The sequence below is a fragment of the Bacillus sp. OK048 genome, from assembly GCF_900103525.1.
Lineage (GTDB): Bacteria > Bacillota > Bacilli > Bacillales > Cytobacillaceae > Neobacillus.
Window position 1 is genome coordinate 1 of the sequence record NZ_FNHN01000008.1, and the last position, 115343, is coordinate 115343.

Sequence of the window (115343 nt, forward strand, 5' to 3'; positions counted from 1 at the left end):
AATGGCAAGAAGGTCACACCCGTTCCCATACCGAACACGGAAGTTAAGCTTCTTTGCGCCGATGGTAGTTGGAACTTTGTTCCTGTGAGAGTAGGACGTTGCCAGGCTGCACTTTTATTACTATTCCGCAGTAGCTCAGTGGTAGAGCTATCGGCTGTTAACCGATCGGTCGTAGGTTCGAGTCCTACCTGCGGAGCCATTCTTTTATGGAGAGCTGTCCGAGTGGCCGAAGGAGCACGATTGGAAATCGTGTAGGCGGGTAACCCTGTCTCAAGGGTTCAAATCCCTTGCTCTCCGCCATAAAAACATGATCTATTTTTTACGGCCCCTTGGTCAAGTGGTTAAGACACCTCCCTTTCACGGAGGTAACACGGGTTCGAATCCCGTAGGGGTCACCATTAACTTTCTATAAATATGGAGGATTAGCTCAGCTGGGAGAGCATCTGCCTTACAAGCAGAGGGTCGGCGGTTCGATCCCGTCATCCTCCACCATAAATATTATTGTCGCGAGTTGTATCAATCAAACAGCTGCTAGATTAAGCTTACAGAGATTGATACAGTCCATACAAACTATGGGCAGGAATTAAATTTAATCATTTTTATTGTCGCGGGGTGGAGCAGTCCGGTAGCTCGTCGGGCTCATAACCCGAAGGTCGCAGGTTCAAATCCTGTCCCCGCAATTTGGTCTGGTAGTTCAGTTGGTTAGAATGCCTGCCTGTCACGCAGGAGGTCGCGGGTTCGAGTCCCGTCCAGACCGCCATTTTTTAAAAAAGTGGCTAAGTAAGTTTCAAAATGTGGCTCAGTAGCTCAGTCGGTAGAGCAAAGGACTGAAAATCCTTGTGTCGGCGGTTCGATTCCGTCCTGAGCCACCTTTTTATCATGCCGGGGTAGCTCAATTGGTAGAGCAACTGACTTGTAATCAGTAGGTTGGGGGTTCAAGTCCTCTCGCCGGCACCATTCGGTTAGAATTTAATATTATGTGGAGGGGTAGCGAAGTGGCTAAACGCGGCGGACTGTAAATCCGCTCCCTCCGGGTTCGGCGGTTCGAATCCGTCCCCCTCCACCAAGTTATTTTTTCGTAGTAAAAATAACCATAGTTTTTTCGCGATAGCGAAAATAACTTTTCTTTAAAGGGGTATAGTTTAAAGGTAGAACGAAGGTCTCCAAAACCTTTGGTGTGGGTTCAATTCCTACTACCCCTGCCAATTAACTTATTTATGGCGATTGTGGCGAAGTGGTTAACGCACCTGATTGTGGTTCAGGCATTCGTGGGTTCGATTCCCATCAGTCGCCCCATGAATTCAATTCAAAAATATCAATATATCATTGGGCTATAGCCAAGCGGTAAGGCATCGCACTTTGACTGCGACATGCGTTGGTTCAAATCCAGCTAGCCCAGCCAATTTGCGGAAGTAGTTCAGTGGTAGAACACCACCTTGCCAAGGTGGGGGTCGCGGGTTCGAATCCCGTCTTCCGCTCCATAATATGGCGGCATAGCCAAGTGGTAAGGCAGAGGTCTGCAAAACCTTTACCACCGGTTCGAATCCGGTTGCCGCCTTCAAACTTTTGAATTCATTTATTGCTTTGATTACGCCGGGGTGGCGGAACTGGCAGACGCACAGGACTTAAAATCCTGCGGTAGGTGACTACCGTACCGGTTCGATTCCGGTCCTCGGCATTAGAACAATTACAAAATTTTATTATGCCGGTGTGGCGGAATTGGCAGACGCGCACGACTCAAAATCGTGTTCCGCAAGGAGTGTCGGTTCGACCCCGACCACCGGTATCATTAGATCAAATTAAGTTCGTTTTAGAAACGAAAAAACACTCACAAATGTTGTTAATTCAACATTTGTGAGTGTTTTTTTTTTGCCGGAAAATAGCTGGAAAAGGTAGGATTTTGCACAAAGGTATTTAACTAAAGGCTCTGTAATTATTCATTGTTGATTTTCGTGTAGGTATGAGAATTTATAGGCGGAGAATTTCCGGCTAATGTATATAGAGGAAGTTAAAGAAGCAGATATAAGCGGAGATATTCCGATTAACTGCTTTAAATTAGGCAAAATCCAAGGATTTGGATCATATAAACGGAAAAACTTCCTTTGTTTTTAAGAAAATATGGATGTTTTTCAATTTAAGCGGAATCTTTCCGTTTATTTTTTAAACGCAGTGAAATCAACATTTAGTTATAACAGACCAAACTAGAGTGCCTGTGCACCATCCAAAAATATGGAAAGTGCTACTTGTCGACAATTTATTAAGACTTTTCGTTGTTACAGACAAATATAGTTCTATTGTTGTCGAATCATATTCTGGAAAAAGAATGATATTACTAATAAATGGGAATCTTAAAGTGGTTCAATCAAGGCTTAGTTAAGGGAGTTCCCCTTGACATCTTTTTCAAAAAAACTTATAGTTATCTTCGGTAATAGTTATCCAAGGTAACTATAATGTGTGGGAGGAGGAGAAAGAACTGGAAGGTTTTTTTCAGCGTTATTTAAGTCTGTATAGACCACTTATAACCAGATTGAATGAACTCATGAGCACTTATGAGCTTTCTTATTCTTTATGGCAAGTTATTTTTTATATAAAAACCAATGGACCTTCGACACTTGTAGAGATTGCAATTCAATATAATGTAGAAAAACCAACCATTACAAGGAGGGTTCATCGTTTGGAGGATCTACAAATGGTGAAGCAAATTCCTGGTATGGATAGGCGAGAAAAAGTCATTCAGTTAACAGAATTAGGAGAAGAGATTTACCAAGCATGTAGAAAAAAAATAACGGAATTAGAAAATAGTGTGATGGAAGGGATCGCTAATGAAGAGCAATTGATTACGTTTCAAACTCTTCCTAAAATACAGGTAAATATTATGAAAGGCGAGGGAAGCAAAAGTGAGTAAACCTAACTTATGGACAAAGGATTTTATCATTGTATCCACTGTCAATTTTTTGTTAACGTTAGTCTTTTATTTGTTAATCGTGATTATTGGTGTTTTTGCGGTAGATGAATATCATGCTTCTACAAGCCAGGCCGGACTTGTTACCGGAATTTTTATTGTGGGTACATTAATTGGGCGCCTGTTTATTGGCCGCAGTATCGATTCAATTGGTCGTAAAAGAACGCTGTTCATTGGATTAATTCTTTATATAATAACAACATCTTTATATTTTATCCATTTGGGAATCACTTTTCTGCTTATTACCCGGCTATTGCATGGAATTACGCTGGGTATCGCAAGTACAGCAACAGGTACGATTGTGGCTCAGATTATCCCGAAAAGACGAAAAGGGGAAGGTATCGGTTATTACAGTATGAGTTCGACATTGGCCACAGCAATCGGACCGTTCATTGGACTATATATGAGCCAACATACTAGCACTCAATTAATTTTTAGTCTCTGCCTGGCTTTAGGAATCTTCAGTTTGATTACAGCATTCTTTGTGTATGTGCCGGCAGTGGAAGGATCAACAAAGACAACTGAATTAAAAGGAGTCAAACTCTCTCATTTTATTGAGCCAAAGGCAGTTCCGATTGCATTGATAACGTTAATTATCGGTTTCTGTTACTCCAGTGTTCTTTCTTTTATTAATTTCTATGCAATTGAAATTGACCTGGTTAGTGCCGCTAGTTTCTTCTTTCTTGTGTATTCAATAGCAGTATTGATTTCACGTCCATTCACAGGTCGTTTAATGGACGTGAAGGGGGCAAACTATGTGATGTATCCGGCCTTTGTTCTCTTTGCTGCTGGAATGCTTCTTTTAGGTTCAGCCCACAGCAGCGTCACTTTGTTATTAGCGGGTATACTTATTGGACTCGGATTTGGGAATATGCAGTCATGCACTCAGGCAATCGCTGTGAAGCTGACTCCACCTCATCGTATGGGGCTGGCAACGTCGACTTTCTTTATATTTCTTGACGCAGGGCTTGGATTCGGTCCTTATTTGCTTGGATTCTTGCTCCCATTTTCGAGCTATAGTACGCTATATGTAAGCCTAGGAGTTGTAGTATTGCTGTCTTCTGGTCTTTACTTTTTACTGCACGGAAAGAAAGAGAGAGCGAGTATCAATGCTTAAGCTCAATCATAAACAATATGAAGGGACATCTCATGTAAAGAGATATCCCTTCAATATTTGATGGAAAATAATGGGTTTCCATGGATCTATTGTTAAAAGATGAGTTTTATTAGCTATTTGAAGGAATCACCACTGATATCCGGGCTATGAAGGACAAACCTCGGTTGTGCAACGGGAACAATGTCCTTCATCCGGGTTATGAAGGACAAACCTCGGTTATGCAACGGGAACAATGTCCTTCATCCGGGTTATGAAGGACAAACCTCGGTTGTGCAACGGGAACAATGTCCTTCATCCAGGCTATGAAGGACAAACCTAGGTTGTACAACGGGAACAATGTCCTTCATCCAGGTTATGAAGGACAAACCTCGGTTGTGCGACGGGGGAAATGTCCTTCATCCAGGTAATAAAGGACAAAAGCCGGTTGGGAAACAGGAAGAATGTCTTTCATCCAAGCTATGAAGGACAAATCTTAAGGTGATTTGACCCGCTATTTACAGTTTTGCACCTCTAACGTAATCCCGTTAACAAACCAGTTATCTTGATTTTTCTAATCCTTTATAAAGGAGCTTTATGAAAAAAAGCGAAAGAATGGAACCCACTAGTAAAAGTGCCATATCCTTCTGGGCGTCCCATATGTCTCCTTGCATGCCTAAAAAATCTTTAGTGGCTTTTCCTTCTTTCCCAATTTTTGTACTTAACCACTCTATGATTTCATAGAGTGCCCCTATTGCAAGTGTTATACATAGAGCAATGAAATTTGTAGTTTTACTTTTTAATAAAACGGTTTTCCTTAATAATATCTCAATAATCACTATGACCATTAGCCCCTTAAGAAAATGACCGAACCGATCATAGTGGTTTCTTTGTAAATCAAAATAATCTTTGATCCATGTAAAGAGAGGAACTTTGGAGTAAGAATAATGCCCTCCTATAAACGTCAAAATGACAAGAAGAGTAATAATGACATAGGAAACAGTGGTAAGCCGAAACTGATTGTATCTTGATATCAAGAATATTAAAACTAATACTGAAGGTAAAACCTCCACCAACAAGACCCTATAACCTTCCACAGGTTTAATTAGGGACCAAATAAGAACAAGCAAAACAACAAATAACAAGAAATAACGGATCGAACTTCCTTTTTTACGTGACACTCAAATCACTCCATCGTAAAAACAAGATGAATTTAGTATTTGCAAAAATTTTAAAAATATAGATAGAGGTATAAAGTGCCAGGTTCCAAAAAAGGACAAAAGGTGATAATAAAAAAAAGAGTGTCGACTGAGTCAACACTCTGAGATACTGCCCATTGAAAAAAAAGCAACTTATCTCTCGGATAAGTTGCTTTTTTAAGAACCGATTTTGAGACGTTTTTCAGAGAACACAGTCGATTCTTTTTATTTCTTACATTTTATCCTTTAAGCAATTGCTCTTCTTTTCTCTATATCATTCTGCTTTTTAAATATGCCAAATGGTTTACCTACTGGTAAAACAACTTGCCCAAAATGTGTGTTTAAAACAGCTGCAGCAGAACCATAAAATGATAGTAAGGCAATAAGCAATTCAGAGATTGCTGCAAGCATATGAGAAAATTCATACATAATATCAAATGAACTTAGGGACAATCCGATAAATAAGAAATCAATTAGCACGAAAATAAAAAACAGTACTTTATGGGTCTCCATTGCACCGACCGTCATAAATAAGCTAAAGATTAAGTAACCGACGAATGCGACACCTAGCTGTTTAGAATCCGCATTGGCAAGGACCGATTCACCTAAAGCACCTATTTGAATCAACCATGTTGTTCCGACACCGAACCAAAATAATCCAAATGCTCCAAATGCCGTTGTTCCAAATACATTATTATGTTTAGAATCTAGGAAACTTGCTATTAATTGTGCAATCCCACCTAAAAAGAAAGCCCATGGCAGGATTAAAGCAGTGCCTTCTGTCAGTCCTAATTTTTGTGATGATGCTACAAGTGTAACCATTGCTAAACCAAACAGCCCAAGTGCAGATGGATCAGCTGTCATGATTTTTACTGAAGTATGATTTTGTTTATTCATATGATGCCTAATTCCTCCTTAATCATTTGCCTTCCTAAAGATACAGAAAATCTTCTGTTTTGTCTATAATAAGACCTATTATTCTCGATTAGAAGTTTATAGTAATAAAAAAAGTGCCAGGCACCATCCATAAAATTGGAAGGTGCCTGGCACTTTTTTGTTGTACCAATGTGACTTTTCACGTCATGAATATGACTTTTTATAGCCAAAACGGATGACCTTTATCACTATTTATTGTTATTGGCGAGATATAAACTAAATCTTGCATGGAAAACTTTTATAGGTCGGAGGTCTTAGAGGAAATTACGGCAGTTGCCCGAGGCTGAAGGGTGAATGGAAAAACTATAATAAAAAAGGTAAATAAATCCAATTAATTTATTTCAAAGGGGAAGTGGAGTTATGCAATCTTGGATTAAGTTTTCGTTAAAGAATGCGGGGGTTATTTTTATCGCCATGCTCATGGTGATTGCAGGGGGGATTTATTCAGTCAAAACGATGAAGATGGAATCGATGCCGAATGTTGACATTCCATTTATCGTCGTTCAGGTTCCATACATCGGCGCCACTCCGGAACAAGGCTTGGAGGATATAGGAAAGCCAATGGAGGAAACGTTGTCGGGTATCAAAAAGCTGGATAACTTATATATCGAAGCCCACAGCAATGTGGTTGTGGGAATTCTAGAGTTTGAGATGAGCAAGGACATGGATGAAGCGGAGAAGGATGTCACGACTGCCGTCGCCACCATCAACCTCCCTGAAGGTACAGAAAAGCCAGAAATCATCAAGGACGGTCCATCAGCGATGCCGGTCTTTACCTTTGCGCTTTCGTCCGAAACTGCCAATCAATCCGATCTGACACAATTTATCAATGAGCGAATCAAGCCGGCATTAACTGGAATTGATGGAGCTGGAAGGATCGACATTTCTGGTGAAACCGAAAAGGAATTGGCTATTAAGCTTGATCCGGAAAAAATGAAGCAGCGTGGAGTTACCTACGAGAACGTCAAGCAAACGCTGCAAGCCCACAACTTTTCCTTCCCAGCAGGGCAGGTAAATGTTGAAGATAAGACCTTCAATGTGCAGGCCAATTTCAAGCTGGATTCTGTTGAGGATGTAAAGGCGGTTCAACTTTTAGCACAAGGACCTGTAGGGGTTCATAACTTGACCCTGGCCGATGTGGCCGACGTTTCCTATACAAACAAGAAGGAAATGGTGGTCACACGTCTGAACGAAAAGCCTGCCGTCCTCGTGGAAATGAAAGCACAGCCAGGCTCCAATACTGTTGAAGTTGTCTCGCAGGCAAAGAAAAAAATTGATGCACTGGATTTGCCAACTGAATATACATTAACAAAATTGTATGATACGTCAAAAGAAGTAAAGACCTCAGTCGATGGGATGTTACGCGAAGTCTTGCTTGGGACGCTGTTTGCCGTGATTGTCACGTTCTTGTTCCTGCGGAATATCAGAGCAACTATTGTCGCCGTACTTTCCATCCCATTATCGATCTTGGCATCGATGATTACTTTAAAATATTTTGGCTACAGCTTGAACATGATGACACTGGCAGGAATCGCTGTTGCCGTCGGGCGCGTGATCGATGACTCGATTGTGGTTATTGAAAATGTCTACCGCCGTACCTTAACAAGTCCGCAACGCAATGAAAAATTGGTGCTGACGGCCGCTAAAGAAGTGGGTGGAGCGATTACATCATCGACCTTGACGACGATTGCCGTGTTCGGACCGCTTTCTTTTGTACCAGGCATCATCGGCCGTTTCTTTGCCCCGTTTGGGATTACCGTCATCGTGGCACTCGCGTTCTCGCTGATTGTTTCGTTAACAGTCGTGCCGCTATTGGCAAAATTATTTTTACTAAAGATTAAACATAAAGAAGAAAAGGAATCCATTTTAGAAAAGGCCTATCAGCGGACGCTGGCTTGGGTTTTGAATAAGCGCACAGTGACAATCGTTATGGCTGTGGTCCTGTTTGCCGGCTCGCTTGTCCTGGTGCCGCTAATTCCGAAGAACTTCCTGCCGCAGGAAAAGGCCGTTTCCTACCGATTAACTGGTGATTTGCCGGCTGGAACATCATTGGAAAAAGCAAATCGTACCGCTGTTAAGATAGAAGAAATTTTACAACAAGAAAAGCAGGTCAAACATACACAAACCATTGTGAACGGTGAGTATATTCGGTTCGCCATTGATTTAAAGGATGACACCACAAAAGCACAAACAACTGATTTTGAAAAACGGGTTCGCACCGAAGTAGAAAAACTCAACAATCAAATGCGGGTCGCCCTTAGTCCTGTCGGTATTGTTGGAACAAGTGGTTTAGCGTTGATGGTCGAAGGCGGGAATGCCAAGGATTTAGAGACGGCCGGAAAAATGATTACCAAAAAACTTCAAAATATTGAGGGGCTGGAGAATGTCGAATCCAATCTGTCTGGCGTAAAAGAACAGCTGCAGCTGGAAATCAATGATGAGAAGGCTGCCGAAAAAGGATTAAACCCAATCATGGTCGCGGGTTATGTGAGACAGCTAATTGCCGGCGATACCGTCGCTAACATGCAGGTGGATGGGAAAACTACAAACATTCATTTATCATTGGCGGGGGATGCACTGGACTCCATTGATGCCATTATGAGCCAAAGCATGACGGGTCCAATGGGACAGCAGGTCGCGCTCTCCGACGTGGCGACACTTGAAAAGGCACCAAGCCCATCCGCTTTGTATCGTTTAAATCAACAGGAATATGTACAAATTAGCGGACGCATCACCACCGATAATACTTCCGGTGTGCAGTCAGAGGTAGATAAACGCATGGCAGAGTTGGATTTGCCAGAGGGGATCACCTATCATTCAGAAGGCCAGGCGCAGGCGATGAATGAAGGTTTTACAAATATGTTGATTGCCATGGCGGTAGCCGTTGTACTTGTGTTTATCGTGATGCTGGTCGCGTTTGGGAATATGTTAATGCCGGTTGCCATCCTAACTTCGTTACCATTCTTATTTTCCGGCGGATTGCTCGGATTGTATTTGACGGATCAGGCATTAGGAATGCCGGCATTAGTAGGGTTCTTGATGTTAATTGGAATCGTGGTCACGAATGCGATTGTGTTGATGGATCGGGTGAAGCAAAATGAGAAGAAGGGCATGGAGCTTAGAGCCGCCTTGCTTGACGCTGGGAAAACACGGCTTCGTCCCATTCTCATGACGGCCCTCGCCACCATCGGCGCATTGCTGCCACTGGCGTTGTCAAACGAAGGAGGACTCATCTCCCAATCGCTCGCCATTGTCGTCATATCGGGCTTGCTGACATCCACACTTTTAACATTGGTGATTGTCCCGACTACCTACCATATTATGAAATCCGTAAAATGTAAACTTTTCAAACAGAAGGTAGACATTGGAACAGAACTACACTCTGGAACGGTTCTCGCGTTTCAAAACGAACGGTAACACCAGGTAGCAAGGGTGGCGAACCTCCTTCGGAATGGGGGGTTCGCTTTTTGTATACTTTAGGATCAGTCTTATTTGGACTGATCCTTTGCGTTCTTGATAAATAGTTTAGGAGATTAATAGCCTTTATAAAATTTCGTCTAGAGTCATACCCTTCGACAAAATCTACTAAATTTCGGGCGTGCCAGGCACTTGGATGTCAGTTGACAGGCACGCATTCGAGATGTGATTTGAAACACAATTTTGTCATTTTGTTAACATTAGCTTCAAAAAACTTTAAACAAAAAAATATATATAAAAACACTGTTTGTAAAAACAACTTGACTTACACTGACAGAAAATTTAAAATATTTATAAGTAAACGTTTACATAATTTTCTGTTTTATTTTACATTACTTAATATTATTGGACGGGATTTAAAAAAGAAAAATATTCAATTATGCCATCCCTTTCAAAAAAGGATTTTTAGTCAATTAGTATGACTTTTAGGTAAACGTTTACTTACTAATAAGGAGGTGTTAAATGGGATATTTCAGTAAATTCTTCTTGGAAAATAAAAAATAGTCATTGTAAGGGAAGCACATATAAAAACGGAGGTGCACGTTCATGTATAAGGGATATAAAGCCCGAAAAGTACTAATTCTTTCTTTAGTATTTCTTTTGATTTTTACATCGTTTCAATTTACATTGGGTGTAAACATACAGGCTGCTGGTGCTAATGGTACATTTGATGCAGAAACAGGTACGTTGACGATAAATAGTGAATTTGTCGCTGGAAAGTTAAGGGACCAAATTGATGCAGTACTACCAGATGGAAAGAATTATGCAGATATCAAGGCTTTAATAGTGACAGCAGGGGTAATTGGCGTTGGAAAAGCAGCGGATGGTAATGACGTAACAGGAATAATTGACCGGTTAACGAATCTTGAAGATATTCAATTAATAGGAAGTACTACAACACAAAAGACCTCTAATCGTAATTCACAGGAAATTACACCTGCAAACTTATTTAGTTCTGCAAATTCCAAATTGAAATCGGTTACACTTAAAAATGTTACAACAATTGGAGAAAATACATTCAAGGATGTAGCAACTTTAACAACTTTAGTCATACCGAGTGTGATAAAAGTCGAAAATATAAACGCTTTTGAGGATATTTCGAATCTTGAATCTATTACATTAGGTGAAACACCACCACAAGCTGGGCCTAGCTTGTTCCCAACTAATGTAACATACTATGTACCGGCTACTAAAGTTGAAGCCTATAAGAGTGACGTTTTATGGGGGAGTGTGGGGGATAGAATCCAGGCTGTGGCTGTTTCATCAGAAGAAGATGAGGTTAATCCTCCTAAAACAGATGTCGAAGAGAGCGTGCCTGAAGCAGATGGAGATGGGGTAGCTGTCATCACATTTGATAAAACAGATAGGCTTGTTGATATATTGCGGGAAGCTGGTTATGATAGCACAATTCCGGAACAAGCTGCAAAGTTAAAGAAGATTGTAATAAAAGCAGGAAAAGCAAAGAAAACACTTGCAACTGCAGATTTTAACCATCAAGGTAAACTTCTTAGTAACTATATTAATCTTACATCTTTCACGATAGAAAAGCCGGAGGATCCTCTCCTCTTAACATGGACTGGGAATAAAATACCTAATAATGCCTTTAAAGGGTTAGAAAAACTAAGGGAAGTAAAAATAGGAATTGCTACCTCTAGCATTGGTTCTTCTGCGTTTGAAGGATGTATTTCACTTGAAACCGCCGAGTTTCTTGATACACGTATGATTAGCCCGAAGTCTTTCAAGGGGAATACAAACCTAACATCTATTACTTTTAATAAAACATATTTACCAGTAAAGTTTGAAGAGTTTCCTGGTGAGCCGACTGAATGGTTTAAAGATGTTAATACTAGTAAACTAACTATTTTCGTTCCTACGGTTGCGGTAGAAATCTTTAAAGGAGACGAGGATTGGAGTACTATTTGTAGCGGTTGCAAAATCATGACTAACGGTGATGATGCTGCGAAGGGAGCAGATGAAGGGCCTCCAGCCACTCTGGAAATTGAAATTGCTAATTTTACTACAAAAAAACTAGAAGATGCAATAAACAATTCTCCTAATTTTAGCGGTAACTTTAACGATATCCGAGTACTGACTATTAAAGCAGGCATTTTATCTTCTGCTGATAGTAGCTTTATAGCTACCAAGCTTAAAAAGCTTGAAGAGCTTTATATCATTAATGAGGCTAACTTCGAAAATGATGTCATTCCTAAAAATGCCTTTGAGGGCAACCGACACTTAAAAAAAATTAAAGTGGAGAATGTAAAGGAAATCGGCGTAATGGCTTTCAATTTATTTGAAAGCTTAGAAGAAGTTGACTTTCCAGATGTCAAAATAATCAGATCACAAGCGTTTGCACAAGTAAAGGGTTCTAGTGATAGCAAGCTTAAAATTGCGAGATTTCCAAAAGTAGAGGTTATAGAACAGAGAGCTTTCTATTACTGTGTTAATTTAGAACATTTGTACCTAGGATCACAACCACCGACACTTTCGGTTCCTGAAGGTAAACAAGGCTTATGGTTTAACTTTGTAACCCGGATGACAATTCACGTACCTGACAGATCTGCATTCGATGAATATGTCAAAGTTGAAAATAGCGAAATGATTGATTGGAGTGCATTTGACTTCATCGCGGAAAATGGCGATGTGTTACCAGCAGTAGAGCGAGCAGATGCATACAATGATGCAAACTATAACCATCTTCGTAAGGATCATACTTTGCCTTATTTTAACGGTGATTATAAAACAAGTCTGAATTTGTATACATTTAATATGAACTTAAACTCATGGGTTCAGGGACGTACTTCACCAGAACCAATGGATACTTTTGAGGCAATCAAGTGGGCACATGAAAATGGGTTTGATGCAGTAGATATTACAGCTTATTATATTCCTGGCTATAGTAATACAGCCATGCCAACAGAAGAACAACAGAAGGAAATTCTTGCGTTTGCTAAGCGTATTAAAGAATATAGCAATGACTTAGGCATTGCCATAAGTGGTACTGGAATTCAAAATAACTTTGCAGACCCGAATCAAAAAAGACGTGAGCTAGATATTGAGAGAACAAAGTTTTATATTCAAGTTGCAGCTGAAATGGGGGCACCTGTTATCCGGGTATTTGCCGGACCACCTCCTGCTGATATTTTACGTTCAGGCTGGGAAGCTATAACGAAAGATCGAATGACGCCTGCCATTCAAGAAATAGCAGACTTTGCGCAAGAGAATTATCCGAGTGTTGAAATTGGTGTTCAAAATCATGGCGATATGCTAGCAACGGCTAACCAGGTGCTTCAGCTACTAGAATGGGTTGATCGAGGTAACGTTGGTATTGTAAACGATACAGGGTATTACCGAGATTTTATGAGCCTTGACGCGCGAGGCTATGATTGGTATACGGATATTGCCTTAATTCTTCCGTATTCAAACAACTTTCAAGTAAAGAAAAAACCAGGAGGGGCAGAAACAACAGAGTTAATGGATTTAGAGAGAATTTTTAGGGATATGAGAAGCAGCTCTTATGGGCGTAATGGTGAATATGTCCCTGTTGAATTATTATGGAATCCTGGAGATGATGGTTATCCAGGGGATCTAGCTGAACCGCCTTATGAAGAAACGTTAGCATTTCTTACTAAGATGAAAGCAGCAATGGAAAGAACTAAACGAACTGATATTTATTCAGATTTAAGTGGGATTCATTTATCAACTGGTGGTTTAAATGAAGATTTTCATTCAGGAAAAACGAGCTATACACAAACTGTTGAAAATAATGTTACAAATGTAACTGTTACAGCGAAAAAGGCAGAATCACAGGCAGTAGTAAGAGTTAATGGCGAAAGTGTAGAAAGCGGAAAACCTAGTGGAGCAATTGCTCTTAACGTTGGAATCAATACGATATCAATCGTTGTTACAGGGGCGGATGCTTTGGAAAAAACATATACAATTGAAATTACTCGAGAAGCACTTGCTAAAACGCCTTCTATTGACGTAACTCCTTTGGAGACACTCATTACTGAGGCAAAAGCAATTACAAATGATAATTTAGTCTATACAGATGGTTCCTTCGCCAAGTTACAAGCTGCGATCGAAGTAGCTGTATCGGCATTAACTAGCATAAATACAGAACAGGAATTAACAGAGGCATTAAAAACCTTGAAAGTCGCGCTTGATGGATTAGAAAAGCTTGCGCCTGGATTGGGTGAAAATGGCGGTGGAAAAAGTCCTGGTAACAACGAAAATCAGAATCAAGACGGTAAAGGAACTGGTAATGATGTAAAGCAAAATCAAGGTAAAAACAGCAATGATCAAATCGGTAAAAATGGTGCAAAGCTTCCGAATACAGCAACATCTATGTATTCAATGTTATTGATAGGTATGGCGTTGCTTCTTGCTGGTGCTGGATCAATGTTTGTTGTAAAAAGAAGAAGAATTAAAGGCTAAATAAAATTAAAAATCAGGGTTATCCACGAGGAGCAAAATAAAGACTCGGAGGATAACCCACTTTTTATAAATTAATCAAGGAGTGAAAGCATGTATATTCGATTACGTAAAGGACTTAGCCTTATAATAGTTATTCTCTTAATAGTGACATCATTGGAATTCACTTTAAGTACAAAGATTGATGCAGCTGAAGAAGATATAACAATTTCACTAAAGGTGGACCATCCGAATATTGTAAATGTTGATGAAGTTTCGCATTCTATCATTGTAATTAAAAATACAAATCTTGAAAAGCTAAATCAGCAAATTTCCAATGGTATTGATAGCGTCTTAAGGGTATTAGACATAAATGGTACTCCTAAAAAAGAAACAGACGAGCTTTTAACGGGTGACAAGTTTGTGCTCATAAAGGGGAGTTTAAAGAAAGAGTATACTATTCAAGTAAATTATTTTACGTTGAAGAACTTAGCGTTGAATCCTGATGAACGAAACATCAAAATAAGCTCAATAAGAGGAGATACTAAGCCTTTAAACGCTTTTAACGGTGAATCAACCGGCAACGCTGGCAGTGGATACCAAGTGGACCAGTCTCAAAGCAAGCAAACTAGTATTAATGCTGGTAAAGATACATTTTGGCTTGCCGTTGACTTAGGCGAAATTCAAACCATTGATCAGTTTAGCGTTGCATGGGGGACAACAGTTAGTAATTTGACAACGAGACTAAAAGATTCGAAATACCGTGTTGAATACACAAATGATCCTGAAAAATGGGCTGCCCTCTCAAACGCCACCGTTTCGGGAGCAGATGGTATTTTAAACTACAGTAAACCGGCTGGTTGGGACCTTGCATATGAGCAAGATGTGAGAGAATTACCGAATGCAAATGGTAACAAGGTATTTATGAGCAATCTTGAGACACCAATTTCAGCTCGATACGTGATGTTAACAGGAGAGCTTGCAAGCAGTTGGATTGAAATTTATAACTTCTTTGTGTTTCAAAAAGAGTCTGGTGAGGGAGAACCAAATCAACCTGTCTACCCAACAGAAGAGTTAGCCAAAATTGTTCCTAATTATGAAGGAATGAGTTTAACGGTAGGGAGACCAGCCATTGTAAGAAAAGATACTGCGGTTCCTAAAATTCATATAACTGCTAAAGAAGATATAAACGTATCAGGAGAATTAAAGGACCCAAATGGGCATACGATTTATACAATTGCAAAACAAACCGTTGAAAGTAGTTCGACAATTGTTGTAGCGCCTGATGTAGGAGCATCTGTCCTTGGAACATATGTTTTTGAATGGGAAATTGAAGGAAGAAAAAAGATTTATGATAAAGTCTATTTCACTGCTGTAGACGAAGACACTTCTAAATACAACTATACCAATCCCTACCCAGCATTATATTTACATGAAGATAGATTGGTCTATGTTCCTGATTATCTCGGCAACACTGTTATGGATTATTCCAATGTAGGTTATCAAGGTGGTGGAATCGAAATTCCGAATGTTCCTGTAAAAGTTATCCTTGAGCCTTCCGAAGACTATACATCGGACGATACCGAGCGTATTCAAAACGCAGTCAATATGATAGGACGTAATGTGCCAGATTCCAATGGTTTTAGAGGTGCATTATTATTAAAAGCGGGTACTTTCAGGGTGAGTAGTTCAATTAGAATTTCTGAAAGTGGAATTGTAATAAAGGGAGAAGGAGATGACCACGAAAATATAGATGATCATCAGATACCATTAAGTCCAACTAATTGGAAGAATTATAAACAATCCGAGGAAGCTAAACCAAACGTTACGAAGGTTGTTGCAACTTGGGTTGCTAGTTCCTATGATAAAAACACAGCTATCTTCAATTTTTCTGGTTCAGCAGAATCAAAAAGCGGTAACCCTATCGATATTGTTGATCAATACGTTCCAGCTGGAGGAAATACAATAAAACTTGCATCAGTGTCTGGTCTTAGCGTCGGGGACACGGTCAATATTCGTAGAGCTATTAATGCAGCCTGGGCTCAAGACCTTAAAATGGATGTTATTACTGATGCGCCAGGGGTACCCTCAGCTAATCAGTGGGCAGAAAATGGAGTTGTCGATAGTGCATATGTTAATAAAGGTGAAGAGCGTACAATCAAGTCTATCAATCATGATATCAATGAGATCATTCTTCTAGAGCCTTTGGCAGATGCACTTGATATGAGATATGGTGTTTCGACAGTGACAAAATATGAACCGACAGGCAGAATTAACAATGTAGGTATTGAGAACATCCAGGTGTTCTCGAGGTTTAATGAATCAACTACAGCAATTAATACTGCATTTGGTGTAGATTATAAATCATTTGATGATGAACTTCATGCACAACTTGCGATTCGTTTTGGCAATGCACAAAATGCGTGGGCAAGGAGGATAACCACCTATCACATCGATGTTGCTGTGTCCATTTCAACTGGTGTTAGCAAGCTTACTATTCAGGATGTGAACTGTCTCGAACCTGTAGGCGGTACGGGAGGAGAGCGACGGTATAGTTTTTCAAATGCTGGAGGGACATTAGTGTTAAGTCAACGGAACTATACCAGATATACTCGCCACGGGTTTATTGTAATGGGTAATATTATTGGTCCTAATGTATTCTACAATAATAAAGCGGAGTACGAATTTGACGCAAATGAGCCCCATTTGAGATGGTCTACTGGTGGGCTATATGATAATTTTGACGGTCGAGTTTATGTACAGAATAGATGGAACAATGGAACGGCTCATGGTTGGTCAGGTGCAAATTATACACTTTATAATAATACTGGTCCTTTTATCATCAGTCAGAATCCGCTTGCAGCTAATTATCTATTCGGGCAAAAAGGTGAAAGACTTCCTTTCGTAATGGATGCAGTGGACCCAGGAAATGTTCCTAATTTCCATCCTTATGAGTATAGCAATGGCAGTAAAATGACACCAGAAAGTTTGTACATTCAACAGCTAAAGGATAGGTTGGGACTAGAGGCAGTAAATAATATTAAAAAAAGTGATATTCCTGCTTATATTGATGAATCCAGTGATTTTACAACAAAGTTTGCATCACTGGAAGGAATTTTAGTTGAAGGTGTACCATTAGAGAATTTCAACAAGCATGTTCTTTCGTACACTGTACCTGTCGCTTTAGACTATACAGTCCTTCCTGAAATTACGTATACCGCAGATGTTAATTCAAATGTTGTTGTTTCAAAAGATGGAAATAAAGCAGTTAAATTTACTGTAAGTATGCCAGGAAAGCTGGATACTGTTTACATCGTTAATTATGGGATTATTGACAAGAATGTTCCAATTGCCTCAAGTGGAGGGCAAACATCAATCTTTCATTTAATTGACGGCGATTATAAGACTTCATGGTCCTCATCAGGTACGCCATGGGTTCAGTTTTACCTTGGTGATAAGCCTGCTTCAATTAATAGTGTATCACTTGGTTATTCTAGGGACACACAAATTAGACGGTCGTATTATTTTGATTTTGAAATATCAAACGATGGCTATAAATGGACAAAAGTTATGGATGATAGCTGGAGAAGAGATAATTTAGGTAATGGGCATATAATGGGTATGGAAGTTTTACCAGGTGCAGGTGGAGATTCTATAACTGATTATGAGACATTTATATTCCCTGAAGGAATATCAGCTCGACTAATGCGTGTATCGATGTTTGGTGCAAGATCTGGAACAGGAACAGGCACATCCAACGTTAATAAGTATTGGGCAATTGATGTTGATGCTATCGTTAATGAAGAGCACCTCAAAGTATCAGGAGTTGAAATATCAGATAAGGAGTTGAGTCTCAAAAAAGGTGAAACTAAACAACTTACGGCATCAGTGTTACCTGCGAATGCTGATAATAAAGCTGTTACGTGGAGCTCCTCCAATGCTGGAGTTGCTACTGTCGATGATACTGGTCTTGTTACAGCAATTGAAGAGGGGAACGCAACAATCACAATAAAAACTGTTGAAGGTGGATTTTTAGACACCAGTATTGTGACAGTCAATGAAAATGCTCTCCCATCTATTGATTTAAGTCAATTAAAGAACCTCATTGCTGAGGCAAAAGCAATTTCTAATGATGATTCAGTGTATACTGAAAATACTTTTGCTGCATTACAAGCCGCAATTATGAAAGCTGAATCAGTATTAGAAAGGATTAAAACAGATTTAGAATTAACCGAAGCACTGGAAACATTGAAAGCAGCGTTAGAGGGATTAGTTAAGGCTGCACCTGGCCAGAGTAAAGACATTCCTGAACAAAATGGAGATACGAATCAAGATGATGACAAGAACCCTAGTCAAGGCGGGGATCATAACCAGGCTGTTGACAAGAACCATGTCCAGGACGACAAGAAGAATCAAGGTGGTGAAGCCCAAAGTCAAGTTCACAATGACCCAAAAAGCAACAAAGGTGCAAAGCTTCCTAATACAGCATCATCTATGTATACACTGGTAGTTACCGGTATTGCATTGCTTCTAACTGCATTTACTATACTGCTATTTGTTTGGAAAAGAAGATTAAGAGTTTAAAGGGCATTGGGCCTAATCAACAAGTATTTTATTGTTTAGTGACTAATGAAAACTCAAATTAACGAAATAAAATATATTTTCTGAAAAGCTCTTGACATGAAATAAGGCTACTATTAAAATATGAATAGGTAAACGTTTACACACTAAAAGTAAACGCTTACCTTTTTTAAAAAAGCTCAAGTAAACGTTTACTTGATTGGAGGTGTTTTATCCTGAAGAAGCAGGCTAATAAGAAATATACAACACTCCGAGACGTTGCCATGTTGGCAGATACATCTATAGCAACCGTATCTTATATTCTCAATGACTCCAAAGGGCGCTACGTCAGTGCAGAATTAAGAGATAGAGTTCTTCAGGCAGCCAAGGAGTTGAATTATGTAAAAAGTGCCGTTGCAAGTAGTTTAAAGGGCAAGGATCGAGGCATTCTTTCGGTGTTGGTTCCTCAGTTTGATAATCCATTTTTCACAAGGATTATCGTTGCTATTGAAGAAGCAGCGCATCGCCATGGCTATTTTATATCAATTAGTACCACAGTGGATGATATGGAGAGAGAAAGAGAAATTATCAAAAAAATGATTGAACAGCGCGTAGACGGCATAATAATCAGTCCTACCATTCAGGGAACTGAAAATACGGACCATCTTCGGAACTTGGGTATTCCTTACGTTATTCTTGATAGACCATTGATTGGTCTTAATCAATATGATTTCGTTGGGCCAGACAATTTGAGCAGTGGCTATTTGGCAACAAATCACTTAATTGAAAATGGACATGCTCAGATTGGATTTATTGGATGGGATACTTCTATTAACGTCCAAGACAGGAAAGATGGATATAAAAAAGCGATGGAAGAAACAGGATTACCTGTTAAACAGCAATGGATTCAACTTGGTTCCCTTGAAAGAGATACGGGTTATCGTTTAATGCAGAATTGTTTCGAATCAGGTATCACTGGTGTGGTATTTGGTCACCACATCCTTGCAGAAGGTGCAATTCTATTTTTAAGAGAAAGAAACGTAAGTATTCCAGAACAGATGTCAGTTGTACTAATCGGTACACCTAGCTGGGCACAGTTAAGTGTTCCAAAATTTACTTGTATTAATCAACGTGAGCAACAAATTGGTGAGATGGCTGCAGAGGTTTTATTGCGTAACATATCGGGAGAATCTGAAAGCCAGACTTGGCATCAAGAAAAAGTTTTGTGTGAATTATTGCCTGGCGATTCGGTAAAAAAACTAAATGATCAGGGGGAAAATTAATGAATAAGAAAAACGGACTTTTATGGGGAATTGTTATCGCAGTAGTAGTGGTTCTGGCATTAGCATGGCCGAAAATTTCTACTACTTTTCAAGCGAAGGAATCAAATTGGCCAGAGAAAGATATTACCATGGTAGTTCCTTTTAATCCAGGTGGTGGAACCGATTTGACAACGAGAGCATTGGCGGATGAAATGGCGAAGGACCTTGGGGTAAATATCTCCGTCGTGAATACTCCAGGTGCTAGCGGTTCAGTAGGTACGCTCAATGTTCAGAATGCAAACCATGATGGATATACAATGTTAGGGAATGGGTTTATGGCATTTGTAAGTTACCCTGTAATGGGATACACAGAACAAACACATCGTGATTGGAACATTTGGATTGCAACCTTTTCTCCAAACGTAATTGCAGTAAATGAGAATTCTAAATACAAAGATATTAATGGACTTATGAAGAATCTAAAAGATAATCCTGGGTCAGTTTCATTTGGTACAGCAGGCATTGGAACAGGAGGACATATTGCTAGTGAAGTATTAAAGTCAAGCCTTGGATTTGACTACAAACATGTACCATATCAAGGTGGAAATCCAGCGATCTTAGCAGCGCTTTCCGGTGAAGTAGACCTCGTTCCACAATTATCAATGGAAATGGTAGATATGCTTAGAGGTAACAAATTGAATGGACTTGCAGCCCTTACGGATAAGCCATTTAAAATTGAAGGGGCAGACCCAATCCCATCTATTCTTGACGTTAATCCTGAACTGAAGTCGATTGTTCCTTTAGGGGAGTCATTTGGGATTGCAGTGCCTAAGGATACACCAAAAGACGTGGTTGATAAGATTGATAAAGCGTTCAAAAAGGCAATAGATAGTGAATCTATGAAGAAGTTTGCAAATGAAAAGGGCGTAGAAGTTCTTGGTTACAGTGGGAATGAGGCGCAAAAATATGTAGACAAGCTTGCATCGACAGTTAACTGGGCTTTATACGATGGTGGAGTTGCCAAAATTTCGCCGGAGAAGTTTGACATTTCAAAGCCAGAAAAAGGTGAATAACAAATGGAAACACAGATAAAACATCTCGATTTCATTTCTTCAATATGTTTGTTTCTGATTTCAAGTTATATTATCGGAGAAAGTTTAAGAATTCATGGTGAAGTGGGGGGCCCGATGTATGCATCACCAGGGCTACTCACATTATTTCTTGGATCTATGTTGCTGTTATGCTCTGTACTATTATTTATTAAGAGTTTAAAAAAAGTAGGATTTTCAGCAAATGTTCGTGGGGTTAGACGGTGGTTAGGCGAATTTATTAAGTCAAAAGAAACCAAGAGAATGCTGTTAGGGATTTTAATACTTGGATTTTTCGTCTTTTTCCTACTTCCTAGATTTCCATTTTTACTTTCTTCGTTCATATTTCTGTTTATTTTGATGAAAGTGATGGATGCTGGCTCCATTCTTAAAATAACAATCATTTCAATTTGTGTAAGCGGGTCAATCTTTACACTTTTTCAAATAATATTTAAAGTACCATTACCTTAAGGAAAGAGTTGAGTAACATGGCTTTACAATATATTTCTGACACATTTTATCAACTTGTTACGCCTGTTAACCTTCTGACACTAGTGCTCGCCGTGTTTTTCGGTCTCATAGTGGGGGTGCTGCCAGGATTAACGTCTACAATGGCAATAGCCCTTTTGACTGGATTAACATACGGGATTTCATCAGAGACAGCGATTCTTTCATTAATTGGTGTTTATGTGGGAGCAATATCTGGCGGAGTGCAAACTGCAATTCTATTAAACATACCTGGAACACCAGCTTCAGCAGCAACAGCAGTTGATGGATATAAGATTGGACAAAGGGGAGAGGCGGGATTAGGCATATTCTTAGGAAATGCCTCTGCCTTCCTTGGTACCTTGTTTGGGGCAGTTTGTGTCCTGTTGCTTACTCCGCTTCTTTCGATGCTATCGTTAAAATTCGGTTCTTGGGAGTTCTTTTTACTCGCGGTGTTTGGCGTTATGATTTGTGGTAGTTTGACATCGGGAGGAGATCCTTTAAAAGGGTGGATTTCCGGAATAATTGGGCTGTTTGTAGCGCAAATAGGATTAGACTCATTAAATTCCTATCCTCGTTTTACTTTTGACAGTATGGCCTTAATCGGTGGTATTCCATTAATTCCAATTATGATTGGTTTGTTTGGATTCCCGGAAATTGTAAGCTCGTTCAAAAAACAAGAAATGAAAGTTGTTAAGGAAGTCATTGAGCTTAGAGTGAAAAAAGGACTCTCTATTCTAAAAGGAAAACTACCTACAGTATTTAGATCTGGCTTCCTTGGGGTCTTTGTAGGAATTTTCCCAGGAGTCGGTGAAGATGTTGCAGGTTGGCTATCGTATTGGGCAGCAAAAATGCGAAGCAAAAAGAAAGAAGAGTTTGGTAAGGGTTCTTATGAAGGAGTCATTGCTGCAGAGACTGGAATTAATGCTACAATAGGCGGAAACCTTATTCCGGTTCTAACCTTAGCTGTTCCTGGGAGTACATCTTCTGCTGTTTTACTAGCGGCATTGTGGTTACACGGATATAGACCTGGACCTTTAATGATGAGTGAATCACCAGGGTTTATCTATACAATGAGCATGTATTTGGTAGCCAGCGCGTTTGTTATGCTACTTTTGGGACTATTTATTTCTAGATATACGGTAAAAGTTCTCCGTTTTGATAAAAAGATTTTAATGCCGATTGTCTTCGTATTTTGTGCAGTTGGTTCATTCGTTATTGATAATTCAATTACGAGTGTTTATATGATGTTTATTTTCGGAATACTCGGAGTAATCTTAACGACAATGAATTATCCAGCGGCACCATTTTTACTTGGGGTTGTTCTTGGTCCAATGGCTGATTCCAATTTAAGACGTGCATTAGTATTATCGGATGGTAGTCTTGCTCCAATTTTTACTAGACCTGTGTGTATTGTATTTGTAATAATGATTATCCTTATGATTTTAGCACAGTTTAAAGTCTTTGATAAGTTAAAGCCAATCATTACAAAGAAAAAAGACATCTCGGGGTGATAGTTTATGAAAATAGTAAATGTCGGTATCGTAGGTAGCGGTTTTATCGCAGCGATCCACATCGATAGTTATAAAAAAGTTTTCGGACTTGATGTATGTCTAAAAGCAGTGGCATCAACAAATAAAAAGGTAAAATCTTTTGCCGAAAAATACAGCATAGAAAAAGTTTATCCGCGGTTCGAACAGTTACTGGAAGATCCAGAAATTGATGTTATCGATATTTGTACGCCAGCTCACCTGCACGAGGAAATGATAATTCGTGCGGTGGAGGCGGGAAAGCATGTTATATGTGAAAAACCGATGACAGGCTTTTATGGAACAGGCGATGTCAATATTGGATCAAGTGTTTCAAAAGAAGTAATGTATCATGATGTTATTAAGCGTATGGATAAATTAAAAGAAGTGGTCGAGCAAAGCGGCAAGTTATTCATGTATGCTGAGAATTGGGTGTATGCCCCCTCGATTACGAAATTTGCCGAGATTATCAAAGCAAGAAGAAGCAAGATTCTTTTACTGAAAGGTGAAGAGAGTCACAGTGGATCCCATGCTGCTCATGCAGCCCTTTGGGAATTTACCGGTGGAGGTGCATTAATCCGTCAGGGATGCCACCCGTTATCAGCCATACTATATTTGAAGCAGGTTGAAGCCAAAGCACGGAATGAAGAAATCTATATTGAGAGCATTGTTGCCGAAGTTGGTAATATCACAAATCATTTAAATGAACAAGATCGCGGAGTTCTTGCAGCTCGACCAGTAGATGTTGAAGACTGGGCAAATGTTAGTATAACTTTTTCAGATGGTACAAAGGCAGCAGTGATGGCTGGAGATATGATTGTTGGTGGTATAAGAAACATAGTTGAAGTATTTACCCCTGAAAGTGCTCATATTTGTAATATGACGCCAAACAACTCCGCTTTATCATTCTTTGCTAATGAAACAAATTTAGAAGATATATATATTAGCGAAAAAGTAGAAACGAAACAAGGCTGGCAGTTTGTAAGCCCCATGGAAGAGCAAGTAAGAGGTTATGTGGACGAATTCCAGGATTTTATGGAGTCTGTTGCTTACGAAAGAAAACCAAAATCTGATTTTGCTCTTGCCTATAATACTACGAAAGCAATTTATGCAGCTTATTGGTCAGCAGCCGAAGGTAAAAGGATTTACTTATAGAGTCATAATATACTATGAAATTGGATTTCGTGATGTTATAGAGGAGAATATTAAAATGCAAAAAAACGATGGAATGAATTATGCTCCAAAGGGGAAACCACGACCGGTTGTTGGCAGGGGTGAGTTTGTTTTTGCCGCTATGGCACTCGATCATGGACATATTTATGGCCAGTGTAATGGCTTAATAGAAGCGGGAGCAACTTTAAAATGGGTTTATGATTCAGACCCTGAAAAAGTTAAGCAATTTCTTCAAGTTTATCCAGGTGTAAAAATAGCAAGCTCCGAACAAGAAATTTTACAGGATCCGGATGTTCATCTTGTGGCAGCTGCGGCTATTCCTTCAGAGAGGGGGCCATTAGGAGTTAAAGTAATGAAGCATGGGAAAGATTACTTTACTGATAAAACTCCTTTTACTTCTATTGAACAATTGGAACAAGCAAAGTCGACAGTACGCAATACTGGACAAAAATACATGGTTTATTATAGCGAGCGGTTACACGTTGAAAGTTCTGTTTTTGCAGGACAGCTTATTCAAGATGGGGCAATTGGCCGAGTCGTTCAAGTGCTTGGATTAGGACCGCATCGATTAAATGCGCATTTACGCCCAGAATGGTTTTTCCAAATGGAGAAGTATGGAGGTATCTTATGCGATCTTGGTAGCCATCAAATTGAGCAATTTCTATTTTTTGCTGGATGTAAGGATGCTAGAGTCCTTCATAGCAAGGTGGCAAACTATAACAGTAAGGAATATCCTGAGTTTCAAGATTTCGGAGATGCTACCTTAGTCGGGGACAACGGAGTAACTAATTATTTCCGCTGTGATTGGTTAACACCTGGAGGATTAGGAGCTTGGGGTGATGGGAGATTAACAATTTTGGGAACAAAGGGTTATATTGAACTTAGAAAGTATATTGATATTGCCCGCAACCCTGATGGTGATCACCTATATTTGGTGAATGATGAAGGAGAACAGCACTTAGAGCTCACTGGGAAGGTTGGCTATCCATTTTTTGGAGATTTAATTTTGGATTGTTTAAATAGGACAGAACGAGCAATGACGCAAGGACATGCATTTAAAGCTGCTGAACTTTGTTTGATAGCACAAAAAGAAGCTTTAATTGTAGAATGATAGAAATCAAAAAAGTGCCAGGCACCTTCCAAAATAGTGGAAGGTGCCAGCACTTTTTTGATTTTAAATTATGGCAGGTACGGGAAGGTCAATTGGATTGCTACCTTTGCATTTGTAGTATAAATGTTCACTGAAATCCCTATAATATATTACAGCTTCCTTTTAGCATATTGTGATGGGGTTACAGAGGTCAACTTTTTAAATACTTTACTAAAGTAGTTTAAATCATTAAATCCCACCATAAATGCAATATCCGTCATTGAAATATTCCCTCTTTGCAAATATAATTTAGCTTCTCCGACCCGCTTCTGATTAATATATTCCGTGATATTCATCCCTGTATCTTCTTTAAATTTTCTTGATAGATGTGAAGGGTTGACGTGTATTTGTTTCGCAATTGTATGAAGTGTTATTGGATATCCTAGATTTAATAGAATATAATCCACGGCCTTTTTTACAATCGGGCTATAATGACCTGTAGAAAAAGTTCTCACCAAATCACAATATTCAATTGCCATTGAGAACATCAGCTTTTTCAAACTTGGAAGAGTATTCGTTCTTTCAATTAAAATCGCAAACCTTTCTGAAATGTTATGAAGGTAAACAGGATGGACGCCACTTCTTTCTGCCGCAACTCGATACAACGTATTGCAAACAAATCCCATGTTTTTGGAGGACCGAATTGGATTTCCAGGTACTCGATCGGAAAAGCCTACGAATACATCGATTAGAGAATCTATTAAGTGATTGACCTCATCTCGATCCCCTTTTGTTATGGCATCCATCAGTTTATTTTGGTGCTGGTATCGATCTTCAATAATATCTTTATCTTCCTCAATCGTTATTTTTAGTTGATCATAGTTAATCACTGGTTTTATGATACTAGAGGAAAAGGCTTGAGCATTTATATATTGATGACCACATAAATTCACAAGCATTTCCCCGATAGAATTAGATTCAATCTCACTTAAAACAGGCAAGGACTGATAGAATTGTTCCAATTGTTTGCGTTCACCAATCGGGAGACTATTTTTTATCATAATTTCTTTGATAAGGTCTATAACTAAAATACTTGAAATAAAGGGGCCAATTATGAGACTCCCATTAAAGGATTGATCTCTCCATATTCCCACAGCCATATACTCAAGGCCATATGGATTGATATGGTGATAATAATGATTGGATTGGTGATTAATCAGAATTTCATTTATATGGTTATACTCATTATCAGGATGATCTACTACTACTGGGATGGAATGGTTGATCGATTCAAAGAGTGTATTTCCATCACTATCAATTAATGTCACATCCATTTTGGTAATCGAATGGATCATTTGACATATTTTTATATAATTGTTAACAGCAACTTTCTCCTCCAAATAAATTCCCCTTTCTATTTCTATATCTTAATTTATTTGAAAAAATAATAAAAAGCAATATATTTACTAATCCAGCAAAAATTTTACCATTATTAAATAAATAGATTGATTATAATATATATAAAGCCCTTACATTATTGAATATCAGATTATCTAAATGGAAACCATATCCATTGGAAATGAAAGCTTATAAAACGAAACAAATTGAATGGAGGAGAAAGTATATGTTATATCCAATAGCTACAGAAAGCCGTGTTGTCTTGGATTTAAGTGGAGTTTGGAAATTTATGATTGATAGAGAAGTAGAACCGATTGAGGTGTCACAACCGCTGCCAACCAATGAAGTGATGGCAGTTCCTGCTTCCTTTAATGACCAGACGGTGTCAAAAGAAATCCGCGAGCATAACGGTTATATTTGGTACGAAAGAGAATTTACGGTTGCGAAGGCATTGCGTAATGAAAGATTAGTTTTACGTTTTGGATCCGCTACTCATGAAGCATGGGTGTACGTAAACGGCAAGGAAATCACTCATCATAAAGGTGGATTTATGCCGTTTGAAGTGGAAATCAATGACTTTTTAGTAGAGGGTGCCAATCGTTTAACGGTTCGTTTGAGCAATCTGTTAGATTATACAACGCTGCCAGTTGGTAACTATAGTGAAAAGAAAGATGAGAATGGCCGCATCATTCGTAAAGTGGATGAAAACTTTGACTTCTTTAACTATGCAGGCTTGCACCGTCCAGTTAAAATTTATTCTACTCCACGCGACTACATCGAGGATATTACCATCGTACCGAATGTCGATTTAGATGCTAAAAAGGCAGATGTACAAATTTCTGTGAAAACAGCAGGAAATTTTGATGAAGTCCGGGTAACGATTTTAGATGAAAAAGGCAAGCAAGTGGCTCAATCTTCAGGAACAGATCTGAATGTGGCGATTGAAAATGTTCAGTTATGGCAGCCATTAAATGCTTATCTTTATAAAGCAAAAGTGGAAGGCATTAAAGGCGGGGAAACCGTTGATGTTTATGAAGAGTCATTCGGTGTCCGCAAGGTTGAAGTAAAGAGCGGTAAGTTCTTAATCAACGGCGAACCATTCTATTTCAAAGGTTTTGGTAAACATGAGGATACGTATGTGAACGGCCGTGGCTTGAATGAAGCTTATAATGTACTTGATATTAATTTGATGAAGGAAATGGGTGCAAATTCATTCCGTACGTCCCACTATCCATATTCAGAAGAAATGATGCGTTTATGTGACCGTGAAGGAATTGTCGTCATTGACGAAACACCAGCAGTTGGATTAATGTTATCCTTCACTTTTGACGTATCAATTTTAGAAAAAGGCGAGTTTGAAGATGATACTTGGAAAGATATAAAGACACACGAGGCTCACCAACAGGTCATTCGTGAATTAATCGACCGTGATAAGAACCATGCTTGTGTAGTAATGTGGTCAATTGCCAACGAGGCGGCAACTTATTCACAAGGCTCTCATGAGTATTTTGAGCCGTTATTTAATCTGGCTCGCGAATTGGATCCACAAAAACGTCCATGTACGTATGTTGGTATCATGATGGCTACTCCAAAGGCTGACAAATGTACAGACTTGGCGGATGTCATTGCCTTAAATCGTTACTTTGGCTGGTATGTCCAAAATGGTGATTTAAAAACGGCGGAAGAAAAGACGCGTCAAGAACTACTAGAATGGCAGGAAAAATATCCAGATAAACCAATTATGTATACAGAATATGGTGCTGATACTGTAGCAGGTTTCCATAGTGCCTATGGTGAGCCATTCTCAGAAGAATATCAAGAAGATTACTACCGCATGAATAGTAAAGTATTTGATGAAATTCCTAACTTTGTCGGCGAGCAATTATGGAACTTTGCTGATTTCCAAACAAAGTTTGGTATCATGCGTGTTCAAGGGAATAAAAAAGGTATCTTTACAAGATCAAGAGAACCAAAAATGGTTGTACGCTATTTAAGCGACCGCTGGAAAAACATTCCGGAATTTGGGTATAAGAAATAATTAATAACTAAGGCAATAATCCTTAAAAAGGTGCAGATATATGAACCCGTATATCTGCACCTTACTTTTTTCGACAAAAAACGCAAAATTCTATTGACGATAGAGAAAAAACTATGTATTATAATAAAAGTGTTTAAGGTCCGTATTTTTTGTAAATAATTACTTTTGTGCGGGTGTAGTTTAGTGGTAAAACCTCAGCCTTCCAAGCTGATGATGTGAGTTCGATTCTCATCACCCGCTCCATACATATTACCAAACGCAGTGTATCGTTACATGAAAACGATACATTGCGTTTTTTCTATAATCGGATTAATCCATTGGAAGCAGGCCAAGCAAAACGATGAAAAAACGTTTCTTACACTTGTAAGGAACGTTCTTTATTTTTAGCTATTTCGATCTTCTTCCTTATCTTTTATTTCTCTAGTAGACTCTTTTTTGTTTTTTGATTCATTTAGGCCATTAATTGTGCTAGAGATTATATTTCTCGATATCAATGCTGCTCCAGTTACAAGTATACCTTGAACAACAGATTGTATTTCTAGTCCATAATATAGCAAACAAGCAATAACCGCAAAAAGCATTTGTATCCAAGCATGAGTCCATAAAGGAATGAAAGGGGTTTGTCTAAGATTCCAGCTAATAATATAAAGGACTGGGACTAAAATAATTGCATCAGGTCTTATATAACTATTAAGATTAAGATCCATTTTGATCACCTTTAGCTTATCCATGTTTTTTAAAATAATATATTCTAGATAAAATAAATTGGTACATCTCTTTAATAAAATTTTATAACTATCAAGTTGGATATTTTTCGACAAAAATCGTTAAAAAACTTGACGAGAATATTAGAAAAACGCAGTGTATGGTTACATGAGAACGATACACTGCGTTTAGTCTTTAATTAGGCTACTTTTAAAGTCGGGGCTAATCGCTTTCTATTATGTAGAAGTCTGAGGCACCGCCATGTATTTGTGTGAACATCTTCATCAATGACTCTGTCAGTCTTTCTGCACTATTCACCGCTGTTGTCGGATGTAAATAGATAATCTGCAGGGCATTTTTTGTTGCTTCGGTTACCGGTGCTCGATTGGAATCAACAAACGGACTGCCGAATGGTCCAAGCTGGTCCGATGAGACAATCAGGTTTTCTAATGAATTCATCCGGCCATTTAGACCTAAATATTCTTCGCCTGTCTTCGCTACCTCGATTGTGATAGTTCCCTCTAATTTATCGGTATCATAAATACCGATCGGCACTTGGTATTGAAGGGAGAAAAAGTTATTGATATCAATGGCACTTTGGACAGTAGTAAGATAATTCTGTTTCTGGACTCTGCGGTATAAAGCCTCTACAGAATGGCGATAACGGTTAGGGTCCTTACCAAAGGTTTTAAAAATACTGCGCCACTCTTGAATTCCTGGAAGCTCAGTTAGATTTTTATCTTCTAAGTCAAAGTAAATCGATTCTTGAAACAGCTGTAGTCTTCCTTTTACCATTTGAGGGGAATCGCCTACCGTAATATTTTTATACTCAATGACTCCCAGCTTAAAATGAGGAATCTTGCTAATTATTTCTGATGAAAGCTGAATTTCCAATGATTCCACCTCCAAAATGTAATAAAAATAGTTTATCATAATGTGATGTATAACGAAAAATTAACGGTTTACTATAGAATTTTAGAGGAAGGGAGGTTTTTCGAATGAATATTGATCAATTGAAGGAGGAAGTCATTGCTTATAGTAAAACGATTGGCATTGATAAAATTGGTTTTACCACGGCAGATCCTTTCACAGAGTTAAAAAACAGACTAATTCGCCAGCAGGAGCTTGGGTTTCAATCGGGTTTTGAGGAACCGGATATTGAAAAGCGTGTTACTCCATCCTTACTTCTTCAAGAACCACGGTCGATTATATCAATCGCTCTTGCCTATCCATCCAAAATGAAGGTACGTGTGGAGGGAAGAAAAGGAGAGCGGAGAGGCTTTTTTTCCCGTGCTTCATGGGGAATGGATTATCATCATATTTTAAGAGATCGGCTAAAAAAGCTTGAGGCGTTTATTTTAGAAAAAATACCAGATGCTCGTCTTAAATCAATGGTCGATACCGGTGAGCTTTCGGATCGAGCGGTTGCAGTGAGGGCTGGGATTGGCTGGAACGGTAAAAATTGTGCGGTCATGACGCCGGAGTTTGGATCCTACGTCTATCTAGGTGAAATGATTACTAGCATTCCTTTTTCACCAGATACACCGATGGAAGATCAATGTGGCTCTTGTGCAGCTTGTATCGAAGCCTGCCCGACGGGAGCGCTAGTTCAAGGCGGACAAATTAATGCACAGCGCTGTATCTCCTTTTTGACACAGACAAAAGCTGTGATTCCAGAGGAATTTAGAGATAAAATAGGCAACCGGGTGTATGGCTGTGATTCCTGCCAAACGTCCTGTCCAGTCAATAAAGGGAAGGATTTCCATTTTCACGAGGAAATGGAGGCTGACCCTGAGATAGCCAAGCCTTTACTGAGACCGTTGTTAAAAATGAGTAATCGTGAATTTAAGAACAAATTTGGTACGGTTGCTGGATCGTGGCGAGGTAAAAAGCCAATTCAACGCAATGCGATTATCGCATTGGCCCATTTCAGGGATGCAACGGCTATTCCAGATTTACAGGATATTTTAGAAAATGAAGCGAACCCTGTTTTAAAAGAAACAGCCGCTTGGGCTCTTGGAAAAATCGGCAGTGATGAAGCACTGGCTGTACTTGAAAAGGCATTAACCGTGGAAACAGATTTAGAAGTAAAAAGAGAAATTGAAAAAGTTTTATTAAAACTAATGAACTAATAGAGCATGGACATCGGCGTCTTTGCTCATTTTTTTTGATTAAAATGCCCTTCTGTACATATGTATGAAACAGAAAGGGGAGATGAAGGTGCAGAAATCACTCCAAAAATTGTTTGAAAATCGAGTCGACCAATTTGTTTCAAAGAGTAAGAGACAGTCTGGGAATTATGAAAAGGCCGTACAGAAACTGGAGTCTTTTGCGAAACGGTCTGCAGAAATCGTTAAGGTGAAGGCTCGGGGGAATATCATCAATCAATCCTCGGATGGGGATTTTCAAACTACCACCTATCAGGTTCATTATCAATATCTGATTAGACAAAAAGGAATGCTGTATCAAGAGGAAGAAGTAGAGGTGCGAATGTGTACGTTTTTAAAAAATGATTTGATTATGGATAAAGAAATGAAACTGTATACGAAGCAACCAGAATCAGAAATCGTTGCAACAGATGAACAGGAGGAACGGATTAGTTACCAGTATAATCGCTTAAAAGCGGTTCAATATGCGGAACGCTGGTGGAATAGCTACAATCCAGCCTATAAGTCGTTTGAGAACAACTGTACCAATTATATCTCGCAATGTCTTCATGCAGGTGAAGCACCAATGAGGGGATATCCGAACAAGGGGACAGGGTGGTGGCTCCGAAATAATAATTGGAGTTATAGCTGGACTGTGGCCCATTCATTACGGCTGTATTTGCCTAATTCAAAGAGCGGCTTAAGGGCAAGGGAAGTCAGCAGCCCGGATCAATTAATGCTGGGGGATGTCATTTGCTATGACTTTGAGGGAGATGGCCGTTTTAACCATAACACAATCGTAACAGGTAAGGATGCATATGGAATGCCGCTCGTTAATGCCAACACCTACAATAGCCGTATGAGGTACTGGGCCTATGAAGATTCATCCGCCTACACCCCTAATATGAAGTATAAGTTTTTTACGATCGTCGATGGATGAGAATTCTTATTTGGATAATGGTATAATAGTAAAAGAGTTTTTTTATGAGGTGAGAATTATGGCAATACATGTAGTACTCTATCAGCCGCAAATACCTTCAAACACAGGTAATATTGCTAGAACCTGTGCTGGAACCGATACATCTTTACATTTGATACGCCCATTAGGGTTTTCAACGGATGATAAAATGTTAAAGCGAGCAGGATTGGATTATTGGGAATTTGTAAACATTGTTTATTATGATTCGCTCGATGACTTCTATCAGAAAAATGAAGGCGGAGAGTTTTTCTATATCACAAAGTTTGGGGAAAAGCCTTTTAGTTCCTTCGATTACAGCAATCAGGATAAAGATTATTTTTTCATTTTTGGCCGTGAAACGACGGGGCTGCCAAAAGACGTGATTGAAAATAATAAGGATGTCAGCCTAAGGATTCCAATGAATGACAATATTCGGTCCTTGAATTTATCAAATACTGCTGCGATTCTAATTTATGAAGCATTAAGGCAGCAAGACTATCGTCATTTAAAATAAGATGTAAGAGGCCGAATTTTATGGCCTCTTTCTTCTAAATAAAGGAGGGGAGTGTAGGAATGAATGAAGTAATAACCACCCTATTAAATCACCGTTCCATCCGTCATTTTAAGGACCAGCAGCTATCGGATGAACAAATAAAAGCTATTGTGTCCTGTGCCCAAGCGGCTTCAACATCTAGTTTTATTCAGGCCTATTCGATTATTGGCATTAAGGATAAGGAAAAAAAGCGAAAGCTTGCAGAGATAGCGGGAAACCAAGAGTATGTCGTAGAAAATGGACATCTCTTTGTCTTTTGTGCAGATTTATTCAGACATGAAATGATTGGAGAAATCGAACAAAAAGAGGTAGCCTCTTCGATTGAAAGTACAGAAAAATTTATGGTGGCCCTCATAGATGCTGCATTAGCTGCACAAAACGCTGCAATCGCTGCGGAATCCATGGGGCTGGGGATTTGTTACATAGGTGGAATTCGAAATAAGCTTGATGAAGTAAAGAATTTATTAAAAACACCGGAGAGGGTTATCCCACTCTTTGGGATGACTGTAGGGTATCCAGAGAAAATTAATGATCAGAAGCCAAGGCTACCACAAGAGCATGTTTATCACGAAGAGGAATATGAACAGGACAAGTCTGTTTATTTACAGCAACTCCAAGATTACGATCAAGTCATTTCCAGCTATTATGAAGAAAGAACTGGTGGAATAAGAAAGGATCGTTGGTCGGAGCAAATGGCAAACATGCTTGAAAAACAAACAAGAATGTATATGAAGGAATTTGTTCAAAAAAATAAAATGAATTTGAGATAAAGCGTACAGGTTCTAAACAAAAGCGTACAGGTTCTACAAAAAACCAAACAGCTTGTACAAAACCCATAAAGTCCCCACAAATAACAAAGGCTGCCCTAAAAAGGCAGCCTATTTCGATGAGAAAGAGCTTATTTATTTGAACCTGGCTTATCATTAAAACCTGCAGTGAAGATAGCTGCTAGAAATGCCACCATAACTAAAATAATTAGAAATGTTCCCATGCTTATGTAAAGCCTCCTTAATTTTAAGATATTTCTTTAATTAGACACATATACTTTTATTATAGCCTATCTTAAAAAAATAAAAAGAGCAATATTCCTTTTTTTTCTTAAGTCAAAAAAGATAGGCAGGAATAATACAACGCTACGCATGTTCAAGTTCCTACGTGCATAGAGTATATTAATCGTCTCTGATAAAGCTACAGGGGGAGGGCCTTATGGATATTCTAAAAAAAATCGAGATGTTTCGAGAAGAAGAAGAAAAGCTCCGTTGGGAAGGGTCATTTGGGGATTATTTACTGTTATTAAAAGAGAAGCCATGGGTAGCACAATCTGCACATTCACGAGTTTATAATATGATCAAAGACGCTGGGATTGAGGAAGTAAAAGGAACAAAGAATTACAATTTCTTTAGTAATCAATTATTTGGTTTAGAGGAATCTCTTGAGAGACTAGTCGAGGAATACTTTCATCCTGCAGCAAAAAGACTTGATGTAAGAAAGAGAATATTATTATTGATGGGTCCTGTAAGTGGAGGGAAATCTACACTTGTTACGATGCTTAAACGTGGTTTAGAAGCTTATTCTCATACGGAAAGAGGCTCTGTATTCGCTATTAAGGGTTGCCCGATGCACGAAGACCCGCTTCATTTAATCCCGCATCACTTGCGTCCGGATTTTTATGAAGAATATGGAATTCGAATTGAAGGAAATCTTTCTCCATTGAATATGATGCGCCTGGAACAGGAATACGGTGGAAGAATTGAAGACATGTTAGTAGAAAGAATCTTTTTCTCAGAGGATAAGCGTACTGGAATCGGAACATTTAGTCCATCCGATCCGAAATCTCAAGATATTGCCGATTTAACAGGTAGTATTGACTTCTCAACCATTGCCGAATTTGGTTCAGAATCAGATCCACGCGCCTACCGCTTTGATGGAGAACTAAATAAAGCGAACCGCGGAATGATGGAATTCCAAGAAATGTTGAAATGTGATGAGAAATTCTTGTGGCACCTGCTATCTTTAACACAAGAAGGAAATTTTAAAGCAGGAAGGTTTGCATTAATTTCAGCTGATGAGCTGATTGTTGCCCATACAAACGAAACGGAATATCGCTCATTTATCTCGAATAAGAAAAATGAAGCTTTGCATTCTAGGATTATCGTTATGCCAATCCCGTATAATTTAAAAGTTTCCCAGGAAGAAAGAATCTATGAGAAGATGATTCGGGAAAGTGATGTTTCTGATGTGCATATAGCACCACATACATTTCGGGTTGCTGCCATGTTTACGATTTTAACCCGTCTTAAGGAACCGAAAAAGGGCGATATTGACTTAGTAAAGAAAATGCGCCTTTATGATGGGGAAAATGTAGAAGGCTTTAATGCTGTTGACGTTAGTGAATTAAAGAAAGAGTATCCGGATGAAGGTATGAGTGGTATTGACCCGCGTTATGTTATTAACCGGATATCATCTACTATCATCCGCAAAGAAATTCCTTCCATTAATGCTTTAGACGTATTAAGGTCATTAAAAGACGGACTGGATCAACATCCATCCATCACAGCTGAACTCCGTGATCGCTATATGAATTTTATCTCTGTTGCGCGCAAAGAGTATGATAATATTGCCAAAAATGAAGTTCAAAAAGCGTTTGTTTATTCCTATGAAGAGTCTGCTAAAACACTTATGGACAATTACCTTGATAATGTTGAGGCGTATTGTAACAAAGCAAAGCTGCGTGATGTGTTGACAGGTGAAGAAATCAACCCAGATGAGAAATTAATGCGTTCGATTGAAGAACAAATTGGAATTTCCGAAAATGCGAAAAAAGCGTTCAGGGAAGAAATACTGATCCGTATCTCTGCCTTTGCAAGAAAGGGTAAACGGTTTGACTACAACTCACATGACAGACTTCGTGAAGCCATTCAAAAGAAATTATTTGCGGATCTAAAGGATGTTGTGAAGATTACGACATCGTCTAAAACACCTGATGAACAGCAATTAAAGAAAATTAATGATGTGGTTGCCAGATTAATTGATGAGCATGGCTATAACTCAACGTCTGCCAATGAACTGTTACGATATGTTGGCAGCTTATTAAACCGTTAAAAAAAATAGTAGGGACTGGCGGAAGGATCTGCCAGTCTGTTTTTTTCAAATTAGCTGTGTTAAATATGGCTGTTGATTTGAGCTCCAGGCGCGAGCGGTTCGAGGGCGGTCCGGGGAGCCTCCTCGGCTCTAGCGCCTGCGGGGTCTCCCCAGCCCCGTCCTCCCGCAGGAGTCGAGCGCCTTCCGCTCAAATCAACAGGTTTTAAAAACAACAATATCCTTTAACACAACCTTCAAATTAATAGAAATACCATATGCTCGTCCATTTTTATCAGTATAAGCCTAATTGTCTAAATAATTTGTAAATTATTTTCTGCTTTTGCATAGGATAAAGTAATCAATATTATCTGCATTTTTACATTCGGGTTATTTTATGACAGTTGAAAGAAAATGTGACTCAGGGAAAATAAAAAATTAATAAGGAGGGGTTTACATTGTCTGACAATACCCATCAATTTGTAATTTCAAGAGAAGATTGGTCCCTCCACCGCAAAGGCCACGATGACCAGCAACGGCATCAAGAAAAAGTCCAGGAGGCAATAAGGAACAATCTTCCCGACTTAATTACAGAAGAAAGCATTATTATGTCCAATGGACGCGATGTGGTGAAAATTCCCATTCGCTCCTTAGACGAATATAAAATCCGCTACAATTATGACAAAAACAAACACGTTGGCCAGGGTGACGGTGAAAGCCAAGTAGGTGACGTAATTGCTCGTGACGGATCAAGTCAGCAAAAGGGACCAGGAAAAGGGCAAGGCGCAGGGGATCAAGCAGGTGAAGATTATTTTGAAGCAGAAGTTTCGTTAATGGAATTAGAAGAAGCTTTGTTTAAACAATTAGAGCTGCCAAATCTGAAGAGAAAAGAAGAACAGGAACATTTAGTTGAAAACATTGAATTCAATGATATTCGTAAAACAGGACTAATGGGGAATATTGATAAAAAGCGTACCATGATGTCAGCATTTAAGAGAAATGCAATGACTGGGAAACCAGCATTTCATCCTATTTATAAGGAAGATTTAAAATTTAAGACTTGGAATGAAGTGATAAAACCGGATTCTAAAGCAGTCGTTATTGCTATGATGGATACAAGTGGTTCCATGGGGATTTGGGAAAAATATATGGCTAGAAGCTTCTTCTTCTGGATGACTCGTTTCTTACGTACAAAATATGAAACAGTAGAAATCGAGTTTATTGCCCATCATACAGAAGCGAAGGTTGTGACGGAAGAGGATTTCTTCTCAAAGGGTGAAAGCGGCGGAACCATCTGTTCGTCTGCATACCGAAAGGCCTTAGAAATCATTGACGCTAAATATAACCCACGTAAGTTCAACATTTATCCATTCCACTTTTCCGATGGTGATAACCTAACATCTGATAATGCTCGCTGCGTCAAGCTTGTTGAAGAACTAATGAAGGTTTCAAACATGTTTGGATACGGTGAGGTAAATCAGTACAATCGGCATTCGACTCTCATGTCGGCATACAAAAATATCAAAGAAGAACAATTCCGCTATTATATTCTGAAACAAAAGGCAGATGTATTCCATGCGATGAAGTCCTTCTTCCAACAAGAGGAAAATAAGCTGTATGCGTAACTAAAATCGACAGGTAGGATGCCTGTCGATTTTTCTTGGGATTATTTATTTTCATTACTCTTAAATGAAGTGATGGTTGGGAATTTTATGCGAAAGGTTGTACCTGCTCCTATTTCACTTTCCACTCGAATGAAACCGTTCATCGCACGTACAATACTATAAACTACCATCATGCCAAGCCCGGTACCATTTTTTCCTTTTGTTGAGTAATAGGGTTCACCTAATCGTTCAAGTTGTTCGGAAGACATCCCTATCCCTGTATCCCTGACACAGATGGTTACATAATCTTTGCTAAAATGTGTCTCTATATAAAGATGTCCCCCATTCTGCATGGCCTCTACTGCATTTTTAAGGATATTAATAAAGCATTGACGGAATCGTTGTCGATCACCTTTAATGAACCCAATCACTGAAAAATCAGTGATAATTTCTACAGAATTTTGATTGGCCATCGGCGTTAAGATGTTAATAATTTGCTTAAGTTCATTTTTTACATTTAATTCCTCAATAGAAACTAAAGCTGGCTTAGCAAATGTTAAATAATCTTGAATGACTCTTTCGGCTGAATTGAGTTCATCCTTTACAATCGAGAGATATTCCATACGTTTATGTCTTGGGAGGTAGTCGTCATTAAGTAGTTGTACAAAGCCACTTGCCGCCGTTAGCGGATTGCGGATCTCATGAGAAATTGCTGCCCCCATTTGTTCCACTGCCTTTAATTTTTCCACTTTAATTAATTGATGTTTAATTTCAACACTTTTTTTTATATATTCAATTGAATAAGCGATAAGACCAATGCCTAAAGGGGTGATGACAGTATAGGCAAACCATGCATCATACCAGTTGCTGCTGGTATGTAGGATTCCCTCCATGCCCACTAAAGTAAGTATTCCAAGGATAATTCCTAAACTAATCGCTATTGTAATGCGGCGGTCGGAAGGTTGTTTCCAAAACCAAGGCGATAATCGAAAAAAGGCAAATGCAAGTGGAACATAAAGGAGTGCGGTCCCAGCCAAGCCCATGTCGATACCGTAGAAACTTCTGATAATTAGCATTGCAGCGACTAGTATTAGACCGATCCCAAGATATAATCCGCCAATGACGATTGGAATAACGCGTAAATCGTAGCGCGCAAGATCAACCGGATTATAGGAAAATTGAATACATATCCATACCAATAGGATAAAAAAGATGATGATAGTGTTTTTAGATAAGTTAAATTTTCTGCTGCGGTCAAGCCAAATTAAGCAAAAGAGGAGCACTATAATTAAAATGGAAAGATTTGAGAAAAGGTGTTTTGTAATTTCCATCTATTTCACCGTCCATTGAGCTTATAGGAAAATTTTACATTTTTCTTTGAATTAATACAACTAAATTTACTAACTATTTGGAATAAAAGCATGAAAGAAGTTGGAATATGTGGAAAAAGGGTGTGTATGACACACCCTCCAGTATTTTATGAAGTTGAAATAGTGTTTCTTCCTTTTGTTTTTGAAGTATATAGGGCAGTATCTGCTAAATGAATTAATTCTTTAGGTGAATTTTCAGTGCTTGGAATAACGGTTGCCAATCCAATACTGAGAGTAACAATCGTAGATATTTCCGAACTGCTATGTTCAATTTTCAGATCCTTGAGTTCGTGTTGAATCAATTTTGCTAATTGGATTCCCTTATTTAGCTGGGTAGAAGATAGGATAATCGCAAATTCCTCGCCACCATATCGACAAAATGTATAGTTTGATTTAGTGGAAACAAGTTTCTTTATTGATTCGGCTATTGTTTGCAGACAATGATCGCCAGCTAAATGACCGTATGTGTCGTTGTACTTTTTAAAGTAATCAATATCGAACATAAGCAAGGTTAATGGTGATTTGATTGATGCTAACGAAGACCATTCTTTCTTTAGAGTTTCATCGAAATGTCTTCTATTTCCAATTCCTGTTAAACCATCCATGAAAGAAAGACGATTTAAAAGTTCATTAGCTTTATGCAATTTCAGTTCAGTTTCTTTTCTAGCGGTTATATTTCTAGAAACAATAATAACTCGCTTGCTGCGGTCATCTTCAGTATTCACTCGTTTTAATGTTGATTCAATCCAAACATAATCTCCTCGATTAGTCCGAAATCGATAGGAAGTATCAGCGCAACCTTCCCTTAGTGTTTTTTCAAATACTTCATTGGTACGAACGATATCCTCTGGATGGATAAATTCTGCTAGTTTTCTACCCAAAAGATCCTTGTAATCAAATTGAATGATCTCTTTAACGGCCGGAGAGATATATTTATACTCACTCGTTTCATTATGCATGGAAATGATATCACTTGAATTTTCAGCTAGTAACCGAAAACGTTCTTCAGTTTCCGTTAACTTTTTTAAGCTAAGATTCAATTCACTTTCGGTTTCATTGGTAATTGCAATATATACGGATAAGTGATAAGCGAAAAACCCTCCGACTAATGATATTAGATAGTGAATGATTAAAACATTTGTTAAAATTGTTTTATCTTCAATATAAATAACAAAAACGATTGAAATAAAAAATAAACCAATTAGATTCATATAAAATGCCTTCAAAGTAGGTTGGTATTTTAATGTTGAAAACCAGCCGCATACGATCCCAGTCAATAGCGCATTGATAGCTGCTAATATAGCAGTGTCATTAAAATCAAAAAGGATTATCCTTCCTAAAGCAATGATTCCTGAGGCAATTATAGCAGGTATATATCCACCAAAAGCAGAAGCAATAACGATTGCAAGATGACGTAAATCAGCTATGGTCGTTGCGTTTATTTGGAAACTAAATAGCATTAAGATCATTCCTAGCAAACCATAACAAAATCCCCAATAAATTTTTAAACTATTTTTTGAGTTTTGACTCAGTGGTTTGTTTTTAAAAATTTGCCCCATTACTGTGAATGCAGCAATCAATAATGTTGCATTGGAAACAAGATCCTTTAACATTCATCTTCTCCTAAAATATATGATTTTCCATTTTGATATGGTTTCCTATTTTTCGACTATTTTCTTATTATAGAAGAAAAATATCCTTCTGTGAATTATCAAGATTATATATTATTCCCATTGAATATTTGTGGTGGTTTCTGAAAATTATAAAGATGACTACTTTGTGGGAGGACCTAATGGGAAAATTAACAAAAATCTTCATCTTATTCGTTTTGGTTATTATTTGTTCACCATTTTTGGTTGATGCACATGTAAAATGGTTTACTAAAGTTACACCAGAAAAAGAAGCTATCGAACTCATCTTATCCCCAATGTTTATGACGCTTACACTATTGATTGCTGCATTACTTGCTGTATTGACGCAGCTTTTGCCAATCTTGGATAACATCCCGATCATCAAAAAGATTGATGTGATACTGGACAGATACCGAAAATCTTCTAGATACATATTAAAATATGGTACTGCACTCGCGCTAATGATTCAGGTTTGGTCTGGTACCATATTTGCGCCAGAATTTGCAATCAGCAACAATATCATCCGAATACTATTGTGGCTGACCATCCTTTTATTATTGATTCCAAATCATTATGCGACAAAAGCAGGCGCTATTATTTTATTCTGTCTATTTATTTATCAGCTAGCACACTCTGGATTGTTTCATATGCTTGATTATGGATTTTATCTAGCGATTGTTGGAGTATTATTGGTCGGACGAACAAAGCTAGAAGACTGGGGCTTTCCTTTTCTCTATTTAGGGACAGGATTGTCCTTATGCTGGGTGGCGGTTGAGAAATGGGTCTTTCCTGCCATGAGTATAGATATTATTCATCATCATGCAGTTCCTACATTCGGATTTGCTCCATCAATATTTGTTGTACTTGCTGCGTTTATTGAATTTGTGGTGGGATATTTGTTAATCGTAGGGATACTGAATCGTCTTTTAGCTTTTGTACTGACGTTAATATTCATTTCAACAACGATGCTTTTTGGTGTTACTGAAATTATTGGACATCTAATGATTCATATCGTTTTAATCATTTTTATTATTGAAGGGGTATCGTTTTACGATCCGCCTATTAAAATTCATAGAACAAAAATTTCTCAAATGGTCTTTGTTTTTTTGAATTTTGTTTTTACAGTGGCAATATTCCTTCTCATTTACTATCGGTTTGCCTAGTCATTGAAAAAAGCTTCCTAAATGAGGAAGCTTTTTATGCTAGACCAAGCTAACAGGAGTTTTTATCATTTCTTTCGCTGCTCTGACGGCTTCTTCTTTTGCTTTTTCAATAATTTCTGGTACTTTTTGTGGATAGAGGTCTAATGCTTCGGCAATAATGGTGTCCATAACTTCAATGCCTAAGAAATTAAGTGCAATTCTTAAATAACGATCTCCACATTCTAATTCTTGCATTGGTGTTCCTGTATATAGACCGCCACGGGTATTGATATGAATTGCTTTTTTACCCGTAAGAAGGCCTTTTGGACCGTTAGCTGTATGGGTAAAGGTTTTACCAGCAATAAACAGGGTATCCAAGTATGCCTTTAAAACTGCTGGAGAGCTTAAGTTCCATATTGGCGAGACGAATACAAAGTAGTCATAAGAAAGAAATTCGTCCGCAAGGGCATGCATTTTAAGGATTTTCGCTCTCTCTCCTTCAGTTAATTGGTCTAAAGTATAACCGTATCCTGCTAATTTGCCTCTTGCAGAGACTAATTCCGCATCCATATGTGCAATATCTAATGTAAATAAGTCAATCGTTTTAATGTCCATCTCTGGATCTTCTTCTTTTATCGTGTTGATAAATGCTTCGCCGATTTTAAGACCTTTTGATTTATCGAGACCTTTAGGATTTGCTGTAATATATAATAGTTTATTCACCAAAAAACACTTCCCATCATGTTAATAAATTTCGTTACTACTATTATAAAAAAAATTAACATGTTTAATTTTGTATAATAGGTGAATTTCTTGAACATTAGGTGTCATAATAGTTGGGAATCTGGAATTATTTTCATAAAATTGTTAGAAATTTTGTCATTATTTAAGCAGGAATACATTATCATTAAGCTATAACAGCAGATTTATATTAAAGGCGGAATGAACCATGAAGCGGCAAATTTCCCAAATTGATCACGATAGTGAAATAGAGAAGTTAAGGAGAAAAGTAAAAGAATTAGAGGATAGAGAAAAAAAGTTAGTAGACAGAATTCGTCACAATGAATCGCTGCATTCAAAGGTCCTGAATGCATTACCTATAAATGTATTCTTGGAGGATCCTGAAGGTGTAACGATATTTGCAAATAAACAGACCTGTAAAGAACATGGTGTCAATATGGAAAATCTTGTAGGGAAAACAGTGTTTGACTTTTTTCCTACGGCAATTGCAGAGCGACAACGGCAGATTGACTTAGAAGTGTGGAAAAAGCGAAAGCATCAAACCAATGAAGTGGAGACAGAATTTAAAGGAAAAAAAGTCCATATGCTTACTGGAAAAACCATTATTCATCTGGAGGAATCACAGAATGAGTATTTACTCGGATTTGGATTGGATATAACGGATTTAAAAAATGCAGAAGAAAAGATTTCACACATGGCCTACCATGATGCCTTAACTGGTTTACCGAACCGCTGGTATCTTAAATCCTACTTAACAAACGAAAATAATGCTGGTGGACAAGTAGATAATATGAAGGGCGTTCTAATGCTGGATTTAGACCATTTTAAAGTAATTAATGATAGCTTAGGACATGAAGCTGGCGATTTGTTATTGAAATCTGTTGCTACTAGGTTAAGAGAAATAATAAAGTCAGATAACATCTTAGCCAGATTTGGTGGAGATGAATTTGTTATCCTCATTCCCCAATTACATTCAGCCATTGAGGCATTTAAAGTATGTGAAGAAATCATAAATACGATGAAAGAGCCATTTAAAGTTTACGGACAAAAGTTTAAGGTTTCACCTAGTATCGGCATTAGTCTGCATCCCATTCATGGTGAAGATATGGAAACCCTGATAAAAAATGCAGACATCGCTATGTACAACTCTAAAGAGCAAGGAAGAAACTGTTATTCCTTATTTACCCCATTAATGAAAGAAAAAGCCATAGTCGGTATGAATACGATGACAAATTAAAAGAATCGGAGCCACGCTGGAAGTGGTCTCCGATTCTTTTTTTAGAGGTATATCATTAAAATACAAACAAAATAACAAAGTAGACCGCCATTGTAATAAGACCAACAGGAACACCAAACCGTGCCCATTCCTTACTTGTTATATTAAGTTTTCCTGCTGCAATAATATTCGGTATATTACCAGGTATTAACATACCACCACTAATAATAAGACCCAGCAAAACCGCACGAATGGTTTCTTGATCCATAGCTGGACTAATTTCAGCTGCAGCAAGAGTGGCATTGTCTAAAATAGCAGAAATCATGTTGATCCAATAGAGCAGCATCGGATGTAAGCCAAGTATGTATTCATTGATTAATGGTTCAAAACCATGCCCTAGGAAGGTTAGCCCCATAACAAATAAATAGATTTTAGCGGATCGAATCAAAATTTCTTTATAGCTTTCTACTTTTTGCTCAGCCGTTAAACCGTCAGAGCTCTCTTGGGGTTTAACTAAAAAGATTGTCAATATACCAAAGAGTACAACTGCTGGAATAACTTCTGGACCAATTAATTTTAAGAGATAAAAAAAGTCTTCATTTAACTTACTAATTGTAATCGTTGCTAAAGGCTCACCAATTGGGGTGAGGGCTGCACCAAGCCCAATTGAAAAACAAGCTAAAACGGTAAAGCGAATTTCAGATTTACGGTCAAGTGGAAGGACGTTGATGATAATAACGAGCACAATCGCTGCGATGATAGCCGTAATAATACTTGATGCAAGTCCTAAAATAATGACGGTTAATCCGAAGAAAATCCTAGGAGATAGTATTCTGTTCAACCAGAGTATTGATTTTTCCAGCTGAACCTGCCCCCATTTACAGATTAATCCTGCAATTAAGACGGCAAGAGTAATATTTATTGGATCTATCAGAGCTTTTTCAATTAAATGGAGATTCATCATACCACTAATCGAAGCTGCAGCAATACCCATCACAAATAAGAATACTTCCAAATTGTGCTCGACCTTTTTTACTGAAAAAGGTAAAAATAAAACCAAAATTAAAATAATTACTAACCCAATCATTCATACCCATCCCTTGTCTTTTTTGTTTAATTATGTACATAAATCTATTATAAACTTTTTTGAATCAATTTTGACAGAATATTTGGGAATTCACTATTTAATTATCTTAAATATTTACACAAAACTCTAAAGATCTTCCATTATGATGGAAATCGTTTTCATATAAAATGAGGGCAAGTAAATATGCCTTTATTAAAAGTTGGAGGAATATATGAAAAAGTATGTAATCTGCGGCGTCAGCAACCGAGCATTAGAAATGTTTATTAAACCACTCTTAAATGAGTTTTCAAAGGAAAATGAAATTGTTGGATTATTAGATTCTGACCCACTTCGATTTACTATTTGCAAAGATAGATTTCCGCATTTAGAACCAGTTCCAACCTTCAATCCGGACCAATTTGAAATCATGGTTGATCAAACAAAACCTGATTATGTAATCGTAACGGGTAGAGACGATACTCACATTGACTATATACTAAGAGCATTGCAGAAACATGTAAATGTGATAACAGAAAAGCCGATGGTGACAAACGCATCAGATGCCTATAAAGTGATGCAGGCTGAAGCAGAAAGCAAAGGAAAAGTTATTGTTACATTTAATTATCGATACAGTACGTTTCACCGGAAAATTAAAGAAATGATCCTTGAAGGGAAAGTTGGAAGAATAACTTCCGTTGACCTAAATTGGTATATTGATACGTATCATGGTTCAAGTTACTTTAAAAGATGGAATCGTAGTCGTGAAATTTCTGGAGGCTTATCCATCCACAAATCTACCCATCACTTTGATCTTATCAATTGGTGGTTAGATCAGAAGCCAGAAGAAGTGTTTGCGTATGGTGCTTTGAATTACTTCGGACAAGACGGTGAAATGAATCCGAAGAAAGAGTCTGGCCGTTTTTGTGGCACGTGTGATGTAAGGAATGACTGTAGTTATTTTAGGCGGTGGAATCCGCGAATTGGTTCGACAACCGTAAGAGATGACCATCTTTTAGCAGGTGTTTATGAAAAGGATGTACCGTATACAGATTATCGTCCTGACGCTTGTATTTTTGATGAAGAGATTTCGATTGAGGATACGTATGTAGCTGCAGTAAAATATGATGGCGGGAGCATGCTAAGTTACTCGATTAATTTTTCAGCTCCATATGAAGGATACCGGCTGGCTATTAATGGAACGAAGGGAAGAATTGAAACCACGGAATACCATGAACCTTCTCGAATTCCGTTTGAATATCCTGAACAAAAAATAGATTATTACCCTCTTTTCGGAGGAAAAGAATCGATCGAACTTGTCCAAGATCCTGGAGGACATGGTGGCGGTGATCCTATATTATTAGCAGATCTTTTCCTAGGTCCAGACCCTACTAGAAATTATAAAATATTAGCAGGTGCTGAAGCTGGTGCATATTCCATTGCTGTTGGTGAAGGTGTCTGGCGTTCAGTTGCAGAAAAGAAACCAATTAACATAAAGGAAATCCTTTTAAAAAAAGTGTAGAATGATTTTATACTTTTAGGTAGTGGCTATTCAAAGAGGGGATTAAAACATGTTAATGAAACAAACGACTTCTGTGATGACCCTAATCATGATAATTGGATTGGTGCTTACGGGATGCAAAGGTGAAGACTTCTCATATAAAGAATCAGATTCAATAAAAGATAAACAGGTCAAAATTGTTTTTTGGGATGATAATACAGGACCGCAGCGGACACCCATTTGGGAGGAACTCATTAGTCGGTTTGAGAAAGAAAATCCAACCATTGATGTCGAATATGTGGGATTGCCTAAGGATTCGGCCAAAGTAATGTTTGATGCCGCTATTGCTTCAGGAGAGACGCCTGATGTGGCTAGTGTTTATGCGAGCTGGCTTCCGGAATTTTCCATGCGTGACGCGTTGTTGCCGCTAGATTCTTATTTTTCTAAATGGAGTGAAAAGGACAAAATAAATAGAAGAGCGATAGAGTTTAATAAACGCATCGTGAGTAATCAAAAATTATTTGGGATTCCATATACACAAAACCTCGATATCCTCTGGGTACGCTCTGATTGGTTTAAAGAAGCCAATTTGAACACTCCTGAAACGTGGTATGAGTTCTTTCGTTCCGTTGAAATGTTAACAGATAAATCAAATAATCGTTATGGATATACAATCCGTGGAGGAGCAGGGGGCTCTTTCCAGTTACAACGGATGATGTACGCCTACTCTGGCATTGAAACTTACTTTAAAGATGGGAAAAGTACAATAAATGATCCAAAGCATGTTGAATTCTTAAAGAAATACTTTGCTATGTATCAAACCTTTACCCCTATTAGCGATATCACAAAAGATTATAAGGCAATGATTGCTGGATTCGATTCCGGAACTATCGCGATGGTCCAGCATAATATAGGGTCTTATGCCGAGCATAGCGAAGCGTTAGATCCTGATCAATTTCAGGCAATCCCCTTACCAAAATCAGTTAAAGGTCATTATGTAGCGGAAGACGGCAACACTATTGGCATAAGTATTTTTAAAGATACGAAGCATCCAGAGGAATCATGGAAATTTATTCGTTTTATCAATTCGAAGCAAGCTCAAAGCTTTTGGAATCAAAGTGTTGGTCAAATTCCTACCAATTCGGATGTATTAAGTGAAGACTGGATAAAGACTTCACCGCATATTCAGATAGCCCAGAAAGTTTACAATGACCCTAATACCATTCTTTTTGAGCCGCCATTCTATCTCCCAGAATATCGTACCATTCTAAATACAATCGTGGACACTGGTTCACAGTCTGTGTTAAGTGGGAAAATGACCGTGGAAGATTTTTTAGATAATTGGGCAGAAGCAATGGAAGCGGCTCAAAGGCAATACGAGGAATGATTGATTAATCTAAGATAAATTTAGGCATTCGATGCACGTAAGCATCGAATGCCTTTTATTTTTATCTATTTTAGAAATATCTTAAAATTTTAATCAATCATCTTAAAATCTTTAATTATTAAAGAAACCGTTTTCATTTATTATAAAAAACAGAGAGGAGGAAACTAGATGAGTTATTCACAAGGTGTTACTGAAACAGTTGTTAACAGCAATAAGGCGGTGAACCAGAAAAAGATTAAAAAGGATAAATGGGTTCCCTACCTTTTTATACTACCCTCTTTCCTTATAATCTTAGGTTTTCTATTTTACCCAATCGCTACAGTATTCTATTACAGTGTTCAACACTATGACGTGTCTGCGCCTTACTATAATGGCTTTGCTGGCTTAGAGAACTTTAAAGAAATTTTTACGACTGACAAGATGTTTATACCTAGTTTAATAAATAGTTTGAAATGGGTTGTAACAGAAGTAGGATTACAATTAGTGGTTGGTATGATCCTAGCCTTACTATTGAACCAAACATTTAAGTTTAGAGGGGTAGTACGTGCGGTTGCCTTTATTCCTTGGGCTATTTCAGGGGTTCTTGCATCAACGATGTGGTCATTAATGTTTAATGAACATATGGGTGTACTCAATGACTTGCTGATGAGAATGGGAATCGTTGATGAACCACAGGCTTTCTTAGCAAGTACGTCAACAGCCTTTACAGCGGTTATTATCGCTGAATTGTGGAGGGGTATACCGTTTTTTGCCATCACTTTACTAGCGTCATTATCAAGTATTCCGATTGAACTATATGAAGCAGCCAGGGTAGATGGTGCAAGCAGATGGAAGTCGTTTATTTATGTAACATTACCACAATTAAAAAATACGATTGTCCTAACTACCTTACTAAGAGTAGTTTGGGAGTTTAATAACGTCGACCTATTGTTTAACTTAACGGGTGGTGGTCCTGCGCATTCAACCACAACACTTACGATGTATATTGCAGATTTAGCTGTGCATGGAAGCAATTTTGGATATGGTTCAGCATTGACGGTCGTTTCATTTGGAATATTACTGGTTTTCGCCATCCTTTATCTGAAACTATCGCGTTATGAAAAGGAGTGATTTGAAGGATGTTTACAGCAAATAAAAAAGTCGACAAAATTTTAACGCTATACCTGCCTTTAACAATGTTGTTGAGTTTTACCATCTTTCCAATCTACTGGACAATAAATACGGCCTTTAAACCTGAAGGGGATATCGTAAAACGTCCGCTACAGTATCTGCCGGCTAACCCGACAACTGAAAACTTTGTTACTGCGTGGACCAATGTCGGTTTTGCTACTTTCTTTAAAAATAGTTTAATAGTCGGGGTTTCTACGGTTTTGGTTGTGCTTGTCTGTTCGACTTTGTCTGGTTATGCATTAAGCAGATATCAGTTCAAAGGAAAACGCAGTTTTATGATCATGCTGTTATGTACTCAATTTATCCCGAGAGCGATGATGATTATTCCTTTGTTCGTCATATTCAAAAATCTTGGGTTAATCAGTAATCCACTTTCACTCATTATTACCTATACCGCAATCGAAATTCCATTTACTACGATCTTGATGAGTGGATTTATCTCAAATGTTCCAAAGGAGTTGGAAGAAGCGGCTGTGATTGATGGCTGTACAAAACTACAGTCACTCCGTTTTGTTGTTTTTCCATTATTACTGCCTGGTATCGTAGCAACAGGAGTATTTACCTTCATTTATACATGGAACGAATTTTTAATCGCACTCATGCTAACCAATCAACAATCCAAGTTCACGCTCCCAGTCGGACTAAGTACGATGCTGGGTGAATTCAGTATCAACTATGGTGCTTTGGCGGCCGGAAGTGTAATCGCTTTAATTCCTGCAGTTATATTATTTGCCTATGCACAGAAGCACCTGGTAAACGGTATGGGTGGAGCTGTAAAAGGCTAATTATAAAAGGCTCTTTAGAAAAGAGCTTGCAACCTTTATTTCAAGCACCAAAATAGTTTGTTCCACGTTAAAATCGGCTTTAGGATTTTAACACCATTCTTTAAGAAACAAAGACTTATAAAAAAATATTAAGGGGGCATTACCATGATTAAGAAAAGAATAACAACCTCTGTTCTAGCACTAACAATGGCAACAGGAATGTTGCTTGCAGGCTGCGGTGGTAAAGAACCAGCTGCAACTAAAACGGAAAAAGAAGCAACCAAATCGGATGAACCTGTAACACTCCAATTTTGGGATGAAAACGCTGGCCCAGCACGTACTCCTGTTTGGGAAGAAGTTATTAAACGGTTTGAAGAAAAGAATCCTAATATTGATGTTGAGTATGTTGGTATTCCAAATAGTTCAGCAAAGTCAAAATATGATGCAGCGATTGCAGCAGATGATATGCCGGATATTGGCTCTGTGCAAACAACTTGGCTGCCAGAATTCTCCATTCGTGAAGCTTTGTTGCCACTGGATTCTCATTTTGAGAAGTCTGACATAAGCAAAAAAATTAACGCAAATGCTACTGGTGTTAATAAGAAAATCACTCAAGATGGTAAGCTTTATGGAATTCCTTATGCACAGAATTTAGATGCCTTATGGATTCGAACAGACTGGTTTGAACAAGCTGGTGTACAAGAGCCTAAAACATGGGATGAGTTCTTTACCGTTATCGAAAAAATGAGAGATCAAGCGAATAATCGTTATGGATTTACCATCCGCGGTGGAGCAGGTGCATCTTTCACGATTCAGAGAGCGATGTTTGCTAATAGTGGTTTAGACTTTTTTGATAAAAACGGTAAGACGAACATCAATAATCCTAAACATGTAGAATTTGTTGAGAAGTATTTCTCTTACTATGACAAATTTACACCAAAGAGTGATATCACAAATGGTTATAAAGAAATGATTGCAGGCTTTGATACTGGTGTTGTAGCAATGGTACACCACAATCCAGGATCTTATGGTGAGCACAATAAAGCCTTACCAGAAGGTTCCTACAAGTTAATTCCACTGCCAACAACTGAAAAAGGCGGTAAATATGTTGCAGAAGGTGGTAATGCAGTTAACCTAGCTATCTTCAAATCAACAAAGCATGCTGATGCAGCTTGGAAATTCGTGGAATTTGTTAACTCTGAAGAAGCACAAAGCTATTGGAATCAACAAACAGGTCAAATCCCTACAAACTCTGATGTGTTAGATGATAAATGGGTACAAGAGTCACAGCATATCAAAACAGCCTTTGAAGTTTACAATAATCCTGATACAAAACTATATGAACCGCCATTCTATCTGCCCGATTATCGTGCCATTCTTGATGGCGTAGTAGACCCAGGTGTACAGGCTGTTATGAGTGGAAAAATGTCTGCTAAGGACTTCCTAGATGAGTGGGCAAAAGCAATTGAAGATTCTAAAGAAAAATATGATGCAACATTTAAAAAGTAAGTAAGTCTTTATTCTGGGTGTTGATTCTATTAACACCCAGTTTTCTTATATGGAAGATTAAATTAGATAAATGAGAAGGAGATAGGATAATGGGAAATACAGCAGATAAAATCAGAACAGAAACTCCGTTGGTGATGGCGGAAAAGGCATGCCAAGCATTAATGAATACTTTCCGTGCTGAGGATTTACCTCCAGTAAATTGGTTCCATTATCACCAAGGTGTTTTTCTATATGGAATGTATAGAGTATGGGAAGAAACCGGTAAGGAAGAGTACTTTACCTACATTCAAGCATATTTTGATCACTTAATTGATGAAGAAGGAAATGTAGTTTTCGATAGAGACCAGTTAGACTCTATCATGCCAGGGATTCTATTGTTTCCTTTATATGAAAAGACCAAGAATCCTAAATATATGATTGCGGCAAAGAAATTACGAAGTGCATTAGATACCATCAACAGAACCACAGAAAATGGTTTCTGGCATAAGGAAAAATACCCTTATCAAATGTGGTTAGACGGTCTCTTTATGGGTGGACCATTCATGCTTATGTACAGCAAGCATTTTCAAGAAGAAGAATTGGTTCAACAGGTCTTGCTTCAAGAAAAGCTAATGAGAAAACATATGACTGACTCTAAAACAGGTTTACTCTTCCACGCGTGGGATGAGAAAAAAGTGCAGCCATGGGCTGATTCGGAAACAGGCTGTTCACCGGAATTCTGGGGGCGTTCAGTTGGCTGGTACGGAGCGGCACTGATTGATTTGTTAGAGGTTTTGGGTGACAAAAAACGTGGACAAGAGGAATGGATTCAATCCCTTCAAAGTTTCATTCCAGCTATCGTGAAATTCCAGGATGAACAGTCTGGTCTTTGGTACAATGTGGTCGATAAAGGAGACCGTCCAGACAATTGGTTAGAATCTTCTTGTTCTGCTCTCTTCTTATATTTTATTGCGAAGGCTGTAAAGCATGGTATTGTTGATGATTCATACCGTGAAGTTTGTGATAAAGCCTATGCAGGATTATTAGAGCATATGGTGGAAAGTGATGATTCTTCCCTAACATTAAAAGGAATCGTGATCGGAACTTCCGCAGGCACATACGATTATTACGTATCACGCCCGACTTCTGAAAATGATCTCCATGGAATGGGTGCTTTCCTTTTAGCAAGCATGGCATATTACGACTTAATTAAGTAATACTATCAGGGAAACATTTTTTTACTAGATTACAGCAGCTAGATTTTTTAATCTGGCTGCTGTTTTTTTATCCAATTGACCGATAAATTTTGTATTATGATATTATATAGAAAACGGTTACAATGAAATGAGAGGATATTAAGAATTAATATACTAACAGGGAGTTCTTTCTATGACAGCTGTAAAGCTAAAAAACTTTATTCGCAAACATTTTTTCTATTCTTTTAAATCTACCATTAATACTCTCTATTTACCTATCATTATCCTTTTTATATTAATTACAGGTTGGGTTTCATCTTTGCTAGCCACTGCACAAATAGAAGAAAATGCTTATAAAAACGTGAATGATACGATTTTTCAAACTAAAAATTATCTTGATAATATCCTTGCAGATGTTTTTCAGCAGCTAGTCTCCTTATCGAATGATCCAAGAATCTCATCGTTAGTGGATAAAGAAGTTTCAGAGATTAAGCCAGAAGTGTATGTAGAGATTGATAATAATTTAAAGCTTATTTATTCAAGATACAATGTCATCCTTGAATCCGTTCTTGTTAATCATAAACAAAATGGTTTTTTACTTTATCATACCAGCTATAATTCTAATCCATCGGTAAATCATGAAGAGTATTTTGCAAAATTCCATGGAAACAAAGAGGGGTTTTATTGGAGAAACATTCATGAAGATCAGGAATTTAATAAAAAGAATAAGGTAATGTCAATATTTCGTTTGATTGAAAAGAATCAATCATCCTCAAAAGGAATTGTTTTATTTCATTTACGGGCAGAATTTTTTGAACAGGTACTGAATAAATCGTTAATCGGAGAGAAAGGATATCTGACACTTATCAGTCCAGATGGAATCTTTGAATCCAAAACAGTAAAAAAGAAATATAAGTTAGATAAACCCACTCTTCATTCGCTGCAAAACCTTAAAGAGGAAGCTGGAAAGTTCTCCTACGAAAATGCCGAAGGGGAAGATATGATTGTTATTTACGATACATTAAGTTCGAATAACTGGAAAATAGCAGCTGTTATTCCACAAGATGAAATCTTAAATAAAGTAAATTACATCAAGGATTTCACCATTCTATTGGTCGTATTGATGATCCTAAGTGCGATTATTATTACGAACATCGTAGGAAAATATATTTCGGACCCGTTTAAAAAAATGGCCAAACAAATGGGGATGATTAATAAGGAAAATCTCGACTTTGATTTTGAAATGTCGGGTCCTGAAGAAATGAAAATCTTACATACAGGCTTTAAAGAATTAATTATCCGGATTAATACCTTAATGGACCAAATTCAATTAGAACAGGAAGAGAAACGACAATTAGAATTTGCGATCATGCACGCCCAAATTAACCCTCACTTTCTTTATAATACCATGTATTCAATTAAGGGATTGTGTGATATGGGACTGAATAAAGACGCTAGCCAAATGATTAGTGCACTTACAAGTTTTTTCCGGATCGGAATTAGTAAAGGAAGAGAAATCATTTCCATCCATGATGAAATGGAACATATTCAGCATTATCTGTTTATTCAGGAAATGCGCTATGGGGATGATTTTTCCTATGAAATTGAAATGGACAAAGAAATCCTTACCTATAATATTATTAAACTTTCATTGCAGCCTCTTATTGAAAATGCCATCTACCATGGGGTAAAGCAAAAACGTGGCCAAGGAAAAATAACGATTCGTGGATATCAAGTTGGAGATACCATCCATTTAGAGGTTGGTGATAATGGGAATGGAATACAACCACAAAAATTAAAAGATATTTTGCTAGAAATGGAGGCATCTTATCAGGAGAAAAAAAAGTATCTTGGTATTGGTCTGCAAAGTGTAAATGAACGAATTAAAATTCACTTTGGAAATGAATACGGTTTAACGATTGCGAGTGAACCTGGTAATGGGACAGTCGTTAGCATTACAATTCCCAAAACAAAAGGGGAGATTACCGAGTATGCATAAAGTAATTGTAGTAGAAGATGATCGAATTATTCGTCGGGGCATATGCCAAGCAATACCTTGGGGAGAGCATGGCTTTGTAGTAGCGGGAGAAGCAGGAGACGGTGAGGTGGCATTAGAGTTAATAGAAAAGGAACAGCCGCAAGTTGTCGTTTCCGATATTAATATGCCTTTTATGAGTGGGTTAGAAATGGCGAAACAGATTAAAGAAAGAAGCCCTGAGACAAGAATTATTTTTCTAACAGGGTATGAAGATTTCAAATATGCCCAGGAAGCCGTTAAATTGAAAGCGTTTGACTATCTGTTAAAGCCAGTTGATTCAGAATACCTGCTAAATAAGGCCAAAGAAGCAGCAGCTGATTGGGAAAAAGAATCAGTGAAAGAAAAAAGAATCATAGAGTCCTTGCCCTTACTGCAGCAGAAATTTTTTCAAAAATTGATTAGAGAAGGAGATTACCGGGTTGATGTCGAGAATGAGCTACTAGGGCTTGATGTTCATATGGAGGGTCCTTTCTTTGCCGTTATTCTTGTTAAGAATACGATTGAGCTTGATCTTGAGGGACATTTAATTAAGGAAAAGATTACGAGTTTCAGTTCATCTTACTTTAATGATTTAGGTTGTTTGGTGATGAATGCGGATGTCGGTGAACATGCGATTCTCTTATCCCTTGAAAACGATCAGGATTCAAGGAAAGGGGAGTTAGCCAAAGCATTGTTCACTTATCTAAGTAATGAAATAGACGATGCAATTACAATTACACATGGACGAGCATATCCTAATCTGTTTGAAGTTGGTAAATCTTTTCTAGAAGCTAGGGTAGCCATGGATATGAGACATATTATGGGGACCGGTAGAGTAATCTCCTTGGATGAAACGGTTTCTAAGTGTGACAAAACAGAAAATCTTGTCCATGATTTAGAGATGAAATTAGAAAATGATATCAAGTCTGGTTTACCAGAAAAGGTAAAAGAGACTCTGATTGATTTAAGCACTGCCATAGTAGATAGAAAAATGGTTGCTTTATCAGATTTAAAGGTCCTTGCTTTCAAATTTAGCACCATGCTTTTTTTTGAAATTGAAAAGTGGAAAAAGGAAGATTCAACAAATAGCTTTAACTCATCAGATGTTTATAAGTCTATCATGGAATTAACAACCCTAACAGAAATGACAAACATTTTACATAGTCTATTAGAACAATGGTCCACAGCAATGTTTAAAAAGAAGGGAAATAATTATTATAGCCATGTTGACCAAGCAATCAAGTATATGCAGGGGAATTTCCATGACAGCAGTTTAACACTTCAAAGGGTTGCCGAGATAATCCATGTTAGTACTCCCTATTTGAGTAACCTATTTAAGATGGAGAAAGGGTTTAACTTTGGGGATTACTTGTTAGAGTTACGAATGAAAAAGGCGATGGGACTTTTGGGCGAGGGTAATATTAAAACCTATGAAGTTTGTGAACAAGTAGGTTACAGTAATCCTCAATATTTTGGTATATGTTTTAAGAAATATACTGGTTTTACACCAGCTGAATTTAAGAAAAAGTTTAAATAGAGAGAATATATCTTCTCGTGGAATATTCCATTCGAATTTATAAAATTTAGGCTGTGTTAACGAATCAACATCTATATTTAACATAGCCTAATATTATGAAATTTTTAAGAATATTGTTTAAGATTTTAAGGAATTTGCCTGGATGAATTGTAACCCCTTTCATTGATTCATATAATCAACGTGTAAGTAAATGAACTGAACATTACTGGAGGATAGATATGGTTGCGAATATTGGAATCCGGGCACACGATATTGAAGACCCATCGATCGACAATGTGGTTAATATAATAGCAAAAAAAGGACTCAGTGCTGTTCAGTTAGCACTAAGCAAATCCTTACAGAATTACAATTCCGAATTAGGCAGTTTAAGTCCTGGTTTTGCTCAAAAGATACATCGTGTTTTTGACATAAAGGATATTCAAATAGCTGTTTTAGGCTGCTATTTTAACATGATCCATCCTGATCACATGGAAAGAAGAAAAGGGATGGAGTTATTCAAGGAGCATCTTCGGTTTGCAAGAGATTTTGGCTGCAGTATAGTCGGAACCGAGACAGGAAATGTTCAGGCTGAAATCGTCTATACAGAAGAGAACTTTAGTGAACAGCCGTTTCTTGAAGTAGTCGAGAGTGTCAAGGAGCTTGTAGAGGAAGCAGAAAGATTTGGAGTGATTGTAGGAATCGAAGGAGGAATCAACCATCCGATTCATACACCAGAGCGGATGAAGAGATTACTTGATCTTGTACCATCTAACAATCTTCAGGTGATTTATGACCCTGCCAACTTCATCTCCATCGATAATTATCATAATCAAGAAGCTGTTATTCAAAAAGCATTTGAGCTGTTTGGAGATAGAATGGTGATTGTACATGCCAAGGATTTTATTATAGAGGACGAACAAGTCAAAATGGTTCCAGTAGGTCAAGGGCTGTTAAATTACGATTTTCTATTTAACTTATTAAAAAGGAAAAAACCATTTATCAATATTTTGATGGAAAGTACAAAGGAACCTCACATTGATAGAAGCATTGCTTATTTAAAAGAAAAATACGAAAATGCCTAGTTTGAGTAAAAAAATAACAAGAAAGTTGGGCGCCGCCATGCGAAGCTTTATGGATGAGAATTTCTTACTAAACAATGAAACATCAATTACTTTGTATCATGAATATGCAAAGGATATGCCAATTATAGACTACCATTGCCATTTAAGTCCGAAGGAAATATATGAAAATAAGAAGTTCAAAAACATTACAGATATCTGGTTATCTGGAGACCACTATAAATGGCGGTTAATGCGCAGCAATGGCATTGATGAAGAATATATTACGGGCAGTGCTAGTGATTATGATAAGTTTCTAGCTTGGTCAAGGACGGTTCCAATGACAATTGGAAATCCACTGTTTAATTGGACTCATTTAGAGTTACAACGATACTTTGGGATTGATGAGTTATTGAATGAAGAGAGTGCTCCAATTATTTGGGAGAAAGTAAATGCTTTACTCAATAATGAGGGCTTTGGTGCGAGGGATTTTATCAAAAAATCAAATGTACAAGTGGTTTGTACGACTGACGATCCTGTAGATAGTCTTGAATATCATCAACTATTAAAAGAAGAATCCGATTTTAATGTAAAGGTACTGCCAAGCTTTCGTCCAGATAAAGGACTTGAAATTAATCGAGATGGATATCTCGAATGGGTGAACAAGCTGCAAGAGGTTTCTGGTATCCCGTTCGATACGTATGAGGGTTTTTTACAAGCGCTTGAATCAAGAGTTCGGTTTTTCCATTCCGTTGGAGGAAGAGTTTCGGACCATGCGATTGATGTCATGTTGTATGCGGAAACGACAAAAGAGGAAGCAGCACAGATTTTTAAAGAGGCATTAAAAGGTCAAAAGGTTTCTATCGAGGATGAAAAGAAATATAAAAGCTATACATTAACATTCTTAGGTAAGCTCTACTCCGAGTTAGGATGGGCCATGCAGCTCCATATTAATGCATTAAGAAATAATAATGCAAGAATGTTTAACCAATTGGGACCAGACACAGGCTATGATTCTATTAATGACGAGGAAATTGCAAAGCCATTGGCGAAATTATTAAATGCGATGGAAGAGGACAAAGCCCTTCCTAAAACGATTATTTATTCTTTAAATCCCAACGATAATACTGTTATTGCAGCGATGATTGGTAATTTTCAAGGCGGAGGCATTCCAGGGAAAATACAATTTGGGACCGCATGGTGGTTCAATGATAATAAATCAGGGATGCTTGACCAAATGCAGGCATTAGCCAATGTCGGGCTATTCACCCGTTTCATTGGAATGCTGACGGATTCTAGAAGTTTTCTATCATACACAAGACATGAATATTTTAGAAGATTATTCTGCTATCTCATCGGTGAATGGGTGGAAAATGGCGAAGTCCCTAATGATAAGGAATTCCTGGGAAAAATCGTCCAAGGAATCTCTTATGACAATGCAAAAGAGTATTTCCAATTTTAAAGGGCCCTATTAATGAGGAGGAGCTTCATGGAACAATTAAATAAAGGTTTAGTAAAAGATCTCCTAGTATACCCAGAGAAAGTATTGCAATTTGGTGAGGGGAATTTTTTAAGGGGATTTGTTGACTGGCAAATTGATGTCATGAATAAGCAGGGATACTTTAATGGAAGTGTTGTCGTTGTCCAACCGCGTGGGCAAGAAAAGATTGAGAAGCTAAATGCACAGGATGGCCTATATACACTGTACTTACAGGGGATGAAGGAAGGAATAGCTGTTCAGGAGCATTCCATTATTACCAGTATTAGCAGAGGCATAAACCTTTTTACCGAGTATGATCAATATCTCGACCTAGCAGCGAATCCAGAGCTGAGGTTTATTTTTTCAAATACAACAGAAGCGGGAATTGTCTTTGATGAAAATGATCGTTTAGAGGATCGGCCGCAAAAAAGCTTTCCAGGAAAATTAACAGCCATTTTATATCAGCGTTACAATGTCTTTCAAGGTAATAAGGATAAGGGTTTTATTATCATCCCCTGTGAACTGATTGAACGGAATGGTGAAAAATTAAAGGAGATCGTCCTAAAATATGCAGAACTTTGGAATCTAAGTGACGAATTTGTCGCATGGATTCATGAGTGTAATACATTCTGCAACAGCCTTGTCGATCGAATTGTACCAGGCTACCCAATAGACACCATTGAGGAAATAACAAAAGAGCTTGGATATAAAGATAACCTGCTTGTGGTGGGTGAACAATACCATTTATGGGTAATCGAAGGTCCCCAATCGATTCGCGAAGAATTTCCGGCCCATTTGGCAGGACTAAATACATTGATGGTTGATGACTTGTCGCCTTATCGGACAATAAAGGTACGTATTTTAAACGGTGCCCATACGGCAATGACACCAGTTTCCTATTTATATGGGATAAATACTGTGGCCGAAGCTATTGAAGATGAAGTGACAGGGCAATTTGTTAAAGATCTTATTTATGATGAAATCATCCCGACGCTGGACATGCCAATGGAAGAATTGCATTCATTTGCAGAGGCTGTGTTAGATCGGTTTAGGAATCCATTTATGCAGCATTTTCTATTAAGCATTTCACTTAACTCGGTGTCTAAGTTTAAGACAAGAGATTTACCTACTTTAATGGAATATTACAATCGTAAGCGTGAATTGCCAAAAAAACTTGTTTTCTCTCTTGCGACTCTCATCTCTTTTTATAAAGGAAAGAGAGGGGAAGAAGAGATTGTTTTAGCTGATGACCAGGATGTACTGGATTTATTCAACGTACAATGGAGTCATTATAATGGAACAATCGACAGTGTTAAGGACATCGTTACTAGTGTATTAGGTTACGAGAGGGTTTGGGAGATGGATTTAAACCAAGTTCCTGGACTAACCGCTGCTGTAACGAATGATCTCTTCACTATTGAAACAAAGGGAATGAAAAAGGCCCTTGAATCACTTTTAGGGCAAAAAGCAGCTAACTAGCGGCGGGGGGGGAATCTAATGTTGGATATTATCCAAATCCATAATCAAGACAATGTTGTGGTTGCCTTAAGAGATTTGTCAGCAGGTCAAACTTTTACTGTAGATGGGGTAACGATCACGCTAAAGGAAGATGTGCCAAGAGGACATAAGGTTGCCATTAAAAACATTACGATAAATGAACATGTCGTTAAATATGGCTATCCAATTGGGCATGCCATAAAAGAAATTTCTATGGGGGAACATATTCACACCCATAATACAAAAACGAACTTAGACGGAATTCAGGAATATCAATATAATCAAAAGCTAAACACCACTCAATATGAAAAAGAGAACCTAACATTCAATGGATTCAAACGAAAGAATGGTAGTGTAGGAATTAGAAATGAACTGTGGATTGTTCCAACCGTTGGCTGTGTTAATGGCGTAGCCGAAAGAATGATTAAGCTATTTGAAAAAGAAGTGGGCGATAGTAGTCCTTTCGAAAATATTCTGGTGTTAAAGCATAATTACGGCTGCTCCCAATTAGGTGACGATCATGAAAATACAAAAAAAATTCTTAGTGATGCTGTGCTGCACCCAAATGCCGGTGGTGTATTAGTTCTAGGTCTTGGCTGTGAAAATAACAATCTATATGAATTCAAAGAAAGCTTGGGAGAGTTTGATGAAGATCGAGTGAAGTTTTTAGTGGCCCAAGAGGTTTCAGATGAAATTGAAGCTGGTGTTGCGTTACTAAAAGAAATCTACGAAAACGCCAAAACGGATAAGCGGGAATCTGTTCCGTTAGCTGAACTTAAGGTAGGATTGAAGTGTGGCGGTTCGGATGGATTCTCGGGTATTACTGCTAATCCACTGCTTGGAAGATTCTCAGATTTCTTAGTATCTCAAGGTGGAACGACGGTATTGACAGAAGTACCTGAAATGTTTGGTGCGGAAACGATTTTGATGGAACGGGCAGCAGATGGTGAAGTTTTTGAAAAAACCGTTGAATTAATTAATGAATTCAAGGAATATTTCATTCAAAATAAACAACCGGTTTATGAAAATCCATCACCAGGAAATAAAGCCGGTGGCATAACTACCCTTGAAGATAAATCACTTGGATGTACGCAAAAAGCCGGTACATCAGTTGTAACGGATGTCCTTAAATACGGAGAAATCATTAAACAAAAAGGTCTAAACTTATTAAGTGCCCCAGGAAATGATCTTGTAGCCTCTTCAGCTTTAGCTGCAGCAGGCTGTCAATTGGTTCTATTTACAACGGGTCGCGGAACACCGTTTGGAGCCTTTGTTCCAACAATGAAGATTTCAACCAATACTCCAATTTACGAGGCGAAGCCGCATTGGATTGACTTTAATGCAGGCGTACTGTTGGAAAAAGAATCAGATGTAGTTTTACGAGAATTTATTACTTACATTATCCAGGTTGCAAGCGGTGAATTGGTGAACAATGAAAAAAATGATTTTAGAGAGATTGCTATATTTAAAACAGGAGTTACTTTATAGCTGGTAGATGAAAAACGGTAGGGTGACCTATCGTTTTTTTCTGTAGGCTAGTGCAGGGGATAGTGCTGTGCCGGAACGAATTAATTTGTCCAGCCGCTCTGAATTCGTTAAACTAGAGAAAGAGTGTAAGAATTATCGAAAAAATTTATTTGGGAGTGGGCATTGAATGAATAAAAGAGTAGTGATTACAGGTGTTGGAGCAGTCACTCCTTTGGGGAATGATGCTCATACATCATGGGAACAGATCAAGAGTGGTGTTTCCGGTATTGGCCCTGCAACTCTTTTTGATGTAGAAAAGGTTGACATCAAGATTGCAGCAGAGGTTAAGGGTTTTGTTCCTGAAGAGTTTATGGATAAAAAAGAATCCAGAAGGATGGGTCGTTATAGCCAGTTTGCTATTGCAGCAAGTCAAATGGCTGTTAAGGATGCAGGACTCCAAATAGGAGAGGGGATTCAACCAGAACGGGTCGGAGTTTGGATTGGATCAGGAATTGGCGGCTTGGCTGAATTCGAAGAACAACATCGGAAGTTTATAGAAAAAGGCCAAAGAAGGGTAAATCCATTTACGATACCGATGTTTATTCCTGATATGGCGGCAGGACAAGTATCCATTTCGCTTGGTGCGAAAGGAATCAACAATTGTTCGGTTACAGCATGTGCGTCTGGTGCCAATTCCATTGGTGATGCATTCCGCGTGATTCAAAAAGGGGATGTCGATGTGATGATTGCTGGCGGAACAGAAGCAACCATTACCGGGATGACGGTCGCGGGATTTTCAAATATGACCGCACTTTCAAAAAATCCAGACCCGGCCACAGCAAGCAGGCCATTTGATAAGAACCGTGATGGATTTGTCATTGGTGAAGGCGCAGGTATTGTGGTATTAGAAGAATTAGAACACGCATTAGCTCGTGGTGCCGACATTTATGGCGAATTAGTAGGGTATGGAGCTACAGGTGATGCCCATCATATTACGACTCCTGCACCTGAAGGAGAAGGGGCAGGAAGAGCCATGAAATTAGCATTAGCGGACGCTGGAATTACACCTGAACAAGTTGACTATATCAATGCTCATGGTACATCCACCTATTATAATGATTTGTATGAAACGTTAGCCATCAAAGATGTTTTCAAAGAACATGCCTATAAATTATCTGTCAGTTCCACGAAATCAATGACTGGCCACTTGTTAGGTGCAACTGGGGCAATAGAAGCGATCTTTTCACTTTTGGCAATCAAGGATGGAATCATCCCGCCAACGATCAATTATCAAACACCTGATGAACAACTGGATTTAGATTATGTCCCTAATGTAGCAAAAATGAAGGATGTTCAAATCGTTTTATCCAACTCATTAGGATTTGGCGGACATAATGCCAGTTTGATTTTTAAAAAATTTACCGAATAAAAATATCAATAAAAAAAGCTGGAGCATAATTTCTTTTATGCTCCAGCCTTTTTTTCATCGAGTAAGATTTCTATACACTCTGTTCATTAAACTGTGACATTGGTCAACGCAGATTTATGTAAAGATAATTTATAATAAGATTATAATCGGTAATTGCAAAAATGTAACCGTTTACAATCAAGAATCATTTAGGGGGGAATCTTTTACATTGAATAGAATCACCATCCTAACCGGCCATTTTGGGTGTGGCAAAACAGAGATTGCGATAAATCTGGCATTAACTGAGAAAAAGAAACATAACAAAATCGCTATTAACGACTTAGATATTATTAACCCCTATTTTCGTTCTAGGGACGTTTCCGAACTTTTCGAGCAGCAGGATATTGAATTAATCGCCCCTGCCAATCGCCTAGCAACCTCAGATTTACCCATTGTTTCAGGAGAAATCTATCGGGTTTTACATGATCATCGGTATCGAGTCATTATCGATGCCGGCGGCGATAATGATGGAGCAATGGCTTTAGGGCAGTATTATCATGAATGGAAGCAATTAGAACCTGAGCTATTATTCGTCTTGAACGCTAACCGTCCATATGTTAGCACCTTAGATGGAGCGAGGTACACGATAGAGCAGATTGAAAAGGCGGCTCGTTTAAAGGTAACGGGAATCATCAACAATTCCAATATCGGCAAAGAAACGAGCATGGCTGACATCCTCAGCGGATATGAATTAAGCTCGGAAATATCAAACATGCTTTCAATCCCGCTTCTATACACAACCATCTCTGTGGATTTAGAAACTGAAGCTAATTGTTTTGCAAAAAGTCATCAGGTGATGTTCATCAAGCGCTATATGAAATTACCATGGGAAGGATAGGAGTGGAAACAGTGGATATGAGAGTTGTTTTTAACGAGGATATTTGTAAATCATGCGGACTTTGTGTTCAGGTATGTCCAACGAATGTTATTTTTCTGGCAGACTATTTAAATGGAAAAGGCTATCGACCAGCAGCCGTCACCGATCAGGATCATTGCATTAGCTGTGCAAAATGTGCCCAAATATGCCCGGATTCAGTCATTTCGGTGTACAGACCGGTTAAGGTTTTGCAAACTGTGTAATTTGAAGGGAGTCCTTGGTATGGGGAAAGTGTTAATGAAAGGAAATGAAGTCATAGCGGAAGCAGCAGTGCAGGCAGGCTGCAGGTACTTTTTTGGGTACCCAATCACACCTCAAAGTGAGCTTGTCGCCTATATGGCAAGAAGGCTCCCTGAAGTTGGTGGAATATTCCTTCAGGCGGAAAGTGAAATTGCAGCAATCAATATGGTTTATGGTGCCGCTGGGACAGGGGTCAGGGTTATGACCTCATCGTCCAGCCCGGGCTTTAGCCTAAAACAAGAGGGAATCTCCTATTTAGTAGGTTCCGAGCTTCCTGCGTTGATTGTAAATATCGTTCGAGGTGGTCCCGGTCTTGGGAATATTCAACCGGCTCAGTCTGATTATTTTCAAGTAACAAAAGGAGGTGGACACGGTGATTATAATATACCTGTGTTAGCACCTTCATCCTTACAGGAAATAGTGGAATTAACCCGTGAAGCGTTTGAAATCGCTGACCGCTATCGGACACCTGTCATCCTAATGGGGGACGGCATGCTTGGACAAATGATGGAACCGGTTGAATTTGGCGTACATTCAGAAACAGAGTTGCCAGAGAAGGATTGGGCAACTACAGGCACCCGTGGAGATGGGGCACCAAAGATTATTACCTCTCTTGAGCTTAACGCTGAAGGGCTGGAGCAGCGTAACCATGCCTTGCAGCGGAAATTTGCAGAGATAAAGGAAAATGAAGTTCGCTATGAAACGTATAAAACAGAAGATGCTGACTATATAATGGTCGCATATGGAACAGTAGCCCGTATAACACTGAATGTAATTAATAAAGCGCGGAATGAGGGGGTTAAGGTAGGTTTGATTCGTCCTATTTCACTATGGCCATTCCCGGAAAAACCGTTCATGGAAACGAGGAATAGGGTAAAAGAATATGTGTCAGTAGAAATGAGTGCTGGACAAATGGTTGAGGATGTCAGGCTTGCAGTTAATGGCCATGCACCTGTAGGCTTCTTTGGTCGTACTGGCGGAGTGGTACCTACACAAGAGGAAATCTATGAAAAGATTATCGCTGTCGCCAAGGGGGTTACAATATGACAATGAAGACTGTTTTTGAAAAGACGAATGGTTTGACCGATAAACCCACACATTATTGTCCAGGTTGTACCCATGGTGTTATTCACCGCCTCGTTGGTGAAGTACTAGAAGAAATGGATATTTTAGAAGATACGATTGGTGTTGCCTCAGTGGGGTGCTCGGTTTTATCGTATGAATACTTTAACTGTGATATGACTCAGGCTGCACACGGCAGGGCGCCAGCTGTCGCTACAGGCGTTAAGAGGGTTTTGCCAGATCGCTTTGTATTTACTTATCAAGGGGATGGTGACCTTGCCTCCATTGGTATAAGTGAAGTTATTCATGCAGCTGCCAGAGGCGAAAAAATTACCGTTATTTTTGTTAATAATGCTATATATGGGATGACCGGGGGACAAATGGCACCGACAACATTAATTGGTCAAAAAACAGCAACCACACCATTTGGCCGTGATGAGAGTATTCAGGGCTCACCAATTAAGGTATGTGAAATGCTGGCAACATTAGATGGAACGGCCTATATCGAAAGGGTTTCAACACATGATGTTCCACATATTCAAAAAACCAAAAGAGCGATACGTAAAGCATTTGAAACACAGAAAAAGGGTATTGGCTTTTCAATGGTAGAAATCTTGTCCACATGCCCAACAAATTGGGGACTTGATCCAAATGAATCGTTAGCGTGGGTGAAAGAAAATATGATTCCTGTTTATCCTCTAGGAGTTTTTAAAAATAAAGAGGGAGGGATGTAATCATGTTGGAAGAAATCATCATTGCAGGATTCGGTGGACAGGGTGTTATGTCGATGGGACAGTTGATTGCATATGCAGGAATGCTTGAAGGCAAAGGTGTCTCATGGCTACCATCCTACGGTCCCGAACAAAGGGGAGGAACAGCAAATTGTGCAGTTGTGGTAAGTGATCAACAAGTCGGTTCGCCGCTGGTAACAAGTCCATCAACGGCTATCGTGCTAAATAATCCTTCCTTCGATAAATTCGAGCCACTTGTACGGCCAGGGGGCCTATTGATTATAAATTCCTCATTAGTCGCAAGAGTATCAGAGAGAAATGATATTGAGGTTATCGAATTGACGGCTACGGATATGGCGAACGACTTAGGAAATGCCCGTGTCGCTAATATGATTTTGTTAGGAGCCTTTTTAGAACGCAAAAAAGTAGTTACTAGTGAATCAATAATCGAATCATTGAAAAAAGTACTTTCTTCTGAAAAACATCATTTAATCGAAGTAAACAAACAGGCATTGAATAAAGGAGCATCGGCTGTTTCGTTCATTACTCTGGGAATTTAACAGCACACTAACAGACAGCGAGATAGTACTGAAGAAAGCCAGCCTGCAATTAGGCTGGCTTTCTTCCATGCTTTGCTTGACCTTTATTCTTATGTCCGAAGAACCACCAGTTCCAGTCACCTAGCAACTTCATTAAAGCTGGAACAAGAACCATTCTGACAATCGTTGCATCGATGAAAATGGCAATCGCAATGCCGACACCTAACTGTTTTATTGGCATTACGCCAGTAAAGGCAAAAGCTCCAGTCACCACGATCATAATCGCAGCAGCAGAGGTTATGATTTTACTTGTATAAGTGAGTCCAGAAATGGTAGCTTCGGTATTATCTCCGCTTGTTAAATAAAACTCCTGAATTCTCGAAATTAAAAAAACTTCATAATCCATTGATAGGCCAAAAACCAGGGTAAACACGAATACAGGTAATATTAGTGCAATATCAACAGGCTCTATCCCCAAATGACCTTGTTGAAATATCCAGACGACAATTCCGAATGTGCAGCTAAGACTTAAGATATTCATTAAAATTGCCTTTAACGGAATAAGAATCGAGCGAAAAGCTGCCATGAGGATGAAGAAAGTTGAGATAACGATTAGCAGTAAACCATATGGAGCTTTCTCAAATATCTCATCAAAGATTTCTTGTTCAAATTTTATTGCACCCCCAAAATTGGCAGTTACGTCCAAGTCTCTGCTTGACCAATCACGAACCCAATCTCTCGCTTTAGCAGAATGATCAGTTGTTTTTAGGTAAACGTCAATCAGCATTTTGTTGTCTCGAACAAAGTAGTCTAAAATTGGTGCTGTCTGTTCTTTTTGTCCCAAAGTGAGTAGTTGGGATAACTGTTCTTCATTCTGTATACCTGTGGCAGAAAAAGGCGAGTCGATTATATCAACCAAGCTATCCTTCGATATTTCCTCAAGAAAGTTGTTAACTTTGCGAAGATTTGCTGGAATTAGAATATCACCTTCTGCTTCAAGAACAATGGATACCTTGTTGTCAGTCCGTTTATCTTTAGGAATAAAATGTTCCTCAAAGGCCTCAAAAGCAACTCTTGAAGGATACTTAGCAGGCAGCGATTCTGTCCCTGGAATTGACATAGTCATTTGTGAAACAGGAATAAGTCCTGCTAGAAGAATCACAAGCGATAACCCAGCCATGAGTACGGGGTGTCTCATCACAAACTTAGCAAACCTATGCCATATGCTCGTTTTCCTATCTGTTAACCGAAGGATGCTAAACTTGTTAATTCTTGTTCCAATAACAGATAGTAAGGCGGGAAGGAAGGTCAATGCACAAAAAGCTGAGATAAAGACAACCGCCATACCGCCAAGAGCCACATTTTGAAAAATATCAATTTGAATAAACCATAATGCAGATAACCCAATAAAAACACAAAGTCCAGAAAAGATAATCGAACGTCCCGCAGTTGCTACACTAATTTTTATGGCTTCTTCAATCGATCTAGAATGTAACTCCTCTTTGTAGCGGTTTATTAATAATAAAGCAAAATCAATACTTAATGCGAGACCAATCATTGGAACTATATTTAAAATAAAGATGGTCAAATTTGTACCATAACTAAAAAAGAAAACGACGCCCATAGTAGTCAAAATCGAAACAACACCGATGACGATCGGAATGGAGGCAGCAATTAATCCTCCAAAAGCTAGGACCAATACTAATAAGGCAATCGGCAGCCCGATCATTTCCGCTTTCGCCAAATCTTCTTGGCTGGCAATATTTAAATCCTGAACAATGATAGGCTCACCAGTCATGGTGACCTTTAATCCCTGTTTATTTTTTAGGATTGTGTTTAATTGATCAATTTCTTTGCCTAGGTCTTCTGCCTTTTTATCAAATGTTAATAATCCATAGGCAAATTCCTCTTTTATCATTCCTTCACGATCAAATGGAGTGGTGATACTTTTTGCACCATCGAATTGTTTTAAGTCCTCAATGGTTGCATTGATATATTGATGCCACTCTTTTTGATTAACCGTACTGTCTCTTTGAAATACAAGGATAATCGAAGATTTTGCTTGTCCAAATTCATTTTCAAGCAGCTTTCTTGTTTCATTGTATTCACCGTTATATTCAAAGCCATTTCCACTTAATACAGAAGGTAATTTTAGTGCAAAAACCATCGATATTCCAATCACAAGTATCCATAGGACAAGCACCAATTTGCGATACCGGTATGTAAGTCCCCCCAATTTCTCCAAGATTAATCCCCCTTTTCAGGTAATATTTCCCTTACCTTAGTATAGCAGAAAGCTTTAATACTAGCGGTTGTCTATTTCGTGTCAAACAATTTGGTAAATATGATATGAATCATTCCCTCAATGATTTATGAACATACAAAGAGAAGGATACATGTAATGGATTAAAAAATGTTCAGTATGGGTTTTACAAATGTAAAGAAGTTATCGCAATAACATCAAATCTTGTTATAATAATAAAAAAACAGGTTAGTTGGTGAAAATAGTGGACCGAGAGAAACTAATAAAGGTGATAGAAGCAGCAAAACTATATTATTTATTGGATCATAATCAAAACGACATAGCCAAGATATTGGGTGTTTCACGCCCGACAGTGTCCCGGTTATTACAACAAGCTAAAAGTGAAGGAATTGTTCAAATAAATATCATGGACCCAATGGAAGATGTTGAAAATTTATCCTTACAGCTAGAAAAAAAGTTCAAATTGAAAAAAGCAATCGTTGCATCTATTCCTCAATTTGAAAATCATATAATTAAAAATTATTTGGGCGAAAAAGCAGCATTATTTCTCGATGAAATTGTAAAGGATCAAGATATTATCGGTGTAACCTGGGGGACCACGTTATACCATATTGCCGTTGAATTGAAGCATAAATTTGTTAAGGACGTTAAAGTTGTCCAACTAAAAGGAGGCGTCAGCCACTCCGAAACTAATACCTACGCTTCGGAAATCCTTTACCTTTTTGGGAAGGCTTATAATACTACACCCCTTAATCTTCCCTTGCCAGCAATCGTAGACCATATTGTTGTAAAACAGGCAATGGAGGCTGATCGTCATATTCATAAAATCCTTGAGCAAGGTAAAAAGGCTAATATCGCATTATTCACGATTGGTTCCATAAAAAAGGATTCCTTACTTTTTCAAATGGGTTATTTCACTGAAAGTGAACAAAAAGCATTAAATGACAACGCTGTTGGGGATATTTGTTCTCGTTTCTTTGATAAGGATGGTGAAGTGTGTAATGAAAGTCTCAATGATAGGACGCTGGGTGTTAAACTGGATGACTTGCAGCAAAAGGAATATTCGATACTAGTGGCAGGTGGACCAAATAAAATTGAAGGCATATATGGTGCATTAAAAGGAAAGTATACAAATGTATTAATAACGGATCAGTTTACCGCAAAATTTTTACTCGATAAAAAGTGAACTTTTTATTCGATAACAATTAATACTTTAATAAAAATCTTTTTTACGTTTGTTCAACATTGTGTTTACAAATGTTCAAGATTTTTGTTATAGTTACAATGGGAAGATAATACAATATAATTTTTCTTTTAAAATATAGGAGGTTTCGTTATGACTAAAAATGTTACAGGAATGATTGATCATACATTATTAAAAGCTGATGCAACGATGGAAGAAATCGTGAAGCTAGTAGAAGAAGCTAAAAAGTACTCATTCGCATCTGTATGTGTAAATCCAACTTGGGTAAAAATAGCAGCAGACATGCTTAAAGATACTCCAAAAGTTAAAGTTTGTACGGTAATTGGATTTCCTTTAGGAGCATCTACACCTGAAACAAAAGCTTTTGAAACAAAGAATGCCATTGAAAACGGTGCAAATGAAATCGATATGGTTATCAACATCTCCGCACTTAAGGATAAACAAAATGAGCTCGTTGAAAGAGATATCCGAGCTGTTGTTGAGGCAGCGCGTGGAAAAGCACTTACAAAGGTCATTATTGAGACCTGCCTGTTAACAAAGGAAGAAAAAATAAGAGCATGTGAACTCGCTGTTAAAGCTGGTGCCGATTTTGTAAAAACCTCTACTGGGTTTTCAACTGGAGGGGCAACTGTGGAAGATATCCGTTTAATGCGAGAAACAGTTGGTCCAGAGATTGGAGTAAAAGCTTCTGGAGGAGTCCGCAGCCGTGAGGATGCACTGGCCATGATTGAAGCAGGAGCTACTCGAATCGGTGCAAGTTCTGGAGTGTCAATTAGTAAAGGAGAAATTTCTCAAAGCAATTATTAATATTAGATTTGAGGTAAGATAAATGAAAGATGTAATATTAGCTTTAATCGCAGGATTAATTGTTGGTATCGTATTTAAATTTATGAAATTACCTTTACCTGCTCCTCCCGTGTTTTCCGCAGTTGTCGGCGTGTTTGGCGTATACTTTGGAGGCGTGATTGCAAGTTGGGTGGCAAAATTTTTCCAATAATAAATGATGGTTAACTTCAGAGGATTTTAAAATAAATCGATGAGGCAGGATGTGAATCCTGTCTCTTTTTTAATATGGAACTACTGAAATAGTGGAAGGAAAAAAGTGATAAAAGGAGTGGTTTTTTGTTAAAAAAAATCGGGTTCATTGGCGCGGGAAAAATGGCACAGGCGATGATTGAAGGGATGCTAAAAACAAAGCAAATAGCTAAAGAAAACATTATGGCAAGTGCTATTTCAGAAAAAACGATTGATAAAATGAAAACAACCTACCAAATAGCCGCTACAAATAATAATAAAGAAGTTGCTAGGTTTTCGGATATTCTTTTTCTTGCTGTAAAACCTGACTTACATTCAAAGGTCATAGCGGAGATACGTAACGAGATTAACCGTGATGTCATTATCATAACCATTGCTGCAGGAATTACATTAGCAGACATTGAACATGAATTTGGTTTTGGTATAAAGACGGTTCGGACTATGCCTAATACCCCTTCATTAGTCGGTGAGGGGATGAGTGCTATTTGTCCGAATGATTTGATGAGTGAAAAGGAAATAATTGAGGTAGAGTTCATTTTTAATACATTTAGTAAAACCGAAAGAATGGATGAAAAGTTAATGGATGCCATTCCGGCAATAAGTGGGTCATCACCTGCATATGTGTATATGTTCATTGAAGCATTAGCAGATGGAGGTGTGAAGCAGGGAATCCCACGAGATCAGGCATATCGGCTAGCAGCACAGTCTGTGCTCGGTGCGGCTAAAATGGTACTTGAAACTAAACTTCACCCAGGTGTACTTAAAGATAATGTTTGTACCCCAGGCGGAGCAACAATAGAAGCAGTTGCGACACTGGAGAAAGAGCAATTTCGCGGATCTGTCCTAGCAGCAATGGAAAGTTGTACAAAAAAGGTAAAGTCCCTAAATTAATATAGTTCTGGTCTTCTACTAACAGTCAAAAAAAAGAGGATGGAAAAACCATCCTCTTTAATCATGATACTAAAAGAAAAGATTTATGATAAAATAAGAAATTGCTGCTACTCCAGCTGAAATAGGAAGGGTAATGACCCAAGTAATCAGCATTCTTTGGGCTGTATCCCATTTTACACCTTTAAGACGATGTGCTGAACCAACCCCTAAAATACCGGAAGAAATAACATGTGTCGTACTAACGGGTACATGTAAGAACGTAGCACCAAAAATGACAGCTGCACCAGTTAAATCCGCTGCTACTCCGTTAATCGGCCTGATTTTCATGATTTTTCCACCAACAGTTTTAATAATCTTCCATCCTCCGACAGATGTACCTAATCCCATTGCCAGCGCACAGGAGAATTGTACCCAAAACGGAACATCTGCATTGCTACCAAGATAACCATTAGCAATTAACGCCATTGTGATTATCCCCATTGCTTTTTGAGCATCATTCGTTCCATGAGAATACGATTGAAGTGCAGCTGTAGCAATTTGCATATAACGGAAATTCCGATTTGTTTTCGGTAAATTGGCATTTTTAAATACCACTTTAAAAATACTGTAAACAATAAAACCAACTGCAAAAGCTAAGAGTGGTGAAATTAATAATGCTTGAATAATCTTCAAAAATCCAGAATAGTTAAGGGCACCAAAACCAGCTGATGCAAGCGCCGCACCGGCAATTGAACCAATCAGTGCATGAGAGGAACTGCTTGGAATTCCAAAATACCAAGTTAGTAAATTCCAAAATATTGCTGCAATCAGCGCTGCAAGAATAACCACCGACCCATTTTCAAGTGTAAATGGATCAACAATATCCTTAGAAATGGATTTAGCTACACCTGTAAACGTCATTGCCCCCACAAAATTCATAATTGCCGCTAATAGAATGGCGTGCCGTGGTCTTAGTGCTTTTGTAGAAACAGAGGTTGCAATTGAGTTAGCCGTATCATGAAAACCATTAATAAAGTCAAATGTAAGGGCACCAATGACAACTAAAATAATTAATATATCCATTTGTTTGCTCCTTAGGCATTTTTCATGATGATGGTTTCAAGTGTATTGGCAACGGCTTGACAGCTGTCTGCAATATCCTCAAGATTTTCGTAAATTTCTTTATATTGTATAATACGGATTGGATCTTTTTCTACTGTAAACAACTGCTTAATGGACTGACGAAGGATATTATCGCATTTTGATTCATAATCTTTTATTTTGATTGCATGTTCTCTCATTTGTGGAAGTTTCTTATTGGCTAACAATTCCATCGCTTTATCAATTTCATGAACACTAGATTTTATGGCAGCAACAAATTGAAGCATAAAATCATCTGCTTGGGTAATGGAATACATTTCAAATAATGCTGCCGTAGCTTCTAAACCATCAAGAACATCATCCATGCTATTTGCTAGATGAAGAATATCTTCACGCTCAATAGGAGTGATAAAGGCATCATTTAATTGTTTAATTACTTCATGAACAAAGGAATCTCCCTTCGTTTCAATCTCTTTCATCTTTTCAGAGAAGATTTTCAAATCACTTACATTTTTTAATTTATATTCAGCAAAGTAATTTGCTCCTTCCTTTAAGTTAGAAGAAATATTACTTAATAAAGCAGAAAATTTATCAACCTTTTTTGCCATTTTGAATCCCCCTAAAAGTATGTAAAAAGTTTTTACACCGACGAACAACATTGTATCGAAAAATGACGAATAAAAATACAAAAAGTTAACGTAATTTACAAAAACTTAACAAAAGAAAATTCAGTAAATTGCCAATAGAATCATCTTTACTCATTTTTTTAATGTAACCTTAAGAAAATAAATTATGTTATTTTTGTACTAAGTATTTTCTATGCATGTTTCATAGAAAAATGGGTACTTTAAAGGTACACAGGGAAATGTTTATTATTAGTTCTGTGTTATAAAATGAATGTTCACAAAAAGGAGTGTTCAATATGAGTTTCATTTGGGCATTAATCGTAGGCGGAGTGATTGGCTGGTTAGCTGGTCTAATTATGGGTAGAGATATTCCAGGTGGTATCATTGGTAATATTATTGCGGGGTTTGTTGGTGCATGGCTAGGGACTTTACTTTTAGGAAATTGGGGACCAAATGTTGCCAATTTTGCAATTATCCCAGCCATTATCGGATCGATAGTCCTGGTCTTCCTGTTATCACTTATCATGAGAGGATTTAGGAAAACAGACAGATAAATAAGAAAAGCGCAAGCGCCCTGGTCAGCGGCGTATGGCCTGGAGGGCTTCAACCGAGATAAAGGAAACACGAAGAGCCGGAGGCGATTCGATGTTGACTTATCGTAGGGCGGAGAGCGAAGGACACTAGCCGCTAGGGGCTGGAGCTGGACAGTAAACTAAGTTCAAAAACTTATACTTTCTTATCTTTTAAAAAGGGTCTCCCATCCACGGAGGCCCTTTTGTTTTATAATGTATAGACGTCAATCCCATTGAAAATAGGAGGTTGATCAATAAACGGTGCATAGCAGATAATTTCTTCTCCAGTAATGGGGTGTGTGAATTCTAATTTTGTCGCGTGAAGTGCCTGCCTTTTATAAAGTGGTTTCCCTCCATATAATATATCCCCAACTAAAGGGTGACCTATGTGACTAAAATGAACACGGATCTGATGGGTCCTCCCGGTTTCAAGCCAGCACTTGACATAAGAGTTACCCTTCTCTTCTTTAATGAATTGATAATTTGTTACGGCCTCCTGACCAGTTGGAGAAACTCTTCGTCTTGTCGGATGATGGCGGTCACGTCCTATTGGCTCATGAATAGTCCCTTTCTTTAGTTCTAATCGGCCCTGCACGATCGCTAGATAAGTCCTTTTAATTTGACGCTTTTCGAGCATTCTATCCAGGATTGCACCAGCTATTGAATGTTTTGCAAAAAGGATAGCACCGGTAGTATCCTTGTCTAAACGATGTATCTGCTGCACTTTACTATTTTCGCCTTTTGATTCCAAATAGAATTGTGCTGCATTTAAAAGTGTGTTTCTATCTGTTTCTTCATTAGGATGTGTGTTCATAAAACCTGGTTTATTAAAAACAATCACATGATCATCTTCAAACAATACTTGAACATCATAGAAAAAAGGAGGTACAGAACTATTTTCCTCATCTCCAAATAGTTTAACAAGAACTTTATCGCCTAATACAAGTGGTAAATTCCAATTCGCTCTATTTCCATTTACTAGTACTTTATGTTCCATCCGAAATAAATGAGTTAGTTTCCTTGGGACCTCCCAGCCGTTTCGGAAGATATCCTCAATGGTTTTTCCTTGCCATTTTACTGGTGTAATAATTTCCATCCATTGGCCTTTTCGTGTGTGTTTAACCATTTTTACTCCTTTAAACTTAAGATTTCTCTTGAATGATGACGTGGTTATAATTACCACCGAATATTAACCATCAAATATGCTATTCTTATGTATATATATTACGATAAACTTTATTGTTATCGCAAAGGTGGGTTACAAGTGAAAATTGTCTTTGCCTCGACGCCAGGTCAGGAAGAAGAAATTAGTGGACTTGTGAGGTATATCTATTCAACTGTTTTTCCACTCTATTTTACGGATAAGGAAATTAGTGAGTTTGAACAATTAAAAGTATTGCATACTCCAGATGACTTTAATACATTAAAGGATGCTTTTCAAGTAATGACAAGTTTGCAAACGGTGATTTCAATCCTTGAGTCTCCAACTCTTGAGAATCAGTATGAAGCATTATTTAATAAAAATGCCACCACCTTACAAGAGTTTGGTCTTTTCTTTCCGTTTGAGTTTGAACAATTTGTTGAAGCTAAGAATTTGAAAAACAGTGTGTTTAGTATTTATATCAAAGCTGCAAATGAACTACTTATCTAATTATCGAGGAAAATGTCTGCCATTGCAGGCATTTTTTTTATTAATTAGCCTTGGAACTAACAGAGATACAATATACAATAAATAGGTGTAAGGTTATTGGGAATATCAAACAATATGAAATATGGATATATTAAGGAGGAGTAAATTATGGATTGGAAAGAAAATGCAAAAAGGTGGCTTGAATTTGCTACTTTAGATGAAGAGTTAAAGCAGCAGCTTGAGGAAATCAAGAACGATGATAAACAACTTGAAGAGGTTTTTTATAAAAATCTTGAGTTTGGTACTGGTGGAATGCGAGGAGAGATTGGGGTAGGGACCAATCGGATGAACCTATATACAGTCCGCAAAGCTTCTGCTGGATTAGCGGCATACATAGACGAACAAGGTAGTGAGGCAAAACAACGTGGAGTGGTCATTGCCTACGATTCCAGACATAAATCTCCAGAGTTTTGTATAGAGGCAGCCAAAACACTTGCCACCAAAGGGATAAAAACATATGTATTTGATGAATTAAGACCAACTCCTGAACTATCATTTGCTTTAAGACAATTAAACGCTTTTTCCGGAATTGTTATTACTGCTAGCCATAACCCGCCCGAATACAATGGCTATAAAGTATATGGTTCTGACGGTGGTCAGCTACCACCTGATGCAGCAGATGAGGTAATCGCAAAAGTAAACGAAATAGAAAATGAATTATTAATTGAAGTAGGCACGGAGGAAAATCTTAGGGAACTAGGGTTAATAAACACAATCGGTGCTAAGATTGACCAAGCTTATATTGAAAAACTAAAAACCATTTCTGAAAATCCATCCATAGCGAATGAAACAGATGTAAAAATCGTATTTACACCATTGCATGGTACAGCCAATAAACCTGTTCGTGCTGCATTAGAGGCATTGGGATATACGAATGTAACCGTTGTGAAGGAACAGGAGCTGCCAGATCCTGAATTTTCAACTGTGAAAAGTCCAAATCCAGAAGAACATGCTGCCTTTGAATTAGCCATTCGGGATGGTAAAAAAGTAGGAGCAGATCTCTTAATTGCAACAGACCCAGATGCAGACCGTTTGGGAATCGCTGTTCTTAATCCTGATGGGGAGTATGTAGTGTTAACTGGGAACCAAACAGGGGCATTATTGTTAGATTATATCCTCACGCAAAAACAAAGCAAAGGTACTCTACCGACAAATGGAGTTGTCCTAAAAACGATAGTGACATCGGAAATTGGCAGGGAAATTGCGCAAGCTTACAATTTAACTACCATTGACGTGTTAACAGGCTTTAAATTTATTGCTGAAAAGATTAAGGAATATGAGTTTACTGGAGAGCACTCTTTCTTATTTGGTTATGAAGAAAGTTATGGTTATTTAATTGGAGACTTTGCACGGGATAAGGATGCCGTTCAAGCTGCTGTGCTGGCGGTAGAAGTGTGTGCTTACTATAAAAAACAGGGTAAATCACTATACGAAGGCTTAATGCAAGTATTTGAAAAGTATGGGTATTACCAGGAAGGTTTAAGATCGTTAACATTAAAGGGAAAAGAAGGTGCTGAACAGATTCAGCAGATTTTAGCTTCTTTCCGTTCAGAGCCTATAAGGAAACTGGGTGACTTGACTATTTCAATGTCAGAGGATTACTTGACTGGCATTCGCCATACAGCAAATGGTGAGGAAAAAATCGATTTACCGAAGTCTAATGTCTTAAAATATTCCTTCACTGATGGTTCGTGGGTTTGCTTGAGACCATCCGGTACTGAGCCAAAAGTGAAATTTTACTTCGGTGTGAATAGTAATCGTTTGGAGGAAAGTAAACGTAAATTAGTTGATATTGAAAAAGACTTTATGGGACTTGTTGACGAAAAAATTAAAATGGTAACAGGTAACTAATTTTTAGCGCATCTTAGTATTTCAACATGAAAGGGAAGAAGAGAATGTTAAATGGGCAAATAGCGATTGTTACGGGTGCTTCAAGAGGAATTGGCAAAGAAATTGCTGTTAAACTTGCTGAGCAAGGAATGAAATTAGCAATAATCGGTAGTTCAGCACAAATTTCAGAAACGACTAACGAACTAAAGGATAAAGGATTTCCTTATATACTGCCCATTCAGGCTGATGTTTCTAAAGAAGAAGACTTACAGCAAGTAGTTAAGAAGACCATCGAAGAATACGGTCAAGTGGATTTATTGGTTAATAATGCTGGTGTCGGATTCTTTAAATTAACAGAGGATGTATCACTTGAAGAATGGAAAAAGGTGTTTGAAGTAAATGTTCAAGGCGTGTTTCTTGCAACGAAAGCCGTTCTGCCTCATATGAAAGAGCGAAAATCAGGCACCATCATTACAATAGCATCTGATGTGGCCAGGTATACGATTCCGAACGGTGCAGCGTATACGGCTACAAAATATGCTGTACAAGGTTTTTCTGGTTCTGTTGCACAGGAAGTACGAGAATATGGCATTCGGGTTGGCACAATTAATCCAGGGATGGTGGATACGTATTTTGCTGAATCTACACAGGGTCTACCCGAGAAACAAGATTGGCTAAAAGTTGAAGATATTGCAAATGCCGTTGTTTATATGGCATCAGCACCTAAGTATATGCTAATTGATGAAATCGTACTTCATCCGCTTGTACAGCAATATCCAATTGCCTAAAATAATTACTATTTTAAAACGGCTTCCTAGATGGAAGCCGTTTTTTGGTGGAATTCTTTGGTCCGGTTGGTAAACTTTCTCTCAACAATTATGGTATCCGCTTTTTATTTCAGGAAAGACTATACATCGGTACCTCATCATTTTCAGGATCAATGGTTTCGTTAGCATGGTCGATATAACGAAGTAGTGAATATAATTTGTTTTCAATTACTGAATAGTCACGTTCAAAGTGATAAGCATGCAGGAATTGCTCAATCCGCTTTGATAACAATTGGTCTTTTGTTCGTACCATGAGTATCAGCAAATTATCCCATTCAGAGCGATGTGTATAATACAACGCCCGGTCATAATCCATTTTAATCATTTGTTTTGTCTCCTCCTTACTAGGAGTTGAAGTTATTTTATGATATTTTGCAGATAACTTTCACAGAAAATGTTGGACAATCCGATATAACGCTGTTTTCAACTTTTACCTGTATAACAAGTAAAGTATTGGTTTAGAATTTTACATCTTGTTTCATCATTCCTAGATTTACTTCATACATTGTGGTAAGAGGTAAAAGGGGGAATGGAGATGAATGGGGACGATCGCAAAGCACTTGAATACGCAATTAGTGAGATTACCGAAATTGCCCGTGGATTTGGTTTAGATTTTTATCCTATGCGTTATGAAATTTGTCCAGCAGAAATCATATATACGTTTGGTGCCTATGGTATGCCGACAAGATTTTCGCACTGGAGCTTTGGGAAGCAATTCCATAAAATGAAGCTGCATTATGACTTAGGACTAAGCAAAATATACGAACTGGTTATTAATTCAAATCCATGTTATGCATTCTTATTAGATTCCAATGCCCTTATACAGAACAAATTAATCGTTGCACACGTACTTGCCCATTGCGATTTCTTTAAAAATAATGTTCGTTTCCAAAATACAAAACGAGATATGGTTGAAAGCATGTCTGCAACTGCAGAAAGAATCCGTCTTTATGAAATACAATTTGGCAAAAAGGAAGTCGAGACGTTCCTAGATGCAGTGCTGGCGATTGATGAACATATTGATCCTTCATTAATGAGACCAAAACTGGCATGGTCTCTTGAGGATGAATTGGAAGACGAAATACAACCATCTGCATCACCTTATGATGATTTATGGAAGTTAGATGACAAAGACAAGAAGCAGTCAAATCAGCCAAGGAAAAAACAATTTCCGCCTAAACCAGAAAAGGATTTGTTATTATTTATTGAAAGCTATAGTCGAGAGCTGACGGATTGGCAGCGGGATATTTTGACAATGATGCGCGAAGAAATGCTATATTTTTGGCCGCAGCTTGAAACAAAAATCATGAATGAAGGCTGGGCATCTTATTGGCACCAAAGAATCATTAGAGAGATGGACTTAACCAGTGGTGAAGCGATTGAGTTTGCCAAGTTAAATGCAGGAGTTGTTCAGCCATCAAAAACAGGGATCAACCCATACTATCTTGGCATTAAGATATTTGAGGATATTGAAGAACGATACGATAATCCGACAGAAGAAATGATAAGAAGGGGTGTTAAGCCTGGTTCTGGCCGTGAAAAAATGTTTGAGGTCCGCGAAGTAGAATCAGATATTTCGTTCTTGCGAAATTATTTAAATAAAGATCTTGTGATGAGAGAGGATATGTATCTTTTTCAAAAACAAGGAAGAGATTATAAAATAGTTGATAAACAATGGGAACAGGTTCGTGATCAGTTGGTTAATATGCGTGTAAATGGAGGGTTCCCATACATTACTGTCAATGATGGTGACTACTTGAAAAACGGCGAACTTTATTTAAAGCATTGGTTTGAGGGGATTGAACTAGATGTGAAATATCTAGAAAAGGTTTTGCCTTATATCCATCAATTATGGGGAAGACCTGTTCACATTGAAACCATGATTGAAGAGCGGAGAATGTTGTTTTCCTATGATGGGAAAGGTGTTCACAGGAAGTATCAGTAAATGAACTGGCAGCTATTGTAGTCAATAGCTGCCTAAATTCATCCTTAAAACGGTGTATAATCAACGTTTTGAGTATAGTTATTCGCTGCATTCCATAATAAAAATTCATTGATCCCTTGTGAATGTAAAGCACGAATTTGTTCTTCAATTTCCTTTTTACCATAGACCTTATAGTTTCCCTCACCAAGATAAGAGGCTGTAAAGTCTTGAAGCCACGGCCGCGATATAGGTGGATTCGCAATCTTCTTTAAACGTTCATTTTCAATCTTAGCATACGCTTCGACAAGTCGATATGGTTCTAAATCTGGTTTTTGTAGGCCAAAAATGGCCGTCCAATGACTAGGATAAATCATAGCAGAAATGACATCTACGTTCTGAGCAATATTTGTGAAATTCTGTCCAATCCCACTAGCTTCAGGGATGACGGTTGCATTTCCAAAGATATCCACAGAAACCTTAACATTGTGGGGTGTAAGTTTTTCTTTAGCATATTTTACAAATTCACTTACAGCTGTAACTCTATTGGCTTGAAAAGTGGTCTTATCATAGATAAGTCCATTTTCAATCTTTTCAAACCTCTCTGGAAACCTAACATAGTCAAATTGAATTTCTTTGAAACCTAGCTTAACCGCTTCAAGTGCCATACCTATATTATAATCCCAAACCTCGTTGAGGAAGGGGTTGGTAAATGAATCTCCCCTTGGATTTTTCCATAAACCTTCATTAGATGTCTTAAATGAAAGGTTTGGATTTTTAGCTGATAAGACATTATCTTTAAAGACAACGATTCTTGCAATCGGGTAAATGTTATTCGTCTTTAATGTTGTCATTAGAGAAGCAGGATTTGTAATATAGGGACGACTAACCGAGTAATAGGGTGAATTTTTATCAGGTATGAAAGTAAGGTTGCCATGATCATCTTTAATATCAATGACCATTGCGTTTAAATCGGTGTTATTAATAAGTGAAAGTAATTGATTAAACTGTGGTTTGTTTGTTGTTGGGGCAGTTACATAAATACCTCTAATCGGTTCTTGAATATGTGTTCCAGCAAGGACTAAATTATTACAAGTAATGCTGATAGATAGTTGGAATATAGCAAAAAGAAGGAAAAATTTGCGCATATATGCACTCCTCTCGTATTTTATTACCTATTAATATGTACAATTTGAGAAATTTTATAAAAAAAGAGCTTTCTTGAATAGCAAGAGAGCCCAACTGTTTGTTGCTATAATGATTGATTTATTAAAAAATCAATTTCAATCCGACTAAGAAAAGCCCGATGAGAAAACCGCAGACTGCACCATTTACACGAATCCATTGCAGGTCTTTTCCAACATTCGATTCGATCATGTTAATAAGCGTTTTATCATCCAATTTATTTAAATTTTCCTCAACAAGTTTTCCGATTTTCGCATGATTATTATCAACAAAAGTGGAAATTAGCTGCTGAATCCAAGACTCAATTGCCATTACTTTTTCTTGATCTGTTTTCAAGTTTTCAAATGCTTTTGAGATAAGAGGGAGGAGGTAACCATCATAAAAGTGCGGTAATTCAATAATTGCGAGCGCTTTTTGTCTTAATTGCTCAACAAATTCAGTTATTTTTTCCTCAAACTGCCAATTTGATATCAATTGTTCCTTTATGGTGTTTAATTCTATTGCAAGGTTTTCATCGGTTTTTATCTCTTGAAGCTTGCTGTTAATATGAAAAAGTAAGGTTTGCCTATTCTGGTTATAGGGGTCCCTAAGGCTAACGACACCCTTTTTTATGAGACCTTGAATAATACTACCTAATTTCTCCTCATTGACTATATTCGTAAAAGATTTTAAAGCAAATTGCATAAAACCATCTGCTTTAATGTTTTCCAATGCCTCAACTGCCAGTCTGCCAAGCCTTTCTTTGGTAGTTTCTTTACTTGACCACTCGTCTATTTCTTTAAGGATGAAATCGAGCGCTTTTTCATCATATTTCCTGCTTATAAGCTGATCGATGACAAGAGAAAGGTATTTACTTGTATCTAGCTCTCTGAGCTTTGTTTTCAATTCTTGTTCAATGATGGGTGCAATCTTCTTACTGTCAACTGAATGAAGTAAATGCTGAATTAATGTTGTGATTCCATTTCTAACTTGTTGTCCTGTAATTGCATTCTCAGCTAACATAAATAGCTTCTCGGTAAATGGAATGGTTGATATTTTTTTTCTGATGCTTTCTTTGGTCAACCAATCCTTTTCTAACATGTTAATAATACCTGCAATTATTCTGTTCCGGTTTTTTGGTAAAAGTGCAGTATGAGGTATTGGTAAACCTAAAGGGTGGCGAAATAACGCAGTAACTGCAAACCAATCGGCTAGACCCCCAACCAAACCTGCTTCAAATCCCCCTTGAAGGATTGTTCCCCAAAGGGAATCTTGAAAGGGGATAGTCCCTATGAAACCTATCGCCATAACAGCAAGAGATATCTTCGCTAAATGCTGCGAATTATTCTTTTTTCTCGACATCTTTGTATCCCTCATTTTAACTAAAATATAATTGTTATTCTATTATCTCAATATCAGCAAAAAAAGCAAAAAAAAACTCCTCTTTGATTATTGAGAGGAGCTTTCTATTTTCTTTTTTTCCGGCCGAATATGTGTTATTAACCCATCTAAATCAGTAATATAAAACTGAACTTCAGGCTCGGATTTCAAAAAATTATCTTGCATTAATTGATAATAATTTACTCTCCTATTTGGATCGAAACCCAGCATTGGATAGGCCTTTCGTTCTTTAACAAATAAGTCGACTGCTTTTTGAACCATATCCATTTCAACTGGGATATTTTTTTCGCTCTCCTCAAATAGATCATAAGTTTCTTTAGACATATAAAATTTCTTAGATGGAATTCCGCCTAAAATATTTGCTAGTTGTTTAAAGTCGATGCTATTATCGTCTTGGACAATAATCGTACGGTATACACCTTTTGGAAGATTATCTGAAAATTGTCTTACAGCTCTACGAACCTGGTCAATAGTGACATCAATAATTGGAAAGTCAGTTGTTTCATTTTTTTGTTTTTGTGAATCATATTCATTCTGAATATCCTTTGAATCTGGCTTTTTGAAATATTTTTGTATCATTGAGTATCCTGTTAATCCTCCAATCGCAATGCCCATGAAAATAAAAATGACTGTTAACCAAGGTTCGTAGCCATAACGGGCGTCAAGGTACGATCCTAGTTTATAAAAGGCGAAAACGGTTAAGGCTACTGTTAAGCCAAATACCAAATTTAATGAGAGGGTTTTCATTAAAAAGGTTGTAAACTCATTCCAAGGTTCATCATTAAAGTTATTTTCATTGTTAAGAAATTTACGTACTTCTTTCTTCATTTCTTCAGAGACATTGTTTTCCTTGAAAAATGCTTCTAAATATTCACTTTGAGATTTATCATTATTTTTTAATATGCAAGCTGTTTTTTCTGTTTTTCCTTTTGTGTAATGAACATAAATAAATTTCTCTTCAAACCCCAATTCAAGAATTTCTGTTACCCTGCCTAAGTACTTGGTAAACCTGTGTTTCATATTTTACGCCCCCTTACTATCTTTATGCATAAATGATCGGGAACGGAATGATTCCTCTTTCACTTCCTTCAGAATTTCTTTAACCTCAAGCTTAGCATCGGTAATCATTAATTTGGCTTCGTTTTCACTATGCTTCATTATTTCTCTAGCATCTCTTCTAGCCTGATTAAGAACTTCGACACTGTGCTCCAGATTTTTTTCAGCTTCCCGTTTATATTGCTCTGTTAGTTGAAGCTGATTTTCAATATGTTGTTTTCTACTGTTCAAGACACCAACTAACTTTTTAAATACTAGTTTCTTTAATATAAAAACTAAGACGGTAAAAATTAGAGCTTGATACACCATAGTTCCTATCGAAATGGGGAGTCCAAATAAAGTTATATCACCCAAACCAATCAGCTCCTAACATTTTTAATTTTCTAGATCCAGCGCTTAGGAAATATTGACTTCTATCCCAGGTCAAGCCGCTACCGGTTTCCTAATTATGTTAAGCGGTGACCAATATAAACCATCGTAAGTGTTACAAATATGTAAGCTTGAATGGCACCAATAAAAACACAGAAGGCTTGCCAAATGAGCATTGGCAGTGCAGCTAGAGTAGCTACTGCAAATCCTTGTGTGACAGCACCAGCAAGTAATGCTAACATAACCTCACCTGCATATATATTACCAAATAATCGCAGCCCTAGGGTTAAAGTAGTAGCAAATTGTTCCAATATATTGATTGCGAACAAAGCTTTAAATGGTTTAAAGAAACTGAGTAAGAAATGTTTAAATCCATGAAGGCGGATGTCGATGAAGTGGGTGTAGGCGATAATCATGATGGCTAAGGTCATGGTGACATGCGCATCTGCAGTGGGGGATCGCCACCATGTAACAGGATGTTGTTCAATGGTAATGATCGAAAACGGGACACCTAATAGATTGGCAATAAATAAGTACATTAAAAGTGATATTCCAGTGGACAAAACAAATAAATTGTTGGTGCTAGCCATTGAATTATTCATAATGTCCTTGACGAAATCTAAAATCCATTCCATAAAATTCTGCCATTTTTTTGGTGTTCCTGCTGTAAGGTTTCTTGTGCATAAGTAGGCAATGGTGAAAACTAACAGTGCGGCAATGGTGGTAGTCAAGATGATAGATAGATCAAAAGTTAAATTAAAGAATACAACTTGAGGTCTAGTATGTTCCAAGATGTCCAACCCCTTTCTATAAAGTAAGGTTTAATAAGCAAATCGCTAAGAACATAGGAAATATTTACTAGTTGGCGCTTTCATTATAAATCGAATCAATTATTATTGCAAGATAGTTCACAATTTATTCCTAATTTTCAGAAAGTAAAGTTAGGCATGGTAGTTACTAAATTTATTGTATCATAGGTAACAGTATTAATTTTGTTTGGAATAGTATTTATAAAGAAAAAGGGCAGCCATTTTTAATGGGTGCCCAAATTTATTAACTAGTTGATAGCCATTGTTTCCTTGAACGAAATTTGAATTTCTTTCATTTCGTCGTTATAGGATAAACAAGTTTCTGTATCCTCAAAAAACCATATATCATTTCCTTCAACATAGAAACTTATGCCATTTATTTCTTTAGTAAATCCAATATTTGATGGTGCCTCGGCTGAAAATGCCAAGCTAAAGCCCTTGTTTTTCTCACCAAACCCATCATATTGCGGAAACATTCTTACGGTATTGTTGTTTTGGAATTCATTCGTGAACCACATTGCAGCTTTTTCATCAATAGAAATCATCATATAAAATGCACCAACCTTTTCCAAATGGTAAGATCCATAATAAGATTGAAACCATGTAAATTTGCAAGAAATATTAAGTTATTTCTTATGATATTAGATTAAGGCTTTAGATCTGATTTGCATGTGATATTTTTCACAATACTCATTAAAGTTTAGGAGTTTTAAAAAAAAGTTCATAATCCTGCAATAATCACTCTAAAGAGCGGATAATAAAGATATATATTTTGGCAGGTGCATTGTTTTTGAAATTGTAACATATATAAAGTGCTTAAGATGTTAAAATGGATTTACTACGAATGAGGAGCTAATAACATGGAGCAAAAACTTGATAAATTGACGGATAACATCTCGGATATTAAATCGTTAATTCATTCATTTAATAAAACATTAGAAAATATTGAAAATAGACTTTCTCGCTTAGAGCAAATGGACAGAATTGAACATCGGGTAGAGGTTAATCAAATTGATTTATCAGATATTAAAGAGTCTCTTCAGCGTGTTGAGGACGTACAGAGTAATGTAATTAAAGAAATAAAGAAAAATTCAGGCAATGCTGAGGAAGTAAAACATATAAATCGTCGCCTCGATTCACATCTAATTAAGTTAGCTAAAGCAGAAGAAGAAATTATTATCTTAAAAAATAAATAACCCAAAAAAGCTCAGACTAGACCTGATCTTTTTTGGGTTGAACAAACAACTGAAAGGGCCTTCAATTATCTGTTAAATAATTTTTTAAGTGCTGTAAAGAGAAGTGCTATAGAAAAAATAATCATAGCTAATGAGCCTACGATATCAAAAATAGGACCTAAGAAGCTTAAATATGATACCAGTTCAACACTCATTAATACAAAACCAGATAGTATTGCAGCTAAGAATAATAAAATTAATTCCATCGTTATTTCTCACCCCTTTAGTATAAAATATGAATTGGAGTGTGTAAGTGATTGGATTATTACAAATTTATTACAAAAAAAACAGACCAATAATCAACTTGGTCTGCTTTAATAAATGCTCTTTATGAAAGTACTTCCGTCTGTGACAAGGGCATTTTATGATTATTTTGTTCTACATCACTACTAACCTTAGTTACTTCGACATATTTAATATGATGGTCCTCCATATCAAGTATCTTGAATGAATAGGGCTCATGATAAATGGAGTCTCCCTCTTTTGCTTCATAATTTTCGGTTAATATCCAGCCGCCAATGGTGTCGACATCCACATCATCAATATCGACCCCTAGCAGATCATTCACTTCTGTTACCAATACCTTGGAATCAATAATATAGTGATGTTCCGTAATTTTCCGAATCATTGGAATTTCATCCGAATCAAACTCATCACGAATTTCACCAACAATTTCCTCGAGAATATCTTCAACTGTAACAAGACCCGATGTACCACCATATTCATCCATTAATATTGCCATGTGCATACGATCTTTTTGCATTTTCACCAATAAATCATGGATGGGAATCGTCTCTATTACTCTAATAATTGGACGAGTATAGTGTTCTAATGTTTTGGTTGAAAGGGTTTCGTTACTGATTAAATCAGTAACCATTTCTTTAATATTAACAAGACCAATAATATGGTCTTTATCACCATCAATAATCGGATATCTCGTATATTTTTCCTCACGGATGACCTGAAGAAAAGTATCTAAGGTATCATCCTTAGATAATGAAACGATTTCCGTTCGTGGAACCATAATTTCTTTGGCAATACGATTATCGAATTCAAAAATTTTATTTACATACTTAAACTCTGATTGGTTAATCTCGCCGCTTTTATAGCTTTCAGATAGGATAATTCGAAGTTCTTCCTCGGTATGTGCCATGTCATTTTCAGAGACAGGCTTAAGACCAAAAATACTCGTCACAATTCGTGCTGACCCATTTAATATCCAAATAAACGGGTACATCACTTTGTAAAAGAAAATTAGAGGTCGTGACATAATGAGTGTAATCAATTCAGCTTTTTGAATAGCAAGTGTTTTAGGTGCCAGTTCTCCTACGACAACATGTAAAAAAGTGATGGTCGAAAATGCAATCCCAATGGATAAGATATGGGATACACCTTCAGGAATTTCTAGTCCAGTAAAAAGGGGTGTGAGTAAATGTTCTATTGTTGATTCCCCAATCCAACCTAAAGCAAGCGCAGTAATGGTAATTCCCAACTGACAGGCTGAAAGATATTCATCCAGGTTTGAAATTACTTTTTTTGCTGAAATTGCACTCGAATTACCTTCCTCAATTAACTGATCGATTCTAGAACTCCGAATTTTTACTATAGCAAACTCAGAAGTTACAAAAAAAGCAGTTAACGCAATTAAAATGGCTATAATAACCAAGTTAAATATGTCCAAATAAGTTCCCTTAGCTCGTTTTATACGAGGTAAGGAGTCACCTCCTAATAATTTAAAAGAAAACTAGATATGAAGAAATTAGATTTGGAACATTTTTCGCTTAAAAACCAGTACGATTTCTGCTATTTCACCGATTCGATAGACAGCCCCAACATATCACCTCGGGTAATCTAAATTTTAAAATAATTATAGTAAATAACAACTGTACAGTCAAACGTTCTAGTTTGTATAGAGTTGGTATCAACATTTTATGAATAAAGTCTTGTCTATATGAATCGGAAAGTTATAAATTTCGGTTAAAATTACGAAACAAAAGCCTCCTATAAAGGAGACGCTGCAAGTGGTAATTTAATTGTAAAGATAGTAAGTTCTGGCGTTGAAGAACAGGTTAAGTTACCTTTATGTTTTTCAATAATTTCTTTACACACAAATAGTCCAAGCCCGGTACCGAGCTTTTTAGTCGTGAAAAAAGGCTCAAAAATGGTTTTACTCAATTCAAAAGGAATCATCGGTCCATTATTGGAGATGGACAATATCAAATGTGTGTCATTCTCTATGTAACTTTTAATTTCAATCGTTGGGTTTGAGATTCTGTGATGGTTTAACACGTCAATGGCATTAAAGATAATATTAATAAAGACTTGTCGTATTTCATCTGCATAACCATAAAGTATCATCTCTTCAGCAATTTTTTTATTTATTTTTACATTACCATCTAAAATACTAGGATATAAGAAATTCAATACCTCATCAATTAATTTATTATGATGAAATTGTTCCTTTTCTTTACCAATTAGTTCTTTTTTTGATAATAGTAAAAACTGTGAAATTCGGAAATTTAGCTGATCTAACTCACTGGAAATAATATCCAAATATTTCATATCTGGATGGTCAGCCTTAAGAAGTTGTATAAACCCTTGGATAGATGTGAGAGGATTTCTAAATTCATGAATAAAGCTAGATGTCATTTGTCCAAGAAGTGTTAAACGATCCTGGTGAGTTGAATCGATAAACATTGATTTTTCTTCAATGATTTTATTTTTTGCTTCAGTATAATGAGTCACAGCATAATACAAAAATTTATCAAAGCAGAAATTGATCTTATTAATTGATTCTTGAAGGTCGGTCCATTGTAAACCAGCTTTACTTAAATAACTGTACAACACAGTTCTTCCATGATTAACATTATAAACAAATTCCCCAATATTAATATTGGCCAGGGCTCTTTCCTCAGATACTTTTAAAGCATGCTCTTTGAGTATGTTCAATAGCTCTTGTTCACTCATTAGATGCATGTTAAGAATGACATTAACAAGAGCGATACCATTTTCACGGATTTTTTCTTTAAAGGGATCATCATTAGAAATGATTATTGAATTTTCCCATTCAAGAAGTAAGTTCTCTTTATTCTTCTTAAAAAAGGTTATTAAATCTGTACGGACTTCTGATAACATCACTATTTCCTCCTAAGGCATGGCCAAACTGATTAAAAGATAATTCGTGATAATAGTGGAAAATCCCTTTAAATAATAATAGGCGAATTTTACAATTATTCTTTTTTTGAGGTATTGTTATTAATTATACCATGAATGGTATGTTTTCCTTGTAAAATTACTATAATAATAGTATATTCATTTTTGTAATCAATTAAATATTTCCACAAGGGGAGCTGCTTTTAAGTGGCTGAGAGTGAACGTTCGAGTTCTGACCCTATGAACCTGTTAGTTAACGCTAGCGTAGGGATGTGGTTTGCCGAATATCAATTCAAGCAATGCAGACAATCCTTAAATGTCCTGCATTGCTTTTTTTTTGGCGCCATATAGAATTTTTAGCAAGTAGCATCGAACGTTCTTTCGCAAAGTCAAAATAGGGGGAACAGGTATGGAGAAAAAGCGTAGTAACACATTATTTTTAGTAGAAGTGGCAGTATTTTCAGCATTAGCTTATTTATTGGATTTAGTTTCAGGACTCTTGTCGCTAAAAGTGTGGCCACAGGGAGGATCTATATCAATTGCGATGATTCCAATTTTCATCATGGCATTTCGTTGGGGAATAAAAGGTGGGATCCTATCTGGATTTTTACTCGGATTACTTCAATTTATCCTTGGTTTTTCACAAATTTATACCCCTCTTCAAGGTATTATTGATTATGGTGTTGCATTTACAGTTGTTGGTTTAGCTGGTATCTTTGCATCTCGGGTGAAAAATTCTCTTTCGAATAAAAACAAAAAAGGCTGGATTACCTATGTGATTTTAGGAACATTTTTGGGAAGTGCTCTTAGATATTTAGCTCATGTTTATTCAGGGATTGTATTCTTTGGTGAATTTGCACCTGATGGCCAGCCAGTTGCTGTTTATTCCTTAATTTATAATGGAACTTATATGCTGCCAAGCTTTATCGTAAGTGCTATTTTAGTAATCCTAGTAATAAGCGCAGCACCGAAAAAGATGATATAAAAAAGAGAAAAGTCCTTGACTTTTCTCTTTTTTTTGAGACTTTTTCGTTTTTTTGTCACATTTTCTATAAGATATTATGGTAAAATTAGTTTATAAAGAAAGATAATCATTCTCAATTAACATAAGTTAGGGTGATAGAGATGTTCGGTTCATTTAAAGCAGGGGATAAAGGGAAAATCGTTAACATATCAAATGTGGGTCGCCTAGTCCAAAGACGCTTACTAGATCTTGGGATTACAGAAGGCTCTGAAGTTTGTGTCAAATGCATCATGCCATTTGGTGGTCCAGTGTTGATAGAATCTTGTGGACAATGTGTTGGTCTCCGTCGTAAAGAAGCGTGCTTAATAGAAGTGGAGAGAGTTTAATGGAAATTGCCCTTATTGGAAACCCGAATACTGGAAAAACTTCATTGTTTAACAATCTAACAGGTTCCTACGAATATGTTGGCAACTGGAGCGGAGTTACAGTTGAAAAGAAAGTCGGAGTTTTCAAGAATAATATAGGTAGACTAATTGATTTGCCTGGTGTTTATTCACTGAATCCATTATCAAAGGATGAAGGGGTTGTTACTTCTTTTTTCTTAGATGAACCTGTGGATAGGTTGCTAAATATTTTAGATGCTTCACAATTAGAACGTAATTTACATCTAACCTTACAATTGCTTGAATTTGAGAAACCAACATTAATTGGCTTAAATATGGTAGATGTTGCAGCAAATCGAGGAATTCAAATTGATCCAGAAAAGCTATCACAGATATTAGGCGTACCTGTTGTTCCTGTTGTTGCGCGAAGTGGAAAAGGCTGCGATCGATTAATTGAGGTCATTTCAACAAGCTCCAACCAATCAAAGGTAAAAAAACATGTCTACTATGGGACAGCTGTAGAAGATGCGATAAACAAATTATCTGTTGAATTAATCGGAAAAACCGAGCATTCACCTAGGTGGCTAGCTATTCAACTATTTGAGGGGAATGAATACGTAAAAGGATATCTTTCCGATCTTGTAGAAACAAATAAACTAGAAACATTCATCACTCAATTAGAATCGGTAATTAAAAAGGAAGATATCCATATAAAATCTCTGTCGAACTATATTTATCTGAAACGAAAAGAAGTAATAGAAAAAATTCTAGAGGCTTCTGTTAAAAAAATTGGTACCACTGTTCCACTATCAGAAAAAATTGATAATATCGTAACGAATCGTTATCTAGGAATGCCAATCTTCTTACTTTGTATGTACTTGATGTTTATGCTTACTTTTGATTGGCTTGGAACACCTTTATCTGATGTCCTGGACGGATTTTTAACTGGACCGGTAACCACAGGTTTTGAAAGTATCCTAAATGCTATTAATGCTTCAGACTTTATCCAGGCATTGATTTTAGAAGGACTTGTTGCTGGTGTTGGCGGGGTATTGGTGTTTGTTCCACAGATTTTTATTCTTTTCTTTTTTATTTCCTTATTAGAGGATTCTGGTTATATGGCTCGTGTCGCGCTTGTGATGGACCGAATTATGGAGTCCGTAGGGCTAAATGGCAAGGCGTTTATCCCCATGATGATTGGATTTGGCTGTAATGTACCTGGAATCATGGCTGCTAGAACAATTGAAACACCTAGAGAAAGACTAATGACCATTTTATTAACGCCGCTAATGTCATGCTCTGCACGCCTTCCTGTATACGCATTATTTGTAGGTGCATTTTTTGTAGGGAATAAAGCACTTGTTGTGTTAAGCCTTTATGTTCTTGGAATTGTTGTTGCATTAGTATTAGCAAAAATTTTTACGAAAACATTATTAAAATCTGAAACATCGCTGTTCGTTATCGAACTACCGCCGTATCGGCTTCCACAAGTTCAATCGCTTTGGAAGAGTACATGGGATAAGGGAAAGGGCTTTGTTAGAAAAGCAGGAACGTTTATCTTTGCTGGTTCTGTATTCATTTGGCTGTTATCATATGCAGGACCAAATGGATTAAAAGTGGATATGGATGATAGCTTTTTAGCTGCAATAGGAAATTTATTTGCACCTATTCTTGAACCAATTGGATTTGGAACATGGCAGGCTGCTGCCTCTTTAATCACTGGCTTTTTAGCAAAAGAAGCAATCATTTCTACCATGAATATTATTTATTTTGTGCCTAATGATGCGAGTTTGCAAGGTTTACTAAGTGATTTCTACACTCCACTTGCTGCCTATAGCTTTATGGTTTTTATCCTATTATATATTCCGTGTTTAGCAACTGTGGCAACAATATATAAAGAGACTGGCTCAAAAAAGTGGACTGCTTTTTCAATTATTTATGCATTATTTATTGCTTATACATTATGCTTGGTTATTTATCAAGGCGGAAAACTGTTCGGACTAGTATAAGATTAGGAGGGTGTTCCATATGATAGCAAGTATCATCATTGGCACTGCGATTTTTGGTTATGCCGCTTGGGCATTAGTGAAATTTATTAATAAATCAAAAAAAGGAAAATGTGCCGCGTGTGATCTTGAAAAATCCTGCTCGAGTCAAAGTCAATGCGGCACGCCTATAAAATAAACTATTAAAACTGCTATCATTTAATCGATAGTAGTTTTTTCTTTTAAATCGTGGTGAACTTGTGTAAAATTACACTAGTAGTAGGTGAAAGTAGGTTTTTCTAATGAATAGGGAAGAAATTATTAAGCTAGTTTCAGATAAATTACGATTAATCCGCACAGAAGCAGGCTATACACAGGATAAAATGGCTGATATCATTGGTGTATCAAAAAAAACCCTAGTTCAGATTGAAAAAGGAAGGGTTCTTGCAAGCTGGTCAACGGTGGTATCCATATGTGCACTGTTTAGAGAGACAGAAACAGTCCAATTTTTGTTTGGTAATGAACCACTGGAGGTCTTGGAGACAGTCGCACGAGAAGGAATCGACTATCGTAAGATGAAAACGTTTGGCGGTAGAATTTGGTGGCGAGAAGTTTCAAGAAAAAATGGCTTTATTCTGCAACAGAATATTCTTAGTAAACATTTTAGAATTTTAGACGAAAAACATTATCGTGTTTATAGCAGTTTTGATGAGAAACAATCTAAAATCCGCTTTAAAGAATTAATTAAAAATGAATAAGTTGCTGGAAATGGTCCTTGATTTTTTCAAGGATTTTTTTTATTCTGGCCATTTTTGGATAATTTTTCCCATCATTGGGAAAAAGAAAATGATGTCCTTCATTTCATATTTTTAAGGAGGAGCTATGAAAAAAGTTGTGAATAATTGGAAACGATGGCATATGAACCAAGTGGTGGTTTTATCGTTTTCTCTTTTTGTTTTAGGCTTTTTAGGAATTCTCTATGCATATTCAATGGATGCAGACATTTCTTCACTCAAAAATGAGCTGCCCCAAGCGACGGTATTTTATGATATTCACAGTGAAGTTGCTAGTAAGGTATCGGCTAATAAGAATGAAGGTGTCTCAATCAGTCATGTCCCTGAATCTATGAAAAATGCAGTGATAGCAATTGAGGACCACCGATTTTATCAGCACCATGGAATTGATTTTATCGGTATCACTAGGGCGCTTATTCGGGACATACAGGCTATGGGCATGGTAGAGGGTGGCAGCACGATTACCCAGCAGTTAACGAAAAACACATTACTTACCTCCCAAAAAACCTTGAAGAGAAAAATAGATGAAGTATTTTTAGCAATGAAAATTGAGAGACAATACAGCAAGCAGGAAATCCTGCAAATGTACTTAAACCAGATTTATTTTGGAGACGGTGCTTGGGGTATTAAGCAGGCAACTCGTAATTACTTTGGAAAAGAGGTAAAGGACCTGTCCATTGGTGAATCAGCATTATTGGCAGGTATCATTAAAGCACCATCTGCCCTAAATCCATATCATCATTTAGAAAAAGCGACACAGAGGAAAAATCTAGTCTTAGCACAGATGAAGATGCAAGGGTTTCTAACAACACAGGAGTATGAACATGCAATAAATGAAAAGATAGTCTTAAATAATAAAGGCGGTGACCCTTTTCGAGGAAAATATCCTCACTATGTTGACCAAGTATTTGAAGAAGCAATTGAAGAATACCATTTATCCCAGGATGAATTACTAACAAACGGGTATCAAATTTATACTGAGCTTGATCCTACTATGCAGCATGCGATGGAAAAAACTTTTCAAAACGACGCATTATTTCCAAAAGGGTCAGATCAAATTGTTCAAAGTGGCGGAATTCTTGTTGATCCACAAACGGGTGGAATTCGAGCAATCGTTGGTGGACGTGGAGAGCATACTTTTAGAGGATACAATCGTGCAACAGGATTAAAGGCGCAGCCAGGTTCAACGATAAAACCGCTGGCTGTATTTACACCTGCACTCGAAGCTGGATGGGAAATTACAGATATGCTAATGGATGAACCAATGAGCTTTGGTGAGTATGAACCTAGCAATTACAACCATGAATATGCAGGCCAGGTGCCGATGTATGAAGCGATGAAAGAATCCAAAAATGTTTCATCCGTTTGGCTCTTAAATGAAATTGGCATTGAAAACGGAATCGATTCAACAAAACGTTTTGGAATTCCGTTAGTTAAAGGTGATCGTAATTTATCACTTGCCTTAGGTGGATTAGAGCATGGAGTCTCTCCACTAATAATGGCGGAGGCCTATTCCGTCTTTCCTAATAATGGAGTCAGAACGAAAGCACATGTAATAAGAAAGATTGTTGACGCTGATGGGAATACTGTGGCCGAGTGGAAGGAGAAAAAAGACAGAGTCACAACAAAAGAAGTCACAGACCAAATGACCACGATGCTACTCGGTGTGGTTGAACATGGGTCAGGAAAAAGTGCGCAAATAGCTGGTAGGGAAATAGCAGGAAAAACAGGCTCTACACAGGTGCCAATTGAAGGTGTTACGGGTGTAAAAGATCAATGGTTTGTTGGCTACACACCACAATTAGTTGGAGCAGTATGGGTGGGTTACGATAAAACGGATGAAAAACATTACTTAAAAACGACCAGCAGTGCAGGAGCGGCAATTGTGTTTCGTGAGGTAATGAAAGATGCATTAAAAGGAATTCCTGCAATAAGTTTTAACGTTCAGCACATTGATACGTTGATGGAGAAGAGGCTTGAGGAAAAAGAGGAGTTGAATCGTAAATCTCTTGAAGAATATTTTAATGATGGAGCAAGTAGATGGGAAGAAAAGTGGAGAAAGCAGAAAGAAAAGTGGGAAAAACGCTGGAAGAAACTTGGCCCTAACTTTAAGTACTAGATGGTAGGCACGAAGAGATTCGTGCCTTTTGTGTTAGAATGAAAACAGCCTTTACCCAAAATAAATCGTAAAAAAAGATGAACGAAAGACTTTCAAAGACGTCTTATACATAAATAGAAAAATAGGGATTGATGGGGGAAAGTGAGGACAAGACGGATGGATCCAGTAGTTAAAAGTGCAAAAGAAGGGGATCATCTTGCATTTGCCATGTTGTTTAAAGAAAATTATCCATTCCTTGTAAAGTATTTAATAAAGGTTACAATGAATCCCGATATAGCAGAAGAACTTGCACAAGAAACAATGGCAAAATGTATTCAAAAAATTCATCTCTATAATGGTCAAAGTAAATTTTCAACTTGGCTGATTTCCATTGCTACCAATACTTACATTGACCTTTGTAGAAAACAAAAAAGAGAAAACAATTGGAAAGGACAAGAAGAGATTTACCGAAAGTTGAAATGGCATTTTGAAAGCCGGAATGAAGAATGGAATGATGCCATAGAAGCATTAGGAAAATTACCTGTAGATGTACGGATTCCCATCGTCCTTAAGCATTATTATGGTTACTCATATGATGAAATTGGTGCATGGCTTAAAATTTCTTCCGGAACGGTTAAATCAAGAGTTCATAATGGTATTTTGGCAGTAAGAAGGGAGCTGAAAATAGGTGAAGAAACAGAAGGTCGTCATACTCGACAACGAACAACAAAATAAACGTGACTTAGATGCTATTCACGCACTGCAAGAAGGGTTAACTAAGGTTGATCAATTCCCTGTCTATACTCCGGATTTACAATGGTTTGAAAAAATGGTTCAAACTGAGAAGCAAAATAGCAGGAAAAAACTAATGATAGAATTATCCATGTTTATCATGATAGCATTATTCATTTTAAGTGGAATAATCGTATCTTTTTACCAAATGCCTGTGGTATTTATCTTAATTCAAATCATTACTTCGATTTTTATTGTACTATATACAATTACAAAGTTTAGTAAGAAGGTGAATATTAATGAGTGAAGAACTCTCACTATCTGTCATAATCCTAGTTGTTGCAATCTTGTTGCTCCAAAGTATCTTTTTGTTCTTGGATGCGAGGAAACGCAACCATAACTATTGGTTGTGGGGAATTGTTGGTCTCATTCAAGCACCAATGCCTACCCTATTTTACTTAGTATTTGTACGGAAAATCTTTCAAAAAAATACCGATTAAAAAATATTCATGTCTGTTTAAATCGAAAAGAAAATTCTGAAAAATAGGTTTGACATATAAATGAACTGGTGATAATCTAACAAAGGATGAAAAAAAAGGAAAAGGAGGGTTACCAAATGATTGTTTTAAACAGCACAGTAGTAGCAACTGAATATTTGAATGTAACCTGTCCTAGTACGCCTTCTTATTAATTAATTTAATCTGGGTATTGTCATGGTCCAACACGGGTTGCGTTCTTTTTTAACGTAACGTGTGTTTTTTTGTCTCTAATTTTAGTTTGTCGGGGCATACTGCACAAATGCGGTATGCCTTTTTGTCTTTTTTACAGGGAGGGATATTATGTTTTCTGTTTTAAAAAAATTAAGTTGGTTTTTTAAAGAATATTGGAAGCGGTATGTAGTTGCTATTTTTTTATTAATTTTAGTTGGGATTCTAGATGTTTTACCGCCTAAATTACTCGGAACGGTAATCGATGATATTCATTTAGGCGAAATGAATAATGAAAAAATAGTAAAGTATGTAGGTTACTTACTCTTACTAATGATACTTTCATACGGAATTACCTACGTTTGGATGTATAAATTATTTGGTGGTGCCTTTCTTGTTGAGAGGAAGCTACGTTCTCGGTTTATGAAACATTTATTAAAAATGTCACCAACTTTTTATGAGAAAAATCGGACCGGTGATTTAATGGCCAGGGCCACCAATGATTTAAAGGCGATTTCCACCACCGCAGGGTTTGGAATACTAACCCTGGTGGACTCAAGTGTCTGGATGCTGACTCTTATTATTACCATGGGACTCTTAATCAGCTGGAAGTTGACCATTGCCGCGATCCTTCCATTACCAATTATGGCTTATATTATGCAAGTTTACGGAAATAGGATTCATAAGCGCTTCATGGAAGCGCAGGATGCATTTGGGGAGCTTAATGACCGAGTTTTAGAATCAGTCGCCGGTGTTAGAGTTATTCGTGCATATGTACAAGAAGAGGCGGATGGGAGACGATTCCACGAATTAACTGAAGATGTCTTTAAAAAAAATATTAAGGTGGCAAGGATAGACTCTTTATTTGATCCAACAGTAAAAATACTTGTGGGAATCAGCTATATTATTGGACTTGGTTATGGAGCCTATTTAGTATTCAACCAGTCGATAACCTTAGGTGATCTTGTGTCATTTAATGTTTACTTAGGTATGTTAATCTGGCCAATGTTTGCGATTGGTGAATTAATTAATATTATGCAAAGAGGAAATGCTTCGTTAGACAGGGTAAATGAAACATTATCTTTTCAAGAGACAGTTGAGACTCCAGTTCACCCAGTTAAGCTCGAAACTGCTAATAGAATTGATTATAAACAAGTAACGTTTCGGTATCCTTCTTCCAAGGAGGATAATTTAACAGATATAACGATTCAACTGTTCCAAGGGCAGACACTAGGAATAGTTGGAAAAACAGGAAGTGGAAAAACAACTGTGATAAAGCAATTATTAAGGCAATATCCACTTGGATCAGGTGATATGTCTATCGCAGGAGTTTCACTTAAGAAGCAGACACTGGATCAAGTTCGTAAATGGATTGGATATGTACCTCAAGACCATGTTCTTTTTTCAAGAAGTGTCAAAGAAAATATCTTGTTTGGGAACAAAGAAGCAACCGAAGAAGAATTAGAAAGGGCAATCGATTTAGCTGCATTCCGAAAGGACTTAGAAATGCTCCCAGATGGGTTAGAGACACTCGTTGGTGAAAAAGGTGTGGCACTTTCAGGTGGTCAAAAACAAAGGATTTCAATTGCGCGAGCACTTATTAAAAATCCAGAAATCCTTATACTTGATGATTCCTTATCGGCTGTTGATGCAAAAACAGAAAAAAGTATTATTGACAATATTCGTGAGTTACGAAAAGACAAAACCACCATTATCACGACTCACCGAATGTCTGCTGTTCTACATGCAGACCACATCATTGTTCTTGATGAAGGAAAAGTAATTGAAGAAGGAACACATGATCAACTGCTTTCGAATGAAGGATGGTATAAAGAACAGTATTTACGTCAACAAGTGGAAAACAATTTGGAAGAGGGGGTGACAGCATGAACACAGGAAGGCGATTAACCGAGTATGCTTTACAGTATAAAAAAATCATTTTTACCGCGCTGTTTATGCTGACCATTTCCGTTGTTACAGATCTTGCTGGTCCATTCATTGCGAAAAACATTATCGACCAACATATTTTAGGCATTGAGTCTGTTTGGAACGAAACTACAAGAGGAAAAGATACAGCTGAATATAACGGGAAATTTTATAAAAAGGAAAAGAATTTCTCCAGTGATGAAGAAAAGGGGATAGCAATAAGAATTTTGCAGGTGGGTGCAAAGTTTGTAATTATTAATGAAAAGCTAGAATTCGATGGTAAAAGAACGTTTGATCAGGGGATATTAACGGTCGAAAATGGATCGAAGAAAGTAGAATATGAAGCAAAACCCTTAACAAATAAGGAGCTGAAGCTGTTTTACCAATTGGAAATCCCATCAATAATCGAGCTTTTGATCATTTACTTTGGTTTATTAGTGATCTCTGCTATTTTTCAATACGGTCAAAGGTTTTTACTGCAAAAGTCAGCAAATCGTATTATACAAAAAATGCGTGAAGATGTATTCGAACAGATTCAGCGACTTCCGATACATTATTTTGATAACCTTCCTGCTGGGAAAGTGGTGGCAAGGATCACCAATGACACAGAAGCAATCCGTGAACTTTATGTAACCGTATTAGCTCAATTTTTTACAAGTGCGATTTATATTACGGGAATATATGCGGCCCTTTTTATCCTAGATGTGAAGCTGGCAGCCATTTGCTTATTACTATTGCCAATCCTTTATGGATGGATGAAATTATATCGGAAGTTTGCTTCAACATACAATCGTGTCATTCGCTCAAGAAACAGTGATATCAATGCGACGATTAATGAATCTATTGGCGGCATGAGTATTATTCAAGCATTTGGAATGGAAAAAGAGACAGAAAAGGAATTCGAAAAGCTGAATACTGAACATTTTATGTATCAAAATAAATTATTAAGCTTAAATGCTTTGACGTCTCATAATTTAGTTGGGGTCTTAAGAAACATGGTTTTTGTAGCCTTTATTTGGTATTTTGGCGGTCTTTCTATAAATCCTGCTTCAGTGATTTCACTTGGTGTACTCTATGCCTTTGTAGATTACATTAATCGTCTATTTAATCCAATACAAGGGATTGTCAATCAATTGGCCAATTTGGAAACCGCCTTAGTTGCTGGTGAAAGAGTGTTTAGGCTAATGGATGAACAAGGTGAAAATGTAAGAAAAGAACGAATCGAGCGTGTTCGCGGCAATGTTAAATTCGAGCATGTGTCTTTCGGTTATAAAGAAGGCGAGTATGTATTAAATGATATTAATTTTGAAGCTAAACAAGGCCAGACAGTTGCCCTTGTGGGACACACTGGTTCTGGAAAAAGCTCTATTATGAATTTGCTTTTCCGTTTCTATGATTGCCAAAAGGGGAAAATCCTCATTGATGGAAAGGATATCAGCAGCATCCCACGCCAAACAATTCGTGATCATATGGGGATTGTATTACAGGATCCATACCTGTTTACCGGTACGATTGTCTCTAATGTAAGTCTTGGAGATCCATCCATAACGAGAGAAATGGTGGAAAAGGCGTTACAGGATGTTGGTGCAGATAAGGTCTTTAGAAACTTGGAAAATGGCTATGACGAACCTGTAATTGAAAAAGGAAGTACACTTTCGAGCGGACAGCGTCAGTTAATTTCGTTTGCGCGAGCTCTTGCTTTTAACCCAGCAATCCTAATCTTAGATGAAGCTACATCAAGTATAGATACCGAAACGGAAGCTGTTATCCAAGAAGCCATGGATGTCCTGAAAAAAGGAAGAACTACTTTTATTATTGCGCACAGGTTATCAACCATCCGCAATGCTGATCAAATTCTTGTCTTAGACCGTGGAAGAATCGTAGAGCGTGGTTCACATGAGGAGTTAATGATGGTAAAAGGAAAATATTATCAAATGTATGAGCTCCAAAAAGGTAGTGCTAGTCTAGCTGGGTAATCGTTCATGGAATGTTCATAAATTCATTGATAACCAGTTACTTTTATCACAGGTAAAAACTCTTTATTATGATAATTTATATATGTTTAAGCTCTTTCATAATAAAGGGGTGGAATGCAGATGGACTTTTCAATCGTTAATGTTATTGGTAGTTTATTAATTCTTTCTTATTTTATTGGTTATATGGTTGTTAAACATTAAACTACAGACAATTGTCTGTAGTTTTTTTACTATTTTTGGGAATATATATGTTAGTGAGGTGAATAAATCTATGGAGAAATATAGAGTTGAAAGAGATACACTTGGTGATGTCAGGGTTCCAGTTGATAAATTTTGGGGAGCACAAACACAACGAAGCCTTAAAAATTTTGATATTGGATCCGAAAAAATGCCGATTGAAGTTGTATTTGCACTAACCTTAATCAAAAAAGCAGCCGCTATTGTCAACCATGAATTAGGAAAATTATCTGAAGGAAAGATGAAGTCTGTTGTTTTTGTTTGTGACCAAATCCTTTCAGGGAGATATAACGATCATTTTCCACTTGCCGTTTGGCAAACAGGGAGCGGCACTCAAACCAATATGAATGTGAACGAGGTTATTGCAAACCGTGCAAATGAATTATTAATGAATCAAGGGAATAATGAGCGGGTTCATCCAAATGATGATGTGAATATGTCGCAGAGTTCTAACGATACGTTTCCAACAGCTATGCATATCGCGGCGTACAAAAAATTAACCGAGCATTTACTTCCCGCTATTACTGAATTAAAGGCCACTATGATAAAAAAGGAAAAGGCTTTTAAGAATATAGTTAAGATTGGCAGAACTCATCTACAGGATGCTACCCCATTGACACTCGGACAGGAAATAAGCGGTTGGAGAGCAATGCTTGATAAGGATGAAACGATGGTAGTAGATTCAAGCAAATATTTACGGAGCCTTGCTATAGGTGGTACTGCGGTTGGAACAGGTATAAACGCGCACCCAGAGTTTGGGGATAAAATGGCGGAACAGCTTTCAAAATTGACTGGTTATCCGTTTCAAGCTTCAAATAATAAATTTCACGCATTAACGAGTCATGGTGAAATCGTCTTTGTACACGGTGCGTTAAAAGCATTGGCTGCAGATTTAATGAAAATCGCTAATGATGTCAGGTGGCTTGCAAGCGGACCACGCAGTGGAATAGGAGAGTTGATTATTCCAGCTAATGAGCCTGGAAGTTCTATTATGCCGGGTAAGGTAAATCCAACTCAAAGTGAAGCGCTAACGATGGTAGCCTGCCAAATTTTTGGGAATGATGCCACCATCGGATTTGCGGCCAGTCAGGGGAACTTTGAATTAAATGTTTTTAAGCCTGTAATAATTTTTAATGTCATTCAATCAATATCGCTGTTAACCGATAGTATTCGTTCTTTTAATGAAAAATGTGCGGTTGGAATTGAAGTAAACGAAGAAGTAATTACAATGCATGTGGAACAAACTTTAATGCTTGTGACAGCTTTAAATCCACATATCGGCTACGAGAAAGCAGCCGAGATTGCAAAGCTTGCCTTCAGAGAAAATAGTACTTTAAAGGAAGCTGCCATTAAAACAGGATATGTTTCAGCAGTGCAATTTGATGAATGGGTTAAACCAGAGAATATGGTTTAATCCAATAAAAGCCCCCTACCTAATGGAGGGGGCTTAAGCCATGTTATTTATTTGTTGAACTGTTCTTTTTTGAAATTAGCGTTGGTACCCGCCAAGTTGTGATTCTGCCATTGCAACTAGACGCTTAGTGATTTCTCCTCCAACAGAACCGTTTGCGCGAGAAGTAGTATCTCCACCAAGTTGTACACCAAATTCTGTTGCAATTTCATACTTCATTTGTTGAAGTGCTTGCTCCACTCCAGGTACTAAAAGTTGATTAGAGTTGTTGTTACTAGCCATAGTTGAATAACACTCCTCTTAATAAATTTGGGGTCAGTATGGAATTGAACCATTTTGGTTATGATAACCATTGCCGCCTTGGCCTAACCCATCGTGGTAAGTTGTTGCTTGCTTTGTAATATTTATTATGATTAAAAATGGACAGCTTATTCGATTATTTATTTAGTAATTTATTCCATTACATAGTGCTGTAATAGTAACGTAAACTAACCATATACATTAAATTAGGCTGTGTTAAACTAGGCTGTTGATTTGTGCTCCAGGCGCTTCGCTTTCCGCAGGCGGTTCGGGAAGCCTCCTCGGCGCTAAAGCGCCTGCGGGGTCTCCCCTGTCCCGTCCTCCTGCAGGAGTCTCGCGCCTTCCGCAAAAATCAACATTGTCATAAAATCAACATTTACCTATAACACAGCCATAAAATAAAGGGTGAATAGAAATGTCAATATGCCCAATATGCAATGGTTTACGTGAAGTATCGGTTCAATGCACCCATTGTGGGGAACAAATGTTGGAGAGTGGACGGTTAATGGATTTCTATGATGATTATAGTCCGTATATGGAAATTGAATTAATGAAAATGGAGGACGGCTATCCAGATACAAACTCAGCTCAAAAATGCCCACATCTATATACATGTCCAACCTGTCATAAAGATGAGATAATTTTTATTAAAGAATAAACCAAGATCCCAAAACGGGACCTTGGTTTATTATCAATCATTATTCATTTTTTGCGCGAATGCGAGACTCAGTTTCTATATTAAAGAAATGAGCTTTATTCATGTCAAATGCTAAATCAAGAGAATCTCCAGGGTGAATGTCAGCTCTTGAATCAAGACGTGCTACAAAGTCCTGATCATCAATGCTGGAGTAAACCATTAATTCTGCACCCGTTAATTCAGCTACATCAACATTTACTTTGATTTTTGTACCTGTTGAAGCTTCAATGAATACAGGCTCATCATGGATGTCTTCTGGACGAACGCCAAGGATAATTGGTTTTCCAACATAACCTTGCTCACGAAGGACCTTCATTTTACCTTCAGGTACTGAGATAGATGTTTTTCCTGCTACAAATTTGCCATCTTCAAGCTTTCCGTTAAAGAAGTTCATGGCTGGTGAACCGATAAATCCGCCTACGAATACGTTTTCAGGCTTTTCGTATACTTCTTTAGGTGTACCTACTTGTTGAATAATACCATCCTTCATAACAACTAGCCTTGAAGCCATTGTCATCGCTTCTGTTTGGTCATGTGTTACGTAAATAGTAGTTGTATTTAAACGACGGTGCAACTTAGCAATTTCAGCACGCATCGCAACACGAAGTTTTGCATCAAGGTTAGAAAGAGGCTCGTCCATTAAGAATACCTTTGCATCACGGACAATCGCACGTCCTAAGGCAACACGCTGACGTTGACCACCGGATAATGCTTTTGGCTTTCTTTTTAAATAAGCTTCTAATCCTAAGATTTTAGCTGCTTCATTTACACGGCGATCAATTTCATCCTTCGGAAACTTACGAAGTTTTAGACCAAAAGCCATATTATCATAAACGGTCATATGTGGATAGAGTGCATAGTTTTGGAAAACCATCGCGATATCACGATCTTTAGGAGCTACATCGTTCACTCGTTTTCCATCGATGAAAAAGTCACCTTGTGAAATTTCCTCAAGTCCAGCGACCATACGAAGTGTTGTTGATTTACCACAGCCTGATGGACCAACAAAGACGATAAATTCCTTATCTTGTATATGTAGGTTAAAGTCTGAAACTGCGGTAACCTTATTATCGTAAATTTTATATATATGATCTAATACTAACTCTGCCATTGTGTAAAACCTCCTAAGTTTTGATTAACTTAAGTTTACATGAAAAGGCTTACAGACAATATGGACATACTGCACAAAGTTCCCAACTCATTATTTGTGCAGATTGTCTAGCTACAGCGCCTAAGGGCTCGGGTCATAAGCCAATCCGTCAAGAAGGTCAAAGAACGACCTTCCTGCCGGCTCGTCTTATGCCGGTCGCCCTTGGACAAGGCGCTTCTGCTTTTCTAATTGTCATGTTGAAATAACAAGCAAGCTAAAAATACAGTAAATGCTCCATAAAAATCTTTTAATTGAACTCCTGTTTTATCAATGAACTTGTCCAATCGGTATTGAAGGGTGTTTCGATGAATATACAATTTCTTGGCTGTCATACTTGCATTTAAGTTACTTTCTAGAAAAACCTTAATGGTTACGTATAGCTCAGGGTCGTCTAAAAATACTTCTAAAAAGTCTTTGTACAACTTCTCTTTAATATGATTCGGAAGGTTAGCAGCAACGAATGGCGGGAAAACTTTTTCAAAAGTAAAAGTATTTGAACCTGAAAGGTGACTTTTTGCAAATTGAAAATACTCTTTTTCTTGCCGGTACTGGTTAGGAAGCTGATTTGACAAAGGAAATAGTTTACCGATATAAAATGAAATTTTTACATAAAAATCACTTTCTAACGTATCAGAAATAGAAGCTAACTCACTTTCAGATAAAGATATTTGTCTTTTTTCTTCAATTACACATCCATTTTGGCTGTCTTCCCAGATATATTGGACCTCATTAGAAAAAAATCCATTTAGGGCTGATTCAATTTCATCTTGCTCGACATTCCCTTTAATATGAAACTGAATAATTCGAAAATTACTATCAGTACTTGATGTCGGCAATGGTCCATCTACCATTAAAAATTCATACCATTTCCCGAATGGCTTGGATGGGATGTTCACCTGTTGATAAAGTACTTGCAGAAGGTTAAACTCTTTTTCTGTTAGTTTTGATTTTGGAATAGCAAGCCATTGATTCTCAGATTGGTCGTAAAATAGGTGAAATTGATTAGAAATATGCAGTGGCTTTTCAGAAAATAGGACTGAATCTTCGTATAAGGACATGATTTTTTTAAACAAGGTCAATTTCTCCATTTAAGTAATTTTTAGAAATAATCCACTAATTATATCATAAAAAAGACTAACTCCTGATAATCTCAAGAATTAGCCTTTCATCCATCATTCAATTGTGTGAAGGGGGTTCCTCTTCAGTAAGATCTCGCGCTTCTTCAATATTCGTTGAATCATGTCGGGAATGAACGGAACCGCCAGACATGCCTTCATTTATCATTCGATCAATATCTAGGTAGACCTTATCCCTGCCTTCAAACAATAAGTCTTTTTTCACTTGAACATCTTTTCTATTTTCCACACCTATCAATCCCTTTCCATGTCTTACACTGGTTAGTTTGTGGAAATCGGGTTATTCATAAACATGAAAAAGCATTAATTCGTGAATTTGGCTAGTTAAGGTTTCAATATCTTCCTGTTCAGGGGTATTGACTGTCCATTCAACTTTTCCAGTTTGATGATAGGTACCTGAAAATCGTTGTTTTTTATAGTAAAAGGAAAAATTCCACCCGGGAATATTTTTATTTTCAAATAAAGGCTTAAACTGAAAGTGTGTCAGCATCATTTTCATCTCCTTTATAGGCTAGTTGGTACTTCTAGCTTACGAGAAAAAATGATAATACTCCAGTAGGAGGTCAGTTATTTTTTATTTCCAGTGAGTTGAAGGAATAACCGACAGAGATGATCGATTTTTCTTTCTTCTATTTCACTTTCATCAAAACTCATTGGTTTGGAGTTTACCTCATAAATATAGTACTGTCCTGATTGACTGATACCAACATCAATTGAAAATTCACCGAAAAAGCCCAGTTTTTTTGATAACGCTTTTCCTATTTGCTCAACTATGGTTTGAATAAATAGGTCAAGTTCTTCTGTCTGAAAGAGGTCATAGGGTAATAACCTTCCCCCTTTGGGAATATGAGTGGTTATTTCCTGAATCTGCGATTGTCTGATTCCCACCCCCGTAACAATGTAATGATTATTTTCTGCATGGGCAAGAATTCGAAGATCAAACCGATTGCCATCATAAAGGCGAGATTTTATTTCCTCTTGTGCCAGATAGTTTTTCTTCTTAAGTTTGTTTTCCCACTCAACCCAAAAATGGTCAAAAGTTAAGAACTCTTCACTTGTTTTTAATCCCTTAAAGCAAATCTTTTTGTCTGTATCTAGTACTAATTTAAAAATTCCATTGCCTCTTGCTGACTGTGCTGGTTTTAAGTAAATACTATTGAATTTAGTTAGGAAGGATAAGAACTCTTGCTTATGAATGGCCGTGATGGTAGCAGGCATATAGGATTGAAGAGTGGGATGGTTTTTAAAGAGTTGATATAATTCATATTTATCAATAAATCCAGGATTGAAAAAGGGGATATTCTTATCCCTTAAACAAGAAAAAAATTCAGTGTTTTTTAACTCTTCTTCGGATGTTCGGAACGGGATTCTATTATATACAAGGTCAGGATAAGGAGCAGTAATCTTTTCCCATCCTTTTTTTTCTGGTATAAATGTGAATCCTTCAATAGAATGTTCATGGACTCCTTCTAGTGTAAAAATAAAGCTTATTCCGTTATGTGAAATAAGCTTTTTTTGCAGTCCAATAAAGAGGGGAGCATTTCCAGCAATTGAGCCGTCCTTTTTCTGTGCGGTCAAAATTCCGATAACGGGAACTTTTCCCTTACACCATTCGTTGATGACTACCATATGATGACATCCTCGGGATGGTAAATGGATTGTTCAGTCAAAAAAACCGCAAAAGCCATTGATAGCTTACAAGTAAGCTGATCGAATTCCTTCAGTTCTGGGTGGCTGAAAATGGATCGACCAGGTTTCGAATTTGCTTCAAATAGCCAAATGTCGCCATGTTTATCAATACCTAAATCAAACCCAATTTCTGCTATTATTCCTTCCATATTATTTGTAATACTTTCACTTAACAAGAGAGCTGCTTTTTCGAGCTTTTCCGTATAGAAATGACATTCTTCTGGTTGGAAAATTTCAGCAATCGTTTTTATTTCTCCTCCACTTCGGGTATGGGTTGTTACGCTGCCACGGCCTGCTATTTTCGCAGCCAATGCTGTGACATGCCAGACACCGGAATCGTCTTTATTTGTGTGTATGCGAAAATCAAAGGGTCTTTGTTCATGGCGTAATAAGTGAATACCTTGCTGAACAATCATTTTATCTAGATTACGATTCGCAAACACAGTTTGAAACATTCCTTCAAGCGATGAATATTTTCGTAAGCGATTTACTCCTTCACGATCTTGATAGCGACAATAATATTCGTCTTCGCTTCTATCATATAGGATTTGGTGAACTCCTAACCCTAGACTGCCATTTATTGGTTTTATATAAATATGGCCATATTGGGACAGCATATTTTCAATCAAGGAAAAGGATGAAAAAGGATGGGTCTCCGGAAGTAAAAATGATACTGAATGGTCCTGCTGTAATCTTTCATAGATATCCAGCTTACTGAAGAAGCCAGGGTTATACCAAGGGATAAGGTAGTCATGTTGTAGAGTTTCCTTCACTTTAACAAGTTTGGGATTTCTTTCACTTTTACGATTGGGTAGTCGGTCATAAATAACGTGTGGAAATGGGACCTCAAAAGTCTGCCAACTATTATCATGAAAGAAATACCCGTTAATTGAACCCTTTTCCCAGTTGATATGTTGTTCACCGAAAACAAATGGAAGGGCACCAACGCTTGTTTTTACTGATAACAGTTTAGCGAAAAAGTTGGTTCTATCACCAACAGGACGGATTGGGAAGGGAGTGAAGCCAGCAGTGAAAATTCCTACAAGCGGTCCAATCGTGAGAACATGCTGGTCAACAAATACATACAATTTTATTGCAAAATCAGGAAATAAGAGGAGCTTTTGAATCTCTTTGCTAATCACAATGGAATTTTTATTCTTAGAATGAGGTACAAAGTCTACTTCGATAGAACTAGAACCAAAAGCAATTTTTTTTAGTACAGTATCTTGTAAGAGCTCATGAGGACAAAAAACGACCAATTTACTCGTTGCGGCAATTTCAATGGTATAACGTTTTCTCATAGTAGCTCTTCCTTTCTTTAATTTCAGCCTGACAAAGGTAATTTCCATATAGAAGAGGGGCAAGGAATAAGGTTTCTTGTAAATCTGGCTGTGTTTTTAATACGACTTTTCTTCCGGGTTTTGAATTTACATCGAGAATCCAGATGGCGCCATTTTTTGCTACACCGATATCGATGCCTATTTCAAATAATGGTAATATTTCCTGTTCCAGTATTTGTGGGAGGTTGGTGATAATAAAGTTTAATTCATTACAAATGTATTCTTTTTTAGGTAAAGATAAATTTGCTGCCCAGGAAGTAAAATCAATGACTGATCCGCCTGCACTTAAGTTTGAAAGTAAACCACCAGTATTACCGATGCGGATTCCCTTTCCACGTTCAACCCAAAGCCCTTGTTCATTTTTCTGCAGAAGAATTCTAATATCAAATGGTTGGGAAGAAGTAGTAGATAATTCAAGGTAGGGTTGAAGTAGGTATGGTCGATAGGTGATTAATGGTTGCAGCCATTGAAATAACTTTGACTCATTTGGAAAAATCCTTGAGATAATTTTTTTGTTTTTTTCTGTTTTGACATGGATAGTTTTATCGTTTTTCTTTAAATAATAGATTCCGTATCCTTGAGAGCCATTAATGGGTTTAATGATGATCTTTTTCTGCTGATTTAAGGCCGCGATCACTTCTGTGCAATCCTTAATGGCCTGTGAACGAGGTAAATACGGTTTCAAACTAGAATTGGATAATGTTTCATACAATTCTAATTTATTGGGAAGTCCGAAGCCTAAAAAGACAATATCTTCTCTGCTTTTTAACCAAGAAACAATTGGAATGCATTGTTTTGAATGTTCATCATCTCCATAAAAACAACGATCATAGATAAGCGACGGGATGGGAAACTCATCGTCCATCCAACACTGTTCATTTACGTCAAAACGTCTCCCTAAAACGAGTGTAGTGAGTGGATTAATAGCTGAGGGGAGAAAATGGAAACACTCAATGCCGTATTGATGACTTCGGGCAGCTATTTCATTTATATAGGTGGTCTCACTTTCAATCGTTAAGGTCATGATTCCAAAGGTTTTCATCTATGAATCCTCCATTTCTTCGCCTGAGTCAAATGCAAGCTTCGTACAAAATTGAATAATAGCTTTAGCGGATGGTCTTATTTTCATTTGCCCATCTTCAAAGCTTTTTGACGGCTTTGAATTGACCTCAATTAGCCAAGGCTTACCATCTTTGTCAATTCCAATATCGATTCCAAGTTCCCCAGTTATTCCTGAAGATTTTCTTTCAATAATCATTGCTGTTTCAATTGCCAATTCTTTCATTTGAGAAATAAGCCGCTTTGCATCGCTAATGCTTAGGGTATCTATTAGGGCATTTATTGGTGACATCATATCCCCGCCTCTTGCGATATTGGAAACAAACTCATCTTCTGCGGAAATGCGGGCAACCACCGAGGTTACATTCCATTTGTTTTGTTTATTCTTATGACATAATACTCTATAGTCCATTCCTCTAGTTTGATAGGTAAGAAGGGGGATACCCTGTTGAATAATGCAGATTCTATTGTTCAATAGCGGCTTTATGTGTTGATAAATTTCCTCAAAGGAGAGAATAACATCCTTAATCTTTGATAACGATTTAACAGATGATTCCAATTTGAAATCAGTATTTTCTTTGTTAATTTTGAAAATGTTCCTTCCTTGGCTGCCATGTACAGGTTTTATAAAAATAGTTTCATATTTTTTTAAGAATGTTGCAAGATGATCCTTTGTGAAGATATTTGTTTCAGGTATATATGGATTAAGGTGATTTTCATGGATTAAATGTTCATGAACCTCCCATTTAGAAAGAAAGCGATCATTAAAAATCGGGATACTTAATTCTGCAAGCCTATGGCGAAATAGAAGGTACTCTTTGCTAAACTCCGCTCTTCGAGAATGGATACGATTATAAATAACATCAGGAAGTGGGAGTTTGGCAGGCTTCCATTTCCCGCTGTCAAAGTTATACCCTAGGGAAGAAAATTCAGGATAGGAAAAAATATATAAAAAACCTCCATTTTCACTAAGACCATGATGAAGTTCTTCACAAAAGTTATGAATGGAACCAAAATGGGGCTCTCCAATCCCTGTATCTTTAAAATCGGTTACTAAACCAATAACTGGACCTAAAAATAGTACGTGTTTTTCTTTTTTAAAATGGTATAGAAATTTATATTCCTGCATGGGTAAACAGAAATACTGAAATAGATTTTCGGGGAAATGAATTTCGTAAGCGGTTAGTTCGACAGTTTGTATGTTTACTTTCATCATTATTTTTCCTATAGAAATCTTGATATTTCTAGCTTCAATCTGTAACTGTTTAAAAAGTTGTGTTGACATTTGAACAAAAATTTCTGTCCCGGTAGCAGACCTCATTGGAACAATTGAGATAGGGGGCATAGTCACTCCTCATTTATTGGCGAATATGGTTGAAAAATAGGCATTCGTTGATATGTATTGTATGTTATCGCCCATAGGTTGGTGATTCAATATAGAAACTCATTTGAACATTCTCGCATTAACGAACATAGTTTGTTATAGTTATTAAGATTATTTGTTAAAGAGGAGTGGGTCCAATGTCCGTTAATTTATACGATGCAGCTCATACATTAGAAAAATCTATTCGTCAAAGTGATGAATATAAACATTTACAGCAAATGTATCTTGAAGTCAATGCAGATCCAGCAGCAAAAAATATGTTTGATAATTTCCGCCAGATTCAAATGAATTTACAACAAAAACAAATGATGGGGCATCAACTTTCAGAGCAGGAAATCCAACAAGCCCAAGCAACAGCAGCTCTTGTACAGCAAAATGAAAAAATATCTCGACTTATGCAGGCAGAACAACGTATGAGTATGATTATTGGTGAGCTAAACCAAGTTATTATGAAGCCTTTAGAGGAACTATACGGAAATTTATAATAGGATACCAAAATGCTTTCGGTTTATTCCGGAAGTTTTTTCTTTTCTACGGCCTTTGTTCTATCTTTCGGTGAAAAATCATAAAAGTGATATAAGGGTAACTTCACCAAGAACAGGGGGCTCACGTCATGATTTATCGTTTGCTTGCATTAAATATCGATGGAACCTTATTACAGAGTAATGGGAAAATTCATAAGTCAACGAAGGAAGCCATTGAGTATGTTCAGCAAAAAGGAATTTATGTAACGCTAATGACATCACGAAGTTTTCCCTCAGCCAAAAAGGTGGCAAGGGCATTAAAAATAAAAAATCCACTGGTTACTCATCAAGGTGCCTATATTGCAAACATTCAAGATAAACAGAATTATGTTGAACGAATTAACGAGAATATTACCTATGATACCATCCGTTTTCTAGAAGGAATGCCGTGTCAAATTAGGCTTGTACATGAACAATTTTCGTTAGCGAATAGGTTGAAGTTAAATAATAATCTGTTAGCAAAAACTGTTTTTACATCCGGTGATCCTGTATTTTATTCCCAGCAATTTGTTACTTCATTAAGTGAATACTTGCATGATCAACCGGTAACTCCTCCAAAAATAGAGGTTTATTTTGAAGAGGAAAGTGATCTTCAAGATGCTAAGAAGGCAATTGAAAAGATGTTTACTGAAATTGAGACCATCCAATTAGATCATCTGCGATTAGACATTGTTCCAGCAGGTGTTTCAAAATTGCAGGGACTGGCCTTTCTTGGAGGTCACCTCGGAATCCAGTTAAAGGAAATGGTTGTCATTGGCGATGGATTAGATGATATTCCAGCGATTAAGGCGGCAGGATTGGGTGTGGCAATGTGGAATGCAGAATTTGATGTGAAAAGAGCAGCTGATTGGGTCACTAGATCGAAAAATGAGCATGGTGTAGCCTATATGGTTAAAGAACACTTTAGAAAACAACAGCCAATTGAGTTTTTAAGGAAAATGAATATTATTAAAAAATAATTAACAAGACATCATCGGAACTGCGGTGATGTCTTTAGCTTTGTGCGTGATTTCTTTAACTTTTAAAAGGCATGAGACTTTTTTATGAAAATTTTGTTCTTTATAGAGGAATCATGATAAACATGACGAATAATTTATAGGAGATCAGTCATAGAATACTATGATTTGAAAACGCTTTCAGTTGTGGGGGGGATTTAGCGATGATGCAAACACCGTTAACAATGACACAGATGATTGAAAGAGCAGAAAAGTATTTTCCTAAAAAACAGGTAATTTCCAGAACATCCAGTGGTATTCACAGAATGACGTACCAGCAAATCGGTGAAAGAACAAGAAGATTAGCAGACAGTCTAAAAAAACTAGGAATAGAGAAAGGTGATAGGGTAGGAACGCTAGCATGGAACCACCATCGTCATCTCGAAGCCTATTTTGCGATTCCCTGTATCGGTGCTGTTCTGCATACAATCAATATCCGTCTATCACCCCAGCATATTTCCTATATTATCAATCACGCAGAAGATAAAGTCCTCTTAGTGGATCCTGATCTAATTCCGTTACTTGAAAAATGTTCATCAGAGTTAAAAAGTGTTACGGCCTATGTGATTATGACTGATGACAAGGAGCTTCCGGAAACCACACTTTCGCCAGTCTATCATTATGAAGATCTATTAACTGAAGCGAATCCTAAATATGCCTATCCTGAAGATATTGAAGAAAACGACCCAGCAGGAATGTGCTATACCTCTGCGACCACAGGAAATCCTAAAGGAGTCATATACTCACATCGAGGGATTTTTCTCCATAGTATGGCGTTAGGTCTTGCAGATAGTGCGGCAATGAGTGAGAAAGACATTGCATTACCTGTTGTCCCTATGTTCCATGCCAACGCTTGGGGAATGCCTTTTGCTGCTGTATGGTTTGGGACATCCCTCGTGCTACCAGGGCCATATTTTACTCCAAAACTGATAGCAGAGCTGATTGAAAGTGAAAGAGTAACGATTACCGCTGGTGTCCCAACCATTTGGCTTGGATTATTAAAAGAACTTGATGAGGGTTCTTACGACCTTAGTAGTGTAAGGGGAATCCTTTGCGGCGGTTCAGCAGCTCCAAAAGGAATGATTAGAGCATTTGAACAGCGACATAAGATTCCATTCATGCATGCCTATGGTATGACAGAAACAAGCCCGCTTGTAGTTATTTCAACGTTAAAAAGCTACCAGGAAAATTTAGATTATGAGGAAAGACTTGAAATACGGGCAAAGCAAGGCGTTCTCGTTCCAGGCTTAAGTATGAAAATTGTCGGTAAGGATGGAGAAGTTGCTTGGGATGGTAAAGAGATGGGGGAACTTTGTATTAAAGGACCATGGATTGCTTCAGAGTATTATAAAGACGAACGTACTTTAGATGCATTTCACGATGGCTGGCTTCACACAGGTGATGTGGTGACGATTGACGAGGAAGGGTTTGTAAAAATAGTTGACCGTACCAAAGACTTGATTAAGAGCGGCGGTGAGTGGATCTCTTCCGTGGATTTAGAAAATGCTTTAATGGCACATGAATCCGTGTTTGAAGCAGCGGTAGTTGCTGTCCCACATGAACAGTGGCAAGAGAGACCTGTTGCTTGTGTGGTGTTAAAGGAAGCATACAAAAATAAGGTGAAAAAGGAAGAACTACTAGAATTCTTACAACCGCAGTTTGCCAAATGGTGGCTGCCGGATGAAATTCTATTCTTGGAAGAAATACCGAAGACATCTGTTGGGAAGTTCTTAAAGATGACATTAAGAGAACAGGTACAAAAGGAAGTGCTAAAAAAGTAATCAATTAAGGACAAAGTGCATTCCTTTGTCCTTTTTGGAGTGGTATTTTATTCATTTGATAGTGAAAATTCCATATATTATGAAAATTTATTTTTTATCCGTCCATTTCAAGCTATAATGGAAATGAATAATGATACTGGGAGGGGTTTGGGATGACGATTAATTTTGTAACCGATAAAGTTAAGGTAAGAGTGAAAGGGCGGGTTGCAACGGTCGAAATGAATAGGCCGGTAGCAATGAATGCACTGGATGTTGACATGATAAAGGGACTTGTCAGCAAGCTCAAAGAAATAGCTGAATCAGATGATATCGATGTTGTTGTTTTAACAGGAAGCGGCAGAGCATTTTCTGCGGGCGGCGATATTAAAACAATGCTTTCAGAACTAAATGAAACCGATTTCTTCCCTGTTATGGATTGTATTAGTGAATTAATCATTACTCTTTATAGTATTCCAAAATTAACCATCGCGGCTGTAAATGGTGCTGCTGCCGGACTTGGCTTCAGTCTGGCATTGGCTACCGACCACATTATAGCCGATAATTCTAGCAAGTTAGCGATGAATTTTATCGGAATTGGTT

General features: G+C 37.5%; 98 protein-coding genes, 17 tRNA genes, 1 rRNA gene and 1 riboswitch (1 of these 117 running past the window's edge). Of the genes, 84 read left to right on the forward strand and 32 right to left on the reverse strand.

Annotation, left to right across the window (positions count from 1 at the left end):
• The 19 genes from rrf to BLR86_RS15285 all read left to right on the forward strand — a co-directional run.
• Nucleotides 1-107: ribosomal RNA gene (rrf, locus tag BLR86_RS15195) — 5S ribosomal RNA — on the forward strand; the annotation flags it as partial.
• 17 nt (nt 108-124) lie between these two features.
• Nucleotides 125-199 (forward strand) — tRNA-Asn (locus BLR86_RS15200).
• Between the two features lie 9 nt (nt 200-208).
• Nucleotides 209-300: transfer RNA gene (locus BLR86_RS15205), tRNA-Ser, on the forward strand.
• 23 nt (nt 301-323) lie between these two features.
• Nucleotides 324-398, forward strand: a tRNA-Glu gene (locus BLR86_RS15210).
• A gap of 18 nt (nt 399-416) precedes the next feature.
• Nucleotides 417-492, forward strand: a tRNA-Val gene (locus BLR86_RS15215).
• Between the two features lie 114 nt (nt 493-606).
• Nucleotides 607-680, forward strand: a tRNA-Met gene (locus tag BLR86_RS15220).
• Nucleotides 681-683: 3 nt separating this feature from the next.
• A tRNA-Asp gene (locus BLR86_RS15225) sits at nt 684-760 on the forward strand.
• A gap of 36 nt (nt 761-796) precedes the next feature.
• Nucleotides 797-869: transfer RNA gene (locus tag BLR86_RS15230), tRNA-Phe, on the forward strand.
• 12 nt (nt 870-881) lie between these two features.
• Nucleotides 882-957: transfer RNA gene (locus tag BLR86_RS15235), tRNA-Thr, on the forward strand.
• A 24-nt stretch (nt 958-981) separates the two neighbouring features.
• Nucleotides 982-1066 (forward strand) — tRNA-Tyr (locus BLR86_RS15240).
• A gap of 65 nt (nt 1067-1131) precedes the next feature.
• A tRNA-Trp gene (locus tag BLR86_RS15245) sits at nt 1132-1205 on the forward strand.
• Between the two features lie 15 nt (nt 1206-1220).
• A tRNA-His gene (locus BLR86_RS15250) sits at nt 1221-1296 on the forward strand.
• 31 nt (nt 1297-1327) lie between these two features.
• Nucleotides 1328-1402, forward strand: a tRNA-Gln gene (locus BLR86_RS15255).
• Between the two features lie 4 nt (nt 1403-1406).
• Nucleotides 1407-1481: transfer RNA gene (locus BLR86_RS15260), tRNA-Gly, on the forward strand.
• A 6-nt stretch (nt 1482-1487) separates the two neighbouring features.
• Nucleotides 1488-1558 (forward strand) — tRNA-Cys (locus tag BLR86_RS15265).
• A gap of 34 nt (nt 1559-1592) precedes the next feature.
• A tRNA-Leu gene (locus BLR86_RS15270) sits at nt 1593-1678 on the forward strand.
• 26 nt (nt 1679-1704) lie between these two features.
• Nucleotides 1705-1786: transfer RNA gene (locus tag BLR86_RS15275), tRNA-Leu, on the forward strand.
• A 753-nt stretch (nt 1787-2539) separates the two neighbouring features.
• Nucleotides 2540-2905 carry a MarR family transcriptional regulator gene (locus tag BLR86_RS15280; RefSeq protein WP_254782342.1) on the forward strand — a complete coding sequence of 122 codons (366 nt, stop codon included), beginning with the start codon at nt 2540-2542 and terminating at the stop codon, nt 2903-2905.
• Nucleotides 2898-4079 carry an MFS transporter gene (locus BLR86_RS15285; protein WP_090762955.1) on the forward strand — a complete coding sequence of 394 codons (1182 nt, stop codon included), beginning with the start codon at nt 2898-2900 and terminating at the stop codon, nt 4077-4079. Before BLR86_RS15280 ends, BLR86_RS15285 begins: the two co-directional genes overlap by 8 nt.
• A 536-nt stretch (nt 4080-4615) precedes the next feature.
• Here BLR86_RS15285 and BLR86_RS15290 read toward each other — a convergent pair.
• Together BLR86_RS15290 and BLR86_RS15295 are read right to left on the reverse strand one after the other, a co-directional pair.
• A complete protein-coding gene (locus tag BLR86_RS15290) occupies nt 4616-5236 on the reverse strand; it encodes a DUF2238 domain-containing protein (RefSeq protein WP_090762958.1) in 621 nt (206 codons plus the stop codon).
• A 264-nt stretch (nt 5237-5500) separates the two neighbouring features.
• Nucleotides 5501-6151 carry an acetate uptake transporter gene (locus tag BLR86_RS15295; RefSeq protein ID WP_090762960.1) on the reverse strand — a complete coding sequence of 217 codons (651 nt, stop codon included), beginning with the start codon at nt 6149-6151 and terminating at the stop codon, nt 5501-5503.
• Between the two features lie 399 nt (nt 6152-6550).
• Between BLR86_RS15295 and BLR86_RS15300 the strand changes: the two genes are divergently transcribed.
• From BLR86_RS15300 to BLR86_RS15340, 9 genes are all read left to right on the forward strand, one after another.
• Nucleotides 6551-9607, forward strand: a complete 3057-nt coding sequence (locus BLR86_RS15300) for an efflux RND transporter permease subunit (protein WP_090762963.1) — start codon at nt 6551-6553, stop codon at nt 9605-9607.
• 606 nt (nt 9608-10213) lie between these two features.
• Nucleotides 10214-14104, forward strand: a complete 3891-nt coding sequence (locus BLR86_RS15305; protein WP_090762965.1) for a leucine-rich repeat protein — start codon at nt 10214-10216, stop codon at nt 14102-14104.
• Between the two features lie 90 nt (nt 14105-14194).
• Nucleotides 14195-18664, forward strand: coding sequence for an Ig-like domain-containing protein (locus BLR86_RS15310; protein ID WP_090762968.1), 4470 nt, complete (start codon nt 14195-14197; stop codon nt 18662-18664).
• 212 nt (nt 18665-18876) lie between these two features.
• Nucleotides 18877-19923 carry a LacI family DNA-binding transcriptional regulator gene (locus BLR86_RS15315; RefSeq protein WP_302847228.1) on the forward strand — a complete coding sequence of 349 codons (1047 nt, stop codon included), beginning with the start codon at nt 18877-18879 and terminating at the stop codon, nt 19921-19923.
• A complete protein-coding gene (locus BLR86_RS15320; protein ID WP_090762974.1) occupies nt 19923-20975 on the forward strand; it encodes a Bug family tripartite tricarboxylate transporter substrate binding protein in 1053 nt (350 codons plus the stop codon). The genes BLR86_RS15315 and BLR86_RS15320 overlap by 1 nt, the downstream gene beginning before the upstream one ends.
• A 3-nt stretch (nt 20976-20978) precedes the next feature.
• Nucleotides 20979-21461, forward strand: a complete 483-nt coding sequence (locus BLR86_RS15325) for a tripartite tricarboxylate transporter TctB family protein (RefSeq protein ID WP_090762977.1) — start codon at nt 20979-20981, stop codon at nt 21459-21461.
• Nucleotides 21462-21478: 17 nt separating this feature from the next.
• A complete protein-coding gene (locus BLR86_RS15330) occupies nt 21479-22990 on the forward strand; it encodes a tripartite tricarboxylate transporter permease (protein WP_090762980.1) in 1512 nt (503 codons plus the stop codon).
• Nucleotides 22991-22996: 6 nt separating this feature from the next.
• Entirely contained in the window at nt 22997-24160 is a 1164-nt protein-coding gene (locus tag BLR86_RS15335) for a Gfo/Idh/MocA family protein (protein WP_090762983.1), read from the forward strand.
• Nucleotides 24161-24215: 55 nt separating this feature from the next.
• The gene (locus tag BLR86_RS15340; protein WP_090762986.1) at nt 24216-25289 is read left to right on the forward strand and encodes a Gfo/Idh/MocA family protein; all 1074 of its coding nucleotides are present in this window, start codon (nt 24216-24218) and stop codon (nt 25287-25289) included.
• A 149-nt stretch (nt 25290-25438) separates the two neighbouring features.
• Here BLR86_RS15340 and BLR86_RS15345 read toward each other — a convergent pair whose 3' ends face one another.
• Nucleotides 25439-26668: an AraC family transcriptional regulator gene (locus tag BLR86_RS15345; RefSeq protein ID WP_254782343.1), complete on the reverse strand. Its 1230-nt coding sequence runs from the start codon at nt 26666-26668 to the stop codon at nt 25439-25441.
• A gap of 224 nt (nt 26669-26892) precedes the next feature.
• Between BLR86_RS15345 and uidA the strand changes: the two genes are divergently transcribed.
• Both uidA and BLR86_RS15355 read left to right on the forward strand, forming a co-directional pair.
• Nucleotides 26893-28704, forward strand: coding sequence for a beta-glucuronidase (gene uidA / locus BLR86_RS15350; protein ID WP_090762989.1), 1812 nt, complete (start codon nt 26893-26895; stop codon nt 28702-28704).
• 169 nt (nt 28705-28873) lie between these two features.
• A tRNA-Gly gene (locus tag BLR86_RS15355) sits at nt 28874-28947 on the forward strand.
• A gap of 140 nt (nt 28948-29087) precedes the next feature.
• Here the strand turns inward: BLR86_RS15355 and BLR86_RS15360 are convergent.
• Complete coding sequence (locus BLR86_RS15360) at nt 29088-29435, reverse strand: phage holin family protein (protein WP_139185626.1); 348 nt, start codon at nt 29433-29435, stop codon at nt 29088-29090.
• A gap of 196 nt (nt 29436-29631) precedes the next feature.
• Complete coding sequence (locus tag BLR86_RS15365; RefSeq protein WP_090762996.1) at nt 29632-30303, reverse strand: B3/B4 domain-containing protein; 672 nt, start codon at nt 30301-30303, stop codon at nt 29632-29634.
• Between the two features lie 104 nt (nt 30304-30407).
• On the opposite strand from BLR86_RS15365, the gene queG reads away from it, so the two are divergent.
• The 6 genes from queG (at nt 30408) to yhbH (ending at nt 37770) form a co-directional block, all read left to right on the forward strand.
• A complete protein-coding gene (gene queG, locus BLR86_RS15370; protein WP_090762999.1) occupies nt 30408-31541 on the forward strand; it encodes a tRNA epoxyqueuosine(34) reductase QueG in 1134 nt (377 codons plus the stop codon).
• A gap of 88 nt (nt 31542-31629) precedes the next feature.
• On the forward strand, nt 31630-32496 hold the full coding sequence (locus BLR86_RS15375) for an amidase domain-containing protein (protein ID WP_090763002.1): 867 nt from the start codon (nt 31630-31632) through the stop codon (nt 32494-32496).
• 58 nt (nt 32497-32554) lie between these two features.
• Nucleotides 32555-33028: a tRNA (uridine(34)/cytosine(34)/5-carboxymethylaminomethyluridine(34)-2'-O)-methyltransferase TrmL gene (gene trmL / locus BLR86_RS15380; RefSeq protein WP_090763005.1), complete on the forward strand. Its 474-nt coding sequence runs from the start codon at nt 32555-32557 to the stop codon at nt 33026-33028.
• 59 nt (nt 33029-33087) lie between these two features.
• On the forward strand, nt 33088-33837 hold the full coding sequence (gene nfsA / locus BLR86_RS15385; RefSeq protein WP_090763009.1) for an oxygen-insensitive NADPH nitroreductase: 750 nt from the start codon (nt 33088-33090) through the stop codon (nt 33835-33837).
• Between the two features lie 436 nt (nt 33838-34273).
• Nucleotides 34274-36169 carry a PrkA family serine protein kinase gene (locus BLR86_RS15390; protein WP_090763012.1) on the forward strand — a complete coding sequence of 632 codons (1896 nt, stop codon included), beginning with the start codon at nt 34274-34276 and terminating at the stop codon, nt 36167-36169.
• A gap of 434 nt (nt 36170-36603) precedes the next feature.
• Entirely contained in the window at nt 36604-37770 is a 1167-nt protein-coding gene (yhbH, locus tag BLR86_RS15395; protein WP_090763015.1) for a sporulation protein YhbH, read from the forward strand.
• Between the two features lie 41 nt (nt 37771-37811).
• On the opposite strand, the gene BLR86_RS15400 is transcribed toward yhbH, so the two are convergent.
• Entirely contained in the window at nt 37812-38948 is a 1137-nt protein-coding gene (locus BLR86_RS15400) for an ATP-binding protein (RefSeq protein WP_368086789.1), read from the reverse strand.
• A gap of 278 nt (nt 38949-39226) precedes the next feature.
• The gene (locus tag BLR86_RS15405) at nt 39227-40732 is read right to left on the reverse strand and encodes a GGDEF domain-containing protein (RefSeq protein ID WP_090763021.1); all 1506 of its coding nucleotides are present in this window, start codon (nt 40730-40732) and stop codon (nt 39227-39229) included.
• 179 nt (nt 40733-40911) lie between these two features.
• Between BLR86_RS15405 and BLR86_RS15410 the strand changes: the two genes are divergently transcribed.
• Nucleotides 40912-41913 carry a DoxX family membrane protein gene (locus BLR86_RS15410; protein ID WP_090763024.1) on the forward strand — a complete coding sequence of 334 codons (1002 nt, stop codon included), beginning with the start codon at nt 40912-40914 and terminating at the stop codon, nt 41911-41913.
• A 39-nt stretch (nt 41914-41952) separates the two neighbouring features.
• Here BLR86_RS15410 and BLR86_RS15415 read toward each other — a convergent pair whose 3' ends face one another.
• Nucleotides 41953-42615 (reverse strand): FMN-dependent NADH-azoreductase, encoded by a 663-nt coding sequence (locus BLR86_RS15415; RefSeq protein ID WP_090763027.1) that lies wholly within the window; start codon nt 42613-42615, stop codon nt 41953-41955.
• A 226-nt stretch (nt 42616-42841) separates the two neighbouring features.
• On the opposite strand from BLR86_RS15415, the gene BLR86_RS15420 reads away from it, so the two are divergent.
• A complete protein-coding gene (locus BLR86_RS15420; RefSeq protein WP_090763030.1) occupies nt 42842-43870 on the forward strand; it encodes a GGDEF domain-containing protein in 1029 nt (342 codons plus the stop codon).
• Nucleotides 43871-43925: 55 nt separating this feature from the next.
• On the opposite strand, the gene BLR86_RS15425 is transcribed toward BLR86_RS15420, so the two are convergent.
• Nucleotides 43926-44936: a DUF1646 family protein gene (locus tag BLR86_RS15425; protein ID WP_090763033.1), complete on the reverse strand. Its 1011-nt coding sequence runs from the start codon at nt 44934-44936 to the stop codon at nt 43926-43928.
• Between the two features lie 211 nt (nt 44937-45147).
• Between BLR86_RS15425 and BLR86_RS15430 the strand changes: the two genes are divergently transcribed.
• The 18 genes from BLR86_RS15430 (at nt 45148) to BLR86_RS15515 (ending at nt 66391) form a co-directional block, all read left to right on the forward strand.
• Nucleotides 45148-46434 carry a Gfo/Idh/MocA family protein gene (locus BLR86_RS15430; protein WP_090763039.1) on the forward strand — a complete coding sequence of 429 codons (1287 nt, stop codon included), beginning with the start codon at nt 45148-45150 and terminating at the stop codon, nt 46432-46434.
• A gap of 49 nt (nt 46435-46483) precedes the next feature.
• A complete protein-coding gene (locus BLR86_RS15435; protein WP_090763042.1) occupies nt 46484-47800 on the forward strand; it encodes an ABC transporter substrate-binding protein in 1317 nt (438 codons plus the stop codon).
• 168 nt (nt 47801-47968) lie between these two features.
• A complete protein-coding gene (locus BLR86_RS15440) occupies nt 47969-48910 on the forward strand; it encodes a carbohydrate ABC transporter permease (RefSeq protein ID WP_090763045.1) in 942 nt (313 codons plus the stop codon).
• 8 nt (nt 48911-48918) lie between these two features.
• Nucleotides 48919-49755, forward strand: coding sequence for a carbohydrate ABC transporter permease (locus BLR86_RS15445; protein ID WP_090763049.1), 837 nt, complete (start codon nt 48919-48921; stop codon nt 49753-49755).
• A 144-nt stretch (nt 49756-49899) separates the two neighbouring features.
• Nucleotides 49900-51243 carry an ABC transporter substrate-binding protein gene (locus BLR86_RS15450; protein WP_090763051.1) on the forward strand — a complete coding sequence of 448 codons (1344 nt, stop codon included), beginning with the start codon at nt 49900-49902 and terminating at the stop codon, nt 51241-51243.
• Between the two features lie 89 nt (nt 51244-51332).
• Nucleotides 51333-52439: a glycoside hydrolase family 88/105 protein gene (locus tag BLR86_RS15455; protein ID WP_090763054.1), complete on the forward strand. Its 1107-nt coding sequence runs from the start codon at nt 51333-51335 to the stop codon at nt 52437-52439.
• Nucleotides 52440-52611: 172 nt separating this feature from the next.
• Nucleotides 52612-54417, forward strand: a complete 1806-nt coding sequence (locus tag BLR86_RS15460) for a sensor histidine kinase (protein ID WP_254782344.1) — start codon at nt 52612-52614, stop codon at nt 54415-54417.
• The gene (locus BLR86_RS15465; protein ID WP_090763057.1) at nt 54410-55972 is read left to right on the forward strand and encodes a response regulator; all 1563 of its coding nucleotides are present in this window, start codon (nt 54410-54412) and stop codon (nt 55970-55972) included. Before BLR86_RS15460 ends, BLR86_RS15465 begins: the two co-directional genes overlap by 8 nt.
• A gap of 218 nt (nt 55973-56190) precedes the next feature.
• Nucleotides 56191-57033 (forward strand): sugar phosphate isomerase/epimerase family protein, encoded by an 843-nt coding sequence (locus BLR86_RS15470; RefSeq protein WP_090763060.1) that lies wholly within the window; start codon nt 56191-56193, stop codon nt 57031-57033.
• A 37-nt stretch (nt 57034-57070) separates the two neighbouring features.
• Nucleotides 57071-58471: a glucuronate isomerase gene (uxaC, locus tag BLR86_RS15475; protein ID WP_090763713.1), complete on the forward strand. Its 1401-nt coding sequence runs from the start codon at nt 57071-57073 to the stop codon at nt 58469-58471.
• A 27-nt stretch (nt 58472-58498) separates the two neighbouring features.
• On the forward strand, nt 58499-59968 hold the full coding sequence (locus BLR86_RS15480; RefSeq protein ID WP_090763063.1) for a tagaturonate reductase: 1470 nt from the start codon (nt 58499-58501) through the stop codon (nt 59966-59968).
• A gap of 18 nt (nt 59969-59986) precedes the next feature.
• A complete protein-coding gene (locus tag BLR86_RS15485; protein WP_090763065.1) occupies nt 59987-61474 on the forward strand; it encodes a UxaA family hydrolase in 1488 nt (495 codons plus the stop codon).
• Nucleotides 61475-61640: 166 nt separating this feature from the next.
• Entirely contained in the window at nt 61641-62882 is a 1242-nt protein-coding gene (gene fabF / locus BLR86_RS15490; RefSeq protein WP_090763067.1) for a beta-ketoacyl-ACP synthase II, read from the forward strand.
• 208 nt (nt 62883-63090) lie between these two features.
• Nucleotides 63091-63759 carry a hypothetical protein gene (locus BLR86_RS15495; protein WP_090763069.1) on the forward strand — a complete coding sequence of 223 codons (669 nt, stop codon included), beginning with the start codon at nt 63091-63093 and terminating at the stop codon, nt 63757-63759.
• 17 nt (nt 63760-63776) lie between these two features.
• Complete coding sequence (locus tag BLR86_RS15500; protein WP_175492929.1) at nt 63777-64001, forward strand: indolepyruvate ferredoxin oxidoreductase subunit alpha; 225 nt, start codon at nt 63777-63779, stop codon at nt 63999-64001.
• A 19-nt stretch (nt 64002-64020) separates the two neighbouring features.
• Entirely contained in the window at nt 64021-65085 is a 1065-nt protein-coding gene (locus BLR86_RS15505) for a 3-methyl-2-oxobutanoate dehydrogenase subunit VorB (protein WP_090763071.1), read from the forward strand.
• Nucleotides 65082-65834, forward strand: a complete 753-nt coding sequence (locus tag BLR86_RS15510; RefSeq protein WP_090763074.1) for a thiamine pyrophosphate-dependent enzyme — start codon at nt 65082-65084, stop codon at nt 65832-65834. The genes BLR86_RS15505 and BLR86_RS15510 overlap by 4 nt, the downstream gene beginning before the upstream one ends.
• A gap of 2 nt (nt 65835-65836) precedes the next feature.
• Nucleotides 65837-66391: a 2-oxoacid:acceptor oxidoreductase family protein gene (locus BLR86_RS15515; protein ID WP_090763077.1), complete on the forward strand. Its 555-nt coding sequence runs from the start codon at nt 65837-65839 to the stop codon at nt 66389-66391.
• A 49-nt stretch (nt 66392-66440) separates the two neighbouring features.
• Here BLR86_RS15515 and BLR86_RS15520 read toward each other — a convergent pair whose 3' ends face one another.
• Nucleotides 66441-68615, reverse strand: a complete 2175-nt coding sequence (locus tag BLR86_RS15520; RefSeq protein ID WP_254782345.1) for an MMPL family transporter — start codon at nt 68613-68615, stop codon at nt 66441-66443.
• Between the two features lie 262 nt (nt 68616-68877).
• Between BLR86_RS15520 and BLR86_RS15525 the strand changes: the two genes are divergently transcribed.
• The 4 genes from BLR86_RS15525 to proC all read left to right on the forward strand — a co-directional run bounded on the left by BLR86_RS15525 (nt 68878) and on the right by proC (nt 71763).
• Nucleotides 68878-69819, forward strand: coding sequence for a sugar-binding transcriptional regulator (locus BLR86_RS15525; protein WP_090763080.1), 942 nt, complete (start codon nt 68878-68880; stop codon nt 69817-69819).
• A 150-nt stretch (nt 69820-69969) separates the two neighbouring features.
• Nucleotides 69970-70644, forward strand: a complete 675-nt coding sequence (deoC, locus tag BLR86_RS15530; RefSeq protein ID WP_090763083.1) for a deoxyribose-phosphate aldolase — start codon at nt 69970-69972, stop codon at nt 70642-70644.
• 22 nt (nt 70645-70666) lie between these two features.
• Entirely contained in the window at nt 70667-70834 is a 168-nt protein-coding gene (locus tag BLR86_RS15535; RefSeq protein ID WP_090763086.1) for a DUF1427 family protein, read from the forward strand.
• A 125-nt stretch (nt 70835-70959) separates the two neighbouring features.
• Nucleotides 70960-71763: a pyrroline-5-carboxylate reductase gene (gene proC, locus BLR86_RS15540; protein WP_090763089.1), complete on the forward strand. Its 804-nt coding sequence runs from the start codon at nt 70960-70962 to the stop codon at nt 71761-71763.
• 69 nt (nt 71764-71832) lie between these two features.
• Here the strand turns inward: proC and BLR86_RS15545 are convergent, their stop codons facing one another.
• Together BLR86_RS15545 and BLR86_RS15550 are read right to left on the reverse strand one after the other, a co-directional pair.
• Nucleotides 71833-72825, reverse strand: a complete 993-nt coding sequence (locus tag BLR86_RS15545; protein WP_090763092.1) for an inorganic phosphate transporter — start codon at nt 72823-72825, stop codon at nt 71833-71835.
• A gap of 11 nt (nt 72826-72836) precedes the next feature.
• On the reverse strand, nt 72837-73451 hold the full coding sequence (locus BLR86_RS15550) for a DUF47 domain-containing protein (protein WP_090763095.1): 615 nt from the start codon (nt 73449-73451) through the stop codon (nt 72837-72839).
• A 314-nt stretch (nt 73452-73765) separates the two neighbouring features.
• On the opposite strand from BLR86_RS15550, the gene BLR86_RS15555 reads away from it, so the two are divergent.
• Nucleotides 73766-74023, forward strand: coding sequence for a GlsB/YeaQ/YmgE family stress response membrane protein (locus tag BLR86_RS15555; protein ID WP_090763098.1), 258 nt, complete (start codon nt 73766-73768; stop codon nt 74021-74023).
• 226 nt (nt 74024-74249) lie between these two features.
• On the opposite strand, the gene BLR86_RS15560 is transcribed toward BLR86_RS15555, so the two are convergent.
• The gene (locus BLR86_RS15560; protein ID WP_090763101.1) at nt 74250-75167 is read right to left on the reverse strand and encodes an RluA family pseudouridine synthase; all 918 of its coding nucleotides are present in this window, start codon (nt 75165-75167) and stop codon (nt 74250-74252) included.
• 138 nt (nt 75168-75305) lie between these two features.
• On the opposite strand from BLR86_RS15560, the gene BLR86_RS15565 reads away from it, so the two are divergent.
• The 3 genes from BLR86_RS15565 to BLR86_RS15575 all read left to right on the forward strand — a co-directional run bounded on the left by BLR86_RS15565 (nt 75306) and on the right by BLR86_RS15575 (nt 78349).
• On the forward strand, nt 75306-75692 hold the full coding sequence (locus BLR86_RS15565) for a YhcU family protein (RefSeq protein ID WP_090763104.1): 387 nt from the start codon (nt 75306-75308) through the stop codon (nt 75690-75692).
• A gap of 147 nt (nt 75693-75839) precedes the next feature.
• On the forward strand, nt 75840-77582 hold the full coding sequence (locus BLR86_RS15570) for a phospho-sugar mutase (RefSeq protein ID WP_090763107.1): 1743 nt from the start codon (nt 75840-75842) through the stop codon (nt 77580-77582).
• Nucleotides 77583-77626: 44 nt separating this feature from the next.
• Nucleotides 77627-78349 carry an SDR family oxidoreductase gene (locus BLR86_RS15575; RefSeq protein ID WP_090763110.1) on the forward strand — a complete coding sequence of 241 codons (723 nt, stop codon included), beginning with the start codon at nt 77627-77629 and terminating at the stop codon, nt 78347-78349.
• 109 nt (nt 78350-78458) lie between these two features.
• Here the strand turns inward: BLR86_RS15575 and BLR86_RS15580 are convergent, their stop codons facing one another.
• Nucleotides 78459-78713: a YhdB family protein gene (locus BLR86_RS15580; RefSeq protein ID WP_090763113.1), complete on the reverse strand. Its 255-nt coding sequence runs from the start codon at nt 78711-78713 to the stop codon at nt 78459-78461.
• A gap of 210 nt (nt 78714-78923) precedes the next feature.
• Here BLR86_RS15580 and BLR86_RS15585 point away from each other — a divergent pair, with 210 nt between their 5' ends.
• Nucleotides 78924-80333 carry a SpoVR family protein gene (locus BLR86_RS15585; RefSeq protein ID WP_090763116.1) on the forward strand — a complete coding sequence of 470 codons (1410 nt, stop codon included), beginning with the start codon at nt 78924-78926 and terminating at the stop codon, nt 80331-80333.
• A gap of 44 nt (nt 80334-80377) precedes the next feature.
• On the opposite strand, the gene BLR86_RS15590 is transcribed toward BLR86_RS15585, so the two are convergent.
• The 6 genes from BLR86_RS15590 to BLR86_RS15615 all read right to left on the reverse strand — a co-directional run bounded on the left by BLR86_RS15590 (nt 80378) and on the right by BLR86_RS15615 (nt 85656).
• On the reverse strand, nt 80378-81457 hold the full coding sequence (locus BLR86_RS15590; RefSeq protein WP_090763120.1) for a putative glycoside hydrolase: 1080 nt from the start codon (nt 81455-81457) through the stop codon (nt 80378-80380).
• 121 nt (nt 81458-81578) lie between these two features.
• A complete protein-coding gene (locus BLR86_RS15595) occupies nt 81579-82835 on the reverse strand; it encodes a DUF445 domain-containing protein (RefSeq protein WP_090763123.1) in 1257 nt (418 codons plus the stop codon).
• Between the two features lie 87 nt (nt 82836-82922).
• The gene (locus BLR86_RS15600; RefSeq protein WP_090763126.1) at nt 82923-83894 is read right to left on the reverse strand and encodes an AtpZ/AtpI family protein; all 972 of its coding nucleotides are present in this window, start codon (nt 83892-83894) and stop codon (nt 82923-82925) included.
• Nucleotides 83895-83897: 3 nt separating this feature from the next.
• Nucleotides 83898-84284, reverse strand: a complete 387-nt coding sequence (locus BLR86_RS15605; RefSeq protein WP_090763129.1) for an ATP synthase F0 subunit B — start codon at nt 84282-84284, stop codon at nt 83898-83900.
• A 92-nt stretch (nt 84285-84376) separates the two neighbouring features.
• On the reverse strand, nt 84377-85090 hold the full coding sequence (atpB, locus tag BLR86_RS15610) for a F0F1 ATP synthase subunit A (protein WP_090763132.1): 714 nt from the start codon (nt 85088-85090) through the stop codon (nt 84377-84379).
• A gap of 266 nt (nt 85091-85356) precedes the next feature.
• On the reverse strand, nt 85357-85656 hold the full coding sequence (locus BLR86_RS15615) for a HesB/YadR/YfhF family protein (RefSeq protein WP_175492918.1): 300 nt from the start codon (nt 85654-85656) through the stop codon (nt 85357-85359).
• Between the two features lie 312 nt (nt 85657-85968).
• Between BLR86_RS15615 and BLR86_RS15620 the strand changes: the two genes are divergently transcribed.
• Complete coding sequence (locus BLR86_RS15620) at nt 85969-86304, forward strand: hypothetical protein (protein ID WP_254782346.1); 336 nt, start codon at nt 85969-85971, stop codon at nt 86302-86304.
• 65 nt (nt 86305-86369) lie between these two features.
• Here the strand turns inward: BLR86_RS15620 and BLR86_RS15625 are convergent, their stop codons facing one another.
• The 3 genes from BLR86_RS15625 to BLR86_RS15635 all read right to left on the reverse strand — a co-directional run bounded on the left by BLR86_RS15625 (nt 86370) and on the right by BLR86_RS15635 (nt 89478).
• Complete coding sequence (locus tag BLR86_RS15625) at nt 86370-86549, reverse strand: hypothetical protein (RefSeq protein ID WP_090763138.1); 180 nt, start codon at nt 86547-86549, stop codon at nt 86370-86372.
• Nucleotides 86550-86671: 122 nt separating this feature from the next.
• Entirely contained in the window at nt 86672-88024 is a 1353-nt protein-coding gene (locus tag BLR86_RS15630; RefSeq protein ID WP_090763140.1) for a hemolysin family protein, read from the reverse strand.
• A 320-nt stretch (nt 88025-88344) separates the two neighbouring features.
• Nucleotides 88345-89478 carry a histidine kinase N-terminal domain-containing protein gene (locus BLR86_RS15635; protein ID WP_090763143.1) on the reverse strand — a complete coding sequence of 378 codons (1134 nt, stop codon included), beginning with the start codon at nt 89476-89478 and terminating at the stop codon, nt 88345-88347.
• 198 nt (nt 89479-89676) lie between these two features.
• Nucleotides 89677-89784, forward strand: a riboswitch (TPP riboswitch).
• Between the two features lie 121 nt (nt 89785-89905).
• Between BLR86_RS15635 and thiT the strand changes: the two genes are divergently transcribed.
• From thiT to fumC, 12 genes are all read left to right on the forward strand, one after another.
• Complete coding sequence (thiT, locus tag BLR86_RS15640; protein ID WP_090763151.1) at nt 89906-90481, forward strand: energy-coupled thiamine transporter ThiT; 576 nt, start codon at nt 89906-89908, stop codon at nt 90479-90481.
• 140 nt (nt 90482-90621) lie between these two features.
• A complete protein-coding gene (locus BLR86_RS15645) occupies nt 90622-90846 on the forward strand; it encodes a FeoA family protein (RefSeq protein ID WP_090763153.1) in 225 nt (74 codons plus the stop codon).
• Nucleotides 90846-92852: a ferrous iron transport protein B gene (feoB, locus tag BLR86_RS15650; protein ID WP_090763156.1), complete on the forward strand. Its 2007-nt coding sequence runs from the start codon at nt 90846-90848 to the stop codon at nt 92850-92852. Before BLR86_RS15645 ends, feoB begins: the two co-directional genes overlap by 1 nt.
• A gap of 19 nt (nt 92853-92871) precedes the next feature.
• Nucleotides 92872-93027 (forward strand): FeoB-associated Cys-rich membrane protein, encoded by a 156-nt coding sequence (locus BLR86_RS15655; protein WP_090763159.1) that lies wholly within the window; start codon nt 92872-92874, stop codon nt 93025-93027.
• A gap of 103 nt (nt 93028-93130) precedes the next feature.
• Nucleotides 93131-93586 (forward strand): helix-turn-helix transcriptional regulator, encoded by a 456-nt coding sequence (locus BLR86_RS15660; RefSeq protein WP_090763161.1) that lies wholly within the window; start codon nt 93131-93133, stop codon nt 93584-93586.
• Nucleotides 93587-93710: 124 nt separating this feature from the next.
• On the forward strand, nt 93711-95741 hold the full coding sequence (locus BLR86_RS15665) for a transglycosylase domain-containing protein (protein ID WP_217642390.1): 2031 nt from the start codon (nt 93711-93713) through the stop codon (nt 95739-95741).
• A gap of 156 nt (nt 95742-95897) precedes the next feature.
• The gene (gene sigY / locus BLR86_RS15670; RefSeq protein WP_090763165.1) at nt 95898-96455 is read left to right on the forward strand and encodes an RNA polymerase sigma factor SigY; all 558 of its coding nucleotides are present in this window, start codon (nt 95898-95900) and stop codon (nt 96453-96455) included.
• Nucleotides 96409-96759 carry a YxlC family protein gene (locus tag BLR86_RS15675; protein ID WP_090763168.1) on the forward strand — a complete coding sequence of 117 codons (351 nt, stop codon included), beginning with the start codon at nt 96409-96411 and terminating at the stop codon, nt 96757-96759. Before sigY ends, BLR86_RS15675 begins: the two co-directional genes overlap by 47 nt.
• Nucleotides 96752-96952 (forward strand): sigma-Y antisigma factor component, encoded by a 201-nt coding sequence (locus BLR86_RS15680; RefSeq protein ID WP_090763170.1) that lies wholly within the window; start codon nt 96752-96754, stop codon nt 96950-96952. The genes BLR86_RS15675 and BLR86_RS15680 overlap by 8 nt, the downstream gene beginning before the upstream one ends.
• 339 nt (nt 96953-97291) lie before the next feature.
• On the forward strand, nt 97292-99049 hold the full coding sequence (locus tag BLR86_RS15685; protein ID WP_090763173.1) for an ABC transporter ATP-binding protein: 1758 nt from the start codon (nt 97292-97294) through the stop codon (nt 99047-99049).
• Nucleotides 99046-101061 (forward strand): ABC transporter ATP-binding protein, encoded by a 2016-nt coding sequence (locus BLR86_RS15690; RefSeq protein WP_090763176.1) that lies wholly within the window; start codon nt 99046-99048, stop codon nt 101059-101061. The genes BLR86_RS15685 and BLR86_RS15690 overlap by 4 nt, the downstream gene beginning before the upstream one ends.
• A gap of 271 nt (nt 101062-101332) precedes the next feature.
• Nucleotides 101333-102712, forward strand: a complete 1380-nt coding sequence (gene fumC, locus BLR86_RS15695; protein ID WP_090763180.1) for a class II fumarate hydratase — start codon at nt 101333-101335, stop codon at nt 102710-102712.
• A gap of 75 nt (nt 102713-102787) precedes the next feature.
• Here the strand turns inward: fumC and BLR86_RS15700 are convergent, their stop codons facing one another.
• The gene (locus BLR86_RS15700; RefSeq protein WP_090763183.1) at nt 102788-102991 is read right to left on the reverse strand and encodes an alpha/beta-type small acid-soluble spore protein; all 204 of its coding nucleotides are present in this window, start codon (nt 102989-102991) and stop codon (nt 102788-102790) included.
• A gap of 433 nt (nt 102992-103424) precedes the next feature.
• Between BLR86_RS15700 and BLR86_RS15705 the strand changes: the two genes are divergently transcribed.
• On the forward strand, nt 103425-103667 hold the full coding sequence (locus BLR86_RS15705) for a hypothetical protein (protein ID WP_090763186.1): 243 nt from the start codon (nt 103425-103427) through the stop codon (nt 103665-103667).
• A gap of 40 nt (nt 103668-103707) precedes the next feature.
• Here the strand turns inward: BLR86_RS15705 and BLR86_RS15710 are convergent, their stop codons facing one another.
• Complete coding sequence (locus BLR86_RS15710; RefSeq protein WP_090763188.1) at nt 103708-104817, reverse strand: ABC transporter ATP-binding protein; 1110 nt, start codon at nt 104815-104817, stop codon at nt 103708-103710.
• A 20-nt stretch (nt 104818-104837) separates the two neighbouring features.
• Here BLR86_RS15710 and BLR86_RS26445 point away from each other — a divergent pair, with 20 nt between their 5' ends.
• Nucleotides 104838-105062, forward strand: a complete 225-nt coding sequence (locus BLR86_RS26445) for a hypothetical protein (RefSeq protein WP_139185628.1) — start codon at nt 104838-104840, stop codon at nt 105060-105062.
• Here the strand turns inward: BLR86_RS26445 and BLR86_RS15715 are convergent.
• The 7 genes from BLR86_RS15715 to BLR86_RS15745 form a co-directional block, all read right to left on the reverse strand.
• Complete coding sequence (locus tag BLR86_RS15715; protein ID WP_175492919.1) at nt 105042-105929, reverse strand: PucR family transcriptional regulator; 888 nt, start codon at nt 105927-105929, stop codon at nt 105042-105044. The genes BLR86_RS26445 and BLR86_RS15715 overlap by 21 nt on opposite strands.
• Nucleotides 105930-106032: 103 nt before the next feature.
• Nucleotides 106033-106221: a hypothetical protein gene (locus tag BLR86_RS15720; RefSeq protein WP_090763194.1), complete on the reverse strand. Its 189-nt coding sequence runs from the start codon at nt 106219-106221 to the stop codon at nt 106033-106035.
• 51 nt (nt 106222-106272) lie between these two features.
• Complete coding sequence (locus BLR86_RS15725; RefSeq protein WP_090763197.1) at nt 106273-106482, reverse strand: YheE family protein; 210 nt, start codon at nt 106480-106482, stop codon at nt 106273-106275.
• 77 nt (nt 106483-106559) lie between these two features.
• Nucleotides 106560-107621: a YheC/YheD family endospore coat-associated protein gene (locus BLR86_RS15730; RefSeq protein WP_090763200.1), complete on the reverse strand. Its 1062-nt coding sequence runs from the start codon at nt 107619-107621 to the stop codon at nt 106560-106562.
• Complete coding sequence (locus BLR86_RS15735) at nt 107615-108982, reverse strand: YheC/YheD family endospore coat-associated protein (RefSeq protein ID WP_090763203.1); 1368 nt, start codon at nt 108980-108982, stop codon at nt 107615-107617. Before BLR86_RS15735 ends, BLR86_RS15730 begins: the two co-directional genes overlap by 7 nt.
• The gene (locus BLR86_RS15740; protein WP_090763207.1) at nt 108960-110063 is read right to left on the reverse strand and encodes a YheC/YheD family endospore coat-associated protein; all 1104 of its coding nucleotides are present in this window, start codon (nt 110061-110063) and stop codon (nt 108960-108962) included. Before BLR86_RS15740 ends, BLR86_RS15735 begins: the two co-directional genes overlap by 23 nt.
• The gene (locus BLR86_RS15745) at nt 110064-111365 is read right to left on the reverse strand and encodes a YheC/YheD family endospore coat-associated protein (protein ID WP_217642391.1); all 1302 of its coding nucleotides are present in this window, start codon (nt 111363-111365) and stop codon (nt 110064-110066) included. It lies immediately after the preceding gene.
• Between the two features lie 236 nt (nt 111366-111601).
• Between BLR86_RS15745 and BLR86_RS15750 the strand changes: the two genes are divergently transcribed.
• From BLR86_RS15750 to BLR86_RS15765, 4 genes are all read left to right on the forward strand, one after another.
• Complete coding sequence (locus BLR86_RS15750) at nt 111602-111949, forward strand: YlbF/YmcA family competence regulator (protein WP_090763213.1); 348 nt, start codon at nt 111602-111604, stop codon at nt 111947-111949.
• A 128-nt stretch (nt 111950-112077) separates the two neighbouring features.
• A complete protein-coding gene (locus BLR86_RS15755) occupies nt 112078-112947 on the forward strand; it encodes a Cof-type HAD-IIB family hydrolase (protein ID WP_090763216.1) in 870 nt (289 codons plus the stop codon).
• A gap of 200 nt (nt 112948-113147) precedes the next feature.
• Entirely contained in the window at nt 113148-114764 is a 1617-nt protein-coding gene (locus BLR86_RS15760; RefSeq protein WP_090763219.1) for a long-chain fatty acid--CoA ligase, read from the forward strand.
• 152 nt (nt 114765-114916) lie between these two features.
• Nucleotides 114917-115343 carry the 5' portion of an enoyl-CoA hydratase gene (locus tag BLR86_RS15765; protein WP_090763222.1) on the forward strand. The gene runs 365 nt beyond the window's last position, so the window shows 427 of its 792 coding nt (coding positions 1-427); the start codon lies at nt 114917-114919; its stop codon lies beyond the right edge, outside the window.

Coding starts and splice junctions, on each gene's coding strand:
- BLR86_RS15280 (WP_254782342.1), top strand. CDS start 2,540: ATGAGCACTTATGAGCTTTCTTATTCTTTATGGCAAGTTATTTTTTAT.
- BLR86_RS15295 (WP_090762960.1), bottom strand. CDS start 6,151: ATGAATAAACAAAATCATACTTCAGTAAAAATCATGACAGCTGATCCA.
- BLR86_RS15300 (WP_090762963.1), top strand. CDS start 6,551: ATGCAATCTTGGATTAAGTTTTCGTTAAAGAATGCGGGGGTTATTTTT.
- BLR86_RS15305 (WP_090762965.1), top strand. CDS start 10,214: ATGTATAAGGGATATAAAGCCCGAAAAGTACTAATTCTTTCTTTAGTA.
- BLR86_RS15310 (WP_090762968.1), top strand. CDS start 14,195: ATGTATATTCGATTACGTAAAGGACTTAGCCTTATAATAGTTATTCTC.
- BLR86_RS15320 (WP_090762974.1), top strand. CDS start 19,923: ATGAATAAGAAAAACGGACTTTTATGGGGAATTGTTATCGCAGTAGTA.
- BLR86_RS15325 (WP_090762977.1), top strand. CDS start 20,979: ATGGAAACACAGATAAAACATCTCGATTTCATTTCTTCAATATGTTTG.
- BLR86_RS15330 (WP_090762980.1), top strand. CDS start 21,479: ATGGCTTTACAATATATTTCTGACACATTTTATCAACTTGTTACGCCT.
- BLR86_RS15335 (WP_090762983.1), top strand. CDS start 22,997: ATGAAAATAGTAAATGTCGGTATCGTAGGTAGCGGTTTTATCGCAGCG.
- BLR86_RS15340 (WP_090762986.1), top strand. CDS start 24,216: ATGCAAAAAAACGATGGAATGAATTATGCTCCAAAGGGGAAACCACGA.
- uidA (WP_090762989.1), top strand. CDS start 26,893: ATGTTATATCCAATAGCTACAGAAAGCCGTGTTGTCTTGGATTTAAGT.
- BLR86_RS15360 (WP_139185626.1), bottom strand. CDS start 29,435: ATGGATAAGCTAAAGGTGATCAAAATGGATCTTAATCTTAATAGTTAT.
- queG (WP_090762999.1), top strand. CDS start 30,408: ATGAATATTGATCAATTGAAGGAGGAAGTCATTGCTTATAGTAAAACG.
- trmL (WP_090763005.1), top strand. CDS start 32,555: ATGGCAATACATGTAGTACTCTATCAGCCGCAAATACCTTCAAACACA.
- nfsA (WP_090763009.1), top strand. CDS start 33,088: ATGAATGAAGTAATAACCACCCTATTAAATCACCGTTCCATCCGTCAT.
- BLR86_RS15390 (WP_090763012.1), top strand. CDS start 34,274: ATGGATATTCTAAAAAAAATCGAGATGTTTCGAGAAGAAGAAGAAAAG.
- BLR86_RS15405 (WP_090763021.1), bottom strand. CDS start 40,732: ATGTTAAAGGATCTTGTTTCCAATGCAACATTATTGATTGCTGCATTC.
- BLR86_RS15410 (WP_090763024.1), top strand. CDS start 40,912: ATGGGAAAATTAACAAAAATCTTCATCTTATTCGTTTTGGTTATTATT.
- BLR86_RS15420 (WP_090763030.1), top strand. CDS start 42,842: ATGAAGCGGCAAATTTCCCAAATTGATCACGATAGTGAAATAGAGAAG.
- BLR86_RS15425 (WP_090763033.1), bottom strand. CDS start 44,936: ATGATTGGGTTAGTAATTATTTTAATTTTGGTTTTATTTTTACCTTTT.
- BLR86_RS15430 (WP_090763039.1), top strand. CDS start 45,148: ATGAAAAAGTATGTAATCTGCGGCGTCAGCAACCGAGCATTAGAAATG.
- BLR86_RS15435 (WP_090763042.1), top strand. CDS start 46,484: ATGTTAATGAAACAAACGACTTCTGTGATGACCCTAATCATGATAATT.
- BLR86_RS15440 (WP_090763045.1), top strand. CDS start 47,969: ATGAGTTATTCACAAGGTGTTACTGAAACAGTTGTTAACAGCAATAAG.
- BLR86_RS15445 (WP_090763049.1), top strand. CDS start 48,919: ATGTTTACAGCAAATAAAAAAGTCGACAAAATTTTAACGCTATACCTG.
- BLR86_RS15450 (WP_090763051.1), top strand. CDS start 49,900: ATGATTAAGAAAAGAATAACAACCTCTGTTCTAGCACTAACAATGGCA.
- BLR86_RS15455 (WP_090763054.1), top strand. CDS start 51,333: ATGGGAAATACAGCAGATAAAATCAGAACAGAAACTCCGTTGGTGATG.
- BLR86_RS15460 (WP_254782344.1), top strand. CDS start 52,612: ATGACAGCTGTAAAGCTAAAAAACTTTATTCGCAAACATTTTTTCTAT.
- BLR86_RS15465 (WP_090763057.1), top strand. CDS start 54,410: ATGCATAAAGTAATTGTAGTAGAAGATGATCGAATTATTCGTCGGGGC.
- BLR86_RS15470 (WP_090763060.1), top strand. CDS start 56,191: ATGGTTGCGAATATTGGAATCCGGGCACACGATATTGAAGACCCATCG.
- uxaC (WP_090763713.1), top strand. CDS start 57,071: ATGCGAAGCTTTATGGATGAGAATTTCTTACTAAACAATGAAACATCA.
- BLR86_RS15480 (WP_090763063.1), top strand. CDS start 58,499: ATGGAACAATTAAATAAAGGTTTAGTAAAAGATCTCCTAGTATACCCA.
- BLR86_RS15485 (WP_090763065.1), top strand. CDS start 59,987: ATGTTGGATATTATCCAAATCCATAATCAAGACAATGTTGTGGTTGCC.
- fabF (WP_090763067.1), top strand. CDS start 61,641: ATGAATAAAAGAGTAGTGATTACAGGTGTTGGAGCAGTCACTCCTTTG.
- BLR86_RS15500 (WP_175492929.1), top strand. CDS start 63,777: ATGAGAGTTGTTTTTAACGAGGATATTTGTAAATCATGCGGACTTTGT.
- BLR86_RS15505 (WP_090763071.1), top strand. CDS start 64,021: ATGGGGAAAGTGTTAATGAAAGGAAATGAAGTCATAGCGGAAGCAGCA.
- BLR86_RS15510 (WP_090763074.1), top strand. CDS start 65,082: ATGACAATGAAGACTGTTTTTGAAAAGACGAATGGTTTGACCGATAAA.
- BLR86_RS15515 (WP_090763077.1), top strand. CDS start 65,837: ATGTTGGAAGAAATCATCATTGCAGGATTCGGTGGACAGGGTGTTATG.
- deoC (WP_090763083.1), top strand. CDS start 69,970: ATGACTAAAAATGTTACAGGAATGATTGATCATACATTATTAAAAGCT.
- BLR86_RS15535 (WP_090763086.1), top strand. CDS start 70,667: ATGAAAGATGTAATATTAGCTTTAATCGCAGGATTAATTGTTGGTATC.
- BLR86_RS15545 (WP_090763092.1), bottom strand. CDS start 72,825: ATGGATATATTAATTATTTTAGTTGTCATTGGTGCCCTTACATTTGAC.
- BLR86_RS15550 (WP_090763095.1), bottom strand. CDS start 73,451: ATGGCAAAAAAGGTTGATAAATTTTCTGCTTTATTAAGTAATATTTCT.
- BLR86_RS15555 (WP_090763098.1), top strand. CDS start 73,766: ATGAGTTTCATTTGGGCATTAATCGTAGGCGGAGTGATTGGCTGGTTA.
- BLR86_RS15560 (WP_090763101.1), bottom strand. CDS start 75,167: ATGGTTAAACACACACGAAAAGGCCAATGGATGGAAATTATTACACCA.
- BLR86_RS15570 (WP_090763107.1), top strand. CDS start 75,840: ATGGATTGGAAAGAAAATGCAAAAAGGTGGCTTGAATTTGCTACTTTA.
- BLR86_RS15575 (WP_090763110.1), top strand. CDS start 77,627: ATGTTAAATGGGCAAATAGCGATTGTTACGGGTGCTTCAAGAGGAATT.
- BLR86_RS15580 (WP_090763113.1), bottom strand. CDS start 78,713: ATGATTAAAATGGATTATGACCGGGCGTTGTATTATACACATCGCTCT.
- BLR86_RS15585 (WP_090763116.1), top strand. CDS start 78,924: ATGAATGGGGACGATCGCAAAGCACTTGAATACGCAATTAGTGAGATT.
- BLR86_RS15590 (WP_090763120.1), bottom strand. CDS start 81,457: ATGCGCAAATTTTTCCTTCTTTTTGCTATATTCCAACTATCTATCAGC.
- BLR86_RS15595 (WP_090763123.1), bottom strand. CDS start 82,835: ATGTCGAGAAAAAAGAATAATTCGCAGCATTTAGCGAAGATATCTCTT.
- BLR86_RS15600 (WP_090763126.1), bottom strand. CDS start 83,894: ATGAAACACAGGTTTACCAAGTACTTAGGCAGGGTAACAGAAATTCTT.
- BLR86_RS15615 (WP_175492918.1), bottom strand. CDS start 85,656: ATGATGATTTCTATTGATGAAAAAGCTGCAATGTGGTTCACGAATGAA.
- BLR86_RS15620 (WP_254782346.1), top strand. CDS start 85,969: ATGGAGCAAAAACTTGATAAATTGACGGATAACATCTCGGATATTAAA.
- BLR86_RS15625 (WP_090763138.1), bottom strand. CDS start 86,549: ATGGAATTAATTTTATTATTCTTAGCTGCAATACTATCTGGTTTTGTA.
- BLR86_RS15635 (WP_090763143.1), bottom strand. CDS start 89,478: ATGTTATCAGAAGTCCGTACAGATTTAATAACCTTTTTTAAGAAGAAT.
- thiT (WP_090763151.1), top strand. CDS start 89,906: ATGGAGAAAAAGCGTAGTAACACATTATTTTTAGTAGAAGTGGCAGTA.
- BLR86_RS15645 (WP_090763153.1), top strand. CDS start 90,622: ATGTTCGGTTCATTTAAAGCAGGGGATAAAGGGAAAATCGTTAACATA.
- feoB (WP_090763156.1), top strand. CDS start 90,846: ATGGAAATTGCCCTTATTGGAAACCCGAATACTGGAAAAACTTCATTG.
- BLR86_RS15655 (WP_090763159.1), top strand. CDS start 92,872: ATGATAGCAAGTATCATCATTGGCACTGCGATTTTTGGTTATGCCGCT.
- BLR86_RS15660 (WP_090763161.1), top strand. CDS start 93,131: ATGAATAGGGAAGAAATTATTAAGCTAGTTTCAGATAAATTACGATTA.
- BLR86_RS15665 (WP_217642390.1), top strand. CDS start 93,711: ATGAAAAAAGTTGTGAATAATTGGAAACGATGGCATATGAACCAAGTG.
- sigY (WP_090763165.1), top strand. CDS start 95,898: ATGGATCCAGTAGTTAAAAGTGCAAAAGAAGGGGATCATCTTGCATTT.
- BLR86_RS15680 (WP_090763170.1), top strand. CDS start 96,752: ATGAGTGAAGAACTCTCACTATCTGTCATAATCCTAGTTGTTGCAATC.
- BLR86_RS15685 (WP_090763173.1), top strand. CDS start 97,292: ATGTTTTCTGTTTTAAAAAAATTAAGTTGGTTTTTTAAAGAATATTGG.
- BLR86_RS15690 (WP_090763176.1), top strand. CDS start 99,046: ATGAACACAGGAAGGCGATTAACCGAGTATGCTTTACAGTATAAAAAA.
- fumC (WP_090763180.1), top strand. CDS start 101,333: ATGGAGAAATATAGAGTTGAAAGAGATACACTTGGTGATGTCAGGGTT.
- BLR86_RS15700 (WP_090763183.1), bottom strand. CDS start 102,991: ATGGCTAGTAACAACAACTCTAATCAACTTTTAGTACCTGGAGTGGAG.
- BLR86_RS15705 (WP_090763186.1), top strand. CDS start 103,425: ATGTCAATATGCCCAATATGCAATGGTTTACGTGAAGTATCGGTTCAA.
- BLR86_RS15710 (WP_090763188.1), bottom strand. CDS start 104,817: ATGGCAGAGTTAGTATTAGATCATATATATAAAATTTACGATAATAAG.
- BLR86_RS15725 (WP_090763197.1), bottom strand. CDS start 106,482: ATGCTGACACACTTTCAGTTTAAGCCTTTATTTGAAAATAAAAATATT.
- BLR86_RS15730 (WP_090763200.1), bottom strand. CDS start 107,621: ATGGTAGTCATCAACGAATGGTGTAAGGGAAAAGTTCCCGTTATCGGA.
- BLR86_RS15735 (WP_090763203.1), bottom strand. CDS start 108,982: ATGAGAAAACGTTATACCATTGAAATTGCCGCAACGAGTAAATTGGTC.
- BLR86_RS15740 (WP_090763207.1), bottom strand. CDS start 110,063: ATGAAAACCTTTGGAATCATGACCTTAACGATTGAAAGTGAGACCACC.
- BLR86_RS15745 (WP_217642391.1), bottom strand. CDS start 111,365: ATGTCAACACAACTTTTTAAACAGTTACAGATTGAAGCTAGAAATATC.
- BLR86_RS15750 (WP_090763213.1), top strand. CDS start 111,602: ATGTCCGTTAATTTATACGATGCAGCTCATACATTAGAAAAATCTATT.
- BLR86_RS15755 (WP_090763216.1), top strand. CDS start 112,078: ATGATTTATCGTTTGCTTGCATTAAATATCGATGGAACCTTATTACAG.
- BLR86_RS15760 (WP_090763219.1), top strand. CDS start 113,148: ATGATGCAAACACCGTTAACAATGACACAGATGATTGAAAGAGCAGAA.